General features: G+C 69.0%; 99 protein-coding genes, 7 pseudogenes and 1 riboswitch (2 of these 107 cut by a window edge). Of the genes and pseudogenes, 39 read left to right on the plus strand and 67 right to left on the minus strand.

Features of this window, described 5'->3' with window-relative positions; translation table 11 throughout:
• From StrepF001_RS18245 to StrepF001_RS18285, 9 genes and pseudogenes are all read right to left on the minus strand, one after another.
• Positions 1-732, minus strand: partial view of an NADH-quinone oxidoreductase subunit M gene (locus tag StrepF001_RS18245; protein ID WP_129799309.1) — the 5' portion only. Its footprint begins 843 nt before the window's first position; 732 of the gene's 1,575 nt are visible here — the first part of the coding sequence; its start codon is at positions 730-732; its stop codon lies beyond the left edge, outside the window.
• 6 nt (positions 733-738) lie between these two features.
• Entirely contained in the window at positions 739-2,733 is a 1,995-nt protein-coding gene (locus StrepF001_RS18250; RefSeq protein WP_129799310.1) for an NADH-quinone oxidoreductase subunit L, read from the minus strand.
• Positions 2,730-3,122: an NADH-quinone oxidoreductase subunit NuoK gene (gene nuoK / locus StrepF001_RS18255; protein WP_129799311.1), complete on the minus strand. Its 393-nt coding sequence runs from the start codon at positions 3,120-3,122 to the stop codon at positions 2,730-2,732. The genes StrepF001_RS18250 and nuoK (StrepF001_RS18255) overlap by 4 nt, the downstream gene beginning before the upstream one ends.
• The gene (locus StrepF001_RS18260; RefSeq protein WP_129799312.1) at positions 3,122-3,781 is read right to left on the minus strand and encodes an NADH-quinone oxidoreductase subunit J; all 660 of its coding nucleotides are present in this window, start codon (positions 3,779-3,781) and stop codon (positions 3,122-3,124) included. The genes nuoK (StrepF001_RS18255) and StrepF001_RS18260 overlap by 1 nt, the downstream gene beginning before the upstream one ends.
• The gene (locus StrepF001_RS18265; RefSeq protein WP_129799313.1) at positions 3,778-4,392 is read right to left on the minus strand and encodes an NADH-quinone oxidoreductase subunit I; all 615 of its coding nucleotides are present in this window, start codon (positions 4,390-4,392) and stop codon (positions 3,778-3,780) included. The genes StrepF001_RS18260 and StrepF001_RS18265 overlap by 4 nt, the downstream gene beginning before the upstream one ends.
• A gap of 2 nt (positions 4,393-4,394) precedes the next feature.
• Complete coding sequence (locus StrepF001_RS18270; RefSeq protein WP_129799314.1) at positions 4,395-5,363, minus strand: complex I subunit 1 family protein; 969 nt, start codon at positions 5,361-5,363, stop codon at positions 4,395-4,397.
• Positions 5,360-6,333: pseudogene (locus StrepF001_RS18275) on the minus strand (NADH-quinone oxidoreductase subunit C). Before StrepF001_RS18275 ends, StrepF001_RS18270 begins: the two are co-directional and overlap by 4 nt.
• Positions 6,333-6,959, minus strand: a complete 627-nt coding sequence (locus StrepF001_RS18280; RefSeq protein ID WP_129799315.1) for an NADH-quinone oxidoreductase subunit B — start codon at positions 6,957-6,959, stop codon at positions 6,333-6,335. The pseudogene StrepF001_RS18275 and the gene StrepF001_RS18280 overlap by 1 nt, the downstream one beginning before the upstream one ends.
• Positions 6,950-7,357 (minus strand): NADH-quinone oxidoreductase subunit A, encoded by a 408-nt coding sequence (locus StrepF001_RS18285; RefSeq protein ID WP_129799316.1) that lies wholly within the window; start codon positions 7,355-7,357, stop codon positions 6,950-6,952. The genes StrepF001_RS18280 and StrepF001_RS18285 overlap by 10 nt, the downstream gene beginning before the upstream one ends.
• Positions 7,358-7,559: 202 nt before the next feature.
• Between StrepF001_RS18285 and StrepF001_RS18290 the strand changes: the two genes are divergently transcribed.
• The 5 genes and pseudogenes from StrepF001_RS18290 to StrepF001_RS18310 all read left to right on the plus strand — a co-directional run bounded on the left by StrepF001_RS18290 (position 7,560) and on the right by StrepF001_RS18310 (position 14,261).
• Positions 7,560-8,765 (plus strand): sensor histidine kinase, encoded by a 1,206-nt coding sequence (locus StrepF001_RS18290; RefSeq protein WP_129799317.1) that lies wholly within the window; start codon positions 7,560-7,562, stop codon positions 8,763-8,765.
• A gap of 149 nt (positions 8,766-8,914) precedes the next feature.
• Positions 8,915-10,277 (plus strand): annotated as a pseudogene (locus tag StrepF001_RS18295) (sensor domain-containing protein).
• Between the two features lie 109 nt (positions 10,278-10,386).
• Entirely contained in the window at positions 10,387-11,046 is a 660-nt protein-coding gene (locus StrepF001_RS18300) for a response regulator transcription factor (RefSeq protein ID WP_276322832.1), read from the plus strand.
• Positions 11,047-11,260: 214 nt separating this feature from the next.
• Positions 11,261-13,189: a 2-oxoacid:acceptor oxidoreductase subunit alpha gene (locus StrepF001_RS18305; RefSeq protein WP_129799319.1), complete on the plus strand. Its 1,929-nt coding sequence runs from the start codon at positions 11,261-11,263 to the stop codon at positions 13,187-13,189.
• A complete protein-coding gene (locus tag StrepF001_RS18310) occupies positions 13,182-14,261 on the plus strand; it encodes a 2-oxoacid:ferredoxin oxidoreductase subunit beta (RefSeq protein WP_129799320.1) in 1,080 nt (359 codons plus the stop codon). Before StrepF001_RS18305 ends, StrepF001_RS18310 begins: the two co-directional genes overlap by 8 nt.
• A gap of 28 nt (positions 14,262-14,289) precedes the next feature.
• Here StrepF001_RS18310 and StrepF001_RS18315 read toward each other — a convergent pair whose 3' ends face one another.
• Positions 14,290-14,682 (minus strand): helix-turn-helix domain-containing protein, encoded by a 393-nt coding sequence (locus tag StrepF001_RS18315; RefSeq protein ID WP_129799321.1) that lies wholly within the window; start codon positions 14,680-14,682, stop codon positions 14,290-14,292.
• Positions 14,683-14,783: 101 nt separating this feature from the next.
• On the opposite strand from StrepF001_RS18315, the gene StrepF001_RS18320 reads away from it, so the two are divergent.
• Both StrepF001_RS18320 and rarD read left to right on the plus strand, forming a co-directional pair.
• On the plus strand, positions 14,784-15,638 hold the full coding sequence (locus tag StrepF001_RS18320; RefSeq protein ID WP_129799322.1) for an SDR family oxidoreductase: 855 nt from the start codon (positions 14,784-14,786) through the stop codon (positions 15,636-15,638).
• A gap of 174 nt (positions 15,639-15,812) precedes the next feature.
• Positions 15,813-16,550: pseudogene (rarD, locus tag StrepF001_RS18325) on the plus strand (EamA family transporter RarD); the annotation flags it as partial.
• On the opposite strand, the gene StrepF001_RS18330 reads toward rarD, so the two are convergent.
• Positions 16,535-17,998 (minus strand): MFS transporter, encoded by a 1,464-nt coding sequence (locus tag StrepF001_RS18330; RefSeq protein ID WP_240797564.1) that lies wholly within the window; start codon positions 17,996-17,998, stop codon positions 16,535-16,537. The pseudogene rarD and the gene StrepF001_RS18330 overlap by 16 nt on opposite strands.
• A gap of 95 nt (positions 17,999-18,093) precedes the next feature.
• Between StrepF001_RS18330 and StrepF001_RS18335 the strand changes: the two genes are divergently transcribed.
• On the plus strand, positions 18,094-18,546 hold the full coding sequence (locus StrepF001_RS18335; protein WP_129799324.1) for a helix-turn-helix domain-containing protein: 453 nt from the start codon (positions 18,094-18,096) through the stop codon (positions 18,544-18,546).
• On the opposite strand, the gene StrepF001_RS18340 is transcribed toward StrepF001_RS18335, so the two are convergent.
• Positions 18,543-19,157 carry a CGNR zinc finger domain-containing protein gene (locus tag StrepF001_RS18340; protein ID WP_206306888.1) on the minus strand — a complete coding sequence of 205 codons (615 nt, stop codon included), beginning with the start codon at positions 19,155-19,157 and terminating at the stop codon, positions 18,543-18,545. The genes StrepF001_RS18335 and StrepF001_RS18340 overlap by 4 nt on opposite strands.
• Positions 19,158-19,178: 21 nt before the next feature.
• Here StrepF001_RS18340 and StrepF001_RS18345 point away from each other — a divergent pair, with 21 nt between their 5' ends.
• Complete coding sequence (locus StrepF001_RS18345) at positions 19,179-19,652, plus strand: VOC family protein (RefSeq protein WP_129799325.1); 474 nt, start codon at positions 19,179-19,181, stop codon at positions 19,650-19,652.
• Between the two features lie 19 nt (positions 19,653-19,671).
• Here StrepF001_RS18345 and StrepF001_RS18350 read toward each other — a convergent pair whose 3' ends face one another.
• Positions 19,672-20,820, minus strand: a complete 1,149-nt coding sequence (locus StrepF001_RS18350) for a tetratricopeptide repeat protein (RefSeq protein WP_129799326.1) — start codon at positions 20,818-20,820, stop codon at positions 19,672-19,674.
• 180 nt (positions 20,821-21,000) lie between these two features.
• On the opposite strand from StrepF001_RS18350, the gene StrepF001_RS18355 reads away from it, so the two are divergent.
• Both StrepF001_RS18355 and StrepF001_RS18360 read left to right on the plus strand, forming a co-directional pair.
• The gene (locus StrepF001_RS18355; protein ID WP_129799327.1) at positions 21,001-21,498 is read left to right on the plus strand and encodes a DUF6668 family protein; all 498 of its coding nucleotides are present in this window, start codon (positions 21,001-21,003) and stop codon (positions 21,496-21,498) included.
• A gap of 110 nt (positions 21,499-21,608) precedes the next feature.
• Positions 21,609-22,193 (plus strand): NAD(P)H-dependent oxidoreductase, encoded by a 585-nt coding sequence (locus StrepF001_RS18360; protein ID WP_129799328.1) that lies wholly within the window; start codon positions 21,609-21,611, stop codon positions 22,191-22,193.
• A gap of 11 nt (positions 22,194-22,204) precedes the next feature.
• Here the strand turns inward: StrepF001_RS18360 and StrepF001_RS18365 are convergent, their stop codons facing one another.
• The 4 genes from StrepF001_RS18365 to StrepF001_RS18380 form a co-directional block, all read right to left on the minus strand.
• Entirely contained in the window at positions 22,205-23,089 is an 885-nt protein-coding gene (locus tag StrepF001_RS18365; protein WP_129799329.1) for an ABC transporter permease, read from the minus strand.
• A complete protein-coding gene (locus StrepF001_RS18370) occupies positions 23,076-24,044 on the minus strand; it encodes an ABC transporter ATP-binding protein (protein ID WP_129799330.1) in 969 nt (322 codons plus the stop codon). Before StrepF001_RS18370 ends, StrepF001_RS18365 begins: the two co-directional genes overlap by 14 nt.
• Before the next feature lie 33 nt (positions 24,045-24,077).
• Positions 24,078-25,283 (minus strand): outer membrane lipoprotein carrier protein LolA, encoded by a 1,206-nt coding sequence (locus StrepF001_RS18375; protein WP_129799331.1) that lies wholly within the window; start codon positions 25,281-25,283, stop codon positions 24,078-24,080.
• A gap of 277 nt (positions 25,284-25,560) precedes the next feature.
• Positions 25,561-26,571 (minus strand): polyprenyl synthetase family protein, encoded by a 1,011-nt coding sequence (locus StrepF001_RS18380; RefSeq protein ID WP_129799332.1) that lies wholly within the window; start codon positions 26,569-26,571, stop codon positions 25,561-25,563.
• Between the two features lie 675 nt (positions 26,572-27,246).
• A riboswitch (cyclic di-AMP (ydaO/yuaA leader) is annotated at positions 27,247-27,417 on the plus strand.
• A 5-nt stretch (positions 27,418-27,422) separates the two neighbouring features.
• Here StrepF001_RS18380 and StrepF001_RS18385 point away from each other — a divergent pair.
• Positions 27,423-27,944, plus strand: a complete 522-nt coding sequence (locus tag StrepF001_RS18385; RefSeq protein ID WP_129799333.1) for a transglycosylase SLT domain-containing protein — start codon at positions 27,423-27,425, stop codon at positions 27,942-27,944.
• A gap of 11 nt (positions 27,945-27,955) precedes the next feature.
• Here StrepF001_RS18385 and StrepF001_RS18390 read toward each other — a convergent pair whose 3' ends face one another.
• Positions 27,956-28,840, minus strand: a complete 885-nt coding sequence (locus StrepF001_RS18390; protein WP_129799334.1) for an HAD family hydrolase — start codon at positions 28,838-28,840, stop codon at positions 27,956-27,958.
• Between the two features lie 301 nt (positions 28,841-29,141).
• On the opposite strand from StrepF001_RS18390, the gene fahA reads away from it, so the two are divergent.
• Complete coding sequence (fahA, locus tag StrepF001_RS18395) at positions 29,142-30,353, plus strand: fumarylacetoacetase (protein WP_129799335.1); 1,212 nt, start codon at positions 29,142-29,144, stop codon at positions 30,351-30,353.
• Between the two features lie 195 nt (positions 30,354-30,548).
• Complete coding sequence (locus tag StrepF001_RS18400; protein WP_129799336.1) at positions 30,549-31,487, plus strand: M56 family metallopeptidase; 939 nt, start codon at positions 30,549-30,551, stop codon at positions 31,485-31,487.
• Positions 31,488-31,538: 51 nt separating this feature from the next.
• On the opposite strand, the gene recQ is transcribed toward StrepF001_RS18400, so the two are convergent.
• Positions 31,539-33,554, minus strand: a complete 2,016-nt coding sequence (gene recQ / locus StrepF001_RS18405) for a DNA helicase RecQ (protein ID WP_129799337.1) — start codon at positions 33,552-33,554, stop codon at positions 31,539-31,541.
• A gap of 198 nt (positions 33,555-33,752) precedes the next feature.
• On the opposite strand from recQ, the pseudogene StrepF001_RS18410 reads away from it, so the two are divergent.
• A pseudogene (locus StrepF001_RS18410) lies at positions 33,753-34,355 on the plus strand (Uma2 family endonuclease).
• Between the two features lie 77 nt (positions 34,356-34,432).
• Here the strand turns inward: StrepF001_RS18410 and nuoN are convergent.
• From nuoN to StrepF001_RS18480, 14 genes are read right to left on the minus strand one after another with little or no spacing between them, the layout of a single operon-like run.
• Complete coding sequence (gene nuoN / locus StrepF001_RS18415; protein ID WP_129799338.1) at positions 34,433-36,082, minus strand: NADH-quinone oxidoreductase subunit NuoN; 1,650 nt, start codon at positions 36,080-36,082, stop codon at positions 34,433-34,435.
• Positions 36,079-37,650, minus strand: a complete 1,572-nt coding sequence (locus StrepF001_RS18420; RefSeq protein ID WP_129799339.1) for an NADH-quinone oxidoreductase subunit M — start codon at positions 37,648-37,650, stop codon at positions 36,079-36,081. The genes nuoN and StrepF001_RS18420 overlap by 4 nt, the downstream gene beginning before the upstream one ends.
• 5 nt (positions 37,651-37,655) lie before the next feature.
• Positions 37,656-39,620 carry an NADH-quinone oxidoreductase subunit L gene (nuoL, locus tag StrepF001_RS18425; RefSeq protein ID WP_129799340.1) on the minus strand — a complete coding sequence of 655 codons (1,965 nt, stop codon included), beginning with the start codon at positions 39,618-39,620 and terminating at the stop codon, positions 37,656-37,658.
• Positions 39,621-39,635: 15 nt separating this feature from the next.
• A complete protein-coding gene (nuoK, locus tag StrepF001_RS18430; protein ID WP_129799341.1) occupies positions 39,636-39,935 on the minus strand; it encodes an NADH-quinone oxidoreductase subunit NuoK in 300 nt (99 codons plus the stop codon).
• Positions 39,932-40,774: an NADH-quinone oxidoreductase subunit J gene (locus StrepF001_RS18435; RefSeq protein ID WP_129799342.1), complete on the minus strand. Its 843-nt coding sequence runs from the start codon at positions 40,772-40,774 to the stop codon at positions 39,932-39,934. The genes nuoK (StrepF001_RS18430) and StrepF001_RS18435 overlap by 4 nt, the downstream gene beginning before the upstream one ends.
• Positions 40,771-41,373 (minus strand): NADH-quinone oxidoreductase subunit NuoI, encoded by a 603-nt coding sequence (gene nuoI, locus StrepF001_RS18440; protein WP_129799343.1) that lies wholly within the window; start codon positions 41,371-41,373, stop codon positions 40,771-40,773. The genes StrepF001_RS18435 and nuoI overlap by 4 nt, the downstream gene beginning before the upstream one ends.
• Positions 41,366-42,730 (minus strand): NADH-quinone oxidoreductase subunit NuoH, encoded by a 1,365-nt coding sequence (nuoH, locus tag StrepF001_RS18445; RefSeq protein WP_129799344.1) that lies wholly within the window; start codon positions 42,728-42,730, stop codon positions 41,366-41,368. The genes nuoI and nuoH overlap by 8 nt, the downstream gene beginning before the upstream one ends.
• A complete protein-coding gene (locus tag StrepF001_RS18450; RefSeq protein WP_129799345.1) occupies positions 42,727-45,231 on the minus strand; it encodes an NADH-quinone oxidoreductase subunit G in 2,505 nt (834 codons plus the stop codon). Before StrepF001_RS18450 ends, nuoH begins: the two co-directional genes overlap by 4 nt.
• Positions 45,228-46,577: an NADH-quinone oxidoreductase subunit NuoF gene (nuoF, locus tag StrepF001_RS18455; RefSeq protein ID WP_129799346.1), complete on the minus strand. Its 1,350-nt coding sequence runs from the start codon at positions 46,575-46,577 to the stop codon at positions 45,228-45,230. Before nuoF ends, StrepF001_RS18450 begins: the two co-directional genes overlap by 4 nt.
• Positions 46,577-47,449 (minus strand): NADH-quinone oxidoreductase subunit NuoE, encoded by an 873-nt coding sequence (gene nuoE / locus StrepF001_RS18460; RefSeq protein ID WP_129799347.1) that lies wholly within the window; start codon positions 47,447-47,449, stop codon positions 46,577-46,579. Before nuoE ends, nuoF begins: the two co-directional genes overlap by 1 nt.
• Positions 47,446-48,777: an NADH-quinone oxidoreductase subunit D gene (locus StrepF001_RS18465; RefSeq protein ID WP_129799348.1), complete on the minus strand. Its 1,332-nt coding sequence runs from the start codon at positions 48,775-48,777 to the stop codon at positions 47,446-47,448. Before StrepF001_RS18465 ends, nuoE begins: the two co-directional genes overlap by 4 nt.
• Positions 48,774-49,529 (minus strand): NADH-quinone oxidoreductase subunit C, encoded by a 756-nt coding sequence (locus StrepF001_RS18470; protein WP_129799349.1) that lies wholly within the window; start codon positions 49,527-49,529, stop codon positions 48,774-48,776. The genes StrepF001_RS18465 and StrepF001_RS18470 overlap by 4 nt, the downstream gene beginning before the upstream one ends.
• Complete coding sequence (locus StrepF001_RS18475; RefSeq protein WP_023547484.1) at positions 49,526-50,080, minus strand: NADH-quinone oxidoreductase subunit B; 555 nt, start codon at positions 50,078-50,080, stop codon at positions 49,526-49,528. Before StrepF001_RS18475 ends, StrepF001_RS18470 begins: the two co-directional genes overlap by 4 nt.
• Before the next feature lie 14 nt (positions 50,081-50,094).
• A complete protein-coding gene (locus StrepF001_RS18480) occupies positions 50,095-50,454 on the minus strand; it encodes an NADH-quinone oxidoreductase subunit A (RefSeq protein WP_007383963.1) in 360 nt (119 codons plus the stop codon).
• Between the two features lie 714 nt (positions 50,455-51,168).
• On the opposite strand from StrepF001_RS18480, the gene StrepF001_RS18485 reads away from it, so the two are divergent.
• Together StrepF001_RS18485 and def are read left to right on the plus strand one after the other, a co-directional pair.
• Positions 51,169-52,011 (plus strand): C40 family peptidase, encoded by an 843-nt coding sequence (locus StrepF001_RS18485; protein ID WP_129799350.1) that lies wholly within the window; start codon positions 51,169-51,171, stop codon positions 52,009-52,011.
• Between the two features lie 290 nt (positions 52,012-52,301).
• Positions 52,302-52,928, plus strand: a complete 627-nt coding sequence (gene def / locus StrepF001_RS18490) for a peptide deformylase (RefSeq protein ID WP_129799351.1) — start codon at positions 52,302-52,304, stop codon at positions 52,926-52,928.
• On the opposite strand, the gene StrepF001_RS18495 is transcribed toward def, so the two are convergent.
• Positions 52,929-54,248, minus strand: coding sequence for a geranylgeranyl reductase family protein (locus StrepF001_RS18495; RefSeq protein WP_206306889.1), 1,320 nt, complete (start codon positions 54,246-54,248; stop codon positions 52,929-52,931).
• Between the two features lie 97 nt (positions 54,249-54,345).
• Here StrepF001_RS18495 and StrepF001_RS18500 point away from each other — a divergent pair, with 97 nt between their 5' ends.
• Together StrepF001_RS18500 and StrepF001_RS18505 are read left to right on the plus strand one after the other, a co-directional pair.
• The gene (locus StrepF001_RS18500; RefSeq protein ID WP_129799352.1) at positions 54,346-54,861 is read left to right on the plus strand and encodes a GNAT family N-acetyltransferase; all 516 of its coding nucleotides are present in this window, start codon (positions 54,346-54,348) and stop codon (positions 54,859-54,861) included.
• A gap of 93 nt (positions 54,862-54,954) precedes the next feature.
• Positions 54,955-55,299, plus strand: a complete 345-nt coding sequence (locus tag StrepF001_RS18505; RefSeq protein WP_240797565.1) for a PASTA domain-containing protein — start codon at positions 54,955-54,957, stop codon at positions 55,297-55,299.
• Positions 55,300-55,320: 21 nt separating this feature from the next.
• On the opposite strand, the gene StrepF001_RS18510 is transcribed toward StrepF001_RS18505, so the two are convergent.
• Genes StrepF001_RS18510 through StrepF001_RS18525 form a run of 4 tightly spaced genes read right to left on the minus strand, consistent with a single transcriptional unit; the run spans position 55,321 to position 59,837 of the window.
• Positions 55,321-56,013: a demethylmenaquinone methyltransferase gene (locus StrepF001_RS18510; RefSeq protein WP_129799353.1), complete on the minus strand. Its 693-nt coding sequence runs from the start codon at positions 56,011-56,013 to the stop codon at positions 55,321-55,323.
• Between the two features lie 23 nt (positions 56,014-56,036).
• Entirely contained in the window at positions 56,037-57,122 is a 1,086-nt protein-coding gene (locus StrepF001_RS18515; protein ID WP_129799354.1) for an acyltransferase, read from the minus strand.
• Positions 57,122-59,401 carry a glycosyltransferase gene (locus tag StrepF001_RS18520; RefSeq protein WP_129799355.1) on the minus strand — a complete coding sequence of 760 codons (2,280 nt, stop codon included), beginning with the start codon at positions 59,399-59,401 and terminating at the stop codon, positions 57,122-57,124. The genes StrepF001_RS18515 and StrepF001_RS18520 overlap by 1 nt, the downstream gene beginning before the upstream one ends.
• Positions 59,402-59,420: 19 nt before the next feature.
• Positions 59,421-59,837 carry a hypothetical protein gene (locus StrepF001_RS18525; RefSeq protein ID WP_129799356.1) on the minus strand — a complete coding sequence of 139 codons (417 nt, stop codon included), beginning with the start codon at positions 59,835-59,837 and terminating at the stop codon, positions 59,421-59,423.
• Between the two features lie 192 nt (positions 59,838-60,029).
• Here StrepF001_RS18525 and StrepF001_RS18530 point away from each other — a divergent pair, with 192 nt between their 5' ends.
• A complete protein-coding gene (locus StrepF001_RS18530) occupies positions 60,030-61,049 on the plus strand; it encodes a chitinase (protein ID WP_129799357.1) in 1,020 nt (339 codons plus the stop codon).
• Between the two features lie 3 nt (positions 61,050-61,052).
• On the opposite strand, the gene StrepF001_RS18535 is transcribed toward StrepF001_RS18530, so the two are convergent.
• From StrepF001_RS18535 to StrepF001_RS18560, 6 genes and pseudogenes are all read right to left on the minus strand, one after another.
• Positions 61,053-61,655, minus strand: a complete 603-nt coding sequence (locus StrepF001_RS18535) for a hypothetical protein (RefSeq protein ID WP_129799358.1) — start codon at positions 61,653-61,655, stop codon at positions 61,053-61,055.
• 1 nt (position 61,656) lies between these two features.
• On the minus strand, positions 61,657-62,856 hold the full coding sequence (gene mqnC, locus StrepF001_RS18540) for a cyclic dehypoxanthinyl futalosine synthase (RefSeq protein ID WP_129799359.1): 1,200 nt from the start codon (positions 62,854-62,856) through the stop codon (positions 61,657-61,659).
• Positions 62,857-62,978: 122 nt separating this feature from the next.
• Positions 62,979-63,769: pseudogene (locus tag StrepF001_RS18545) on the minus strand (A24 family peptidase).
• 7 nt (positions 63,770-63,776) lie between these two features.
• Positions 63,777-66,719 (minus strand): BTAD domain-containing putative transcriptional regulator, encoded by a 2,943-nt coding sequence (locus StrepF001_RS18550; RefSeq protein WP_129799360.1) that lies wholly within the window; start codon positions 66,717-66,719, stop codon positions 63,777-63,779.
• A gap of 266 nt (positions 66,720-66,985) precedes the next feature.
• Complete coding sequence (locus StrepF001_RS18555; RefSeq protein ID WP_129799361.1) at positions 66,986-67,888, minus strand: hypothetical protein; 903 nt, start codon at positions 67,886-67,888, stop codon at positions 66,986-66,988.
• Positions 67,889-67,921: 33 nt separating this feature from the next.
• A pseudogene (locus tag StrepF001_RS18560) lies at positions 67,922-68,338 on the minus strand (ATP-binding protein).
• A gap of 217 nt (positions 68,339-68,555) precedes the next feature.
• Between StrepF001_RS18560 and StrepF001_RS18565 the strand changes: the two are divergent.
• The 3 genes from StrepF001_RS18565 (at position 68,556) to StrepF001_RS18575 (ending at position 70,115) form a co-directional block, all read left to right on the plus strand.
• A complete protein-coding gene (locus StrepF001_RS18565) occupies positions 68,556-69,407 on the plus strand; it encodes a helix-turn-helix transcriptional regulator (protein WP_129799362.1) in 852 nt (283 codons plus the stop codon).
• Between the two features lie 8 nt (positions 69,408-69,415).
• Positions 69,416-69,607 carry a DUF397 domain-containing protein gene (locus StrepF001_RS18570; protein WP_129799363.1) on the plus strand — a complete coding sequence of 64 codons (192 nt, stop codon included), beginning with the start codon at positions 69,416-69,418 and terminating at the stop codon, positions 69,605-69,607.
• A gap of 124 nt (positions 69,608-69,731) precedes the next feature.
• The gene (locus StrepF001_RS18575) at positions 69,732-70,115 is read left to right on the plus strand and encodes a DUF4279 domain-containing protein (RefSeq protein ID WP_129799364.1); all 384 of its coding nucleotides are present in this window, start codon (positions 69,732-69,734) and stop codon (positions 70,113-70,115) included.
• A gap of 420 nt (positions 70,116-70,535) precedes the next feature.
• Here the strand turns inward: StrepF001_RS18575 and StrepF001_RS18580 are convergent, their stop codons facing one another.
• Together StrepF001_RS18580 and StrepF001_RS18585 are read right to left on the minus strand one after the other, a co-directional pair.
• Positions 70,536-70,847: a hypothetical protein gene (locus tag StrepF001_RS18580; RefSeq protein WP_240797566.1), complete on the minus strand. Its 312-nt coding sequence runs from the start codon at positions 70,845-70,847 to the stop codon at positions 70,536-70,538.
• A 14-nt stretch (positions 70,848-70,861) separates the two neighbouring features.
• Positions 70,862-75,478, minus strand: coding sequence for a DUF6531 domain-containing protein (locus StrepF001_RS18585; RefSeq protein WP_129799366.1), 4,617 nt, complete (start codon positions 75,476-75,478; stop codon positions 70,862-70,864).
• 107 nt (positions 75,479-75,585) lie between these two features.
• On the opposite strand from StrepF001_RS18585, the gene StrepF001_RS18590 reads away from it, so the two are divergent.
• Positions 75,586-75,918 (plus strand): hypothetical protein, encoded by a 333-nt coding sequence (locus StrepF001_RS18590; protein WP_129799367.1) that lies wholly within the window; start codon positions 75,586-75,588, stop codon positions 75,916-75,918.
• A 17-nt stretch (positions 75,919-75,935) separates the two neighbouring features.
• Here the strand turns inward: StrepF001_RS18590 and StrepF001_RS18595 are convergent, their stop codons facing one another.
• The 12 genes from StrepF001_RS18595 to StrepF001_RS48025 all read right to left on the minus strand — a co-directional run bounded on the left by StrepF001_RS18595 (position 75,936) and on the right by StrepF001_RS48025 (position 84,876).
• Positions 75,936-76,397 carry a pilus assembly protein TadG-related protein gene (locus StrepF001_RS18595; protein WP_129799368.1) on the minus strand — a complete coding sequence of 154 codons (462 nt, stop codon included), beginning with the start codon at positions 76,395-76,397 and terminating at the stop codon, positions 75,936-75,938.
• A complete protein-coding gene (locus StrepF001_RS18600; protein WP_129799369.1) occupies positions 76,394-76,810 on the minus strand; it encodes a TadE/TadG family type IV pilus assembly protein in 417 nt (138 codons plus the stop codon). Before StrepF001_RS18600 ends, StrepF001_RS18595 begins: the two co-directional genes overlap by 4 nt.
• The gene (locus tag StrepF001_RS18605; RefSeq protein WP_129799370.1) at positions 76,811-77,275 is read right to left on the minus strand and encodes a TadE family protein; all 465 of its coding nucleotides are present in this window, start codon (positions 77,273-77,275) and stop codon (positions 76,811-76,813) included. It abuts the gene before it with no gap.
• 16 nt (positions 77,276-77,291) lie between these two features.
• Positions 77,292-77,543 (minus strand): hypothetical protein, encoded by a 252-nt coding sequence (locus StrepF001_RS18610; protein ID WP_129799371.1) that lies wholly within the window; start codon positions 77,541-77,543, stop codon positions 77,292-77,294.
• Between the two features lie 52 nt (positions 77,544-77,595).
• Positions 77,596-78,507, minus strand: coding sequence for a type II secretion system F family protein (locus StrepF001_RS18615; protein ID WP_129799611.1), 912 nt, complete (start codon positions 78,505-78,507; stop codon positions 77,596-77,598).
• Positions 78,508-78,518: 11 nt separating this feature from the next.
• Positions 78,519-79,496, minus strand: coding sequence for a type II secretion system F family protein (locus StrepF001_RS18620; RefSeq protein ID WP_129799612.1), 978 nt, complete (start codon positions 79,494-79,496; stop codon positions 78,519-78,521).
• A gap of 2 nt (positions 79,497-79,498) precedes the next feature.
• Positions 79,499-80,806: an ATPase, T2SS/T4P/T4SS family gene (locus StrepF001_RS18625; RefSeq protein ID WP_129799372.1), complete on the minus strand. Its 1,308-nt coding sequence runs from the start codon at positions 80,804-80,806 to the stop codon at positions 79,499-79,501.
• The gene (locus tag StrepF001_RS18630; RefSeq protein WP_129799373.1) at positions 80,803-81,660 is read right to left on the minus strand and encodes a hypothetical protein; all 858 of its coding nucleotides are present in this window, start codon (positions 81,658-81,660) and stop codon (positions 80,803-80,805) included. Before StrepF001_RS18630 ends, StrepF001_RS18625 begins: the two co-directional genes overlap by 4 nt.
• Before the next feature lie 18 nt (positions 81,661-81,678).
• Positions 81,679-82,392, minus strand: coding sequence for a hypothetical protein (locus StrepF001_RS18635; protein ID WP_129799374.1), 714 nt, complete (start codon positions 82,390-82,392; stop codon positions 81,679-81,681).
• Between the two features lie 730 nt (positions 82,393-83,122).
• A complete protein-coding gene (locus tag StrepF001_RS48015; protein WP_240797567.1) occupies positions 83,123-83,842 on the minus strand; it encodes a transposase in 720 nt (239 codons plus the stop codon).
• A gap of 99 nt (positions 83,843-83,941) precedes the next feature.
• The gene (locus tag StrepF001_RS48020) at positions 83,942-84,094 is read right to left on the minus strand and encodes a hypothetical protein (RefSeq protein WP_240797568.1); all 153 of its coding nucleotides are present in this window, start codon (positions 84,092-84,094) and stop codon (positions 83,942-83,944) included.
• Complete coding sequence (locus StrepF001_RS48025) at positions 84,079-84,876, minus strand: transposase (protein ID WP_240797569.1); 798 nt, start codon at positions 84,874-84,876, stop codon at positions 84,079-84,081. Before StrepF001_RS48025 ends, StrepF001_RS48020 begins: the two co-directional genes overlap by 16 nt.
• Positions 84,877-84,973: 97 nt before the next feature.
• Here StrepF001_RS48025 and StrepF001_RS48030 point away from each other — a divergent pair, with 97 nt between their 5' ends.
• Both StrepF001_RS48030 and StrepF001_RS48035 read left to right on the plus strand, forming a co-directional pair.
• A complete protein-coding gene (locus StrepF001_RS48030; RefSeq protein ID WP_240797570.1) occupies positions 84,974-85,531 on the plus strand; it encodes a transposase family protein in 558 nt (185 codons plus the stop codon).
• Entirely contained in the window at positions 85,480-86,148 is a 669-nt protein-coding gene (locus StrepF001_RS48035; RefSeq protein ID WP_240797571.1) for an ISAs1 family transposase, read from the plus strand. Before StrepF001_RS48030 ends, StrepF001_RS48035 begins: the two co-directional genes overlap by 52 nt.
• Before the next feature lie 102 nt (positions 86,149-86,250).
• On the opposite strand, the gene StrepF001_RS18650 is transcribed toward StrepF001_RS48035, so the two are convergent.
• The 4 genes from StrepF001_RS18650 to StrepF001_RS49550 form a co-directional block, all read right to left on the minus strand.
• The gene (locus StrepF001_RS18650; RefSeq protein ID WP_206306896.1) at positions 86,251-87,663 is read right to left on the minus strand and encodes an NF041680 family putative transposase; all 1,413 of its coding nucleotides are present in this window, start codon (positions 87,661-87,663) and stop codon (positions 86,251-86,253) included.
• Positions 87,664-87,894: 231 nt separating this feature from the next.
• Positions 87,895-89,214, minus strand: a complete 1,320-nt coding sequence (gene ltrA, locus StrepF001_RS18660; protein WP_240797572.1) for a group II intron reverse transcriptase/maturase — start codon at positions 89,212-89,214, stop codon at positions 87,895-87,897.
• A gap of 762 nt (positions 89,215-89,976) precedes the next feature.
• On the minus strand, positions 89,977-90,471 hold the full coding sequence (locus tag StrepF001_RS18665) for a hypothetical protein (RefSeq protein ID WP_129799378.1): 495 nt from the start codon (positions 90,469-90,471) through the stop codon (positions 89,977-89,979).
• Position 90,472: 1 nt separating this feature from the next.
• Entirely contained in the window at positions 90,473-96,019 is a 5,547-nt protein-coding gene (locus tag StrepF001_RS49550; protein WP_129799379.1) for a DUF6531 domain-containing protein, read from the minus strand.
• 621 nt (positions 96,020-96,640) lie between these two features.
• Here StrepF001_RS49550 and StrepF001_RS18675 point away from each other — a divergent pair.
• A complete protein-coding gene (locus StrepF001_RS18675; protein ID WP_129799380.1) occupies positions 96,641-97,048 on the plus strand; it encodes a peptidase inhibitor family I36 protein in 408 nt (135 codons plus the stop codon).
• A 160-nt stretch (positions 97,049-97,208) separates the two neighbouring features.
• Complete coding sequence (locus tag StrepF001_RS18680) at positions 97,209-98,069, plus strand: hypothetical protein (protein WP_129799381.1); 861 nt, start codon at positions 97,209-97,211, stop codon at positions 98,067-98,069.
• A 651-nt stretch (positions 98,070-98,720) separates the two neighbouring features.
• On the opposite strand, the gene StrepF001_RS45665 is transcribed toward StrepF001_RS18680, so the two are convergent.
• Both StrepF001_RS45665 and StrepF001_RS45670 read right to left on the minus strand, forming a co-directional pair.
• The gene (locus StrepF001_RS45665) at positions 98,721-98,894 is read right to left on the minus strand and encodes a hypothetical protein (RefSeq protein ID WP_165396299.1); all 174 of its coding nucleotides are present in this window, start codon (positions 98,892-98,894) and stop codon (positions 98,721-98,723) included.
• 337 nt (positions 98,895-99,231) lie between these two features.
• Entirely contained in the window at positions 99,232-99,369 is a 138-nt protein-coding gene (locus StrepF001_RS45670; RefSeq protein ID WP_165396300.1) for a hypothetical protein, read from the minus strand.
• A 223-nt stretch (positions 99,370-99,592) separates the two neighbouring features.
• Here StrepF001_RS45670 and StrepF001_RS18695 point away from each other — a divergent pair, with 223 nt between their 5' ends.
• The 3 genes and pseudogenes from StrepF001_RS18695 (at position 99,593) to StrepF001_RS18705 (ending at position 103,385) form a co-directional block, all read left to right on the plus strand.
• On the plus strand, positions 99,593-100,306 hold the full coding sequence (locus StrepF001_RS18695; RefSeq protein WP_129799383.1) for a hypothetical protein: 714 nt from the start codon (positions 99,593-99,595) through the stop codon (positions 100,304-100,306).
• Positions 100,303-102,363 carry a hypothetical protein gene (locus tag StrepF001_RS18700; protein ID WP_129799384.1) on the plus strand — a complete coding sequence of 687 codons (2,061 nt, stop codon included), beginning with the start codon at positions 100,303-100,305 and terminating at the stop codon, positions 102,361-102,363. Before StrepF001_RS18695 ends, StrepF001_RS18700 begins: the two co-directional genes overlap by 4 nt.
• Positions 102,364-102,505: 142 nt before the next feature.
• Positions 102,506-103,385: pseudogene (locus StrepF001_RS18705) on the plus strand (hypothetical protein).
• 111 nt (positions 103,386-103,496) lie between these two features.
• Here the strand turns inward: StrepF001_RS18705 and StrepF001_RS18710 are convergent.
• Complete coding sequence (locus StrepF001_RS18710; RefSeq protein WP_129799385.1) at positions 103,497-103,886, minus strand: hypothetical protein; 390 nt, start codon at positions 103,884-103,886, stop codon at positions 103,497-103,499.
• A gap of 470 nt (positions 103,887-104,356) precedes the next feature.
• On the opposite strand from StrepF001_RS18710, the gene StrepF001_RS18715 reads away from it, so the two are divergent.
• Genes StrepF001_RS18715 through StrepF001_RS18745 form a run of 7 tightly spaced genes read left to right on the plus strand, consistent with a single transcriptional unit; the run spans position 104,357 to position 109,521 of the window.
• On the plus strand, positions 104,357-105,028 hold the full coding sequence (locus StrepF001_RS18715) for a hypothetical protein (RefSeq protein ID WP_129799386.1): 672 nt from the start codon (positions 104,357-104,359) through the stop codon (positions 105,026-105,028).
• Entirely contained in the window at positions 105,025-106,110 is a 1,086-nt protein-coding gene (locus tag StrepF001_RS18720; RefSeq protein ID WP_129799387.1) for a hypothetical protein, read from the plus strand. Before StrepF001_RS18715 ends, StrepF001_RS18720 begins: the two co-directional genes overlap by 4 nt.
• Before the next feature lie 40 nt (positions 106,111-106,150).
• A complete protein-coding gene (locus tag StrepF001_RS18725) occupies positions 106,151-106,450 on the plus strand; it encodes a hypothetical protein (RefSeq protein ID WP_129799388.1) in 300 nt (99 codons plus the stop codon).
• Positions 106,447-107,796 (plus strand): hypothetical protein, encoded by a 1,350-nt coding sequence (locus StrepF001_RS18730; protein ID WP_240797573.1) that lies wholly within the window; start codon positions 106,447-106,449, stop codon positions 107,794-107,796. The genes StrepF001_RS18725 and StrepF001_RS18730 overlap by 4 nt, the downstream gene beginning before the upstream one ends.
• Before the next feature lie 9 nt (positions 107,797-107,805).
• Entirely contained in the window at positions 107,806-108,219 is a 414-nt protein-coding gene (locus StrepF001_RS18735; protein WP_129799389.1) for a hypothetical protein, read from the plus strand.
• Positions 108,206-108,838: a hypothetical protein gene (locus StrepF001_RS18740; RefSeq protein ID WP_240797574.1), complete on the plus strand. Its 633-nt coding sequence runs from the start codon at positions 108,206-108,208 to the stop codon at positions 108,836-108,838. The genes StrepF001_RS18735 and StrepF001_RS18740 overlap by 14 nt, the downstream gene beginning before the upstream one ends.
• A 41-nt stretch (positions 108,839-108,879) precedes the next feature.
• Positions 108,880-109,521, plus strand: coding sequence for a hypothetical protein (locus tag StrepF001_RS18745; protein WP_129799390.1), 642 nt, complete (start codon positions 108,880-108,882; stop codon positions 109,519-109,521).
• A 470-nt stretch (positions 109,522-109,991) separates the two neighbouring features.
• Here the strand turns inward: StrepF001_RS18745 and StrepF001_RS18750 are convergent, their stop codons facing one another.
• Positions 109,992-110,300, minus strand: a complete 309-nt coding sequence (locus tag StrepF001_RS18750; protein ID WP_129799391.1) for a WXG100 family type VII secretion target — start codon at positions 110,298-110,300, stop codon at positions 109,992-109,994.
• Positions 110,301-110,555: 255 nt separating this feature from the next.
• On the opposite strand from StrepF001_RS18750, the gene StrepF001_RS18755 reads away from it, so the two are divergent.
• Positions 110,556-115,127, plus strand: coding sequence for an FtsK/SpoIIIE domain-containing protein (locus tag StrepF001_RS18755; protein WP_129799392.1), 4,572 nt, complete (start codon positions 110,556-110,558; stop codon positions 115,125-115,127).
• Positions 115,128-115,174: 47 nt separating this feature from the next.
• On the opposite strand, the gene StrepF001_RS18760 is transcribed toward StrepF001_RS18755, so the two are convergent.
• A protein-coding gene (locus tag StrepF001_RS18760) for a serine/threonine-protein kinase (protein ID WP_129799393.1) crosses the window boundary here: on the minus strand, positions 115,175-115,343 show its 3' portion. It continues 1,454 nt past the right edge of the window; 169 of the gene's 1,623 nt are visible here — the last part of the coding sequence; its start codon lies beyond the right edge, outside the window; its stop codon occupies positions 115,175-115,177.

Here is a 115,343-nt window from a genome sequence, read left to right on the forward strand (position 1 = left end):
CGGCCACATAGGCGTCTTGACCGCGAGCCCGATTCCGATCGCCAGAACGGCAATGACCTGCACGGATGTGGTCAGCGACCGACCGTTGTCAGTGGCGAGTGCCACCATGTCGAATGTGCCCGCCGTGATTCCGATCAGGAGCAGGCCGAGCAGCATGACCACGGAACCGAGCAGCGTGAAGAGGATGAACTTCCAGGCGGCCTGGGTCCGCCCCTCGCCGCCCCAGCGGGCGATGAGGAAGTACATCGGAATCAGCACGATCTCGAAGGCGAGGAAGAACAGCAGCAGGTCGAGCACGGCGAAGGTGGCGAGGGTGCCGGACTCGAGGACGAGCAGGAGAGCGACGAACGCCTTCGGGGTCGGGCCCGCGGGCATCTTGAAGTACGAGTAGAGCGCGCAGAGGAAGGTCAGCAGCGCGGTCAGGACCAGAAGGGGGAGGGAAATGCCGTCGACGCCGAGGTGGATGCGCACGTCGAGTGCGGGGATCCAGCTGATGTCCGTGCCGGCCTGCATCTTCGACGGCTGGTCGTGGTCGAAGCCGAGCGCGAGGACGATCGCGGCGATGAGGACCGCGCCGGTCACGGTGACGCCATGCCGTAGCACGGCCTGCTCGGGCGACTTTCCCTTCAGCCCGGGCGGGGCAGGCAGAAGAGCGGCGGCGGCGCCGAGGAGCGGGCCGACGACGATGAACGCCAGAAGGAACTGCATCACGGACTCGCTGATATCGATCACGCCTGCTCACGCTCCCGTGGCGACGAGGACGGCGGCGACCACCAGGACGACGGTGCCGGCGAGCAGCGCGCTCACATAGGTCTGCACATTGCCGGTCTGGGCGCGGCGTACGGCGGCACCGAGCCAGCGGGGCAGGGCACCCGCGCCCCGTACGTAGGTGTCGACGACCTCGCGGTCGAGGAAGCGGACGAGACCGGCGCCGGCCCGGACGGGGCGGACGAACAGCGCCGAGTACACGGCGTCCACGTGGAAGCCGACGGCCGCGTGGCGGTGCAGCGGGCCGAGCAGCAGGCGTCCCGGGTCCGCCGGGTCGGGCGCGTGGGCCACGCCTCCGTACACGGGTTCGTGGCTCGCGATGGCCTCGGCCTCGACCTGCGCGGCGTCGCCCTCGGGGTGGGCCGCGACCGCACCCAGAGGTACGCGGGCCGCCAGCTCGGTGGTGTGCCGCCAGGCGGCGTAGGTGACGATGCCCCCGACCAGGGCCAGGCCCGTGCCCAGTACGGACGTGGTGAGGGTCGGGGTCAGCTCACCGCCGTCGAACCAGCCGGGCAGCGACTGGTACGCCAGTCCGCCGAGGGCGAGGGACGGGGCGGCGAGCACCCACAGGACCACGGTCATCGTCAGGGGCTGCCTGCCGTGGTCCGGAGCCTCGGTGCCGTGGCCGCGGAAGGCAAGCAGCCAGAGGCGGGCGGCGTACGCGGCGGTGAGCAGGGCCGTGAGCAGGCCGACGACGAGGACGATCCAGCCCGCAGCGGCGGGGGCGTGCTCGCTGTGGCCGGTGGTGACGTGTTCGGCGGCGCCGAGGACGGACTCCTTGGAGAAGAAGCCGCTGAAGGGCGGGATCGCGGCGAGTGCGAGGAGCGCCACGGTCATCGTCCAGTAGGCGTCGGGAACGCGGTCGCGCAGGCCGTGCATGCGGGACATGGCGGCCAGGGAGTTGGTGCCGGCGGCGTGGATGATCACGCCCGCCGCGAGGAACAGCAGCGCCTTGAAGGCGCCGTGCGAGAGGAGGTGGAAGACGGCGGCTCCGCGGTCGCCGACGGCCAGGGCGCCGGTCATGTAGCCGAGCTGGCCGATCGTCGAGTAGGCCAGGACGCGCTTGATGTCGTCCTGAGCCAGCGCGGCGAGGCCCGAACCGGCCATGGTGACGGCGGCCATGACGGCGAGGACGACCATCGCGGCCTGGGAGGCCTCGAACACCGGGAGGAGACGGGCGATGAAGTAGACACCGGCGGCGACCATCGTCGCGGCGTGGATCAGTGCGGAGACGGGGGTGGGGCCCGCCATCGCGTCAGGTAGCCAGGTGTGCAGCGGGAACTGTGCCGACTTGCCCGCCACACCGGCCAGGAGCAGCAGGGCGATCAGTGTCGGGTGGTCGAGTCCGCCGTTCGCGACGGTGTCGAGAACACGGGTGATGCGGAACGACGCGGCGTCGGCGGCCAGCGCGAACAGACCGATCAGGAAGGGGACGTCACCGAGCTTGGTCACCAGGAAGGCCTTGAGGGAGGCGGCGCGGGCCTCCGGGGTCTCCCAGTAGTGGCCGACCAGGAAGTAGGAGCAGATGCCCATGACTTCCCAGCCGACCAGCAGCAGCATCAGGTCGCCCGAGTAGACGACGAGCAGCATCGCGGAGGTGAACAGGGACACGAGCGCGGCGTACGAGGGGTAGCGCGAGTCGTCGCGCAGGTAGCCGGTCGAGTAGATCTGCACGCAGGTGGCCACGAACGCGACCAGGACGGCGACGAGGGCGGCGAAGCCGTCGATGTGCAGGGCCAGCTCGATCGGGACCGAGCCGGTGGGGGTGAGTTCGGTCGCGGCGTCGACCGCCTCGTCGCCGCCCTGGCGCACGGCGACCAGCACGGCGAGCACGAGCGACGCGAGCGTCGGCAGGACGGCGATCGGACGGACGAAGCCGGGAGCCGTGCGGCCGAGGAGCAGGCCCGCGGCTGCTCCCAGGAACGGAAGGAGGGGGACGAGGACGGCGAGGGTGGTCGTGGTCACGCGGTGGCCTCAGCCTTCTCGGCGGCCGACTCGGCCGCGGCAGCGTCGCCGGCGGATGCGTCGGCCTCGTGGCCCTCGGCGGTGTCGCGGAGCTTGTCGATGTCCGAGGTGCCGCGGTTGCGGTAGACGGCGAGGACGATCGCCAGGCCGATGCCGATCTCGGCGGCCGCGATGGCGATGGTGAACAGGGTCAGCGCCTGACCGGAGTGCAGGGTCTCCTCGGCGGCCCTGCTGAGCCAGACGTCGAAGGCGACCAGGTTCAGGTTGACGGCGTTCAGCATCAGCTCGACCGACATCAGGACCAGGATCGCGTTGCGGCGGGCGAGGACGCCGTACAGGCCGGTGCAGAAGAGGAGGACGGAGAGGACGGCGGGATAGGCGAGGTGCATCAGCGGACACCGCCCTTGTCACTGCCCTTGGCGGTTCGGGTGCTCGGGACGGGCGGGGCGCTCTCGGTGCCGGACTCGGCTGCCTTCGCCTTGCGGGACAGCACGATCGCACCGACGAGGGCGGCGAGAAGGAGGACGGAGAGGGCCTCGAAGGGAAGCACCCAGTTCTGGAAGAGGGCCTTTCCGGTGACCTCGGTGGAGCCGGCGGGGGCGCCGTCCAGGTCGATCCAGGTCGTACGGAACGCGTCGACGACGACCCAGATCAGGGCGGCGGCCGAGGCGACGGCCACGGTGAGGGCGGCCCAGCGGTTGCCGGAGTCGGCGTCCGGGGAGCGGCCGATGGGGGCCTTGGTGAGCATCAGACCGAACAGGAGGAGGACGACCACGGAACCGACGTAGATGAGGACCTGCACCCAGGCGATGAACTCGGCGGTGAGCAGCAGGTACTCGACGGCGAGACCGCCGAGGGTCACCACCAGCCACAGGGCGGCGTGCACCAGCTGTCTGGTGGTGACGGTGACGATCGCGGCGCCGAAGGTGACCAGGCCGACGAGGAGGAAGGCGATCTCGACGCCGGTCGGGGAGAGGAAGCCGTGCGCATCCGCGGCCGTGGTGGTGGCCGTGGCGTGCGCCGTCGCGGCGGCTGCGGCGAGAGTCACGACTGCCCTCCCTGCGGATCGACGGGTTCGGTCGGCCCGGTCGGCCCGGTCGGCTTCGCCGACTCAGCCGGCGCGGCCTGCGCGGCCTGCGCGGCCGCCAGCTTCTCGGCGGTCTTGCGGGCGGCGGCGATCTCCTTCGGCTCCTCCGCGCCGGGGTCGAGGGCGGGTGGGGCCGGGACCGTCCACATCCACTCGCGGAGCTTGTCGCGTTCGTGGGTGAGGTCACGGATGTCGGTCTCGGCGTACTCGAACTCCGGGGACCAGAACAGCGCGTCGAAAGGACAGACCTCGATGCAGATACCGCAGTACATGCACAGCGAGAAGTCGATGGCGAACCGGTCGAGGACGTTGCGGCTGCGCTCACGGCCGCCGGGCGTCGCCGCCGGGATCGTCTCCTTGTGGGAGTCGATGTAGATGCACCAGTCCGGGCACTCCCGGGCGCACAGCATGCAGACCGTGCAGTTCTCCTCGAACAGGCCGATCACACCGCGGGTGCGGGGCGGAAGGTCGGGCTGGACGTCCGGGTACTGCTCGGTGACGGTCTTCTTCGTCATCGTGCGGAGGGTGACGGCCAAGCCCTTGGCGAGGCCACTGCCAGGGATCGGAGCCATGGTTACTGGATCACCACCTTCACGATGCCGGTGAGGGCGATCTGGGCGAGGGAGAGGGGGACGAGGAGGGTCCAGGAGAGCTTCTGGAGCTGGTCCTCGCGCAGGCGGGGGTAGGTCACGCGCAGCCAGATCACGAGAAACGCGAGGACGGCGGTCTTCAGCAGGGTCCAGACCCAGCCGAGGCCGTCGGCGCCCCAGGGGCCGTGCCAGCCGCCCAGGAAGAGGACGGTGGTCAGGCCGCACAGGACGATGATTCCGGCGTACTCGGCGAGGAGGAAGAGAGCGAAGCGCAGTCCGGTGTACTCGGTGTACGCGCCGAAGATGATCTCCGAGTCGGCGACGGGCATGTCGAACGGGGGGCGCTGGAGCTCGGCCAGCCCTGCCACGAAGAAGACGATCGCACCGACGATCTGCCAGGGCAGCCACCACCACTCGAAGGCGTCCAGGATGCCGGGGAGGGAGACCGTGCCGGCCGCCATGGCGACAGAGGCGGCGGCGAGGAGCATCGGGAGTTCGTAGGCGAGGAGCTGAGCGGCGGTGCGCAGGCCGCCGAGGAGGGAGAACTTGTTGGCGGAGGCCCAGCCGGCCATGAGCGAGCCGAGGACACCGACGCCCATCACGGCGAGCACGAAGAAGATGCCCGCGTCGATGACCTCGCCGACCGCGCCCTCGCCGGGGCCGATCGGGATGGCGAGCAGGACCAGGAGGTACGGCAGGAGGGCCACGGCGGGCGCGAGCTGGAAGATACGGCGGTCCGCGCCGGTCGGGACCACGTCCTCCTTCTGCGCGAACTTCACGCCGTCGGCGACGAGTTGGGCCCAGCCGTGGAAGCCGCCGGCGTACATGGGACCGAGGCGGCCCTGCATGTGTGCCATCACCTTGTGCTCGGTCTGGCCGACGATCAGAGGGAAGGTGAGGAACACACCGAAGACGATCAGAAGTCGCAGGGCGACGTCGAGCGCGTCGTTCACTGCCGGCCTCCCGCGGGGTCCTCGGGGTTGGGGGTCTGCTCCGTGTCCTTCTCCTCGCGCTCGTCGAACGTCGGACGTGCGTGGTGCCACGGCGCGTCGGAGCTGCGCGGGGCGGCGGTGTCGGGCCGGGTCTGCTCGGCGTCCGCGCCCTCCGCCCGCTGCGAAGCCGAGCCCTCACTGGCGCTCCGCGCACGCCGGGGCCCAGCAGCCGCGCCCTCCGTCCGCTGCGAAGCCGACCCCTCGCTCGCGCTGCGCGCGCGGCGTGGGGATTCGGCGGGCGTGGAGGCGGGTGCCGGGCGCTGCGAAGCCGACCCTTCCGTGGCCGTGCGGGTGCGGCGTGCGGGGCGTTCGCCTGCGGGGCGGCGGCGCCGCGCGCCGGACGGGGGGCCGGGGGGAGCTGGCCCTTGAGCGGGCCCCATTCGTTCGGGTCGGGGACGCCCGGGGGCAGCATCTGGCGGCGCTTGGGGGCGCCGTGGGCCGCGGCCTCTCCCGGTTCCTTCGCTCCCGGCCACGCCTTGGCGACGCGGGAGGCGAGGACGAAGTCCTTGCGGAGCGGGTGGCCTTCGAAGGTCTCCGGAAGGAGGAGGTGGTCCAGGGCCGGGTGACCCTCGAAGCGGACGCCGAACATTTCGTGGGTCTCGCGCTCGTGCCACGCCGCGCCCGCGTAGACATCCACGGCGGAGGCGAGGACGGGGGTCTCGTGCGGGACCGTGGTGCGCAGCAGCAGGCGGCGTACGGGGGAGAGCGCGACGACGTGCGCCGAGATGCGGAAGCCCGTGCCCGGCTCGTCGACCGCGCTCAGCCAGTCGAAGTAGGTGCAGCCCAGCTCGTCGCGGGCGGTGCGCAGCGCCGCGGTCCAGGTGGTCGGGGGTACGTCGACCGTCAGGACCTCGTACGACTCCTCGGCCGTGGCCTCCGCACCGAACAGCTGCTCGGCGGGGGCGGGCAGCCAGCCGACCGTGCTGCTCATCAGGCCTCCCCCGCACCGGGGCCGGCCGCGGCCGGCGGTTGCACCAGGCCGCTCTGCAGCGCGGCCGCCGACGGGCGCGCCGTACCGTAGCGCTCGCCCAGCGACTCGCGGGCGATCTTCTCCTGGAGCTTGAGGATGCCCTGGAGCAGTGCCTCGGGACGGGGCGGACAGCCGGGGACGTAGACGTCGACGGGGATGATCTGGTCGACGCCCTTGGTGACGGAGTACGAGTCCCAGTAGGGGCCGCCGCAGTTGGAGCAGGCGCCGAAGGAGATGACGTACTTCGGCTCGGGCATCTGCTCGTACAGGCGTTTGATGGCAGGCGCCATCTTGTCGGTGACCGTGCCCGACACGACCATCAGGTCGGCCTGGCGCGGGCCCGGCGCGAACGGGATGACGCCGAGGCGGATGAAGTCGTGGCGGGCCATCGACGCGGCGATGAACTCGATGGCACAGCAGGCGAGTCCGAAGTTGAAGACCCAGAGCGAGTAGCGGCGGCCCCAGTTCAGGACGACCTTCATGGGCTCGGGGGCGAGGCGCGCGAGGGCGCCGAGACGCTTCGGCTCCGGAAGCAGTACGGGCTCGGGAGGAGTCGCCGAGGGGGTCGCTTCTGGCGTCACGTCCATGCCAGGACACCCTTCTTGTAGGCGTACAGCAGTCCCACGGCCAGGAAGCCGAGGAAGAGGAACATCTCCACGAGGGTCGTCGCCCCGTAGCCGGGAGCGGCGAAGACCGTTGCCCACGGGAAGAGGAAGATCGAGTCGACCGCGAAGATCACGTACAGGAAGGCGTAGACGTAGTAGCGGACCTGGGTGTGGGCCCAGCCCTCGCCCACGGGGTCGACGCCGCACTCGTACGTCAGGAGCTTCTCGGGGGTGGGGACGACAGGGCGCAGCAGTCGGCCGGCGCCGAACGCGATGGCGACGAACAGCACGCCGATGGCGGCGAGCAGTCCGACGACCGAATAGGACTGGAAGTAGTCGGCCGCGACGACTGCGGTCCGTTCGACGGTCGGTTCCCGCACGTCCGTCCCTCGCTCCCCTGACCTCGACCCGATGACCTTGCGATGACCTTGCGGTATCTGTACGCAACGTGAGTCTAGGGCCTGTTAAAGCGGCGGTAAGCAGCTCATCATCACCTTGAGCGGCCGGGGTGGGGTTTTCCTCAGCAGAACCTGGCGGTCCACCTCATGGCGCGGCCGCGCGCCGCCGGGCACGCTGGCCCATGTGACCGAGAATTTCCCCGCGTCGAGCCCGGCGCCCGCCGACCGCGACGGCGACCGCGTGCCGCCGCCCCGCTTCGCCTACGACGTGCACACCTGGAAGGAGATCGCGCATCTCCTGGCCAATCTGCCGATGTCGCTGCTGGGCTTCGTCTATGTGGCGACGGCGCTGTTCACCAGCGCCTTCCTGACCGTCACGGTGATCGGGTTCCTGCTGCTCGCGGCGGCACTGATGGGCGCGCGGCAGCTGGGCAAGCTGGAGCGGGCGCGGGCCAGGAAGCTGCTCGGGGTGCGGGTGGACGAGCCGAGTCCGCTGCCGTTGCGGGGCGGCGGTGGGTTCCTCCCCCGGCTGTGGATGATGCTGAAGGACCCGGTGGGCTGGCGGACCATCCTGTACGACTTCATGCGGCTGCCCTGGGGCATTCTCACCTTCGTCATCACGCTGACCTCGCTGTTCGTGCTGTGGCCGGTGCTGCCGTTCATAGCCCGCGCCCTGGCCAACGCGGACCGGGCGATGGTGCGCGGGCTGCTGTCGCCCTCCGACGAGCTGGAGCGGCGGATCGCCGAGCTGGAGTCGGACCGGGGGGTCGTGGTCGACACGGCCGCTGCCGATCTGCGCCGCATCGAGCGTGACCTGCACGACGGTGCGCAGGCCCGCCTGGTGAACCTGGCGATGGGGCTCGGTCTGGCCAAGGAGAAGCTGCTGGAGGGCCAGTCCGACGAACTGGTGGCGGCGATGGTCGAGGAGGCGCACGGCGAGGTGAAGCTGGCGCTGCAGGAGCTGCGGGACCTGGCGCGCGGGATCCATCCGGCGGTCCTCACCGACCGCGGCCTGGACGCGGCGCTCTCCGCGGTCGCCTCGCGCTGCACGGTGCCGGTGCAGGTGACCGTCGACCTGGCGTCGCGGCCGGCTCCGGCGATCGAGGGCATCGCGTACTTCACGGTGTCGGAACTGCTGCAGAACGTCAGCAAGCACAGCGGGGCCACGGCCGCCTCCGTCGACGTGTGGCGGACGGAGGAACGGCTGCTCATACAGGTGGGGGACAACGGCCGCGGGGGTGCAGGCCTCGACGGCGGTACGGGGATGCGGGGGCTCGCCGAGCGGCTGGACGCCGTCGACGGTCTGTTCGTCATCGAGTCGCCGGGGGGCGGACCGACGCTCATCACGGCCGAGCTGCCCTGGCGCGACCGGCAGCCGCGGCGCGCATAGACGCGGGCGCGGAAGGTAGGGAAAACCCCCCGTTCGAGACGCCGACGGACTCCATGGTCCGCTCGCCCGCCGCCCAGCAGGGTGGAGATACGACGGCAGGACCGTCGCAGAGGCACACCGAACAGGACGAGGAGACGGGGAGCAGGCCGATGGCCACGGAGTACGGACAGGGGTACGGATCCCACAGCGGGCGGCCCGGCCTGGGCCTGGGGGGCGACGTCGAGCGGCGGCATCGGCTGCCGGCCGGGCTGCGGGCGCCGTTCGAGGCGCGCAGCTGGCGTGAGTTCGCGTATGTGCTGCTGAGCCTGCCGATGGGCGTGCTGATGTTCACGTACGCCGTCACGATGCTCGCGCTCGGTGCGGGGCTGCTGGTGACGTTCCTCGGTATTCCGGTGCTGGCGGCAGGGCTGGCCGGGTGCCGGGGGCTCGGGGCGCTGGAGCGGGCGCGGGCGCGCGGACTGCTCGGGCTGGAGGTGGCCGACCCGGAGCCGCTGCGGATACGCAAGAACGGCCTGATGGGGTGGATCGGCGCCGTTCTGAAGAGCGGCACGTCGTGGCGGCATCTGCTGTACGCGGTGCTGCACTTCCCGTGGGCGGTGTTCTCCTTCGTCGTCGCGGTGAACTTCTGGGCGTACGGCTGGGCGCTGCTGACGTATCCGCTGTGGTTCTGGCTGTTCCCCGTGTACGGCGGGCAGGACGGGCTCCAGCTGTACGGCGACGAGACGCATCACGTCTATCTCGACAACCCGTTCGAGATCACGGTGACGGCGCTGGTGGGGCTGCTGTTCACGCTGGCCACGCCGTGGATCGTGCGGGCGTTGACCCTGGTGGACCGGCTGCTGGTGCACGGGCTGCTCGGGCCGTCGCGGCTGGCGACGCGGGTGGTGGAGCTGGAGTCCGACCGGGGCGTCGTCGTCGACACGGCGGCGGCGGATCTGCGGCGCATCGAGCGCGATCTGCACGACGGGGCGCAGGCCCGGCTGGTGGCGCTGGCGATGGATCTGGGGTTGGCGAAGGAGAAGCTGAGCCAGGATCCGCAGGCGGCGGCACAGATGGTGGACGAGGCGCACGGTGAGGTGAAGACGGCGCTGCAGGAGCTGCGGGACCTGGCGCGCGGGATCCATCCGGCGGTCCTCACCGACCGTGGCCTGGACGCGGCGCTCTCCGCGGTCGCCTCGCGCTGCACGGTGCCGGTGCAGGTGGAGGTGGACCTGGTGTCGCGGCCGGCTCCGGCGATCGAGGGCATCGCGTACTTCACGGTGTCGGAACTGCTGCAGAACATCAGCAAGCATGCGCGGGCCACCTGGGCGGCGGTGGATGTGTGGCGGTCGGAGGACCGGCTGATGCTTCAGGTCATGGACAACGGCGTGGGCGGGGCCGGTGCCGCTGCGGGCGGGGGTCCGGGCTGGCCGGGCTGGCCGAGCGGCTGGATGCCGTGGACGGGATCCTCGTGGTGACTCGCCGGCCGGCGGGCCCACCCGGATCACCGCGGAACTCCCTTGGCGGGGGTGAGCGCCCGCCCTCTCCCGGTGCCGTCCCGCCCCCGTCCGAAAGCTGGAATGCTTGACTGGTCGTACGGACCGAGTCGGGCAATGGGGGGCCGAGGATCGTGGAGGACAGGGTGCGGGTGGTCATCGCCGAGGACTCGGTGCTGCTCAGGGAGGGCCTGACCCGGTTGCTGACCGACCGCGGACATCAAGTCGTCGCCGGAGTCGGGGACGCGGAGGCGTTGATCAAGACCATCACGGATCTGAACGCCGAGGGGACCCTGCCGGACGTCGTGGTGGCCGATGTGCGGATGCCGCCGACGCACACCGACGAGGGCGTCAGGGCCGCGGTGCAACTGCGGAAGGAGCATCCCGGGCTCGGTGTGCTCGTGTTGTCGCAGTACGTGGAGGAGCGCTACGCCACCGAACTGCTGGCCGGATCCAGCCGCGGAGTCGGGTACCTGCTGAAGGACCGGGTGGCCGAGGTGCGGGAGTTCGTGGACGCGGTGGTGCGGGTCGCCGAGGGGGGTACCGCCCTCGATCCGGAGGTCGTGGCGCAGCTGCTCGGGCGCAGTCGTAAGCAGGATGTGCTCGCCGGGCTCACCCCGAGGGAGCGTGAGGTGCTGGGGCTGATGGCCGAGGGGCGGACCAACTCGGCCATCGCCAAACAGCTGGTGGTGAGCGACGGCGCCGTCGAGAAGCACGTCAGCAACATCTTCCTGAAACTGGGCCTGTCCCCGAGCGAGGGGGATCACCGGCGGGTTCTGGCCGTCCTGACGTACTTGAATTCCTGACGAGTACGGGCCGGGCTGCGCATCCAACGGGGGTACGGGCTGCGTCTTACCCGGGGTACGGGCCGTGTCCCAAGCGGTGTTCTTCATGCGAATGACCGAGGGTTCTTCATGCGAATGACCGAGGGAAGGCAAGCCGTGCCGACGTAGGGTTGGTCCTGGGAGAGCCTGCGGGAAGGCCACTCCCAGACAGCCGCCTCGAAGGAGGTCCAGTTCAGTGACGAGCCAGGTCAGTAGCCAAGCGGAGCAGGCCGACGGAGCCGTCGTGGGAGAGCAGCGCAAAGCGGCCGGCGTCAAGGACGTCCGTCGTCTCGACCGGGTGATCATCAGGTTCGCGGGGGACTCGGGTGACGGTATGCAGCTCACCGGTGACCGGTTCACGTCGGAGACGGCGTCCTTCGGCAACGACCTGTCGACGCTGCCGAACTTCCCCGCCGAGATCCGTGCGCCTGCCGGGACCCTGCCCGGGGTGTCGTCCTTCCAGCTCCACTTCGCCGACCACGACATCCTCACCCCCGGTGACGCGCCGAACGTCCTGGTGGCGATGAACCCGGCGGCCCTGAAGGCCAACGTCGGCGACCTGCCGCGCGGCGCGGAGATCATCGTCAACACGGACGAGTTCACCAAACGGGCGATGCAGAAGGTCGGGTACGGAACCAACCCGCTCGAGGACGGCTCGCTCGACGGATACCACCTGCATCCGGTGCCCCTGACCACCCTGACCGTCGAGGCGTTGAAGGAGTTCGACCTCACCCGGAAGGAGGCCGAGCGCAGCAAGAACATGTTCGCTCTCGGCCTGCTGTCGTGGATGTACCACCGGCCCACCGAGGGCACCGAGAAGTTCCTGCGGTCCAAGTTCGCGAAGAAGCCCGACATCGCGACCGCCAACATCGCCGCCTTCCGGGCGGGCTGGAACTTCGGTGAGACGACCGAGGACTTCGCGGTCTCCTACGAGGTGGCGCCGGCCGTCAAGGCGTTCCCGGTCGGCACGTACCGCAACATCTCCGGGAACCTGGCCCTGTCCTACGGCCTGATCGCCGCGAGCAAGCAGGCGGACCTGCCGCTGTTCCTCGGCTCGTACCCGATCACCCCGGCCTCGGACATCCTGCACGAGCTCAGCAAGCACAAGAACTTCGGTGTGCGGACCTTCCAGGCCGAGGACGAGATCGCGGGCATCGGGGCGGCGCTGGGCGCGGCCTTCGGCGGTTCGCTCGCCGTGACCACGACCTCGGGGCCGGGCGTGGCGCTCAAGAGCGAGACCATCGGGCTCGCGGTCTCGCTGGAGCTGCCGCTGCTGGTCGTGGACATCCAGCGCGGCGGGCCGTCGACCGGTCTGCCGACCAAGACCGAGCAGGCCGACCTGCTGCAGGCGATGTTCGGACGCAACGGCGAGGCGCCGGTGCCGGTGATCGCGCCTCGCACCCCCGCCGACTGCTTCGACGCCGCCCTCGAAGCGGCCCGGATCGCCCTGACGTACCGCACCCCGGTGTTCCTGCTGAGCGACGGCTACCTCGCCAACGGCTCCGAACCCTGGCGCATCCCGGAGCTGGACGAGCTGCCCGACCTCGGGGTCCAGTTCGCGCAGGGCCCCAACCACACGCTGGAGGACGGCAGCGAGGTCTTCTGGCCGTACAAGCGCGACCCGCAGACCCTGGCCCGCCCCTGGGCGATCCCGGGCACCCCGGGTCTGGAGCACCGCATCGGCGGCATCGAGAAGCAGGACGGCACCGGCAACATCTCCTACGACCCCGCCAACCACGACTTCATGGTCCGCACCCGTCAGGCCAAGGTCGACGGCATCGACGTGCCGGACCTCGAGGTCGACGACCCGCAGGAGGCGAGCACGCTGGTGCTGGGCTGGGGGTCGACGTACGGACCGATCACGGCCGCGGTCCGCCGTCTGCGCACCGCCGGCAAGCCGGTCGCGCAGGCCCATCTGCGCCACCTCAATCCCTTCCCGCGGAATCTCGGCACGGTGCTGCAGCGTTACGACAAGGTGGTGATCCCCGAGATGAACCTCGGTCAGCTCGCCACGCTGATCCGGGCGAAGTACCTGGTCGACGCCCACTCGTACAACCAGGTCAACGGGATGCCGTTCAAGGCCGAACAGCTCGCCACGGCGCTCAAGGAGGCCATCGATGGCTGAGACGTCCACGGAAGGCACGGGCACGATCGAAGCGCTTTCGCTCGTTCCCAAGGCCGAGGCCAGGCAGTCCATGAAGGACTTCAAGTCCGATCAGGAAGTGCGCTGGTGCCCCGGCTGCGGTGACTACGCGATCCTCGCCGCCGTGCAGGGCTTCATGCCCGAGCTGGGCCTGGCGAAGGAGAACATCGTCTTCGTCTCGGGCATCGGCTGCTCCTCCCGCTTCCCGTACTACATGAACACCTACGGGATGCACTCCATCCACGGCCGCGCCCCCGCCATCGCCACCGGTCTCGCCTCCTCCCGGCGCGATCTGAGCGTGTGGGTCGTCACCGGTGACGGCGACGCGCTGTCCATCGGCGGAAACCACCTGATCCACGCCCTGCGGCGCAACGTCAACCTCAAGATCCTGCTGTTCAACAACCGGATCTACGGCCTGACCAAGGGCCAGTACTCCCCCACCTCAGAGGTCGGCAAGATCACCAAGTCGACGCCGATGGGGTCGCTGGACGCGCCGTTCAACCCGGTGTCGCTGGCTCTGGGCGCGGAGGCGTCGTTCGTCGCGCGGACCGTCGACTCCGACCGCAAGCACCTCACCGAGGTGCTGCGCCAGGCCGCCGCCCACCCGGGCACGGCGCTGATCGAGATCTACCAGAACTGCAACATCTTCAACGACGGCGCGTTCGACGCCCTGAAGGACAAGCAGCAGGCCGAGGAGGCGGTGATCCGGCTGGAGCACGGGCAGCCGATCCGTTTCGGCCCGGACAACGCGCGTGGTGTCGTACGGGACCAGCAGACCGGCGACCTCAAGATCGTCACGGTGACGCCGGAGAACGAACACCAGGTGCTCGTGCACGACGCCCGTTCCGACTCCCCCACCACCGCCTTCGCGCTGAGCAGGCTCGCCGACCCCGACACCCTGCACAACACGCCCATCGGCGTCTTCCGCGCCGTCGACCGGCCGGTCTACGACACCCAGATGGCCGACCAGCTCGACACGGCCATCGAGCAGAACGGCAAGGGCGACCTGGCCGCACTGCTGGCCGGCGGCGACACCTGGACGGTCGTCGGCTGAGCATCGTTCGTCCCCAGGGGCCCGGGTCTCAGACCCGGGCCTCGTCGTATGCCCGCCGCGCCTTCACCACGTCGTCCATCCGCTTCTGTGTCCACAGCGCCAGTCCCTGCACCTGCTCCGCCGCCTCGCGGCCGATCTCGGTCAGGGAGTAGTCGACGCGCGGCGGGATCACCGGCTTGGCGTCCCGGTGCACCATGCCGTCCCGCTCCAGGGTCTGCAGCGTCTGGGTGAGCATCTTCTCGCTGACCGGGCGGACCTCGCTGATCGCCCGACGCAGCTCGCTGAACCGGTGCGGGCGCTCCAGGAGACACATCAGCACCAGCACACCCCAGCGGCTGGTGACGTGCTCCAGGACCAGGCGATGCGGGCACATCGTCTCGCCGTCGGGCTTCCAGCCTCTTGCCGTTCCACTCTCCGCCATGCAGGTACCTTACTTCAAAGTGGGTACTTTCCAATAGTTAGCGCCACTCCTAGGGTGGGTGCCATACCAACCCGTACTCACCCGTACACAGGAGTCACCTCATGAGCATCGTCGTCACCGGAGCCACCGGACACCTGGGCCGGCACATCATCGAGCAGTTGCTGGAGAAGGTTCCGGCCGACCAGGTCGTCGCCGTCGTCCGTGACGAGGCCAAGGCGGCCGACTTCGCGGCCCGTGGCGTACGGCTGGCGGTCGCGGACTACAACGCGCCCGAGACCTTCGACGGGCTGTTCTCCGCCGGCGACAAGGTGCTGCTGATCTCCGGCAACGAGTTCGACAAGGGCCGCGTCGGCCAGCACAAGGTCGTCATCGAGGCCGCCAGGGCGGCCGGTGTCGCGCTGCTCGCCTACACCAGCGCCCCCGGCAGTCTGACCGCCGCCCTCGCCGACGACCACCGCGGCACCGAGGAGGCGGTCCTGGCGTCCGGCGTGCCGTACGCGCTGCTGCGCAACGGTTGGTACCACGAGAACTACACGGAGAACCTCGCCCCGGTACTGGAGCACAACGCGGTCGTCGCCGCCGCCGGTGAGGGCCGGATCTCCTCCGCCTCCCGTGCCGACTACGCGGCCGCCGCCGTCGCCGTGCTGACCGGCGAGGGGCACGAGAACAAGACGTACGAGCTGGGCGGCGACGAGGCGTGGAGCCTCGCCGAGTACGCGGCCGAGCTGAGCCGGCAGACCGGCAAGGAGATCGTCTACAACGCGGTCACGCCCGAGGCGCTCACCGGCATCCTCACCGGCGCCGGCCTGCCCGAGCCGATGGCCGCGATCCTCGCGGGCGTGGACGCCTCCATCGAGAAGGGCGAGCTGGTCGTCGCGACCGGCGACCTGTCCCGCCTGGCCGGCCGTCCGACCACCCCGCTCTCCGAGGCCGTCACCGCCGCGCTCAAGGGCTGACCGGCACAGCGCACCCTGCCCGTCATGACCGTATAGCGATACGGACATGACAGGCGGGGTGGCTCGGCGCTACCTTCGTTCAGGCGAGGCTGACGCACGGAGGAGGAGCCGGTGGCCGGGAAGTCCAGGGGCGAGCAGCGCATAGGTCTGCTGAACGGCTTCGCGGCATACGGGATGTGGGGGTTGTTCCCCCTCTTCTTCCCTCTGCTGAAACCCGCCGGGCCGTTCGAGGTCCTCGCCCATCGGATGGTGTGGTCCTTCGTCGTCGTCGCCGCGGCGCTGCTCGTCGTACGACGGTGGAGGTGGGCCGGCGAGCTGCTGCAGCAGCCACGCCGCCTCGGGCTCATCGCGGTCGCCGCGGCAGTCATCGCCGTCAACTGGGGCGTCTACATCTGGGCCGTGAACAACGACCGGGTCGTCGAGGCCTCCCTCGGGTACTTCATCAACCCCCTCGTCACCATCGCGATGGGCGTGCTGCTCCTGAAGGAGCGGCTGCGGCCCGTGCAGTGGGCGGCGGTCGGGATCGGCTTCGCGGCGGTTCTCGTCCTCACCGTCGGCTACGGCCGGCCGCCGTGGATCTCGCTCGTCCTCGCCTTCTCCTTCGCCACGTACGGCCTGGTGAAGAAGAAGGTCAACCTCGGCGGACTGGAGTCGCTGGCCGCCGAGACCGCGATCCAGTTCCTGCCGGCGCTGGCCTATCTGCTGTGGCTGACGGCCGACGGCGGCTCCACGTTCGCCACCGAGGGCGCGGGGCACACGGCGCTGCTCGCCGCGACCGGTGTCGTCACCGCGCTCCCGCTGGTCTGCTTCGGCGCGGCCGCGATCCGCGTGCCCCTGTCCACGCTGGGGCTGTTGCAGTACCTGGCCCCCGTGTTCCAGTTCCTGCTCGGTGTCCTCTACTTCCGCGAGGCCATGCCGCCCGAGCGCTGGGCCGGGTTCGCGCTGGTCTGGCTGGCGCTCACGCTGCTCACCTGGGACGCGCTGCGCACCGCGCGCCGCTCGGCCCGCACGCTCAGGGCCGAGACCAGGGCGCCCAGCACCACCATCGCGACGGGCACCGTCAGCGCCGTACGGAACGCGGAGAGCGTCGCCTCCGGGCCAAAGCCGCTGGACGCCAAGCCGTAGACCGCGGTCACCGCGGAGATCCCGATCGCGGACCCGAACTGGGTGGCGGTGTTCAGCAGCCCGCCGGCCAGCCCCTGCTCCTGCTCCGCGACCCCGTCCGTCGCCGCGATGGTCAGCGGCCCGTACGCCAGGGCGAACGCCGTGCCCGCCAGGATCAGCGTCGGGAACATCGCGGCGTACGACCAGTCCAGGCCGACCGGCAGAAACAGCCCGTAGGCGAGGACCGCCAGCACGAAGCCGCCGAGGATCACGCGGACGTTGCCGTAGCGGGCGACCAGCTTCGGGGTGAGCGTCGGGGCGAGGACGGCGTCGCAGCCGAGGACGACCAGCGCGACCGCGGTCTGGAGGGACGACCAGCCGCGCAGCTCCTGCAGATACAGCGTGACCACGAACTGGAAGCCGAAGAACGCCCCGACGAAGAGCAGCGCCCCGAGGTCGGCCCGCACCACGGACCCCTTGCGCAGGATGCCCAGCCGGACCAGCGGGGCGGCGGCCCGCCGCTCGACGGCGACGAAGGCGCCGCCCAGCGCCGCCGCGGCGAGCACAGCGAGGGCGGTCAGCGGCCAGTCGTGCAGACCGTGTTCCAGGCGTACGACGGCGTAGGCGGCCAGCAGCATGGCGCCGGCCGCGGTGACCGCGCCGAGCAGATCGAAGCCGCCGCGCACCCGCGGGGCACCGTCCGCCGCGGGCACCAGCCGCACCGCCGCGACCAGCAGCGCCCCCGCCAGGAGCACCGGTGCGAAGAACACCCACCGCCAGCCGAGCTGGGTGAGCAGTCCGCCGATGACCAGGCCCAGCGAGAAACCGCCGGCCGCCGTGCCCGCGAAGACCAGCAGGGCCTTGTTGCGCTGCGGGCCCTCCTCGTAGGACGTCGTGATCAGCGACAGCGCGGCCGGGGTCATGAACGCCGCGGCGACACCGGTGACGAAACGGGCGACGACCAGCATCCAGCCGTCGGTCGCGAATCCGCCGAGCCCGGAGAAGAGGAGGAAGACGGTCAGCCAGGTCAGGAACATCCGGCGGCGGCCGAGCAGGTCGGCGGCCCGACCGCCGAGCAGGGTGAAGCCGGCGTAGCCGAGGACGTAGGCGCTCATCACCCAGGCCGCCGTTCCCGTCGACAGGCCCAGTTCGGACCGGATGGTGGGGATCGCGACCGCCATCATGGCGACGTCGATGCCCTCCAGGAAGATCGTTCCGCACAGCACGAGCAGCAGGGCCCAGGCGCGGGTGCCCATGGGGACTCCTCAGGTAGGCGCAGACAGGGCGGTTACGGAACTGAGGGTCGGTTCCCTCTTGTAACCACAGCCAGCCTGCGGCAGCATCGACAGACATGGAAGTAGGCACTTCGAAGTCACCGAGTAACTGCGCGAGCACCGTGGACTACGGCGACGCCGACCCCTTCCAGTGGGACACCCGGGAGGGCTGCGAGGTACGGCAGATCCTCGACCGCGTCGCCGACAAGTGGTCCCTGCTGGTGATCGCCCTGCTGGAGAACCGCCGGCTGCGCTTCACCGAGCTGCGCCGGGAGATCGACGGTGTCAGCCAGCGGATGCTGACGGTCACCCTGCGCCAGCTGGAACGCGACGGCCTGGTCCGACGCACCGTGCACCCGGTCGTACCGCCCCGGGTCGACTACGAACTCACCCCGCTCGGCGGCACACTGCACGCCACGATCCAGTCACTGGTCAGATGGACCGAGGACCACCAGCGGGAGATCGCCGCGGCACGGGCGGCATACGACGCACGAGAAGCCGGGGCCGAGGTCGGGGCCAAGGCCGGTTAGGGCGCCTTCCGGGCCCGGTGCGCCCGGACCTTCGCCCGGTTCCCGCAGTGCTCCATCGCGCACCACCGCCGCCGGCCGGGGCGCGAGGTGTCGACGAAGAGCAGAGAGCAGTCGTGGGCGGCGCACTCACGGATGCGGTCGGCGTACGGGCCGGTGAAGAGGTCGATCGCGTCACGGGCGACGGTCGCCAGCAGCTGGGTGCCGCTGGCGCCCGGGGCCCAGGCGTGGGTGCCGTCCGGGGTGAGGCGGGCGACGAGTGAGGGCGCAGCGGCGGCCGCGTTGACGATGTCCAGGTGGCGCTGCTGGAGCGGGCGGCCGTGTGCGCGGTCGGCGGTGAGCAGGAAGAGGGCGTCGCGCAGGGCTCGGGCCGCCGCGAGTTCGCCCTCGCTGACGGTGAGATCGAGTCCGGCCGGCAGCCGGCTGCGACCGGCCCAGGTCACGAGGTCGGCGGGCTCGTGCAGCACCTCGAAGCGCGCGAAGGCTCCGGGCCCGCCGGTGGGCAGCAGCTCCAGGCAGAGCGCTCCGGGGTCGAAGCGGTAGGGCGTCCCTTCGTACGAGATCAGGGTCAGGCCGGGTGACGTGTTCGGCAATTCCGGTGGACGCTCGCTCATGTAACCGATAATACTGGTTACATGAGCGAGAAGACATACGCGCCGACACCCGTGCACTGGAAGCTCGTCATCGATTCCCACGACCCGCACGCACAGGCCGACTTCTGGGCCGCCGCGATCGGTTACGAGGTCGAGGACAACAGCGCCCTGATCGAGCGGCTGCTGCAGCTGGGCGCCCTGCCCGTCGCCGCCACCGTCGACTTCCACGGCCGCCCCGCCTTCCGGGACCTGGTCGCCGTACGGCATCCGGAGGACCCGGTCGAGGAGGAGAGCGGCACCGGGCTGGGGCGGCGGCTGCTGTTCCAGCGCGTCGCCGAGCCCAAGTCCGGCAAGAACCGGCTCCACCTGGACCTGCACCCCGCTCAGGGACGACGGGCCGACGAGGTGGAGCGGCTGCGCGAGCTGGGGGCGAGCGTGCTGCGCGAGGTGAAGGAACCCGGCGGGGAGTGGGTCGTGATGCAGGACCCGGAGGGGAACGAGTTCTGCGTGCACTAGGGACTGGTGTCCCTCTGCATCATGCTCCGGTTGTCCGCCCTGCCCGGTTCGCCAGGCGGCCCATGCGGGCGCGGGCGGACTCCAGTTCCTCGATGTCGTCGGCGGCCGGGCCGCCCTCGGTGACCAGCTCGGTCCACAGGCCGATCAGGTCCCGCCCCAGCTCCAGCCCGAGCGCGGGGTCGCGTACGGCCCGCCAGGCGGTGTCCGCGCTCTGGATGTTGCCGTAGGCGGACTCCGCGTCCCGCAGGCGGCGGTGGATGTGCACCACGTCGAGGGAGAGGCGGAAGGACCGGACCGGTTCGGCCGCCAAGTAGGCGACGTACGCGGTGAGTTCGCGCAGCCGGAGCAGCTCGGGGCGGTCCGGTGCCAGCGTCGCCGACGCCTGAGCCAGGGTCTGCTCGGCCAGCTCCGCCGCGGCGTCGATCCGGCCCGCCTTCACGGCCTCGCCGATCCGGGCGATCGGCTCGGCGAGGACGGCGGGAGCAGGGTCGTTGTGCCCCTCGGCGTTCTCAGGGTTGCCGGGTACGTCACCGAGGATCGCCTCGGCGACGGCGTCGAAGCCCCGGGGCGGGGTCGGCTTCGGGTCGGGGTCCGACGCCGACGATGCAAACGACTCCGGGTGCGGCTTGGCATCCATCACCGGCGGCGGGCCGAACTCGCCCGTCGGCGCGGCGACGGCCGAACCGGGGACGGCGTCCTCGGGCACCGCCCGCAGCGGAAAGGTGGGCACCGCATCACCCAAGGGCTGAGGCTCCGTCACCGCCCGCAGCGGGAACGTCGGCGCGGAGCCGGCCTGCGGTTCGGCGGACGTGCGGAACACCTGGGTGGCTCGGTCGGGTGCGGGCTCCTGCGAGGGCTGCGGCTCCGCCCCCGTCCGCACCGGTTCCCCCGTGTACCGGCTGGAGCCGTCCGGGTGGACCTGGAGGGGGACGACGTAGCCGATGCGCTCGTCGTGGACCCTGGCGAGGACGGGCCGGCCGGTGGCGAGGGCGATGCGGTGGAGGTGGTTCAGTACGGCGTGCTGGAGTTCCTCGCCCGGCGCGGCGACGACCGGTACGCCGCCGATCGAGGCGTTGCCGGCGCCCGGCACGTGAACGTCGATCGCCGACACCGCAGAGGCGGCCTGGTGCTGCTGTTCCCGCTTCTTCTCGCGGCTGAGTCGAGACATCCGTTCCCTCACTCGCTGGCGTCCGCACGTCGGCGAACCCGTACTCCCGAGTCTCGCCGCTCCCCCACGGTGCTCGCGTCACCGGCGCGTCACAGGCTCGTCCCAAGAACGGGTACCCCCGTCACTCAGCCGTCCACCGAGCCGCGAAGATCGATGAGGTGACGACAGAGAGGAGCGGGCATGCGGACGGGCGCGCAGCAGGGGCCGGAGATCTGGATCCGGGGACCGGTGGCCGTACCGGAACCGGAACCCGCCCGCACCTCCGGCACGGTCCGGCGTTTCTCCTGGGTCGGCACGCACGGCGGGTCGGGAGTCACCACGCTGGCCGCGGTCTACGGCGGCCAGGACTGCGGGCGTGACTGGCCCGGCCCCGATGATCCGCCGTCGGTGCTGCTCGTCGCCCGGACGCACGCGTCGGGGCTGGCAGCCGTCCTGCACGCCCTGGAGATCTTCCGGCGCGGTCAGGCTCCGGCCGGGCTGGACCTGGACGCCGTCGTGCTGGTAGCGGATGCGCCGGGCCGGCTGCCGCGACCGCTGGCACAGCAGGTGAAGCTCATCGAGTCGGTCGTCGACGTGTACCGCGTGCCTTGGGTGCAGGCCTGGCGTCTCGGCGACCTGAGCGGCCGCCCGCCCCGGGAGACCGAGGCGCTGGCCCGGCTGACGGGGGCGGCTCGCTGATCCCCTGAGCAGGCCCCCGGCCAGGTTGCTGGACAAGAATTGCTTGCAGATGCATATAATGCACGTGCGCGCAATTGTCGTGTGCCGACCATCTGGGATCTGGGGGAACCATGACCCGCCGCTTTCTGTTCCTGCTGGGCAGCAGCCGCAGCGAGGGCAACACCGAGCTACTGGCCCGCCGGGCCGCCGAGCAACTCCCCGCGGACGTCGAGCAGCAGTGGATCAGCCTCGCCGAGCACCCGCTGCCCGACTTCGAAGACCTGCGGCACGACAGCGACCACGTCCGCCCCACTCAGGGCGATGTGGCCCTCCTGCTGGACGCCACGCTCGCGGCGACCGACATCGTGATCGCCTCGCCGCTGTACTGGTACTCGGTGTCCGCCCACACCAAGCGCTACCTGGACTACTGGTCCGGCTGGCTGCGCACCCCCGGTCTCGACTTCAAGGCCACGCTGGCCGGGCGCATCCTCTGGGGCGTCACGGCCCTCGCACACGAGGAGAGCGAGGTCGCCGACCCACTGATCGGCACCCTCAACCACTCGGCCGCCTACATGGGGATGCGCTTCGGCGGGGTCCTGCTCGGCAACGGCAGCAGGCCCGGAGACGTACTCGACGACACCCAGGCCCTCGCCCGCGCGAAGACCTTCTTCACGCAGGAACCGCCACTCGCCCGCTTCCCGTACGAGGCCTCGTAGGCCCACGAGGTCTACGCGGTGACGTCCTTCGTCGTGAACCGCGCCCAGGCCGCCGAGCCGAACACGGCCGCGTACAGGCCCTGGAGGCCGAGGTTGCGCACCAGGTCGTCCCAGTAGACCGGTTCGCGCATCAGGTCGGCGAAGGACAGCCAGTAGTGGGAGAAGAAGTACGGGTGGATCGCGTGCAGTTGGGGGATCTGGTCGAGGATCTGGACGGTGATCAGCAGCCCGACCGTCGTCGCCATCGCCGCGATGCCGCTGTTGGTCAGCGTCGAGACGAACAGCCCGAGCGCCGCGATCCCGATCAGTGACGCGGCGACGACCAGGGCGATCAGCAGGGCCCGGCCCAGTCCCTCGGCGAAGCTGATCCGTGTACCGGAGATGGTCGTCAGGTCGCCGAGCGGGAAGAGCAGCGCGCCGACCGTCAGTGCCGAGACGGCGACGACGAGGGTGGCCGTCAGGCAGAAGGCCATCGTGGTCGCGTACTTGGTGAGCAGCAGGCGGGTACGGCCTGCGGGGGCGACCAGGAGGTAGCGCAGGGTTCCGGCGTTCGCCTCGCCGGCGATCGCGTCGCCCGCGACGACACCGACGGCCATCGGCAGGAAGAACGGGAGGGTCGCGGCGAGGGCGGTGAAGACGAGGAACAGTCCGTTGTTGGTGATCTGCGTGATGAACGCCGGGCCCCCGCCGCCCTCCGGGCCGCCTGAGCCGCCCAGCGCCGAGCCGTCACTCGTCTCGATCTTCACGGCGATGCCGACCAGGACCGGGACAGCGGCGAGCACACCGAGCAGCGCGAGCGTGCGCCAGCGGCCGAAGGTGACGGCGAGTTCGCTGCGCAGCAGACCGAAGGTCCACAGCGGGCTGCGGCGGGAGCCGATGGTCTCAACCTGCAACATCGAAACCCTCCCCCGTCAGCGCCACGAACGCGTCCTCCAGGGAGGCCCGTTCCACCCCGAAGCCGCGGACCCGCACCCCCGCCGCCACCAACGCGGCGTTCAGGTCGGCGGGTTCCCCGTCCGGAGGTTCACCGGTCACCCGGTCCTCGTCGACGATGACGTCCGCGACCCCGCGTTCCTTCAGCACCCGGGCCGCGTCGCCGGTGTCCGGCGTGGTCACCACCAGCCGGCCCCGGATGCCCGCCGCCAGGTCCGTCACCGCACCCTGGGTGATCAGCCGGCCCTGCGCCATCACCGCGGCGTGCGTGCACACCTGCTCGATCTCGTCGAGGAGATGGGAGGAGAGGAACACGGTGGTGCCGTCGGAGGCCAGCTCCCGGATCAGCGCCCGGATCTCCCGCATGCCCTGCGGGTCGAGCCCGTTGGTCGGTTCGTCGAGGACGAGCAGGCGCCTTGGCTGGAGCAGCGCGGCCGCGAGCCCGAGCCGCTGCTTCATGCCCAGGGAGTACGCCTTGGCCTTCTTGCCGGCGGCCGCCGCGAGCCCGACCCGGTCCAGCGCCGCGGCGACACGGGCCCGCCGGGTGCGGGGATCGGCGGCGGGGTCTGCGGAGTCGTAGCGCAGGAGGTTGTCGCGGCCGGAGAGGAAGCCGTACAAGGCCGGGCCCTCGATGAGGGCGCCCACGTGCGGGAGCACGGCGCGCGTGGCCCGGGGCATGGGCCGCCCCAGCACGTGCGCCGTGCCCGACGTGGGCTCGATCAGACCCATCAGCATGCGGATGGTGGTGGTCTTGCCGGAGCCGTTGGGGCCGAGGAAGCCGAAGACGCTGCCCGCCGGGACGGTCAGATCGAGCCCGTCGACGGCGAGCTGTCCGCCGCGGTAGCGCTTGGTCAGGGCGCGGGTGTGGATGACGCCGTCACCCGCGCCCTGCTCTGCCGTGGCGGACGGTTCGTCCATGGGCTCCCCCGATTCGTCTTGCGCGTGCGGTACTTACTGCCCGGAGTCGGCCGCCTTCACCAGCGCGTCCTTGGTGACTGCGCCGACGTAGACCTTGCCGTCGTCCGTGATCAGGGCGTTGACCAGACGGGTCTTGAAGACCGTGCCCGAGCCGAACTTGCCCTTCACCTCGTCGCCGAGCGAGCCCAGGAAGCTGCCCATGTCGCCGCCGGCGGCGTCGGAGGGCCTACCGCCCTCGGCGCCGGTGTCGAGGACGGCGACGGAGTTCCAGCCCTCGCCGATGACGTTCAGTCCGTCGAGGCCCTTGCCGAGGTCCTCCGCGGACTTCCGCTCGTGCTCCGGCGCCGCCTCCAGGCTGTCGCCCTCGGTCACCTTCGCACCCTTGGGCGGGGTGAAGTCGAAGGTCGACGCGGCCGGCTTGGCGAAGCTGACCTGTGTGAAGCCCGCGTCCACCACGGCGGCACCGCCGCTCGCCGGGGTCAGCGTGAACTTCAGCGGCAGGCCGGTCTCCGCATCCACCGCCACGCTGATCGCGCCCACCGTGGAACCGGACTGCTTCGGCTCGATGAGCAGCTTGTACGCGTCGCGGCCAGCCACCTGCGCGGTGCCGTCGACGGTCACGGACGTCGTGTCGTCCACCGCCTTCAGGGCCTGATCGGTGAGGTCCTCGGGCGTGGCCGGCACCTCCTCCGACGCCTTGCCGTCCGCGGCCTCGGTGGCGGTGCCGTGGTAGACCTCGTTGGACGCGCTGTCGTAGCCCCACACGTCCTTGCCGTTGTGGATCAGGCTGTATTCGGCGGCGTTCTCCAGCAGCGACAGCTTCTGCCGGTCCGGGCCGTCGGCCGCGACGCGCAGCGTGTGCGTGCCGGATGCCAGCTCGGTCAGCTTGGCCGACGGGTCGGCCGCGGAGCCCTCGCCCTCCGAGGGGGTCGCGCCGGACGTCAGCCCGCTCTCCAGGCCGCCCAGGTCGGGCAGCCCCAGATCAGTGCTGATCTTCACCGTGCCGGACAGCTGCTGTACGTCCGACTCGGCGATCTTCTCGATGAGTTGCTGTGCGCTGATCTCCGGCAGGTCGGGGCTGCCGGAGTCGGCGATCGCGGGGACGAGCCCGATGGTTCCCGCAGCCACCCCCAGGACCGCCGCCGGGACGACGTACCGCGCGGCCTTGCGCCGCCGCGCCGCGCGCAGTTCTTCGGCCTGCGCCGCGGTCGTGTTGTCGTCGGATTCGTACGGTGCCATGTGTGCCTTACCTCCGTCGTCGGCGGCGGCTGTCCGTCACTTCGCGTCCTCGCACTCGTCCACCCTGAGCCGCCATTCTCACCCGAATCGGTGAGGAGTGGTGTGTTCCGTGGTCTCCATCTGACCAAACCGGATGCGAAGAAGCGTCAGACCGCGGGCTCAACTCCGTGTACTGCTGCGGTATGACACAAGCAGGCGGCGCCTCCGCCGACCCGTAGGGGTCGTAGGGGAGGCGCCGCCTCGATGCCGGGTCTCGGGGAGGTCCCCGGGGCGTGTCCTAACCCGCGCGGTGCACCACCGCGTCGCACAGTTCGATGAGCGCCGCCTTGGCATCGCACTCCCGCAGCGGTGCAAGCGCCGACCGCGCCTCCTCCGCGTACCGCACGGTGTCCCGTCGCGCCTGCTCCAGCGCGGGGTGCGCGCGCAGCGCGGCCAGCGCCTGCGCATGCCGGGCGTCGTCCGTCAGGTCGGAGTCCAGCAGCTCGCACAGGGCGATGTCCTCGGCCATCCCCAGTCGGGCCGCGCGCTCGCGCAGCCGCAGCACGGGCAGGGTCGCGATGCCCTCCCGCAGATCCGTCCCCGGCGTCTTCCCGGACTCGTGGGAGTCGGACGCGATGTCCAGCACGTCGTCGGCGAGCTGGAAGGCGACGCCCAGCCGTTCGCCGTACTGCGTCAGGACGTTCACGAGCGACTCGTCGGCGCCCGACATCATCGCGCCGAAGCGGCACGAGACCGCCACCAGCGACCCCGTTTTGCCGGCCAGTACGTCCAGGTAGTGCTCGACCGGGTCGCGCCCGTCCGACGGCCCGGCCGTCTCCAGGATCTGACCGGTGACCAGCCGTTCGAACGCCTCCGCCTGTACCCGCACCGCCTCCGGCCCGAGGTCGGCCAGGATGTGCGAGGCACGGGCGAAGAGGAAGTCGCCGGTGAGGACCGCGACCGAGTTGCCCCAGCGGGCGTTCGCGCTCGGTACCCCGCGCCGTACCTCCGCCTCGTCCATCACGTCGTCGTGGTACAGCGTCGCGAGGTGGGTCAGCTCCACGACCACGGCCGAGGGCACGACCCCGGGCGCGTACGGGTCACCGAACTGCGCGGCGAGCATCACCAGCAGCGGGCGGAACCGCTTGCCTCCGGCCCGCACCAGGTGCTGCGCGGCCTCCGTGATGAACGGGACCTCGCTCTTGGTTGCTTCGAGCAACCCTTCCTCGACAGCCGCCAATCCGGCCTGGACATCGGCTTCCAGAGCCTGGTCCCGCACGCTCAGCCCGAACGGCCCGACGACGGTCACGAGGGGTCTCCTGTCTGCTGGTGTCTACCGGCGGTTACGCGGTTTGTCGATACGTCGCTGCTTCACTCAAGTCAGCGTATCCGGTCACGTTTCGATCACCGAGGGCGCCCGGGGTTACAGGCCGGGCTGTATCGGATCACGAGCGGTATGTTTTCGATCAGTTGATACGAGAAGTTATTTATCGACTTAATCCGAATGGGCGAGTTTTGTCCCGCATCGCCCCAGCCGCTCCGTCCCACCTCCGGCCATTCGGGCGGCCTCGACGCACATCCGTACGCGCCTATGCCCTTCCCCTGCGAGGCGACTCTGACCCCCAATGGGGTGATTTGCGCAGAAGGCGGAGAGGTTCCCTTCCGCCGCACTTGAGAGAAGCGCACCCCACGCACGGCTGATTGATGGGCACTTGAGCTCATTGCCCGATTTGACACTCTTGCGCTCCGCGCGTGACGTGACTCACCTTCACCTGTCGACAGGTTTCCACAGTCAGCGGCCATCCAGCTTTCCCCGCTTACAAGTTGAGCCTTGGCACACGCAAAGGATCAAGCTGACAAAACACCCAGACAAAGATCAAACAGCATGTTGCATGAACCAGCTACTTGTTTCCGACATGTGCTCTCGCATACGTTCCGGGCCAGTCGGGCGGACGCCGAATCCTGCCGCCGCCCGGTACCACCGATGACGAGACCACTCACGCACGGCAGGAGCGGGGGACCCAGGTAAGTCGCCGGGCCGGACGTCGTACGACGCACCGGAACGGCTTGGGGTGAAGTTGCGCTCGCAAGGGCGCGGCCGGGCACCTCCCAGCCCGAACCCGACAGCTCACCTCGCAGGCGAAGGAGAGGAACAGCCCCATGCCTGCAAACGGTCAGCTCCGCACCCTCCCCCACTCTCGCCTTCGCTCGAGCGGGGGGACCCCCATCGCCCGCATAGCCCGCAAGCTCACGGTCGTCGGCACCGGCGCGGCCGTGCTCGCCCTGCCGCTCCTCGGCGCGAGCACCGCGTCGGCCGCCACCCCCACCGCGGTGACCGCGAAGACCGCCACCACGGCGTACTCCGACAACCTCGACGGCTGGATCCGCGAGTCGCTCGCCATCATGGCGAAGCACGGAATCCCGGGCTCCTACAACGGCATCTACCGCAACGTCATGCGCGAGTCGTCCGGCAACCCGGCCGCCATCAACAACTGGGACTCCAACGCGGCCAAGGGCACCCCGTCCAAGGGCCTGCTCCAGGTCATCGACCCGACCTTCGCCGCGTACCACGTGCCCGGCACGGCCTACGACCCGTTCGACCCGGTCGCCAACATCACCGCCGCCTGCAACTACGCGGCCGACCGCTACGGCTCGATCGACAACGTCTTCGGCGCCTACTGAGCCCTTCGCGCCTACTGAACCTTCGTACCCACCGAGGGCCTGCGCCCGCCGAGCCGCTGCGGGCGCCGGCCCTCGGCGAGGATCCGTTCGAGGACGACGGCGACGCCGTCGTCCTCGTTCGAGAGAGTGATCTCGTCGGCCACCGCCTTCAGTTCGGGGTGCGCGTTGGCCATGGCGACGCCGTGGGCGGCCCAGTCGAACATCGGGATGTCGTTGGGCATGTCCCCGAAGGCGATGGTGTCCTCGGGGCGCAGCCCCAGATGCCGGGCCGCCAGCGCCAGCCCCGTCGCCTTGGTGATGCCGGACGGCTGAAGCTCGACCGTCCCGGGCCCCGACATGGTGACCGTCGCGAGCGAACCCACCACCGAGCGGGCCACCGACGCCAACTCGTCGTCGGACAGGGTGGGATGGCGCAGCAGCACCTTGCTGATGGGCTCGCACCACAGGTCGTCACGCCGGCCGACCCGCACCGCCGGCAACGTCGGGTGCGGCATCCGATACCCCGGCTCGATGAGCGTCAGGCCGTCGACGCCGTCCTGGTCGACGGCCGCATGCACCGTGCCGACCTCCGCCTCGATCTTGCCGAGCGCGGTCTCGGCCAGTTCCCGGTCCAGGGTGACCGACCACAGCAGACGGTCCACGCCGGCGTCGTACAACTGCGCGCCCTGCCCGCACACCGCGAGCCCCCCGCCGCCCAGGAACTTCAGCAGCGGCCGCACCCTGGGCGCCGGCCGGCCCGTCACCACCAGATGCCGGGCGCCGGCCGCCGAGACCCGCGCGAGCGCGGTGAGCGACCGGTCGGAGACCGTGTCGTCGCCGCGCAGCAGCGTTCCGTCCAGGTCGGTGGCGATGAGGGTGTACGCGGTGCGCTCGGCATATGCGAGGGGTGCGGCCATGATCAGAGAATACGGACACCGCGCCCACGCCGTTCATCCCCAACTCCCTTCCACCTGTCCACATTTCAGCGGCCCGGCTCCTCGGTGCCGGTCGCGGCCGGGCGAAGGCGCGGCGCGGACAGTGGGTCACAGACAGCGGGACAGGGACAGCGGGACGAGGCCGCGGGGCGCATACGACTCCCTCATTCCTGACATTACGGACTCTTTGCGCGCTTAAGTCACTGCCCAAGACGGCCGCCGCAGCCGTAACGTGTGCCGCGAACCGCATGGACCGTACGTACGAAAGTGAGGCAGCACCCCAATGCCCCCCTTCGATGTCCCCGAGGGCGACCCCTTCGGTCCGCACAACCTTCCGTACGGCGTTTTCTCACCCGCCGGGTCCACCGAACGCACCGTCGGCGTCCGCCTCGGCGACCACGTCCTCGACGCCGGCGCGGCAGCACTGGCGCTCGGCTCCCCCTACGCCGCCCTGCTGGCCCGGCCCACCCTGAACCCACTGCTCGCCGCCGGCCGCACCGCCTGGTCGGACGTCCGGCGGGCGCTGACCGCCTGGGTGACGGTGCCGTCCCACCGCGAAACCCTCGCGCCTCTGATGCACCCCCTCTCCTCGGTGACCCTGCACCTGCCCTTCGAGATCGCGGACTACGTCGACTTCTACGCCTCAGAGAACCACGCCCGGAACGTCGGCCAGATCTTCCGTCCCGACGCCGCCGACTCACTCACCCCCAACTGGAAGCATCTGCCGATCGGTTACCACGGCCGCTCCGGCACGGTCGTCGTCTCCGGCACGGATGTCATCCGCCCCTCCGGCCAGCGCAAGGCCCCGACCGACCCCGCGCCCGTCTTCGGACCGTCCGTCCGCCTGGACATCGAGGCGGAGGTCGGCTTCGTCGTCGGCGCCCCGTCCCCGCTGGGCCGACCCGTTCCGCTGGCCGGCTTCCGCGACCACGTCTTCGGCCTGTGCCTCCTCAACGACTGGTCCGCGCGCGACATCCAGGCCTGGGAGTACGTCCCCCTCGGCCCTTTCCTCGGCAAGTCCTTCGCCACGTCGGTGTCGGCCTGGATCACCCCGCTGGACGCGCTGGACGAGGCACGGGTGGCCCCACCGCAGCGCACCTGTCCCCTCCTCCCGTACCTGGACGACACGGACGACGAACCCGGCGGCTACGACCTGCGCATCACCGTCGCTCTCAACGGTCACGTCATCTCGGAACCCCCCTTCTCCACCATGTACTGGACGGCCGCCCAGCAACTCGCCCACATGACCGTCAACGGCGCATCCCTGCGCGCCGGCGACCTGTACGGCTCGGGCACGGTGAGCGGCCCGACCGAACGCGAACGCGGCTCACTCCTCGAACTGACCTGGAACGGCCGGAACCCACTCGAACTCCCCGACGGCAAGCGGACGTTCCTGGAGGACGGGGATGTCGTGACACTGTCGGCCTGGGCACCGGGGGCCGGCGGGGTCCGGGTGGGGTTGGGGGAGGTGAACGGGAAGGTTGTCGCGAGCTGAGCCGCGGGGTGGCGCGAGGTGAGCTTTTCGGGCAAGCGCCGGTCCGGGCGCTGACTCCGGGTGCCCGGCGCCGTCATACTGGCGGTGGGTGGTGTGCGCGAGGCGGGACGCGGGACGCGGTCGGCAGGCGCGGCCGCTGCCCCACCGCACCACCCGAGCCGCCCTCACTCCCGACCAGGATCCGGAGCCCGTGGCATGACTGTCTGCCTGCTCCTGCTGAGCGTCGTCGCCCTGACGGCCGCTGTACCGGCCCCCCGTGCGCTGACCCGGGCCGCGTGGCCCGAACGGGAGCCCGTGGTCGGGCTGTGGGTATGGCAGTGCCTGGTCGCCACCGTCCTGCTGTGCTGTCTGGCCGCCCTCCTCCTGGGTGCGGCCGCCGTCTTCCAGACCGTCCGCGACCAGGTCTTCGCCCCCGCACCGCCCCATGTCACCGCGGCGTACGACCTCTCCGCCGCGCCTCCCTGGGCCGCTGCGCTCACCCTGCTGCTGGCCTGCGGTGCCGCCTGGACCACCGCGATGCTCACCCGGGAGCTGGTCGAGGCCCGGCGGCGCCGCACCCAGGCCCGCGCTCATCTGCGCGAACGCGCCCCTGACCTGCCCGCCGGCCTCCCGGCCGCCCGCGGCCCGCTGCTCGTCCTGGAGGACGAGTACCCCGATGCCTGGTGGCTGCCGGGCCACCCGTCCCAGCTGGTCGTCACCACCGGAGCCCTGCACCGCCTCACCGACCACCAGCTGGACGCCGTCCTCACCCACGAACGCGGACACGCCCGCGCCCACCACGACTGGCTGCTGCACCTGTCGACCGCCCTTGCCACCGGCTTCCCCCGTGTTCCGCTGTTCGCCCACTTCTGCGACCAGACCCGCCGTCTGGTCGAACTCGCCGCCGACGACACGGCCTCCCGCCGCTGCGGCCACCTCACCACCGCTCTGGCGCTGATCGAGCTGAACCAGCACCGCGGAGTCCTGTCCTGCGCCTCCAGCCACCGCCTCCTCGGCGAACGCGTAGACCGCCTCCTGCAGCCCCCGCCCCGCCTTGGCCGCCGCCACCGTGCCCTGACGACCACAGTGGCCGCCCTGGTCCCCCTGGTACCGCTCCTGATCACGTTCGCCCCGGGCCTGACGGCGTTGGGGTAAGGGCGCAGGAGGGACGGTGGAGGCACCCCAAGCCCCTGTCCAGCGGTCCGCCTACATCCAGTCGTCCGGCTCCGGCCCCTCGGGCGGCTCCGGCCAGTCGTCCGGCCCGCCCTGATCGGCCGCGGTTCTCGGAACCGGCGGTGCACCTGCGTCGGCCTGCCCGGCCGGGGCACCGGGCGGCCCTTCCAGGGACGCGAGCACCCCGAGAACGCCCTCCCCGTACGTCGCCAGCTTCTTCTCACCGACCCCGCTGATGCCTCCGAGCTCCGCGATCGACGTCGGCCACGCCGTGGCGATCTCCCGAAGCGTGGCGTCGTGGAAGATGACGTACGCCGGGACGCCCTGCTCCCGGGCCTGTTCTGCGCGCCAGGCGCGCAGGGCCTCGAAGGCCGGCAGCAGTTCCTCGGGCAGCTCGGCGGCCGCAACCTTGGGCTTGCCCGCCCCGCGCCCCGACGAAGACGCCGACGCCGACCGCGAGGTCACCGGCTTCTTCGGCTCCTTGCGCAGCGGCACCTCCCGCTCCCGCCGCAGCACCGAACCGCTGGCCTCGGTCAGCACCAGCGTGCCGTACTCCCCCTCGACCGCGAGCAGCCCCTGCGCCAGCAACTGCCGGATGACGCCCCGCCATTCGCCCTCGGCCAGCTCCTCACCGATGCCGAACACGGAGAGCTGATCGTGGTCGAACTGGATGACCTTGCCGGTGCGCTTCCCCAGCAGGATGTCGACGATCTGCACCGCGCCGAACTTCTGCCTCCGCTCCCGCTGCAACCGCACCACCGTCGACAGCACCTTCTGCGCCGCGATGGTGCCGTCCCAGGTCTCGGGCGGAGTGAGGCAGGTGTCGCAGTTGCCGCAGCCCGCCGGATCCGGGTCCTGGCCGAAGTAGGCGAGCAGTTGGCCGCGGCGGCACTGGGCGGTCTCGCACAGCGCGAGCATCGCGTCCAGGTGCGCGGCGGCCCGGCGCCGGAACGCCTCGTCGCCCTCGCCCGACTGGATCAGCTTGCGCTGCTGTATGACGTCGTTGAGTCCGTACGCCATCCATGCCGTCGACGGCAGACCGTCACGCCCCGCGCGGCCGGTCTCCTGGTAGTACCCCTCGACCGACTTGGGCAGATCCAGGTGGGCGACGAACCGCACGTCCGGCTTGTCGATGCCCATCCCGAAGGCAATGGTCGCCACCACGACGAGGCTCTCCTCCCGCAGGAAACGGGACTGGTGCGCCGCGCGCGTGCCCGCGTCCAGGCCCGCGTGGTACGGCACCGCCTCGATGCCGTTTCGGGTGAGGAACTCGGCCGTCTTCTCCACCGAGTTGCGCGAGAGGCAGTAGACGATGCCCGCATCGCCGGCGTGCTCCTCACGCAGGAGGCTCAGCAGCTGTTTCTTGGGGTCCGCCTTCGGCACGATCCGGTACTGGATGTTGGGCCGGTCGAAGCTCGCCACGAAGTGCCGGGCCGTCGGCATGTTCAGCCGCTGGGTGATCTCCTGGTGCGTCGCATGCGTGGCCGTCGCCGTGAGCGCGATACGCGGCACGTCGGGCCAGCGCTCGCCGAGCAGCGACAGCGCCAGATAGTCGGGGCGGAAGTCGTGGCCCCACTGCGACACGCAGTGCGCCTCGTCGATCGCGAAGACGGAGATCTTGCCGCGTGAGAGCAGATCCAGCGTGGACTCAAGACGCAGTCGCTCCGGCGCCAGGTAGAGCAGATCGAGCTCACCGGCCAGGAACTCGGCCTCCACCACCCGGCGCTCGTCGAAGTCCTGCGTGGAGTTCATGAACCCGGCTCGCACGCCCAGCGCCCGCAGCGCGTCCACCTGGTCCTGCATCAACGCGATCAGCGGGGAGACGACGATGCCCGTACCCGGTCTGACCAGGGCCGGGATCTGATAGCAGAGCGACTTGCCGCCACCGGTCGGCATCAGCACGACGGCGTCACCGCCGGCCACGACATGCTCGATGACCGCTTCCTGCTCACCGCGGAAGGCCTCGTACCCGAAGACCCTGTGGAGCGCTGCCAGCGCCTCGCTCTCGGCTACCGCCGCCATTCCACCGATCCCGCCTGTCCCACCCATCGCCGTGCCCCCGTACGTCGCATCTCGACCACTGCGTCCACGATAGGCGCCCGCGCTGACAGCCACTGAGTTATCCACAGGCGACCTACACGACCCGCGTCAAGGACACGGCTGTCGGTCACACGTTCGCGGGAGACCTGCCTGTTTCCGGCGGATAGTCTGAATGCACCGGCGAGACTCCGTCCCATGGGAGCACTGATGAGCGGCGCACCGAAGGCGTCCGCGTCTGCCTGGCCGACCCCGCCGGAAGGCGGGTAGACCGCCGACGATCTGGACCGGCTTCCGAATCTTCCTCCGCATACGGAACTGATCGACGGGAGCCTCGTCTTCGTGAGTCCGCCGACCATCTTTCACTCGCGCGCTGTGAGCTTCTTCGAAGGGCAGCTTCAGTCCTTGGCCTCGGCGGACTTCGAAGTCTTCCGCGAGTTCACCATCGACATCGATCGCCAGAACAGACCGGAACCGGACGTGGTCGTAGTTCGTGGGGACGTCGTCGAGGATCCGGATCAGACACGGTTTCCGGCTGAAGCGGTCCTCCTGGCGGTCGAGGTCGTCTCGCCGGACTCCGTCTCCCGGGACCGCGAGACCAAGCCGCTGAAGTACGCCCGCGCGAAGATCCCCCACTACTGGAGGGTGGAGAACGAGAAGGGCCTCGCAGCGGTGCACGCCTTCGAACTGGAGCCCACCACCGGTGCCTACACCAGCGTGGGCATCTTCCGCGAGCGAATGAAGCTGGCCGCCCCCTTCCCTGTCGACCTGGACCTCACGCAGATCAAGGCGCGTCGCGACAAGGAACAGTAGCCCCGCCCCAACCACACGGCGGCCCGGCACCCTGGAGGGAGCCGGGCCGCCGCCGTACCGACAACAGCAGCGCCGCGTCAGCGCGCAAACACCCCCGCATCCCCCGCCAGATCCAGGAAGTACTGCGGCGCCACACCCAGCACCAGCGTCACCGCAACCCCCACCCCGATCGCCGTCATCGTCAGCGGCGACGGCACCGCGACCGTCGGCCCTTCGGGGCGCGGCTCGCTGAAGAACATCAGCACGATGACCCGGATGTAGAAGAACGCGGCGATCGCCGACGAGATCACACCGATCACCACCAGCGGGGCCGCCCCGCCCTCCGCCGCCGCCTTGAACACGGCGAACTTCCCGGCGAAGCCGGAGGTCAGCGGAATGCCTGCGAAAGCGAGCAGGAACACCGCGAACACGGCCGCGACCAGCGGCGAACGGCGGCCGAGACCGGCCCACTTGGACAGGTGCGTCGCCTCACCTCCGGCGTCACGCACCAGCGTCACCACCGCGAACGCGCCGATCGTCACGAACGAGTACGCCGCCAGGTAGAAGAGGACCGACGAGACGCCGTCCGGACTCGTCGCGATGACACCGGCCAGGATGAAGCCGGCGTGCGCGATCGACGAGTACGCCAGCAGTCGCTTGATGTCGGTCTGCGTGATCGCGACGATCGCACCGCCCAGCATGGTGACGATCGCGACGCCCCACATCACCGGCCGCCAGTCCCAGCGCAGCCCCGGCAGCACGACGTACAGGATCCGCAGCAGCGCGCCGAACGCGGCCACCTTGGTCGCCGCCGCCATGAAGCCGGTCACCGGCGTCGGCGCCCCCTGGTACACATCCGGCGTCCACATGTGGAACGGGACAGCGCCCACCTTGAACAGCAGCCCCATGACGATCAGCGCGGCGCCGAGCAGGAGCAGCGCGTCGTTGCCCATGGTGTCCGCGAGCGCCGGTGTGACGTCGGTGATGGTGCCGTCGACGACCCGGGCGATCGTCGCGTACGACATCGAGCCGGAGTAGCCGTACAGCATCGCGATGCCGAACAGCGTGAACGCGGAGGCGAACGCGCCGAGCAGGAAGTACTTGACCGCGGCCTCCTGCGACATCAGCCGCTTGCGACGGGCCAGCGCGCACATCAGGTACAGCGGCAGCGAGAAGACCTCCAGGGCCACGAACAGCGTCAGCAGGTCGTTGGCCGCGGGGAAGAGCAGCATGCCGGCGACCGCGAAGAGCAGCAGCGGGAAGACCTCGGTCGTGGTGAAACCGGCCTTCACCGCGGCCTTCTCGCTGTCGCTGCCGGGCACGGAGGCCGCCTGCGCGGCAAAGGAGTCGACCCGGTTGCCGTGGGCGGCGGGGTCCAGTCGCCGTTCGGCGAAGGTGAACAGGGCGACCAGCGCGGCCAGCAGGATCGTGCCCTGCAGGAACAGGGCCGGCCCGTCGACCGCGATCGCGCCCATCGCCGCGATACGCGCCTTGGTGGTGCCGTATCCGTCCGCCGCCAGGGCGACGGCCGCGGCGAACGCGGCGGCGAGGCCGACGACGGACACGAACATCTGGGCGTAATAACGGGATTTGCGCGGTACGAACGCCTCGACCAGCACCCCGACGATCGCCGCGCCGATGACGATCAGCATGGGCGACAGTTGTGCGTACTCGATCTTCGGCGCGTCGATCTTGCCGATGGGATCGGCCGCGGTTGTCCACAGGCTGTGGACGGCTGTTGCGCTCACTTGGCCGCCTCCACCTCGGGCTGAGGGTCTGTCTTCTGTACGTCGGACATGGTCTGCTGCACCGCCGGGTTGACGATGTCCGTGAGGGGCTTCGGGTAGACGCCCAGGAAGATCAGCAGTGCGACCAGCGGGGCGACCACCACGAGCTCACGCACTCTGAGGTCCGGCATCGCGGAGACCTCCGGCTTCACCGGGCCCGTCATCGTCCGCTGGTAGAGGACGAGGGTGTAGAGCGCGGCGAGGACAATGCCGAAGGTGGCGATGATGCCGATCGCCGGGTAGCGCGCGAACGTACCGACGAGTACCAGGAACTCACTCACGAACGGCGCGAGTCCGGGCAACGACAGCGTCGCGAGGCCGCCGATCAGGAAGGTGCCGGCGAGGACGGGGGCGACCTTCTGCACTCCTCCGTAGTCGGCGATGAGCCGCGAGCCGCGGCGCGAGATCAGGAATCCGGCCACCAGCATCAGCGCCGCCGTCGAGATTCCATGGTTGACCATGTACAGCGTCGCGCCCGACTGGCCCTGGCTGGTCATCGCGAAGATGCCCATGATGATGAAGCCGAAGTGCGAGATCGACGCGTAGGCCACCAGCCGCTTGATGTCCCGCTGGCCGACCGCGAGCAGCGCCCCGTAGATGATGCTGATCAGGGCGAGGACGAGGATGACCGGCGTCGCCCACTTCGACGCCTCCGGGAACAGCTGGAGGCAGAAGCGGAGCATCGCGAAGGTGCCCACCTTGTCGACGACCGCGGTGATCAACACCGCGACCGGGGCGGTGGCTTCCCCCATCGCGTTCGGCAGCCAGGTGTGCAGCGGCCACAGCGGTGCCTTCACCGCGAAGGCGAAGAAGAAGCCCAGGAACAGCCAGCGTTCGGTGCTGGTCGCCATGTCCAGCGAGCCGTTGGCCCGTGCCGCGGCGATCTCCTGGAGCGAGAAGTTCCCGGCGACCACATAGAGGCCGATCACCGCGGCCAGCATGATCAGACCGCCGGCCAGGTTGTAGAGCAGGAACTTCACGGCCGCGTACGACCGTTGTGTCGACGCCACCTGTTCGCCGTGCTCGTGGGCACGGTCCCCGAAGCCGCCGATGAGGAAGTACATCGGGATCAGCATGGCTTCGAAGAAGATGTAGAAGAGGAAGACGTCGGTGGCCTCGAAGGAGAGGATCACCATCGCCTCGACGGCCAGGATCAGAGCGAAGAAGCCCTGTGTCGGCCGCCACCGCCTGCTTCCGGTCTCCAACGGGTCGGCGTCGTGCCAGCCCGCGAGGATGATGAACGGGATCAGCAGCGCCGTGAGCGCGATGAGCGCCACCGCGATGCCGTCCACGCCCAGCTCGTATCTCACCCCGAAGTCCGCGATCCAGGCGTGGGATTCGGTGAGCTGGTAGCGGTCGCCGTCGGGGTCGAAACGGACCAGGACCGCGATGGCGAGGGCGAGGGTGGCGAGCGAGACGAGCAGCGCCAGCCACTTGGCGGCGGTGCGCCGCGCGGCCGGTACCGCGGCCGTGGCGATCGCCCCGATCGCCGGGAGCGCCGCCGTCGCTGTCAGCAGAGGAAAGGACATCGGTATCAGACCGCCCTCATCAGCAGGGTCGCGGCGACGATGAGCGCCGCGCCGCCGAACATCGAGACCGCGTAACTGCGCGCGAAGCCGTTCTGCAGTCGGCGCATCCGTCCGGACAGGCCGCCGACCGAGGCCGCCGTGCCGTTGACGACTCCGTCGACCAGGGTGTGGTCGACATACACCAGGGAGCGCGTGAGGTGCTCGCCGCCGCGGACCAGGACGACGTGGTTGAAGTCGTCCTGGAGCAGGTCGCGCCGGGCTGCCCGGGTGAGCAGCGACCCGCGCGGGGCGACGACCGGGACCGGGCGGCGGCCGTACTGCGCGTACGCGATGCCGACGCCGATCACCATCACAGCCACCGTGGACAGCGTGACCGTGAGGGCGCTGACCGGCGGGTGCCCGTGGTCATGGCCGGTGACCGGCTCCAGCCAGTGCACGAAGCGGTCACCGATGCTGAAGAAGGCGCCGCCGAAGACCGACCCGACGGCCAGCAGGATCATCGGGATCGTCATGACCTTGGGCGACTCGTGCGGGTGCGGCTCCGCGTGCTCGCCGCGCGTTTCGGCGGCGGGCTCCACGCTGGGCTCGGCCGGGGACGGAGTCGGGGCGTGCCGCCAGCGCTCCTCGCCGAAGAACGTCAGCAGCATCACGCGCGTCATGTAGTACGCCGTGATGGCCGCGCCGAGCAGGGCGCATCCACCGAGGATCCAGCCCTCGGTACCACCCTTGGCGAACGCCGCCTCGATGATCTTGTCCTTGGAGAAGAAGCCGGACAGACCGGGGAAGCCGATGATCGCGAGGTAGCCGAGGCCGAAGGTGACGAAGGTGATCGGCATGTACTTGCGCAGGCCGCCGTACTTGCGCATGTCGACCTCGTCGTTCATGCCGTGCATCACCGAACCGGCGCCGAGGAACAGCCCGGCCTTGAAGAAGCCGTGCGTCACCAGGTGCATGATCGCGAAGACGTAGCCGATCGGACCGAGGCCGGCGGCGAGGGTCATGTAGCCGATCTGCGACATGGTCGAGCCGGCCAGCGCCTTCTTGATGTCGTCCTTCGCGCAACCGACGATCGCACCGAAGAGGAGCGTGACCGCACCGACGATGGTGACCACGAGCTGGGCGTCGGGCGCGGCGTTGAAGATCGCTCCGGAGCGGACGATCAGGTACACGCCCGCCGTCACCATCGTCGCGGCGTGGATGAGGGCCGAGACCGGGGTCGGGCCCTCCATCGCGTCCCCGAGCCAGGACTGGAGCGGTACCTGGGCGGACTTGCCGCAGGCGGCGAGCAGCAGCATCAGGCCGATCGCGGTGAGCATGCCCTCGGATGTGTCGCCGACGAGACCCGGCTCCTCATGGCTGCCGAGCACCGGCCCGAAGGCGAAGGTCCCGAAGGTCGCGAACATGATCATGATCGCGATCGACAGGCCCATGTCGCCGACACGGTTGACCAGGAAGGCCTTCTTCGCGGCGGTCGCGGCGCTGGGCTTGTGCTGCCAGAAGCCGATCAGCAGGTAGGAGGCGAGGCCGACGCCCTCCCAGCCGACGTACAGCAGCAGGTAGTTGTCGGCGAGGACGAGCAGCAGCATCGCCGCCAGGAACAGGTTCAGGTAGCCGAAGAAGCGGCGGCGCCGCTCGTCGTGCTCCATGTACCCGACCGAATAGAGGTGGATCAGCGAGCCGACACCGGTGATCAGCAGGACGAACGTCATCGACAGCTGGTCGAGCTGGAAGGCCACGTCGGCCTGGAAGCCCTCGACCGGGATCCAGCTGAACAGGTGCTGCGTGAGCGTGCGGTGCTCGGCGTCCTTGCCCAGCAGGTCGGCGAAGAGGACGACGCCGAGGACGAAGGAGACGGCCGCGAGCACCGTGCCGATCCAGTGGCCGACGGCGTCGAGCCGCCGGCCACCGCACAGCAGGACGGCCGCTCCGAGCAGGGGCGCCGCGATCAGCAGCGCAATCAGGTTCTCCACGATTCTTCCGACCCCTTACAGCTTCATCAGGCTGGCGTCGTCGACCGAGGCCGAGTGACGGGCACGGAACAGCGACACGATGATCGCGAGCCCGACCACGACCTCGGCGGCGGCGACGACCATCGTGAAGAAGGCGATGATCTGGCCGTCGAGATTGCCGTGCATCCGGGAGAAGGCGACGAACGCGAGGTTGCAGGCGTTGAGCATCAGCTCGATGCACATGAACAGCACGATCGCGTTCCGCCGGATCAGCACGCCGGTCGCGCCGATCGTGAACAGCAGGGCGGCGAGATAGAGGTAGTAGACGGGGTTCACTTCGACGCCTCCTCGGTCCGCTTGAACGACGGCGGCTCGATCTCGCTCCGCTCCAGGCGTTCCTCCGCGCGCTGTTCCAGCGCGCGCAGGTCATTGATCGCCTCGGTCGACACGTCCCTGATCTGGCCCCGTTCGCGCAACGTCTTGCTGACGGTCAGATCGGACGGGGTGCCGTCGGGCAGCAGCCCCGCGATGTCCACGGCGTTGTGCCGGGCGTACACACCGGGCGCCGGCAGCGGCGGTACGTGCTTGCCCTCGCGCACGCGCTGCTCGGACAGTTCGCGCTGGGTCTTGGCGCGCTCGGTGCGCTCGCGGTGGGTGAGCACCATGGCACCGACGGCAGCCGTGATCAGCAGGGCGCCGGTGAGTTCGAAGGCGAAGACGTACTTGGTGAAGATGAGGGCCGCCAGGCCCTCCACATTGCCGCCCGCGTTCGCCTGGCCGAGGCCGTTGAACTCCTTCAGGGAGGCGTTGCCGATGCCGCCGACCAGCAGGACGCCGAAGCCGAGACCGCACAGCAGGGCCAGCCAGCGCTGGCCCTTGATGGTCTCCTTCAGGGAGTCCGCCGCGGTGACGCCGACGAGCATCACCACGAACAGGAACAGCATCATGATCGCGCCGGTGTAGACGACGATCTGCACGATGCCCAGGAAGTAGGCGCCGTTGGCGAGGTAGAACACCGCCAGGACGATCATGGTGCCGGCCAGGCAGAGCGCGCTGTGCACGGCCTTCTTCATGAAGACGGTGCACAGGGCGCCGATCACCGCGACGGTGCCGAGGATCCAGAACTGGACGGCCTCTCCGGTGGAGGTGGTGTAGGCGGCGAGCTGCGCGCTCATGCGTCCACCTCCTCGTCCGTGGGCTTCTCGCCCTTGGAGACGGCGACCTGGCGCTCGGTGCCGGGCGCGGCCTCGGTGACCAGCCCCCGGTAGTAGTCCTGCTCGTCCATCCCCGGGTAGATCGCGTGGGGCGAGTCGACCATGCCCTCTTCGAGGCCGGCGAGCAGCTGCTCCTTGGTGTAGATGAGGTTGGCGCGGGTGGAGTCGGCCAGCTCGAAATCGTTCGTCATCGTGAGCGCGCGCGTGGGGCATGCCTCGATGCACAGGCCGCACAGGATGCAGCGGGCGTAGTTGATCTGGTACACGCGCCCGTACCGCTCGCCCGGCGAGTAGCGCTCCTCGTCGGTGTTGTCCGCGCCCTCCACATAGATGGCGTCGGCGGGGCAGGCCCAGGCGCACAGCTCGCAGCCGACGCACTTCTCCAGGCCGTCCGGATGGCGGTTGAGCTGGTGCCGTCCGTGGAACCGGGGGGCGGTGGTCTTCTGCTGCTCCGGGTACTGCTCGGTCAGCCGCTTCTTGAACATGGCCTTGAAGGTCACGCCGAAGCCGGCCACGGGGTTCAGGAAACCGGGCTTGGTCTCCTTGGGCTCCTCAGCCATCGGACGCCTCCTTTCCATCCAGAGATCCATCACTCTGAGTATCAGGCCCACCACTGACAATCAGCTCCCGCTCACGTCGCGACCTGCGTCGCGGCACCGGCGGCACCTCCTGTCCGGGCAGCGGCGGTACGGGGAATCCGCCCGCCATCGGATCGAAGCCGACGGCCTGGGCGGGCGGTTCGGGCGCGGGTTTGCCGCGCTCGCGGAAGAAGTCCGCGACGAAGGAGAGCAGGAGCAGAGCGAGGACTCCGCCGCCGACGTAGAGGGCGATGTCGGCGAAGTCGTAGTTCTCGTTGCGCAGGGTCCGCACGGTCGCGACGAGCATCAGCCAGACCACGGAGACCGGGATGAGGACCTTCCAGCCGAGCTTCATCAACTGGTCGTAGCGGACGCGGGGGAGCGTGCCGCGCAGCCAGATGAAGAAGAACAGCAGCAGCTGCACCTTGAGGACGAACCAGAGCATCGGCCACCAGCCGTGGTTCGCGCCCTCCCAGAAGGTGGAGACCGGCCAGGGTGCCCGCCAGCCGCCCAGGAAGAGCGTCACGGACACGGCCGAGACCGTCACCATGTTCACGTACTCGGCGAGCATGAACATCGCGAACTTGATCGACGAGTACTCGGTGTTGAAACCGCCGACCAGGTCGCCCTCGGACTCCGGCATGTCGAACGGGGCGCGGTTGGTCTCGCCGACCATGGTCACGATGTAGATCAGGAACGAGACCGGCAGCAGGATGATGTACCAGCGGTCCGCCTGCGCCTCGACGATCGCCGAGGTCGACATCGACCCCGAGTAGAGGAAGACGGAGGCGAACGCGGCGCCCATGGCGATCTCGTAGGAGATCATCTGCGCGCAGGAGCGCAGACCGCCGAGCAGCGGATAGGTGGATCCGGAGCTCCAACCCGCCAGCACGATGCCGTAGATGCCCACCGAGGCGACCGCGAGGATGTAGAGCATCGCGATCGGCAGGTCGGTGAGCTGCATCGTGGTGCGCTGGCCGAAGATCGAGATCTCGTTGCCGGCCGGGCCGAAGGGGATCACCGCGATCGCCATGAAGGCCGGGATGGCCGCGACGATCGGCGCGAGGACGTAGACGACCTTGTCCGCGCGTTTGACGATGACGTCTTCCTTGAGCATCAGCTTGATGCCGTCGGCGAGCGACTGGAGCATGCCCCAGGGGCCGTGCCGGTTGGGGCCGATGCGCAGCTGCATCCAGGCGACGACCTTGCGCTCCCAGACGATGGAGAACAGCACGGTCACCATCAGGAAGGCGAAACAGAAGACCGCCTTGACGGCGACCAGCCACCACGGGTCGCGGCCGAACATCGAGAGGTCTTCAACGGCGAGGTACGGGCTCATGCCTCCACCTCCTTGGGGGCCTCGCCGGCGAGGGTCGCCGGGCCGATGCGAACGAGGGAGCCGGGCAGCGCCCCGGTGCCGGAGGCGACGCCGCCGCCGACCGAGTTCAGCGGGAGCCAGACCACACGGTCGGGCATCTCGGTGATCTGCAGCGGGAGTTCGACGGTGCCGGCCGGGCCGGTCACGGCGAGCGCGTCGCCGTCCTTGACGCCTGCCTCGGCGGCCGTGGCGGGCGACACACGCGCGCGTGCGGCGTGCCGGGTCCCGGCGAGCGCCTCGTCGCCCTCCTGGAGCACACCCCGGTCGAGCAGCAGCCGGTGCCCGGCCAGTACGGCTTCCCCGGCCGCCGGACGCGGCAGCACGCCCGCCGTCTCGAGGGGTTCGGTGGCCCGCGGCCCGTCCCAGACCCCCAGCCGGTCCAGCTCCGCGCGCGCGGTCCGCAGATCCGGCAGACCCAGGTGTACGTCCATGGCGTCGGCCAGCATCTGCAGCACGCGTGCGTCGGTGGGTGCCAGTCGGCGGCTCATCTGGTCGGGCTTGAGCGCGGCCTCGAAGAAGCGGACCCGGCCCTCCCAGTTGAGGAAGGCGCCCGTCTTCTCGGCGACCGCGGCGACCGGGAGGACCACGTCCGCGAGTTCCGTGACCTCACTGGGCCGCAGTTCGAGCGACACCACGAAGCCGACTTCGGCGAGTGCTGCACGCGCGCGTGCCGGGTCGGGCAGGTCGGCGACCTCCACGCCCGCGACCAGCAGTGCCTGGAGGTCGCCGTTTGCGGCGGACTGGATGATCCGGCCGGTGTCACGGCCGTAGCGGTGCGGAAGGTCGGCGACGCCCCAGGCGGCGGCGACCTCCGCACGCGCGCGTGGGTCGGTGGCCGGACGTCCGCCCGGCAGCAGCGACGGCAGCGCGCCCGCTTCGATGGCGCCCCGCTCTCCTGCGCGACGCGGGATCCACACCAGCTGCGCGCCGGTCGCGGAGGCGACCCGTACGGCGGCGGTGAGGCCGCCGGCCACCCCGGCCAGCCGCTCGCCGACGACGATCACCGCGCCCTCGGCGCGCAGCGCCTGAGCGGCCCTGGCGCCGTCCTCCTCCAGGCCGACCCCGCTCGCGAGCGCGTCCAGCCACTCGGTCTCGGTGCCCGGAGCCGCCGACAGCAGCGTGCCGCCGGCCTTCTCCAGACCACGCGTGGTGTGCGTGGCCAGCGAGAACACCTTCTGTCCGTGCCCCCGCCAGGCCTTGCGCAGCCGCAGGAAGACGCCGGGGGCCTCCTCCTCCGACTCGAACCCGGCCAGCAGGACGGCGGGCGCCTTCTCCAGGGAGGTGTACGTGACGCCCGTACCGTCGAGGTCGCGCCCGCGCCCGGCGATCCGCGCGGCCAGGAAGTCGGCCTCCTCGCTGCTGTGCGGACGCGCGCGGAAGTCGATGTCGTTGGTGTCGAGCGCCACGCGCGCGAACTTGCTGTAGGCGTAGGCGTCCTCGATGGTGAGGCGGCCGCCCGTGAGGACACCGGTGCGCCCGCGCGAGGCGAGGAGCCCCTGAGCGGCGATCTGCAGCGCTTCCGGCCAGGAGGCGGGCACCAGATCGCCCTCGGGGTTGCGTACCAGGGGCGTCTCCAGCCGGTCCCGCAGCTGCGCGTACCGGAACGCGAAGCGCCCCTTGTCGCAGATCCACTCCTCGTTGACCTCGGGGTCGTTGACGGCGAGCCGCCGCATGACCTTGCCGCGCCGGTGGTCGGTGCGCGTCGCGCAGCCGCCGGAGCAGTGCTCGCACACGGAGGGCGAGGAGACGAGGTCGAAGGGGCGGGAGCGGAAGCGGTACGCCGCCGAGGTGAGTGCGCCGACCGGGCAGATCTGGATGGTGTTCCCGGAGAAGTACGACTCGAAGGGGTCGCCCTCACCGGTGCCGACCTGCTGGAGCGCACCCCGCTCGAGCAGCTCGATCATCGGATCACCGGCGACCTGGTTGGAGAACCGGGTGCAGCGCGCGCACAGCACGCACCGCTCGCGGTCGAGCAGCACCTGCGTGGAGATCGGGACCGGCTTCTCGAAGGTCCGCTTCCTGCCCTCGAAGCGGGACTCGGCGTTGCCGTGCGACATGGCCTGGTTCTGCAGCGGGCACTCGCCGCCCTTGTCGCAGACCGGGCAGTCCAGCGGGTGGTTGATGAGCAGCAGCTCCATCACACCCTTCTGGGCCTTCTCGGCGACCGGCGAGGTGAGGTGGGTCTTCACCACCATCCCGTCGGTGCAGGTGATGGTGCAGGACGCCATGGGCTTGCGCTGACCCTCGACCTCGACGATGCACTGGCGGCAGGCGCCGGCCGGATCGAGGAGGGGATGGTCGCAGAACCGGGGGATCTCGATGCCGAGTTGCTCGGCGGCCCGGATGACCAGAGTGCCCTTGGGCACGCTGATCTCGATGCCGTCGATCGTCAGCGTCACCAGATCTTCCGGCGGGACCGCCGCCTCTCCCCCGCCCGAGGGAGCGCTGGTGGTCACAGTCATGCGTTCACCTCCGTGCGGTGGTCGGCCCAGGCCGTCGACTTGGCCGGGTCGAAGGGGCAGCCGCGGCCCGTGATGTGCTGCTCGTACTCCTCGCGGAAGTACTTCAGCGAGGAGAAGATCGGCGAGGCGGCACCGTCGCCGAGGGCACAGAAGGACTTGCCGTTGATGTTGTCGGCGATGTCGTTCAGCTTGTCGAGGTCACTCATCACGCCCTTGCCGGCCTCGATGTCGCGCAGCAACTGCACGAGCCAGTACGTGCCTTCGCGGCAGGGTGTGCACTTGCCGCAGGACTCGTGGGCGTAGAACTCGGTCCAGCGGGTGACGGCACGGACGACGCAGGTCGTCTCGTCGAAGCACTGCAGGGCTTTCGTGCCGAGCATGGAACCCGCGGCGCCCACTCCTTCGTAGTCAAGAGGGACATCGAGATGCTCGTCGGTGAACATCGGTGTCGAGGAGCCGCCCGGCGTCCAGAACTTCAGTCGGTGGCCAGGTCGCATCCCGCCGCTCATCTCGAGGAGTTGGCGCAGTGTGATGCCGAGCGGGGCCTCGTACTGGCCGGGGCTCGCGACGTGGCCGCTGAGCGAGTAGAGCGTGAAGCCCGGGGACTTCTCGCTGCCCATCGACCTGAACCATTCCTTGCCGTTTTTCAGGATGGCGGGAACCGACGCGATCGACTCGACGTTGTTCACCACAGTCGGGCACGCATAGAGGCCTGCGACAGCAGGGAAGGGGGGACGAAGCCGCGGTTGACCACGGCGGCCCTCGAGCGAGTCGAGCAGTGCGGTCTCCTCACCGCAGATGTACGCGCCCGCGCCCGCGTGCACGGTGATGTCGAGGTCGAGTCCGCTGCCCAGGATGTTCTTGCCGAGGTAGCCGGCCGCGTAGGCCTCAGCGACAGCTGAATGCAACCGCCGCAATACGGGGACGACTTCACCACGCAGATAGATGAAGGCATGCGACGACCTGATGGCATAACACGCAATGATCATGCCCTCAATGAGGCTGTGCGGGTTCGCGAAGAGGAGCGGAATGTCCTTGCAGGTTCCGGGCTCCGATTCGTCGGCGTTGACAACTAGATAGTGCGGTTTTCCATCCCCCTGGGGAATGAACTGCCATTTCATTCCCGTCGGGAATCCCGCGCCGCCGCGGCCGCGCAGCCCGGAGTCCTTGACGTACGCGATGAGGTCGTCCGGCGACATCGCGAGCGCCTTGCGGAGCCCCTCGTATCCCTCGTGCCTTCGGTACACGTCCAGCGTCCAGGACCTGTCCTCGTCCCAGAAGGCCGACAGCACGGGTGCGAGCAGCTTCTCGGGACTCATGTCCTTGAGCTCGGGTGCCAACGTCATCACTCCCCCTCCTCTGCGACAGGCCCGGCGGGGTGCGCGGGGTCGGATGCCGATGTGTCCTGCGGCGCGTCGTGCGAGCTGAGGTGTTCGGCGGGCGACGGCTCGTGTACGGCCCTGTCCTGCGGCTCGTCGTGCGGTCCCCCCTCCCGCGGGTGGACCACGCGCGCGGGTGCGGTCTCTCCCCTGGCCAGGCGGAGGCCCACCAGCGAAGCGGGTCCCGCGCTGCCGGTCGCCTCGACGGCCCCGGCCCGCTCGTCGGGGAAGCCCGCCAGGATCCGGGCGGTCTCCTTGAACGTGCACAGCGGGGCCCCGCGGGTCGGCGCGACCTGTGCTCCCCCGCGCAGGTCGTCCACCAGGCGCTTCGCGCTGTCCACGGTCTGGTTGTCGAAGAACTCCCAGTTGACCATCACGACCGGCGCGAAGTCGCAGGCCGCGTTGCACTCGATGTGCTCCAGGGTCACCTTGCCGTCGTCGGTGGTCTCGCCGTTGCCGACGCCCAGGTGCTCCTGGAGCGCCTCGAAGATCGCGTCACCGCCCATCACCGCGCACAGCGTGTTGGTGCACACCCCGACCTGGTAGTCACCGGAGGGCCTGCGCCGGTACATGGTGTAGAAGGTGGCGACCGCGGTGACCTCCGCCGTGGTCAGGTCCAGCATGTCCGCGCAGAACCGCATTCCGGTGCGCGTGACATGGCCCTCCTCCGACTGCACCAGGTGCAGCAACGGCAGGAGGGCGGACCGGGAGTCGGGGTAGCGGGCGATGATCTCGCGCGCGTCCCGCTCGAGCCGGGCTCGAACGTCGTCCGGGTAGTCGGGCGCGGGCAGTTCGGGCATGCCCAGGCTGACGCCCCGCTCCGAGGAACTGGTGCTCACCGGTCGACGCCTCCCATCACGGGGTCGATGGACGCGACGGCGACGATGACGTCGGCGACCTGGCCGCCCTCGCACATCGCCGCCATGGCCTGCAGGTTGGTGAAGGACGGGTCGCGGAAGTGGACCCGGTAGGGGCGGGTGCCGCCGTCGGACACGGCGTGCACCCCGAGCTCGCCCTTGGGCGACTCGACCGCCGTGTACGCCTGTCCCGGCGGGACGCGGAAGCCCTCGGTCACCAGCTTGAAGTGGTGGATCAGGGCCTCCATGGAGGTGCCCATGATCTTCTTGATGTGGTCGAGGGAGTTGCCCAGTCCGTCCGGTCCGAGGGCGAGCTGGGCAGGCCAGGCGATCTTCTTGTCGGCGACCATGACCGGTCCCGGCTGCAGCCGGTCCAGGCACTGCTCGACGATCCTGAGCGACTGGCGCATCTCCTCGAGGCGGATCAGGAAGCGGCCGTATGCGTCGCAGGTGTCTGCGGTCGGGATGTCGAAGTCGTACGTCTCGTAGCCGCAGTACGGCTGGGCCTTGCGCAGGTCGTGCGGCAGGCCGGTGGCGCGCAGGATCGGTCCGGTGGCGCCGAGGGCCATGCAGCCGGCCAGGTCGAGATAGCCGATGTCCTGCATGCGGGCCTTGAAGACGGGGTTCCCGGTGGCGAGCTTGTCGTACTCCGGGAGGTTCTTCTTCATCTTCTTCACGAACTCGCGGATCTGGTCCACCGCGCCGGGCGGCAGGTCCTGGGCGAGTCCGCCGGGCCGGATGTACGCGTGGTTCATCCTGAGGCCCGTGATGAGCTCGTAGATGTCGAGAATCATTTCACGATCACGGAATCCGTAGATCATGATCGTGGTGGCGCCCAGCTCCATGCCGCCGGTCGCGATGCACACCAGGTGCGAGGAGAGCCGGTTCAGCTCCATCAGGAGCACCCGGATGATCGTCGCCCGGTCGGGGATCTGGTCCTCGATGCCGAGGAGTTTCTCGACGGCGAGGCAGTAGCCGGTCTCGTTGAAGAAGGACGTCAGGTAGTCCATGCGCGTCACGAACGTGGTGCCCTGCGTCCACGTGCGGAACTCGAGGTTCTTCTCGATGCCGGTGTGGAGGTAGCCGATGCCGCAGCGGGCCTCGGTGACCGTCTCGCCCTCGATCTCCAGGATGAGACGGAGCACGCCGTGGGTGGAGGGGTGCTGGGGGCCCATGTTGACGACGATGCGTTCGTCGTCGGCGCGGGCCGCGGACTGGACGACCTCGTCCCAGTCGCCACCGGTGACCGTATATACGGTGCCCTCGGTGGTCTCGCGTGCCGACGCGGCGGCTGTTGAATGCGTGCTCACGAGTACGACCTCCGCTGGTCCGGAGCCGGGATCTGGGCGCCCTTGTACTCGACGGGGATGCCGCCGAGGGGGTAGTCCTTGCGCTGCGGATGGCCCTGCCAGTCGTCCGGCATCATGATCCGCGTCAGGGCCGGATGACCGTCGAAGACGATGCCGAAGAAGTCGTAGGTCTCGCGCTCGTGCCAGTCGTTGGTCGGATAGACGGAGACCAGCGACGGGATGTGCCGGTCGCTGTCGGGGGCACTGACTTCGAGGCGGAGCAGCCGGTTGTGGGTGATCGAGCGCAGGTGGTAGACGGCGCGCAGCTCGCGGCCCTTGTCGTTCGGGTAGTGGACGCCGCTGACGCCGGTGCAGAGTTCGAAGCGCAGGGCCGGGTCGTCGCGCAGGGTGCGGGCGACGCGGACCAGGTGCTCGCGTTCGATGTGGAAGGTGAGTTCGCCGCGGTCCACGACTGTCTTCTCGATGGCGTTCTCGGGGAGCAGGCCCTGCTCCTCCAGGGCGCCCTCGAGCTCGTCGGCGACCTCGTCGAACCAGCCGCCGTAGGGACGGGCCGCCGGTCCCGGGAGCCGGACCGAGCGGACCAGGCCGCCGTAGCCGGAGGTGTCGCCACCGTTGTTGGCGCCGAACATGCCGCGCTGGACGCGGATCTCCTCACCGTGCTCACCGCGCTGGCCGGGGAGGTTGGAGGCGCCGAGGTCCTTCTCGGGGTTGACCCCGTTCGACGCCCCGTTGGTGCCGTTCGCGTCGCTCATCGCAGCAGCCCCTTCATCTCGATCGTCGGCAGGGCCTTGAGCGCCGCTTCCTCCGCCTCCCGGGCCGCCTCCTCGGCGTTCACGCCGAGCTTGGAGGTCTGGATCTTGTGGTGGAGCTTGAGGATCGCGTCCATCAGCATCTCCGGCCGGGGCGGGCAGCCGGGCAGATAGATGTCGACCGGGACGATGTGGTCGACGCCCTGGACGATGGCGTAGTTGTTGAACATGCCGCCCGAGGACGCGCACACGCCCATGGAGATCACCCACTTGGGGTTCGGCATCTGGTCGTAGACCTGCCGCAGCACGGGCGCCATCTTCTGGCTGACCCGGCCGGCGACGATCATCAGGTCCGCCTGCCGGGGTGAACCGCGGAAGACCTCCATGCCGAAGCGCGCCAGGTCGTAGCGGCCTGCGCCGGTGGTCATCATCTCGATGGCACAGCAGGCGAGGCCGAACGTGGCGGGGAAGACCGACGCCTTGCGCACCCAGCCCGCGGCCTGCTCGACGGTGGTCAGCAGGAAACCGCTCGGCAGCTTTTCTTCGAGTCCCATGACTTAAAGGCCCCTCAGTCCCATTCCAGGCCGCCGCGCCGCCACACGTACGCGTACGCGACGAAGACGGTGAGCACGAAGAGCAGCATCTCCACGAGCCCGAACACCCCCAGGGCGTCGAACGTGACGGCCCAGGGGTAGAGGAAGACGATCTCGATGTCGAAGACGATGAAGAGCATCGCCGTCAGGTAGTACTTGATGGGGAAGCGCCCGCCACCGGCCGGCGTGGGGGTCGGCTCGATACCGCACTCATAGGCCTCGAGCTTGGCCCGGTTGTACCGCTTCGGACCGATCAGCGTGGCCATGACCACGGAGAAGATCGCAAAGCCTGCCCCGAGGGCTCCCAGTACGAGGATGGGCGCATACGCGTTCACCGCTCCTCGCTCCTCTCAGTCGGCACTGACTGCTGGCGGTTTGCATCAGGCTTCACACCTGCCTCACCGGCCCCACGACCCCCGCTCGTCCCGGCGAAGATCGAGAACATGTGAAGCAGGTCACAAGCCCAACTGCCTCGCATCTTATGCCCGCCGCTCTGTGATCTGCGACACGGGGTATTCCACAAGCTTTGTGATCTCCACCACCTGATGAAGGATCATGAAGTCGGATGAGCGGCGATCTTCGCACATGAAGCGTTCAAGTGATCACCAGACGTGACATTTCTGCTCGTCGGCGCAGCTCGGAGGGGTCGTCTCAATATCAAGAGACTTCCGCTGCATGCAAATTGGCGAGGGACCTCGCGTCCTGATAGTGGGCGGCTTTCACACATCAGAGCGAGGAGGGTGCCGCGATGTGGACGCGTGCACGCGTTCACGAGCGCCGCGGGCGGATGTGCGCGGCAGACGCCGTGGCCGCGGTGACCGTTCCGTGACCTCCGTCACATTCATGAGAGGCACCCAAGAAGGAGGCTTGGCCAACCACCCCAACGAGTGGTAGGCGGGGGGCAATTCGGACCAAACGAAGAAAGCCCATGATCACAGGCTTGATGGGCTGCGTCCGCAATGTCCGTTACGGCGTCAATAAGGAACTGGGCCCCAGAGATTCGGGGTGCCGGTTGAACAACTGTGGCGCACCACACGTTTCTTGAAGGTATGGAGGAGCCCCTGATACCGGTTGTTCCCATGTCCCACACCGCTCACATACGAAGCCACCGAAAACCCCGCCCGCGCAGCGCCTCGACGCTCGCGATGCGGGCCGGAGTTGCCGGTGGCATCCTCAGCACCGTGGCAGTGGCGGGTGCGTCGGCTTCGGCGAATGCCGCCGAGCCGGTGACGCAGACGCTCGAACTGCCCACCCTGACGGCCGACCTGTCGGTCCAGGTCGCCCAGTCCGCGGACGTCACACAGCAGGCGGCCGCGAACTACGAGCTGCAGGCCGAGCGTGACGCGGCCGCCGCCCAGGCCGCCAAGGAGGCCAAGGCCGACCTCGCGGAGGCCAAGAAGAAGGCCGAGGCCCGCAAGAAGGCCGCGGAGGAGGCACGGCAGGCCGCCGCCGAGCGTGCCGCGCGCGACGCCGAGCGGGCCACCCTCTCCACGACAGCCGAAACCGCCACGTCCACGACGGCGTCCGCGCCGGCCAGCGGCAGCGTGGCGACGGTCATCTCCTTCCTCCAGGCACAGGTGGGCGACGCCTACGTCATGGGCGCCACCGGCCCCAACGCCTGGGACTGCTCCAGCCTCGTCCAGGCCGCCTTCAAGCAGGTCGGCGTGGACCTCCCCCGCGTGTCGCAGGACCAGTCGACGGTGGGCACCGACATCCCCCTGTCCGACATCCAGGTCGGCGACATCCTGTACTGGGGCGGCAAGGGTTCGGCGTACCACACGGGTGTGTACATCGGGAACGGCCAGTACCTGGACGCGGCCAACCCCTCCAAGGGCGTCGTCATCCAGGACCTCTCCGGCTACCCCGCGTCGGGCGCGGTGCGCGTGCTCTGACGCAGGGCAGATCGACGTACGGAAGGGCCGCAGCCGCTCGGGGGCTGCGGCCCTTCCGTCTGCGCGCGGGGACGGCGACGCGCTTGCCGGGACCCGGCGGCGACCGCGCGGCCGGCGGCTCCTGATACGAGGGCCGCTCCCCTGCGGGCGTGACCGGTCTGCTCCTGAGGCTGCTGTGAGTGTTCTGCCGTCATGAGTGCGGGAGGGTAGGAACGGGCGGCAACGGCCGGAAGGCCGATTCCCGGCCGCCTGCAGCACCCCACCAACACCGGTCAGAAGGAGAGACAGCGATGCCAAGTGTCTTCGTGCAGGGACGGCCCGTCGACTCGTACCCCCCGCTCGCGCCCGAGGCCCGGCGCGGCAAGGTGCGGCGGATCACCGAGGTCGGTGAGGAGGTCCTGCACAAGCCGTGCCGGGACGTCACCGAGTTCGGGCCGGATCTCGCCGCGCTCATCGACGACATGTTCCTGACCATGTACATCGCCGACGGGGCGGGACTCGCGGCGAACCAAGTCGGGGTCGATGTGCGTCTGTTCGTGTACGACTGTCCGGACGACGACGGCGTCCGACATGTCGGACACATCGTCAACCCCGTGCTGGAACCGCTCGACCCGGCCGGGCGACGGCTGCTCGACGAGGGCGAGGGATGTCTGTCGGTGCCGGGCGCGGTGATGGACGTACCGCGTCCGGACCGGGCCGTCGTCCGCGGGTACGACCAGGAGGGCCGGCCGCTGGTGATCGAGGGGACCGGGTACTTCGCCCGGTGCCTCACGCACGAGACCGACCACGTCAACGGGCACGTGTACCTGGACCGGCTCTCCAGCCGGGAGCGGAAAGAGGCGCTCCGGCAGGTGGCGGCCCGGCGGGAGGAGGTGTTCGCCCGCCGGGCCGCGAAGGCAGCCGCGTTGAGCGGCTGATCAGGCCTTCGGAGCGACCTTGCTCAGCCCGTTGATGATCCGGTCCATCGCGTCGCCGCCCGTCGGGTCGGTGAGGTTGGCGAGGAGCTTCAGGGTGAACCTCATGAGCATGGGGTGGGTGAGGCCGCGCTGGGCCGCGATCTTCATGACCTTCGGGTTGCCGATGAGCTTCACGAAGGCGCGGCCGAGGGTGTAGTAGCCGCCGTAGGTGTCCTTGAGCACGCGCGGGTAGCGCTGGAGCGCGGCCTCCCGCTGGGCCGGCGTGGCCCGCGCGTGCGCCTGGACGATGACGTCGGCGGCGATCTGACCGGACTCCATGGCGTAGGCGATGCCCTCGCCGTTGAAGGGGTTCACCAGGCCGCCGGCGTCGCCGACCAGCAGCAGCCCCTTGGTGTAGTGGGGCTGGCGGTTGAAGGCCATCGGCAGCGCCGCCCCGCGGATGGGTCCGGTCATGTTGTCGGGCGTGTAGCCCCATTCCTCGGGCATGGACGCGCACCACGCTTTCAGCACCTCCCGCCAGTCCAGCTCCTTGAAGGAGTCGGAGGTGTTCAACACTCCGAGGCCCACATTGGACGTGCCGTCGCCCATGCCGAAGATCCAGCCGTAGCCGGGGAGCAGCCGGTCCTCGCCGGGGCCGCGGCGGTCCCACAGCTCCAGCCAGGACTCCAGGTAGTCGTCCTCGTGGCGCGGGGAGGTGAAGTACGTACGGACCGCGACGCCCATCGGCCGGTCCTCGCGGCGGTGCAGGCCCATCGCGAGGGAGAGGCGGGTGGAGTTGCCGTCGGCGGCCACCACGAGCGGCGCGTGGAAGGTGACCTCGCGCTTCTCCTCACCGAGCTTGGCGTGCACGCCAGTGATGCGGCCGGTGCGGTCGTCGATGACCGGGGCGCCGACGTTGCAGCGCTCGTACAGCCGCGCCCCCGCCTTCTGGGCCTGCCGGGCGAGCTGCTCGTCGAAGTCGTCACGCTTGCGCACCAGGCCGTAGTCGGGGAAGGAGGCGAGATCCGGCCAGTCCAGCTGCAGCCGCACGCCCCCGCCGATGATCCTGAGCCCCTTGTTGCGCAGCCAGCCGGCTTCCTCGGAGATGTCGATGCCCATCGCCACCAGCTGCTTGGTGGCGCGTGGGGTGAGGCCGTCGCCGCAGACCTTCTCCCGCGGGAACTCGGTCTTCTCCAGGAGCAGTACGTCGAGTCCGGCCTTGGCGAGGTGGTACGCCGTCGTGGAGCCGGCCGGTCCCGCGCCCACGACGATCACATCGGCGGTGTTCTCGGAGAAGGGCTCGGAGACGGGCTGGGAGTGGGGCTCGGTCACGGCGGTCACGGCTGGATCTCCCCAAGTTCGGAAACTGTGTGCCGACCGGCACTGGACATGGGCAGTCTATGCAGCAGAATTGATCAACCGGCTGAAGGGATACCCAGTGAACCGAGCTCTCCCCGTGGTACGGCTGCGTGTCCCCACCGACGAGGACGCCGTGGCGTGGCACCGGGTTTTCGACCACCCGGACGTCATGGAGTTCCACGGCGGCAAGTCCGCCGACCTGTCCGTCTACGAGGAGCTCACCGCCCGCCAGCGCAAGCACGACGCCGAGCTGGGCTTCTGTCTGTGGACGATGCTCGACGCGGAAGACCGGGTCATCGGCTTCACCGGCGCGCAGCCGTGGCCGCGGGAGTGGGGCCCGAAGGGCGAGATCGAGATCGGCTGGCGGCTGGGGCGGGAGCACTGGGGCCGGGGGTACGTCACCGCGGCCGCGCAGATGACGCTGGAGCGGGTGCGCGCGACGGGCGTGGGCAGCGTGGTGGCGATGGTCAACGCGCGCAACACCCGGTCGATCGCGGTCACCCGGCGGCTGGGCATGCACCTCGCCGAGACCTTCACCAGCCCCGAGTCGGATCTGCTGGGGCACTGCTACCGACTCGAGCTGCAAGAGACGTGACAGACTGTAACGGTCAGCTACAGAAAGCCACTTGACGCTTCCGGACCGCACCCCGGGCGGTTACCCTTCCAGTACCGCTGGGGGGTGACATCTGTGCGCATCACACCCAAGACGCCCGAAGTGCGCGTGCCCAAGTTCGTCGGACTGATGGCCGTGGACGCCCGCGAGACGGCCGAGACACACGGAGTGCTGCTCGCCGCGCCCGACCGGCCCGACTTCCATCTCACCGTCGTCGACTACGTCGTACGGCAGTACCCACTGCCCGGCGTCGAGGTGCCCCGCGGTGCCGTCGTCACCGTGTGGTTCGACTTCGGCGAGGGCGGTGGCGGGGGCGGCGGTGGCGCGGGCGTCCGCGAACCGCGCCTGCCGAAGCCGCCCGGCGGCGGGCTGCAACGCGAGCTGGACGCACCCGGGGACACGTTCGAGGTGATCCGGTGAGCGCCCGCCCCGAAGGTGGCTTCAGGCCTTGAACCCCCGGTGCAGAGCCACCACTCCACCCGTGAGGTTCCGCCACGCCACCCTCGACCAGCCGGCCTTGCGCAGCCGTTCGGCCAGCGCGGGCTGGTCGGGCCAGGCGCGGATGGACTCGGCGAGGTAGACGTACGCGTCCGGGTTCGACGACACCGCCCGGGCGACCGGCGGCAGCGCCCGCATCAGGTACTCGGTGTACACCTTGCGGAACGGCTCCCAGGTCGGATGCGAGAACTCGCAGATCACGACGCGCCCGCCCGGCCGGGTCACCCGGTACATCTCGCGCAGCGCGGCGTCCGTGTCCTGGACGTTGCGCAGCCCGAAGGAGATGGTGACGGCGTCGAACATGTCGTCCTTGAACGGCAGCCGCGTCGCGTCGCCCGCCGTCAGCGGCAGCCACGGGTGGCGCTGCTTGCCGACCTGGAGCATGCCGAGGGAGAAGTCGCAGGGGACGACATACGCGCCCGCGCGTGTGAAGGGCAGCGAGGAGGTGGCCGTACCGGCGGCCAGGTCCAGGACCTTCTGCGCGGGCCGGGCGTCGACCGCCTTCGCGACCTCCCTGCGCCACACCCGGTCCTGGCCGAGCGACAGCACGTCGTTCGTCAGGTCGTACCGTTCCGCGACGTCGTCGAACATCGAGGCGACTTCGTGCGGCTGCTTGTTCAGGGATGCGCGGGTCACGGGCCCATTCTTGCAGCCTGCGTTCACGGGAGGAGTCTGGGCTTCCGCCGCGCCGCCACGTCCTCCACCCACCCGCACAGCAGCACGAAGCCGGCGATCAGCACCCATCCCACGCCGAACAGGAACCACTGGCTCTCCAGCGGCAGGTACACCTCGAACGCGGGCACCTTCCAGAGCTGGTCGATCAGCGGGACGGCGAGGATCAGCGCGATCTGGTGCCACAGGTAGACGGTCACCGCGCGCGCGTTGAAGACCGTCACGATCCGGTCGAGCCGTCTGAAGCCGGCGAGCCCCTCGAAGTCGATCCGACAGCGGGACTTCGCCCACATCAGCAGCGTCACGAATCCCGCCGACCAGAAGGCCTGCGCGAGCGGGATCTCGTCCAGGTCGTAGGTGCCGTAGTCGGCCTGGTGCGCGACGGCGTACCAGCCGCCGTAGCCGAGCGCGGCGAGCGACAGGACGACCACCACGGCCGGTTTCAGCTGCTGCAGGACGCCGTCTCGGTGCGCGAAGCCGAGGAGCCAGCAGAAGAGGTACGTCGCCAGGTCGATGAGCGCGCTGCCGAGCCGGTCGCCGGGCGACTGCCACGCGAACTCGAACACCACGACGGGGACGAGGGACAGCAGCAGCACGGGGAGCGGCGCGAGCCGGAAGACCCGCAGCAGGAGCGGTGAGAGGAGGACGAACCACAGGTACGTGCGTAGGTACCAGAGGATCTCGTACGCCTGCATGCCCCACGCGTTGCCCGGCGGGTCGCCGAGCGGGACGATCCAGTAGACGATCCGCCACCCCGGCATCCAGTCGTGGACCAGCATGGCGGCGACCACGAAGAAGCCCCAGAACCAGAAGGGCGGGAGCAGTCTTCGGATCCGGCTCTTGACGACCACCAGGGCCGGGCGCTCCAGGGACTTCGCCATCAGGGTGCCGGCCAGGGCGAACATGATCCCCATGGAGGGGAAGACCATGCCCGCCCAGGGCCAGCCGAAGGCGTGGTAGGTGACGACGCGGATGAGGGCGGCGGCCCGGAGGGTGTCGAAGTAGCGGTCCCTGGCCCCGCTGCCCACCGCCGGGCCGGCCGGCCGCACAGCCCCCTTGCTGTGCGCCCCCATCAGCCCACCCCCGCCGGTGTCCCCACCTCGCCCGTCCGCTTCAGCTTCTGCCAGCGCAGGCGGCCGCCGGTGAGGGCGGTGATGCAGGAGTGGATGAGGACGAGGTACATCATCTGGCGGTACGCCAGCTGTTGCAGCGGCATCATCAGCAGGTAGCGGTACTTCTCGCGGTCCAGGCGGAAGGCGTACGCCGCACAGATCAGCTGGATGCCCAGCACTGCCAGCCACGCGAGCAGCGCCGCCCTGAAGTCGACGAAGATCATCGAGTAGACGGTGAAGACGTCGATCAGCGGGGCGAAGACGGGCGTGATGATCTGGAAGATGACGACGAGCGGCATGCCCACGCGGCCGAAGCGACCCGAAGGGCCCTTGTCCGTGAGGGACCTGCGGTGCTTCCAGAGGGCCTGCATCGTGCCGTACGACCACCGGTACCGCTGCGACCACAGCTGCTTCAGCGAACCCGGCGCCTCCGTCCACGCCTTGGCGTGCTCCTGGTAGACGACCCGCCAGCCCGCGCGGTGCATGGCGATGGTGATGTCGGTGTCCTCGGCGAGCGTGTCCTCGCTCATCCCGCCGACCTCGAGCACCGCGCCCCGGCGGAAGGCGCCGATCGCGCCGGGGATGGTCGGCATGCAGCGCAGCAGGTCGTACATCCGCCGGTCGAGGTTGAAGCCCATCACATACTCGATGTGCTGCCAGGCACCGATGACGGTGTTGCGGTTGCCGACCTTGGCGTTGCCCGCGACCGCGCCGACGCCGGGGTCGGCGAAGGGCTGCACCAGCTGCCGCACGGTGTCGGCCTCGAAGACGGTGTCGCCGTCCATCATCACGACGATGTCGTGACTGGCGCTGCGGACGCCGTTGTTCAACGCCGCCGGCTTGCCCGCGTTCTCCTGCCGGATGACCCGGACGTTCGTCATGCCGAGCTCATGGGCCGCCCTGCGCGCGATCTCGGACGTACCGTCCGTCGAACCGTCGTCGACGACGATGATCTCGATGGGATGCGTGCTCTGCGCCAGCGACTTCAGGGTGTTGGCGATGCACTCCTTCTCGTTGTACGCCGGGACGATCACGCTCACCGGTTCGGTGACCGGCGGTCCCCAGCTGAACCGGCGTCTGTTGCGCTGCCGGTAGTGGCGCCGGGCGAGCAGCAGCATCATGCCGAACCGGCCCATGACCGCGCAGCCGACCACGGCCAGCCCGACCGCGAGGCCCGGGACCGTCCACTCGGCGACGGCGACGGCCGCGACGAGGGCCTTGCCCTCGTAGAGGGTGGCGCCGGTGGCGGTGCGGTGGGCGGCCTGGAGACCACCGGGTGCGGCACCGGCCTGGGCACCGGCCGCGCCCGGGGCGCCCGAAGGCCGGCCGTCGGCCGACTGGTTCGTCGCCTGACCACCGGCGTCCTGCTCCTGCATGGCCCCGCTGATCGTGGTGAAGGTGTATCCCTTCGCCTTCATCTTCTTGATGTACGCCGACAGCGCCTTGATCGTCTGCGAGCGCTCACCGCCCGCGTCGTGGAACAGCACCGACGCGCCCTCACCGCTCTCCGGCGTGGCGCCCTTGATGATCTTCGATACGCCCGGCCGCTTCCAGTCCTCGCTGTCGGTGTCGATGAAGACGCTGGTGTAACCGTCCTCGCCGAGCTCCTGGTAGACGGGCCAGCTGTAGTTGTCGACGGCGTCCGTCTTCGAGGAGTACGGGGCACGGAACAGCGTGGTCGTGATGCCGGCCGCGCCCGCCAGCGCGAGCTGCGTCTGCTGCATCTCGCGCTCGACGCGGGCGTCGCTCTGGTAGGAGAGGTCGATGTGGGTGAAGGTGTGGATGCCCACCTCGTTGCCCTGCTCGACCATGTCCTCGACGATGCCCGGGTAGCGCGACACCATCGAGCCGACCACGAAGAACGTGGCCGGGACGTCGTACTTCTCCAGGATTTCCAGCACCTGGGGCGTCCAGGTGGGGTTCGGGCCGTCGTCGAAGGTGAGCGCGATCGTCTTGTCCGGCACGGAGACGGTGGTCGCCTGTCCCCCGCGAAACGTGAGGATCGGCCCGCCGTTCAGGACCTCGTCGGGGACCTCGCTGGAGCTGGCGCCGCTGCGCACGCGCTGGTCGCCGCCGACCTCGGCACGCAGATAGCCGTCGAGCAGCATGATGCTGGTCAGCGCGAGCAGGAGCAGCAGGGCGAGGATGACACGCGGTTTCTGCAGTGCCGCGGCCCGGCCGGCCGCCCGCTCGATACGGGTGGGGGCGCGCCAGCGCCCGCGTCGGGAAGTCGTCGTCATGAGGGTGGGTGCGTTCCGGTCAGTTGGCGGCGGCGACGGCCGACGCGGACGAGGTCGGGGTCGGGGCTGGGGCTGAGACGCCCGAGGGTGGCGCGGACGGGGTGCCGCCGGGCGGGACCGCCCCGTTGCCGGGACCGTCCTGCGGGGCGGGGCCGCCCTGGCCGTTCGCCCCGCCGGCGAAGGGCAGCAGCGAGGACGGGGTCAGCGAGGTGCCCCAGCCCATGAAGGCCGCGCCGAGCACGACCGCGTAGCCGAGGCAGGCGACGCCGAGCAGGAGTCCGATCCGGCGCAGCAGCCTGGCCCGGCGCCCGGAGTTGTCGACGAACACGGGCCCCTCTGCGGAGCCGGAGGCGGAGGCAGAGGCGGACCCGTTGCCGCGTTTGCGACGGCGACCGCGCGGAGCGGCGCGGTTTTCGATGGCAGGCTCGGAATGCATTCCCCGGAGAGTAGGGAGCCTTTATGTGCGCTTCTCTCTGATCTGCATGTGAGACAGCCATGAGAAAGGCCTCAGCCTGTTCGTTCCCTGAGAGAATTCCCGGACGCCTGGACATACCGCCGTAAACCGCCAACCCCATGTGAGAGATTTCGGATTCGGAAATCGGACACCACGAGAGCGGGTACATGCGCCATGAGGAGTTTCCTGAAGCCGGTCGCCGGGCTCACCTGTCTGTTCGCCCTGGCAACGGCAGGGTGCTCGGCGGGCTCCAGCAGCTCCTCCGACGCGGCCCCGGCGGCACCCACGTCGCCTCCTTCGCAGTCGGCCGCTGCCTCCACCTCGTACGCCCCGTACGTCAGTGCCACGACCGCCTCCGACAACGACGCGGCCGGCTCCCCGACGACGTACAACCTGGCCTTCGTGATCTCGGACAGCAGCGACTGCACACCCAAGTGGAACGGCACCCACGCCATCGACGACTCGACGGTGACGTCCCGCATCTCCCGGCTGACGGAGTCCGGCGCCGACGTGCGCGTCTCCTTCGGCGGCGCCTCCGGCAAGGAACTGGCGGCGAGTTGTGACAGCGCGCAGGAGCTGGTGCAGGCGTACGCCGATGCACTGGACGCGGCCGGTGCCACCCGGGCCGACTTCGACATCGAGGGCGACGAGCTGACCGACTCCGACTCGGTCGCCCTGCGGTCGGAGGCGATCGCGGCGCTGCAGGAGGAACGGCCGGACCTGGAGGTGTCGTTCACACTCCCGGTGATGCCGTCCGGCCTGGACGACGACGGCGTCGCCCTGCTCGAATCGGCCAACGACCATCATGTCCAGGTCTCCACGGTCAACCTCATGACCATGAACTACGGCAGCTCCTACACCGGCGACATGGGCGACTACGCCGAACAGTCCGCCACCGCCGCCCACGCCCAACTGGCCGACATCTTCGGCCTGTCCGACGCCGCCGCCTGGCAGGGCATGGCGCTCACCTCGATGATCGGCGTGAACGACGTCGACAACGAGACGTTCACGCTCGAAGACGCCGCCCAGGTACGGGAGTTCGCGGAGGAGAAGGGGATCGGGTGGGTGTCGATGTGGTCGACGTTCCGCGACCGGCAGTGTGCGGATGAGGACGCCGCGCAGGACGACGCGTCGACCAACTGCAGTGGAGTGGAACAGAGTTCAGGGGCCTTCGGGGAGGCGTTCGCGGGCTGACCGCTATCGGCGGCGGTAGACGATCCGCCCCGCCACCACCGTGGCCACACAACTCCCGCCCCCACGCTCGGCCAGCTCATCCTCGTCGAGCACGTCGAACACGGCGAACCGGGCAGCGGACCCGCTCTCCCGCTCCGGCGGAAACTCCACCGGCACCCCGGAGGCGAACGGATCGAGCGCGGGCACTCCCCCCGGCACTCCGAGCCGCCCCACCACCCCGATCCCGGACCGCCGTACGGCAGCCACCACGGCCCGGTTGCGCAGCTCCCCCGCCACCGCGACCGTCCCGTTCGCCAGCATCCGCTGCACCCCGCGCCGGGCGCCGGCCCCCCAGCGAGCCTCGTCCATGGGAAGCGCGGCGAGCGCGTCCCCGGTCAGCGGCTCGGTGCCGAGGGTGTCGGCCTCGCGCGGGTCCGGGTGATAGGCCTGCTCCAGCAGCTCGGGCCCGTGCAGATTGACCAGCCCCGGGGTGAGAATGCCGGGCCACTGCCGCACCCGCGCCTGTGGATGCGTGGCGATGAGTTCCTCCAGGGTGCCGACGGCGGCGATCCACTCACCGCGCACGGCCAGGCATCGTCCCCTGGAGTCGGCGTGCAGTGTCAGCAACTCAGTTGGAGGCGAGCAGCTTCAGCTCCGGATGAGCCGTGCCGCCCTCGATCGCCGTGGACGAGATGTGGGACATGACACGGTCGTCGACGGGGTCGTTCGCCGGGTCGTCGTGGACGACGAGGTGCTCGTACGTCGTGGAGCGCTGGGCCGGGACGCGGTCCGCCGTACGGATCATCTCGATCATTTCCAGCAGGTTGGAGCGGTGCTTGGCACCGGCCGCCGAGACGACGTTCTCCTCCAGCATGATCGAGCCCAGGTCGTCCGCGCCGTAGTGCAGGGTCAGCTGGCCGGCGTCCTTGCCGGTGGTCAGCCAGGAGCCCTGGATGTGGGCGATGTTGTCGAGGAAGAGGCGAGCGATCGCGATCATCCGCAGGTACTCGAAGATGGTGGCCTGCGTGCGGCCCTTCAGGTGGTTGTTCTGCGGCTGGTACAGGTAGGGGATGAAGGCGCGGAAGCCACCGGTCCGGTCCTGTACGTCACGGATCATCCGCAGGTGCTCGATCCGCTCGGCGTTGGTCTCGCCGGTGCCCATGAGCATGGTGGACGTGGACTCGACGCCGAGGTTGTGCGCCGTCTCCATGATCTCCAGCCAGCGCTCACCGCTCTCCTTCAGCGGGGCGATGGCCTTGCGCGGCCGCTCGGGGAGCAGCTCGGCACCGGCACCGGCGAAGGAGTCGAGGCCGGCGGCGTTGATCCGCTGGATGGCCTCCTCCACGGAGACGCCCGAGATCCGCGCCATGTGCTCGACCTCGCTCGCCCCCAGGCTGTGGATGACGAGCTGCGGGAACTCCCGCTTGATGGCCGAGAAGTGCTTCTCGTAGTACTCGACGCCGTAGTCCGGGTGGTGACCGCCCTGGAACATGATCTGCGTACCGCCGAGCTCGACGGTCTCCGCGCACCGGCGCAGGATGTCGTCCAGGTCGCGCGTCCAGCCCTTCGCCTTGTCCTTCGGCGGGGCGTAGAAGGCGCAGAACTTGCACGCCGTGACGCAGACGTTCGTGTAGTTGATGTTCCGCTCGATGATGTACGTCGCGATGTGCTCCACGCCGGCGTAACGGCGGCGGCGTGCGGCGTCGGCGGCGGAACCCAGTGCGTGCAGGGGCGCGTCGCGGTAGAGGTCGAGGGCTTCTTCGGGGGTGATCCGTCCGCCGGCCGCGGCACGGTCGAGCACAGACTGGAGGTCGGCCTTCTCGGTCACCGAAGCGTCCCTTTCGTCAAGGAAATCAAAGGGTGCGCGCGAAGCGCTCGAAACAAGGGTGGTGGTGGGAGACGGGTGGGCGGACTGAACCAGCCTACGCCAGCCGTTTTCCCGCGTTGCCGTCAGGCCGCGCCTACGAGCAGGCCGGTATACGCCCCGGCGAGCAGAAACGGCCCGAACGGGATCGCCGTCTTGCGCCCCGCCTTCCGCACGACGACGAGGGCACCCCCGTACAGCGCCCCGAACACGAACCCCGCGAAGGTCCCGAGCAGCACGGCCTGCCACCCGTACCACCCGAGCACCGCCCCCGCCCCGAGCGCCAGCTTCACATCGCCGAAGCCCATGCCGCTGGGGTTGATCAGGAAGAGGACGAAGTATCCGGCGCCGAGCGCGAGGGCGCCGAGCAGGGCGGTCGTCCAGTCACCGGCGTGTCCGGGCAGCAGCGCGGCCAGGCCGAGCAGGGCGAGGGAGGCGGCTGCGAGGGGCAGGGTGAGCACATCGGGCAGCCGCTGTACCCGCAGGTCGACGGCCGCGAGCAGTACACCGACGGGCACGATCAGCAGCCAGACGCCGAGTTCGGGCCGGGGACCGGTGACGGCGGCGAGGGCGGCGCAGAAGAGGGCGGTGACCGTGGCGAGGAGGGGGGTGCTGGGGCCGTATGACTCCATGAGGGGGTGCCGGGACCGTACGGCTCCACGAGGTGAGTGCTTGGGCCGTACGACGACGGGGCCGCCCTACAGTCCGCGCACCGCGCCCGCCCGATCCACCCCCGGATGGCATGCCCGCCCGGGCACCGCTCCCGCCAGTCCTCCTCGGACGGCACGGAGAACCGATACGCGGCCCGCGGCAGCAGCGCCCCCGCCACCGCACCCCACACCACGGCGACGACGGCGATCAGCAACCCCTCACTCACGCCCGGCTCATCCCGCCGCGGCGACGCCGTTGCGCCAGGTCGGGAGCAGCTCGTCGAGAAGCGCCTCGGTGCGCGGCGGCAGTCCGCGCGCCCCGCTGCGGCCGACGAGGTCGGCGGCGAGGGCCTGGAGCCGTGCGGGGTCGCCGGTGGCGTGGGTGGCACGCAGCAGTTCGTTCCACAGCCGCTCGTCCGCGGGCGCCGTCCGCAGCGCCGCGCCCAGCGCCTCGATGGCCTTCTCCGCGCGGTCCTTCTCCAGGTGGAACGCGGACAGCGCGAGCCCGATGTCCGCGACCAGCAGCGGCAGTTGGGCGTCGATGATCTCGTGGGTGAGCCAGCGGTAGCGGCCCTCGGGCCGGTCGGCCAGCAGTGGCCCGCGCACCAGCACCAGCGCGTCCGTCAGCAGCCGGCCGCGCACGGCACGGTTGTCTATGCCCTTGCCCTGCGTGGCCTCGTAGTAGAGGGACCGCAGCACGTCCAGGTCGGACACGACAGACTTGGCGAGCGTGAGCCGCCCGGCCGCGTCGGTGCGCAGCCGGGCGCTGCCGTCGGGGTCGGTGCCGAGCCAGGCGCGCAGCCGCTCGAGGAGCGCCTCGCGTACGTCGTCGGTGACACCGCGTGGCCACAGGGCGGAGGACAGCACGCGCGGGTGGACGCCCTCGCGGTGCAGGAGCAGCAGCGAGAGCGCCTCGTGCAGCAACGCACTGCGCTCGCCGTCCGGGGTCTCCAGGCCGATGATCTCGTACGACCCCACCAGCCGCGCGTACACCGCGGGCCGCCCCTGTTCGCTGACGTCGACGAGGAACGGCGGGGTGTTGCTCGGCCCGTCGGGCCCGCGCTCGGGGTCGGCGTCGACGAACAGCTCGACGACGGCGCGCTGCTGTTCCAGGGGCAGAAGCTGGGCGTCGAGTTCGAGGCCGAGCAGCGGGGCGAGCAGCTTGCCGCTGCCGGTGATCTCCATCTCCCAGGCGGCGCCGGGCAGTTCACCGCTCTCGGTGCCGACCAGGTAGCCGATGCCGAGGCGGCTGGCGTCGGCGGCGAGTTCGGCGAGCGTGACGGCGTCCTCGGCGGACGGCTCGGCGGCGAGGAGGACGAGGTGCGGAGCCCAACGGGTGTGCTGGGCGGGCCCGGTGCGCCCGGTGAGCACGGAGTCGTGCCCGGCAGCGCCCAGCGCGCCGCGCCGCTGACGCGTCTCCGCCTCCATGGTCTCGATCAGATCGTCGATACCGTCGAGGTGGCGGAGCCGGTTGGGTGCGAGCGGCGTCAGATCCTGACCGAAGCCGACGAGGGTGATGGTCATGCGGTCCGACCAGCCGTTGGTGGCCAGTTCGGCCGCGACCGACGCGAAGACGGCGGCCCGGTCGGCCTCCCGCCCGCTCAGGGAGACGATGCCGGGCACGGCCTCCAGGTTGAGCAGCAGACGGGAGTCGTCCATGGTGCCGAGGCTGACGAGGCCGGGGTACGGGGCGGCGGTGTCGACGTCCTCGTACCGTTCGGCGTCGCTGCGGGCCAGCATCCAGAACGTCTGGTCCTGCCCGAGCTGCCAGGGCGCGGGCGGTTTGCCGGCGGGCTGGGCGAGTTGCAGATGCAGATCGCCGTTGCTGAGCCAGGCCGCGTACACGGTCGGCAGCGGCCGCGACTCGGCGGCGAGAGACGCGGCGAGCCCGCGCAGCGACCGGTCCAGCAGCCGTACGCCCTCGGGGTCGGCGCCCACGAGCAACGCGTCCTGCACGTCCAGCGCGTCCCCGGTCGGCGTGGGCGGCTCCATACCGCGCCGCCCGCCGACGGCCCCGAGCGCCGACTGCCACAGCGCCTGCCGACGCCGCCGCCCGAGGGCGCCGAGGAGACCGGCGGCGAGAAGGGGTGCGCCGAGGAGGGCTTCGGGGAGGCCGAAGGAGTGGCCGGACTCGGCGGCGAGGGTGGCGTGCTGCTGCGGTTGCTGATGCTGAGCAGGTTGGTCGGGAGCGGGCCGCTGCTCGGGCAGGGAGACGTGGGAGCTTTCAGAGGCACCCCCGCCCTGCTGCCCCTGCGCGTGATCCCCGCTCTTGGCGTACTCGTTGATCTGCTGCTGCACGTCGGGCGAGACGTTCGGCGCCTCATCGGGCATCTCGACCAGCTCGCCGCCCACCGCATCGCCCGGCATCTCCATGATCCACCCGGGCCGGATGAGACTGGCCTCGGTCAGCTTGGAGCCGTCCGGCTGCACGCGGTCCTTGTTGAGCTCGAAGATCTCCTTGTACCGGCGTCCGTCACCGAGGTGCCGCTCGGCGACCTCCCAGAGGGAGTCGTGGTGACGCCCCTCGGGCGGCTGGATCCGGTAGTACTTCGTGTCGCCGCTCTGCTTGGCCGCACTGCCGTCGTCGGCGTGGGCGGCGGCGTTGGACGCCTGCTCGGCGAGGGCGGCCGTGGTGTTCGCCGCCTGCTCCTGCTGCTGGGCGAAGAGCCCCGGCGTCTGCTGCGCCGCGGCAACCGTCCCCTTCTGATTCCCCTCCATGCTCTGCCCGAGCTGCGACAGCCCGGGAGCGAAGCTGGCCGCGGTGGCACCGACCAGCAGCAGCGCGGCGACGAGCTGCCGGGCGAGCATCTGACTGGGCCCGGCCCCGGGCACCCGCCCCGGCACACCGACCCCCGACAGCGCGGCCTTCACCTCGACGAGCACACAGGCAGTGAACTGCGCCCAGGCGAGCCAGACGATGAAGGTGAGGATGTCCAGGAACGTCTGGACGGTGACCTCCTTCTGGAGCCACTCCAGGCTCGGCGCCTCGGTCAACGGCCACCCTGCGGTCATCGCGAGCGCGACCGGCACACCCACCACGAGTCCGGCCAGGGCGATGAAGGCGAAGAACGCCTTCACAAAGTCCCCGAACGTACGCCGCCGCACCCGCACGGGCTGCGGTGTCCGGTTCCTCGGGGTCGACGGGCCCGTCGAGCTGAGAGTGCTGCGTCGCGGCATGGCGGGTGTCCTGGTCGTGTGGGGAGGGCGTTGAGTTGTGGGTCGTGGGGGTGGATCGAGCCTACAGAGATCTTAGGTACTGGCACTGACACCGTCGAAGGCCGGACAGCACCAATCCCCGCCCACCGCGGCCCGATTCCTCACGCACTCGTACAGTAGGCCCCGAAATACCCTCGAAGTCCGCCCGGTTCACATCTCGCTGGACCCAGCCGTTCGCAACCGTCAATGCCGCCAGAAGTCCCGGCTCTCCGGCCCTCGCACCGCCTCTATTCCGCAGCCCGCTCGTCGACGTCCACGAACAGATCCTCCGCGTTCGTCGCGTGCACCGCCCGCTGAGCCCAGACCTCGAGCTGGTCCAGGTCGGAACACTCCTTCACCCGTTCACGGACGACGTCCGACACCGGGATGGCGCGCCAGTCGAGGATCCGGAGGACCATGGACGCACGCTCCTGCTCGATGCCCTCTTCACGGCCCTCTTCACGCACCTTCTCGGCCACCTCGTGCCGGAAGAAGTAGTTGACCGGCATCATCAGCTCCTTCCAGATCTGCTTGGCCTGGACGTCGACCAGGCATGACTCGACGAACTGCGCGAGCATCCCCGCGCTGTGGGTGTCGGTGGTCGACAACGCTGCCGCCAGCGGTTTCAGTATGGCAGCGGCATCCGGCCCCTTGCCATGTGTCATCGCCGAGAACGCCGCGAGAAAGACGTCCCGTTTGGCCTCGGCTTCGTCCGCGATGAGCGGCACGTTCTCCGGGCTCAGCACGAGCGGCCGTACGGTGAGCGAGTGCCAGCCGGGCAGGCCCAGGCGGATCGGCCGTGTCGCCCAACGGGCCGTGGACCTGCTCTGGGTCAGCACGATCAGCACTGGCTCCCAGCGGTACTTCGCGTACAAGTAGCTGAGGTAGTAGGCCCAGCTGCCGCGCTTGCCCTCGTCCCGTTTTCCCTGGGACTCGATGACCAGAAGATACGTCCCCTCGTCCGTCTCCGCCCGCAGCAGCGTGTCCACGCGCCGCTCGACCGGCTCGATCTCCGTCAGGTCTGCGTTCAACACCGCGAAGTCGCGTGGTTCGGGAAACGGGATGTGCAGCACGCGCTGCAGGGTACGCGTGAACCCTGCCGGGTCCTTCTGGCAGAACTGATGCAGCGCCTCATGCGGCGATCCGACCATCAGCCCTCCTTTCCATACGACGTGATCAACGAGCTACGCCGCAACGAGGTCACACCACACGTACTTGCCGCGATTGCCCTCCCTGGCCAGCGGCTGCCACCCCTACAGGTCGGCGCAGGCGCGGACGAGAGCCAGCCCGCGGCCGCGCTCCGCTTCGGCGAGGGATTCCACCGGCGCCGGCGGATCAGGCGGCGCCGGATCCCCGTCCCACGCCCCGATCCGCAGCACCCCCGCCGACCAGCGCACACGCAGAGCTGCGGGCCCCTTGGTGTGCAGTACGGCGTTGGCGACCAGCTCCGTTGCCAACAACTCGGCGGTGTCCGAGAGGCGGATCAGGCCGTGCATGGTGAGGATCAGCCGGAGGGTGCGGCGACAGACGGTGACGGCACGGGGGTCGTGGGGGATGTAGAGGGTGTACTCCCAGGGGGCGGGGGCTTCGGTTTCAGGCATGCGTGAACTCCTAGCGGGTGAAGGGGATTGGCCGGGCGGTGGCAGTGCCGCAGCCGTCATGGCAGGACGGAGCGGTGCGCTTCCGAGACCCCGGCGTTCCGCAGCGTGTGCATCACGTCACTGACAGTAGAGACCAAAATTGGTCTCACGCAACCTGTTGCCGTAATCTGCCCCCGAACGAGGCACCGTTCCAAGGCCGTTGAGACGAGGAGAACCCATGGCACGGAGGCGGCAACCCACTGCGCGCCAGATGCGCCTCGGCGCCGAGCTGCAGAAACTGCGGGAGGCCGCAGGACTCAAGGGGCGTGAGGCCGCCGCAGCTCTGGGAACGGACTCGGCACGGTTGAGTCAGATCGAGTCCGGCGTCGTAGGCATGAGCGAGAACACCGTTCGCCGACTTGCCGCCAATTACTCCTGTACAGACGGGGAGTTGCTCGACGCACTGGTAGCGATGGCGACCGACCGGACGCGCGGCTGGTGGGAGAAGTACCAGGGCCTGCTGCCAGTTTCGTTCCTGGACATCGCCGAGTTGGAGCACCACGCCACGTACCGGTTCGACATCGAGTTCCTGCACGTCCCCGGCCTCTTCCAGACGGAAGAGTACGCCCGCGGCATCTTCTCGTACCGCGTCCCCGAACTCCCCGAGAACGACCTTGCCTTGCGAGTCAGCCACCGCATGGAACGCAAGGTGATTATCACGGGCCCCGAGCCCACCCTCTACGAGGCGGTGATCCACGAGGCCGCTCTGCGTATCAGAGTCGGCAACCGTGCCGACGCACAGACTCAGCTCACCCGCATCCTGGAACTCTCCGATGCCGACCACGTCACCGTGCGCGTCATCCCCTTCGACCTGGACGACTTCGGCGGAGCCTGGAGCGGCATGACGTATGCGGGTGGCGCCGTACCCAAACTGGACACAGCACTGCGCGACACGGCCCACGGCACGGCCTTCATCGACTCGGAGGCCCAACTCTGCGCATTTCGAACGCTCTTCCGTAAGGTGGAGGCCGTATCACTCGAACCCGCACGTTCGCGTGACTTCATCCACAGGTTGGCGAAGGAGCTGTGAGGCGAGCCGTGACCACACCCAACAACTGGCAGAAGTCGTCCTTCTCTGGCGGCGCCGACGGCAACAACTGCGTAGAGATCGCCGTCCTCCACCCCCGCATAGCCATCCGCGACTCAAAGAACCCCACCTACGCCACCCTCACCTTCCCCACCGAAACCTTCACGGCGTTCCTCGCCAGCCTCAAGGCCGACGCTCGATAGGAACGTACGTACGGGGGTAGCGCGTGTCCCACAGGCCGACGGACCGGCACATACTTGACCTGGGCAAGGACCCCGCCCCCTGGCGATCCCCAACACATCCGCAAGCTCGCCGGGAGCCGAGCGCATGGAGCGTGGCTACGCCGAGGGAGACTGGGTCGAAACGGATGCACGGCTGGTCATCCGGAAGTCCGGCCTGGATCCCGATCTCCCGGCGGAGACAATCCCAGTGGTGCCCTCCGCACTGAACCCCGAAGAAGGCGTCTGGTCGCTGACCGTGCACGCCGGACTGCCGGAAGGTACGAACGGGCAGCTCCGCCAACTGCTGGAAGCTATCGAACCCTTCAGCGCCCGCCTCACCGACCTGGGCGACCGGGGATACGAGATGTCGATCCGGGTTTCCGGATTCGTCGGCCGGGGCAGCGCATTCACCCTGCCCCAGGACGTCGTTGCACGGCTCGCGGCGCTGAACATTCCCCTAACCGTTTCACCCAGCACCAGCGATCGATAGCGAGAATCATGACAGCCTCGGACCGCTCGCAGGAATCTCCGGCAGCCACCCTTCTCATCACGGGAAAGAGCCTGACTCTCGGGGATCTCAAGCCTGTGCTGGGAATTTCTCCGTCGTTCTCCGAGGAGCTTTACGTGCCGGCCTTGGCAGTGGTGTCGTACGCGCGCATCCACGTTATGCAGACCTGCCGCCCGCGAGCTGTCCGGCATTGCGCCGCACCGGGTGGTGGCCGGACCTCTCATCAACGTCTCCGACGGCACCTCCCAGGCCCGGTGACACGCCCCCCAGGTCATCCGATCGACAGGGGACAACAGTCATGCCGGGCCCGGAGGCCAGCGGCCCTCTTGCAGGACCGCGAAGAAGATAACGGGGGAAATGCTCGGCCAGGTTCGGCGTCGAGGGCCGGACGTGTGGGCACGCTCAGCCAAGTGTCCAGGCAGGCGAGTCCTTCGCAGGGGCGGGGCGGATCTCAAGGGTGGAGAGGTCGAAGTCCTCGTCATCCTCCTCGTCGCCCGTCGGCAGGCGGCCGGCGGCGTCCGGGTAGTAGTACAGGCCGTAGGCCCAGTACTCCGGGAACTCGTGGCACATGAGATCGGGATAGGCAGAGATCTCGGCGTTCTGATACCGCTCGTTGATTCTCGCCACAGCCTCGGCCCGGGAGATTCCGAATCGCGACACCATCTCTTCCGATATGTCGCGGAAATATTCCAGCATGCCCTCGTCGAGGCGCATAAGGAATTCTTCAGTCATGATGTCGGAGGCCCTACTCGTCGGTGAATTGAATTGGTGAAAAGTTCGGCTGCCCGCTCGCCGAAGATGGCGATCTGGTGACCTTCGAGAACCGGAGGTTTCCCTTCCCTCAGGAAGCCCCTGAGGTTGAGCAGCATCGGTCCCTCCACCAGTTCGTAGTTGTGCATCGCTCCCCCGTTGCGATGGTGCCGGATGAAATCGGCCACCTCATCGCCCGGGCCATTGAATATCTTGCTGCTCAGGTTGTCCAACTCCGCCTTGGGAACCTTGAAGTGGATGACGGCCGGCACACCACCGTTCCGCTCTGCCAGCTTCTTCGCCCAGTCCAGAGCCTGCCGTGGGTCATTCGTGACATAGAAACCGCCCCGGCCGAAGTCCATCTTCCGGGTCGACGCGTGGATGTCGAGCCCATTCGCCATGATGTTGTCGGCATGGTGACCGAGCGTGCCGTGGTAGAGGTCCACCATGCACGGCGCCTTGAGCCCGAGTGGGTCCTTCCACTGCAGCGGGTTCGTCACATACGCGTGGTGGTTCGGCGCCGGGGTCCGTCCCAGTGGGTCCGGGCTGAGATAGCGGGCCGTACCGGGCTCGTAGTAGCGGTGATGGTTGTAATGCAGCCCGGTTTCCGCGTCGAAGTACTGGCCGGGAAACCGGAGTGGGCAGTCGACCCGATCGTCACCGGGCGGTCCGACGGGAACGCCCCAGAGCGTCGACGACCGCGTCCAGGCGATGTTCCCGTCGGCGTCCACCAGTTCCGTCGGTGTGCCCAGGAGGTCGGTGACGATCGCGTAGAAGCGCTCGTCGATCTCGTCCTGCGGGGTGTCCGGCCCGACCGGGCCGGTCCCGCGTACGCGCTGGCCGACGGGGGTCGGGCCGTCGATCCAGTCCCACGACGTGCTGATGGTTCCGTCGGTCTGTTCGGCGAGCTGGTCGCAGTCCCAGAAGAAGGAGACCTGCTCGACGACGGTCGTACCGTCGGCGGCGAGCAGCTGCTTGGCCACACGTCTGCCGAGGGGGTCGTAGAGGTAGTACCAGTGTCGGCCGTCCGGCGTCAGTACATCGGTGAGCTGGTCCTCGGCGTTCCAGGCGTAGCGCCACTCACGCCTTCCGCCGGACAGCAGCTTGGTGATCCGCTGGACGACTCGTCCCTGGCTGTCGTGCCGGTAGTGGGTGCGACCCGCCCGCTTGATGAGAGTGCCTGCGTAGGCGCGGTCACCGGTCTCCTCGTCGCCCACGGGAGCCGAGGTGCTGAAGGCGGTGAGGTTGCCGAGGGCGTCGTACTGATAGGCCTCGTCCCAGCCGGCACCGCCCCGCGCGACCGTGACGCGTCCGGCGGGGTCGAGCACGAAGGCACGCTCACCGTGACGGGAGTCCGTCACCGAGGTGAGGAGACCGTCGGCCCGGTGCTGGAAGACACGCTGCCCGGCGGTGCCGGCGCCCGTCTCGAACGCCTGCGTGGTCGACAGCCGCTCCGTGTCCCACTCATGGGTCAGTCGTAGGGCATCGCCGAGCACACGCTCGATCTCGCGGCCCGCGATGTCGTACTGGAAGGTGATGTCGTACTGCCCGGCCTTCTGCACCAGGGCGCGGCGCTCCTGCTCGTACTCCCACCGGGTGATCGCGCCGCTCGGCGTTCTGCGCGCGGTGCGGCGCCCGGTGATGTCGTACTCGGACCGCACCTCCTGACCATTCCACGACTCCGCGAGCAGCCGACCCGTCGCATCGTGCTCCCGGCTGAGTGCGACGTCCCCGTTGCTCGCCCGGACGAGCCTGCCGAGCAGGTCGTATTCGTACGTCGTGGTGGTGGCTTCGGTTTCCATGGCGACGACGTTGCCGAGGGCGTCGTGGCGGAACCTCGTGGTCTCACCGGCCCCGTTGGTCCGTTCGGCCAGCTGGCCCGCCGCGTCGTAGCGGTAGGTCAGCGTGCGGCCGTTGAAGTCCGTCTCGGAGACGATCCGTCCAACACCGTCGTATGTGTAACTCCAGGTCAGTCCCGCGCCATTGGTGACGCTCCGCAGCCTCAGCTCGGTGTCGTACTCGAAGCGCTCAAGAGTCCCGTCCTCGTTCTCCCGCAGGGTGCAGAGATCGAAGTGGGTGTTTTCGTATGTGGTGCGGCGGCCGTTCGAGGAGCGGTATTCCAGTGGGTTGCCCTCGGCGTCGTAGGACCAGTGCTCGACGGTCCCGTTGGGCAGGCGCCGCCACGAGATCTGGCCCTCGAGGGTCCAGGCGACGTGCGTGACCTGCCCCAAGGCGTCGGTGAGCTCGGTGATGCGGCCGAAGGGGTCCCGTGCGAAGGAGTTTGCCGCTCCCAGCGCGTCCGTCGTGCCGATGACCAGGCCGGCGGTGTCGTTGACGACGGCCTGCCGGCGGTTGCCGAGGGCGTCGGTGATGCCGGTGAGCCCGCCTCGTTCGTCAAAGGTGAAGGACGTGGTGGCGCCGAGTGGGTCGACGACGGCGATCCGGTTGCCCCGGTCGTCGTAGACCGACTCCCAGGTGCTGCCGTCCGGTTGGATCGCCTTTGTGACCTGCCCGAACGTGTCGTACTCCCTGCGTATGACGCCGCCGTCGGGGCGGGTGACCTCTGTGATGTTGCCTTCGGTGTCGTGGCGGAAGTGTGTGGTGCGGCCGAGCGGATCGGTCAGCGACGCCAGGCGGCCCTGCTCGTCCCAGCTGCGGACGGTGGTCTGCCCAACGGCGTCGGTTTCGCGAACCGGGCGGTGGTCCTCGTTGAACGTGTACGTGATCGCGTGGCCGAGGGAGTCCGTCGCGACGGTGGTGCGTGTGTCGTCGTCGTAGGTGTAGACGTAGGCGAGGACGCCGCTGTCTCCGCCCGTACGGACGCAGCGGCCGATGCCGTCGTACTCGTAGCGGTACCAGTTCCCGTATCTGCTCTGCCAGCCGGTGACACGCTGCTGTTCGTCGTAGTCGTACTGCTGGGGAATGGACGACGAGTCGACGACACCAGTGAGGCGGCCGAGCGCGTCGTACTCGTACGTCAGGAGCCGGGGTTGATCCGGAGCGCTGAGCAGGGAGAGCGCCGTCACGCGACCCGACTTGGTGGTGACGCCGACGCGGTATCCGCCGTGATGGACGAGTTCGGACGGGGAGCCGTCCGTGGCGTAGTGCACGTCGACGGTGTTGCCGTTGCGGTCCACTACGCCGACCAGTGGAACTTCCGTGGCCCGCCCGTCCGACGTCTTGCGGAAGCGCAGGGTCGTGCCCGTGTCGGGCTGCCGCACAGTGATCTCGCCGCCGGGTGAGCCGTCCCAGCTGAGTGGCCAGTTGGGGCCGGGGATCGGCCGCATCGGTTCGCCCGGCTCCGGAATCGCGTAGTACAGCACAGTGCCGTCGGCGCCGACGAAACGGATACCGTCGTCGTCGATCAGCAGCCGTTGGTCCAGGGTCGACGTCCAGCTCGGACCGAACCAGCGGCCCGCCTTCACACCGGTGCGGTGGCTGCGTTCGATGACGAGCGGCAGTACGCCAGGGAGGGCGACGTCGGTGATCGACATGACCATCTGGCCGGTGGCCATATCGATCGGATCGCCGCAGGTGAAGAGGTTCTTCATCTGGCGGCCCAGGCCCTTCAGGCGCGGCCCGAGCCCCCTGACCCCCATGGCCATACCCTTGAGGCCGCCCTTGCCGAGGGCCTTCAGGCCTTTGGCGAGGCCTCCTAGGGTGGTGAGCCCTTTCATGCCGGGTATGCAGTCCAGCGCCGCCAACCCCACATCCCATAGCGACGCTTGGCCCTTGCTGTATTTGTAGAGCGTGTCGGCGAGCACCACGAGCGCCGCCACCAGCACGATCGCGCCCAGGATCGGCCCGCCGATGATCATCACGACGATGCCGAGAACCGCGACGACGACCTTGCAGACCGCGACGATGGTGTCCCAGTTGTCGGAGACCCAGTCGCCGACCTCCTCCCACCACGACCGGTTCTGGATGCCCGCGTCGGACGCCTCGTCGATCTTCTGCTTGGCCTCCCGAGCGGCCTCGTCACGCATCTTGCGCGCGTCCTCGGCCATCTTCTTCGCCGCGGCCAGCGCGTCCTGCGCGGCGGAGACGTCCGACTGGGCGCTGGTCTGCGCCGACTTGGCGTGCTGGACATCGCGGGTGGCCGCGCGGACCTTCGCCTCGTCCGGCTTGTCACCATCGGACCTACGGCCCGACGGGTCGTCCTTGTACTTGTCCGCCTCCTTGCTGGCCCGCGTCACCCAGGAGTCCGCCGAAGCCAGCCGGGACTGCGCGGACGACAGGTCCTGCCGTGCCTCGCGCGCCTTGGCCAGCGCCCGGTCCGCCAACGCCTGCGCCCGCTCCAGCTTCGGCCAGTACGCCGCCAGCGCGTCCCCGCACAACTCGTACGACTTCTTCAGCTTCTTGAGGTTCTTCGGAACCCCGGAGAACTCCTCCTTGAACACCGCCGCCGACTTGCCCGCCCACGACAGCACCGCGTCCTCGTCCGCCATCCCCTTGACCAGACGCAGAGCATCCGAGACGTCGTCGGCGAAGTCGTGCAGATACTTGGCGAGGCTGCGGACGCGTTGCGGATCCCCCGGCGTCGGATCCTTGTCCAGGTCCAGCGGATCCCAGTCCCGCGGCCGATACCCCGACATGCCGCAACCCCCGTCACGTACGCATCACCAACAACATCCGTATGCACACGTGAACTTACCGGGTACTGTCGTTCGACGAAACGTCAGTCGACCGTGGGAGCCGAGACATGAGCAAGGGCAAAAGCGACCTCGCCCTCCCGCTCAGCGAGCTGGAGAGCTACGGCAGCCGACTGCGCTCCATCAAGACGCGGCTCAACCACACCAAGAAGCTCTTCGAGTCCTACAAGGACGACATCGCCCACGGCGACGTCAACGACGCCCTCGACGACTTCGAGTCCAACTGGGAGGACGGCCGCGAGGACATCACCCAGCAGCTCGACGCCCTCTCCGAGATGTCCGACGCGGTCGTCCGCGAGTTCCGCAAACTCGACGTGGACCTCGCCAAGCAGGCCCGCGAGGGAGTGAAGACGAAGGAGGAGAAGAAGGGCGGCGGCAAGTAGCACCCGCCGCGCACCCCTTAACCCACCTCGTTCTCCGCCACCGCCTGCCCGTGCACGACCACGTCCCCGCCGTAGAACATCCCCGTGAACACCGGCGAGTACGTCAGCTGGATCTCGACCTCCACCTGCTGGGCGTTCGCCGCCACGCAGTGGCTTGCGGCGATGTCCGCGCCGGTCATGTCCATCTCGCCGGCAAAGGCCTTCACGCGGGCGTTGCAGTTCTGGAAGTTGATCGGTGCGGGGCCGCCGACGTTGTCGTAGAGGGCCTCGCGGTCGATGTCCTGGGCGGCGTAGCGGGCGGCCTGTTCCGCGATGTCGGCCGCGCGCTCGCGTTTGGAGATGGACAGGCCGCCGTCGATGACGAAGGCCGACAGCGACAGGAACACCAGGGCGAAGATGATGACCGCGCCGGCGCCCGAGCCCCGGTCGTCCAGCTCCGTCCGACGAGCGGCCCACCATGCACGTACGACATCCCTCACGCCGACCTCCGGAACGGATCCAGCGGTGAGCTGAAGCTCGCCGTCAGCGTCGTCGGGACGTCCAGACCCAGCATCGCCAGGCCGCGCACCTCGCAGCTCACCTCGACGGTGAAGATGGTGTCGGGTTCGAAGCCGGCGCTGGTCTGTCGTACCGACACCGGGCCCGAGCAGACGTCCTCCAGGTTCGCCTCCGCCGCCTTGCGCGCCTGAGCCATCGCCGTGGCGTGGTCCTTCTGGATCGAGCCCGCGCGGGCGGCGTCCCGGGCCGCGCCGTCGATCGCGCCGCGGCCGTCGACCAGCTGACCGAAGGCGACCAGGACGAGGATGAAAAGGATCATCACCGGGGCGAGGATCACGACCTCGACGGTCGAAAGGCCACGGTCACCGCGATCACGTACCCAAGAGAGGGCCATCTAGTTCTCCCCCTCCGGCACAAACCTCTCCACCGGCCCCACCGACTGCGCATGCACCGTCAGATCCAGCCCGGGAAACACGGTCGGCACCTGGGCCGTGATCTCCACGCCCACGGTGTTCGCCTCCGGTTGGAGCATGGTCACGTCGGGCGACAGGACCAGCTGTGGGCCGAGCTGGCTGATGTAGCTGTCGACGACGTCCTGCGCCTCTCCCCGCCAACCGCCCGGCTGGGCGTCGGCCGTGGCCCGCGCCTTTCGCGCGCCCGCCTGGGCCGCCGCCTGGGCCACATGGTCGGCGAAGAAGTACAGCGCGAACTGCACCGTCGCGAAGATCATGAAGAAGAGGACCGGCGTGAGCAGCACGAATTCGATCGCCGTCATGCCGGAGTCGCCGCGGGTGGCCGCCGCCTTCCGCGCGGTCTCCACCCTGCGGCGCACCCATCCGCCCACGACGCCCACCGTCATCCCCGTTGTACGTCGTTCAGCAGGTCTTGCCCGCGTCGGCACCCTTGATGCAGTCGCCGACCTTGTTGGCGCCCTCGCTCAGCGCGGCGTTGATGATCGCGGCGACGACGCCGACGATCGCCACGACGACCGCGGAGATGATGACCCACTCGACCGCGGACGCACCGCGGTCCAGCTCGCCGGAGCGGGCGCGCTCCACGCGGGCCCGCAGGAAGGTGACCAGGAAGTCCATCGCCGGGATCCCGGTGCTGAAGTTCCGTCCGTTCATGGTGAGTTGATTCCTCTCGAGACAGTTGGGAGCAGTTCTGGCGAGCAACGGTTCAGACCTGGAACACTCTCATCGCCGCCGGGAAGATCAGGAACACCAGGAACCCGGCACACAGCAGCAGCTGCGCCACGAGCATCGACTGCGACTTCTCGCCCGCGCTGCCCTCGATCTCGGCCAGTTCGCGGTGCCGCATGGTCTCGGCGCGGGAGGCGAGCGACTCGCGGACCTTCGCTCCGTCGTCGGCGACCAGGGCCAACGACGCCGACAGGTCCTTGAGTTCCTCGACGCCGATTTCCTCGCCCAGTTGCCCGAGCGCCTGCCACTGGCTGATACCGGTGATACGGGCGTCGGCGAGGGCGTTGCGGATGCGCTGCGTCGCCCAGCCGTCCGACACCTCGGCCGCCGCCATCAGTGCCTCGGGCAGACCGCGTCCGCCGGCCAGGCTCATCGACACCAGGTCCAGGTACGCCCCGATCACGCGCCGCAGGTCACGGCGCTTCTCGGCCGCGTCCCGCCGTACCTCCACGTCGGGCAGGAAGAAGAAGATCACCGCGCAGAGCAGCGCCAGCCAGACCGGGATGATCGGGCTGCTGCCGAAGCCCATCGTCCAGACGACCGCGAACAGGAACGGCCCGAAGAACAACCCCGCCGCGGCCAGCAGCGCCTTCGTCGCCAGGAACTTCTCCCAGCTGCGGTCCAGGACCGCCAGGTCCGCGCGCAGCGAGCGCTGCTCCCAGCCCTGCTGCAGATAGAACTCGGCGACGCGTGCGCCCACTTCAGCCCGCAGCGAGCCGAAACGACCGCCCGAGTCCTGCGCCGTCCGCGCCGACTCGTACGCCGCCCCGCGCGCCCGCATCGCGTCGATCCGCGCGACCTGCGAGATCGCGCTCCGCTTGGTCGGCATCAGCGCGCGGACGAGAGCGTAGATGCCCAGGCCGATGACCGCGCCGACCACGATCGGCATCGTCAGGTCGTTCACCGTCGTACCCCCTCGTCCGACGGAAGTGTCTGAGCGGAGCCGGCAGAAGCCTGTGCCGGCGTCCGGGGTCGTACGAACTGCACCGACGACTCGTCCCGCACCAGGAAACGCTCGGGCGTCTCGATCGTCGACAGCTTGCGCAGCCACCAGAAGCCCAGCGCGAACAGGCCGCAGACGCAGGCGAGTACGAGCTGACCGACCGCCGTGCCGTACGGCTCGACGAACTCCCGGTTGAAGATGGACAGACCAAGGACGAAAGCGATCGACACGCCCACGACGATCTGCACCGAGCGACGGGTCGAGGCACGCTGGGCCATCACGCGCTGCCGCATGTCGACCTCCTCGCGCGCCGACTTGGCCAGCGCACCGAGCACCTGGCGCAGACCCGGACCGCGCAACCGCGCATTCAGGATGAGCGCGGCGACGATGATGTCCGCCGACGCATCGTCGATCTCGTCGGCCAGAACCTGCAGGGCCTCCGGCAGCGGAGTGCGGGCGCGCAGGCGGTCGACCAGGGCGTCGAGGTGGGGGCGGAGTACGGGCGCGGCGGCGCGGGCGGAGGCCGGAATGGCCTGTTCCAGGCCCACGGCGCCGGCGATCGTGTCGCGCAGGGACTCCGTCCAGGAGGCGAGGGCTTCGACGCGCCGCATGGCGGCCCGCTCCTCCGCGGCACCACCGAAGAGGCGGTCCCAGAAGAAGACGAGGACACCGGCGGCGATACCGGCGACCGCCCAGCGGGTGAGCAGCAGCACGGCGAGACCGACCAGGGCGGCGAGCGAACCGCGCCGCCCGGCGAACCGTATGAGCTCGTTCGCGCGCTCGCTCGCCTTCTGCTTCTCGTGCTCGGGCTTGGCGGGCAGTCCGCGGACGGCGACGGCGAACAGCGCGAGCCCGCCGCCGACGGCGACGCCGCAGGCGATGGAGTACAGGACGGTGGTCGAGAACAGACCGCCCATGGAGCCGAGGTTGTTCATGGTCACCCCCACGTCCCGGTCGGCCGGTAGCCCTGCGCGATCAGGTCCTCCACGCAGGCGATCGGCGCGTGCGGCACCACCCGCCCATCGGGCATTTCGGCGAACACCTCGCTGGACAGCACGCGGCCGTCGACACCGTTGACCTCGCGGACGGAGGTGACCATACGTTGCAGACGCCCGCCGTTCTGGAAGTCGTTGCGCCGCTGGATGAAGACGACGAAGTTCACCGCGCCGGCTATCAGCATCTGGCTGGCCTCGATGGGGAGGCGCTCGGAGGCCTGAAGGGCGTAGGTGGAAATACGGTTGAAGACCTCGCTGGAGCTGTTGGCGTGGATCGTGGAGAGCGATCCGTCGTTGCCCTGCGACATCGCGTTGAGCATGGTCACGATCTCGTCGCCGAGGACCTCACCGACGATGACGCGGGAGGGATTCATACGGAGGGAACGGCGGACAAGTTCGGCCATGGAGATGGCGCCCTGTCCCTCGGAGTTGGGCAGCCGCTCCTCGAACGCCACGACATTGGGGTGGAGTTCGGGAAAGGTGTCGAGCCCGAGTTCCAGAGCCCGCTCGACGGTGATGAGCCGCTCGTGGGGCGGGATTTCGTTGGCGAGGGCGCGCAGCAGCGTCGTCTTACCGGCGTTCGTAGCGCCTGCGATCATGATGTTCTTGCGGGCACGGACCGCGCAGGCGAGGAAGTGCCCGATCTCGGGAGTGAGGGTGCCGTTGCCGACAAGGTCGGAGATGAACACCTTGCCCATCCGCGCACGACGAATGGACAGGGCGGGCCGCCGGGCCACATCCATGACGGCCGACAGACGCGAACCGTCCGGCAGCCGCAGGTCGAGCTGCGGATTGGCGGAGTCGAAGGGCCGGGAGGAGAGGCCGGAGTACGCACCGAGCACCTGGATGAGCTCAATGAGTTCCTCGTCGGTCTCGGCGACCGGCTCGCCCTTCACCTCACGCCCGTCGGCGTACCCGACGAAGACCTGGTCGCAGCCGTTGATGTCGATGTTCTCGACCTGCGGATCGTCGAGGAGGGGCTGGAGACGGCCCACGCCGAACAGGGCGGCGTGCACTGCGGCCGCGTACTGCTCCTCGGTCTCGGCGTCGAGCGGCGTACGACCCGCGTTGATCTCGGTGCGGGCGTACTCCTCCAGTATCTGGGCTATGACCGCGCGGGCGTAGTGCCGTTCGTCCTCGCTGGACATCGGCGTGACGCCGTTGACCTGGTCGAGGCGACGCTGCTCGGCGATACGGTCACCGGCGTCCTGCCGGAACCGCTTGACCAACTGGTGGTCGACAGCGGTCATCGGCCGGCTCCCTGCGAGGCCTGGTGATTCTGGCTCTGGCTCTGCGAGGGCACGGTCCAGGCGGCGCCGTACTGCTGATACAGATCCGCGGTGACCTTACGCGCGGACCGGATCAGCAGTGACTTGTCCAGGCGCCCGCGCTTGCGCCCGGCCAACTGGTCGGCGCCGGCTGGGTCCTCGGCGATCGTCCCGACGACCCGCGCACCGGTCTGGGCATGTACGAGCATGTCGTTGACCTGGCCCGCCAGCTTGCCGGCGTTGTTCGGGTCGGCGATGAGGACGACACCGATCAGCGGGGTGGCAAGGCTCGCGGCACCGCGCGGACCGCCGTGCAGCTTGGCGGAGAGGGCGGCGGCGCGGTCGCGGACGCGGGCGATGGCCTCGGGTTCGGTCCGTGAGACGAGCAGCACGAGGGCCGCGTGCGGGAACAGCTCGACGGCGGGAGTGTCCCCACTGATCCGTCCGCAGTCGGCGATGACGTCGGCGGGGGCCTGCGGGGAGTCGGCGAGGGAGGCGAAGGCCCGGCCGAGGGTGGGCCACAGGCCCGCGAGCCCGGCGGCCTGCTCGGCGATCCCGAGCCCTACGAGGACCTCGAGGCCGCCGCTCAACGGCTGGACGTGGTCCCAGAGTTGGTCGGGGACGAGGCCGCGTCGGGCGGTGGCCGCGATGGACAGCATGCCGGTGTTGGGGTTGAGCGGACCGCCGTGCGCCGCGGCGGAGCGGTACACCAGATCGCCGCCGGCCGGGTCGGTCTCGGCGAGCAGGACGCGACGGGGCCAGACCGCGGCGAGGGCGACGGCTGCGGTGGTGACGCCGGGGGAACCCTTGTCGGCGGCGAGAGCGATGAGCGCCATGGCTTGTGGGGCCGCCTTCTAGTTGCCGGGGACGCGCACGATGGCGACCTCGCCCGCGGACGCGGCCTGAGTGAGGGCTGCGGCATCGGCCTGGTCGACGAGGAGGGTGAGCGAGAGCGTGCCGGTGCTCACGGTGGAGTCGCTGGCCTCACTCACGGTGTTGACGCGGGCGTTGTCGACGAGGACACCGCTGGAGGAGGTGCCGGTGCTGGCGTCGTCACTGTCCGAGCCCGAGCTCGTGGTGCCGACGCGGTAGGCGGCGACGGTGTCGCCGGGTTCGACGCCCTTCGGGAACTGGCCCTCCTTGAGGGCGAGTCCAACGGAAGCCTTACCAGCGGGAAGGGTGCTGCCATCGGTGAACATGTCGCCGATGACGACGGTTCCCTCGTAAATGGTCGTGCGGGCCTTGAGGCTCTTGAGGGTGTCCAGCTTGTGCCACTCGATGTAGTTGATGCTCGCATCCTTGGCGACCATCACGGAGGTGACGTCCTTGTCCGTGACGGACTCGCCGGGCTGGATGGTCTTCGTCACCTTGACGACCTCGACCCGCTCCCCGGCCTGCAGCACCAGCATCGTCGCCCCGAGCGCACCCACCAGAATCAACAGCACCGCAAGCGCGGCCAGCGCCGGTTTGCGCTCGCGAGGAGGCGTGGGAAGCCGGTCACCGACCGACGGTTGAGCCGGAACCGCGGAACGCCCCGCGCCCGCCCCCGTACGCTCTTGGATCTTCACGCAACCGCTCCCCGTACACCCAAGATTCGTCTGCCAAGTTCTCTATAAATTCGGACACTTCACCCGTGTGCGTCTGCACAGGACGCGCCGGGACGAACTAACCAGCGCGAAGCAGAGTGTCAAGCCATCGCACCGTATCAGCCGCACATAAGCCCCTCAAGGCGCACCCTGCCGCGCGGACCGCAAGGAACGCGCCGTTATTCAGCTGCAACTTGAGGCGCATCCCCTCTCTGTTGCCGCAGGGCCGGAGCTGGACCCGTCGCTGTGCGGGAGCGAATCGGGCGCGTTATCACGGAGCCGCCACCAGCCCTGCACGATGCCCTCATGAGGGGGTGCGACCAGCATGCCGTGATCGTGGGGCTCAGCGAAGCGGGTCGAGTGACGGGGGTTGCCCCGCGTCGCGCAGTTGGCGAAGCGGGAGTGGTTTGGTCGGTACTTCGACGTCTCGCAGGAGGAGAGCCTGTCAGCGGCGCGCGGGTGGGCCGCCACTGAACACGGCTACCTCCTGCCCCCATTGGACGCCACCCAACAAGGCGCGGAGGTGGGCATTTGGCTGAAGACGCGCGGGCCGCCGCCCGGGAGACCAAGGAGAGCGAGCAGCAGTGAAGTCGGCGGTCGGCGCTTTGCCGGAGGCGCGGCGCGAACAGCTGGCGGACGTCGCCCCGTCCTGGCCAGTGGAGAGGCAGCGACCCTTTTACGCCACCGGTGATCCTGCTGGCCAATTCCGGTGTCACGCCGCGAGTGTGAGGTTGAGGCGGGCGAGGTGGCTGGTGCGGGTGCGGTCGAGGGGCTGGCCGTTCCACCAGGCGTCGAGGCGGATCAGGTTGAGGGCGACGGCGGAGTAGACGTGTTCGAGGTGGGTTTTCGCGAGGCCGCGATAGCGGGCGCGGCGGCTGCCGGTGACCGCGACGGCCTGGCGGATGGTGCCCTCGACGCCGGCCCGCAGGGCGTACTCCGCCCGCCAGTCCCGGTCCTCTTGGGCAGCATGGTTCGCATCGATGAGTTCTTGCAAGGGCCTTGGCCGCAGGGTGAGTTGGCGGCCCCAGCGGGTGGCATTGGTGCATGCGGCCCCGGCAGGGCAGGGACCGCAGTCGGCCTGATCGAAGCGGACCACGATCACGTCGCGGCCCTTCTGTCTGGCCGGGCTCCGGTATCGACTCGTGGCGCCCTGCGGGCAGGTGGCCCGGCGGGCGTCCCGGTCGACGGTGAAGGCTTCGCGCTGGCAGCCGGCGTTCTCCCGGTACGGGCGGGACGTGCCTGTCAGCAGCGGTGTGACCAGCGTGATGCCGAAGGCGGCCTGGGCGCCGACGATGAGTTCGGCGCTTGGGTAGCCGGAGTCGGGGTAATGCTCGGCGGGCAGCAGGCCCCGGTCGGCGAGGGCCCGGTGGACGGGCTCGACGAGTTTCACGCCGGGCACGGTTGCGTCGGTGGTCGCGACGTGTGTGATCACGTTCGGGACCGGAGGGCGTGCCTGCCGACCGGGCCGCGGAATCTCGTCATCGGGCCGGGGCGGCTGGCAGACCTCGCTGATGTGCAGTGTGTACCCCGTTCAGTGCAGATCTTCCTTGGTGCCGTAGCGGGCATCGAGGTCATAGGGCGAGGTCAGGCGCACTCTGCCGGGCGGGAGAGCGTCCTTGTGCGCCTCCCGCCGCTTTACCACCTCCCGCCCCCGGCTGCCAGCGGTGATCAGGTAGTTCTGCACGGTGACCTGGCGCAGCACCTGGACGGCGGGCAGCTCCCGCAGCCAGACTGGCGCGGCCGGATGGCAGACCGCCCGCAGCAAGGCCACCGCGTCGCGGCCGTGCCCAGAGCGAGTTCGTCCCGCTGGGCTTGGGAGCCGGGTGGGCGCCAGGACGCGTCGATTCGCCGCCCGTAGCGGCGGTTCCACTCACCGACCTCCACCACCTGCGCCACCCAGTGCGGGGCTGCGGCGGACAGGGCCTCCAGCGCGGCCCGCACCGTCTCCCCGGCCAGCTCCAGCTGGTTCAACTCCCGCACCGCCGCCAGCACATGTGTGGAGTCGGTACACTGCTTGCCTCCGGCCTTGACCAGGCCCTTCTCCTTCAACGCGGCCAGCAGCAGATCCAGCACCCGCTCCTCCAGGCCGTGCTCGACCACCCGGGTGCGGAACTCCGAGAGCACCGAGGCATCGAAGCCGACGTCCTCCAGCTCCAGACCCAGGCAGTACTTCCACGACACGTCGAACCGGACCCGCTGAACGGCGGCGCGGTCGGTCAGGTTCTCCGCCATCTGCAGCACGGTCACCATCGCCGACCGTCCCGGCGACCATCCACGTCGGCCCCGGCGGCCGAACGCCCCAGCGAACTCCGCATCCGCGAAGAGCCCGCCCAGCTCGTCCCGCACCCGCATCGCCAACGGCGGCGCCCCGCGTCCCGCGACGGCCCGTGCGACCCGCGCCGTCGCCTCGGGGATCTCGGCAGGGCGATTGCAAAGTCGTGGTGATCTCTCGGATGTGCAGGTCACGGCGGTGTGACGATGCTGATCGGGTGCGCGACCGGACGCAACGAAGTTCCGTTGTGGAGGTGACCTTCCCAAGTCGCCGTCCCGCAACGGAGCTTCGGTGTGCCGTCAGTCTGCCATCGTCTGTCTGGTCAAGTCGCCCACCCGTCAGCACCGTGCGATCGGCCCGCTGGCCGAGCGGCTGCGGGGGCTGGCCGATCCGCGGTGTCGGCGCGGGAAGCGTCACCCCTTCGTGGCAGTACTGCTGATCGCCTGCTCCGCCGTGGTTACCGGTGCGACGAGTTTCGTGGCGATCAGCGAGTGGGCGGCCGAGGCCCCGCAGGACGTCCTGGCCCAACTCGGTGCCCGCACCGCAACCGCCCTGGCCGTGCGCATCCCGCCCAGCGGCGCGACGATCCGCCGGGTCATCAAGGACACCTGCCCCGGCGGCCTGGCCGACCTCCTCGGCCACGACCCGGCCGGCACCGACACCCTCGCCCTGGACGGCAAGACCGCCCGCGGCTCGCGCCTGGGCGCCACCCCGGCCGCGCACCTGCTGGCCGCGATGACCGACACCGGGATGACCGTCACCCAGCTCAGGGTCCCCGAGAAGACGAACGAGATCACGTGCTTCGCCGCCCCCTCCTGGACCCCTATGACCTGCAAGGAGTCACCCTGACCGGGGATGCGCTGCACACCCGGCGCGAGCACGCCCGCTTCCTCGTCGAGGCGAAGAAGGCGCACTACGCCTTCACGGTGAAGCGGAACCAGAAGAACCTCTACGAGCAACTGCGGACCCTGCCCTGGGAGCAGGCGACGGCGAAGTTCTACGACCGCACCCCCGGCCACGGACGTAAGGAGACCCGAGTCGTGCAGGCCCTGACCGTCACCGACCTCGGCGTCGACTTCCCCCACGCCGCCCGGGTCGCCAAGGTCGTACGCCACCGCACCGACACCAAGACCGGCAAGCAGAGCCGTGAGACCGTCTACGTGATCACCGACCTGACCAGCCGTCAGGCTTCCCCCGAGCGGATCGCGACGATCCTAAGGGCGCACTGGGTGATCGAGAACTCCTCGCACCACATCAGGGATGTCACCTTCGCCGAGGACGCCTGCACCGTCCACGCCGGGACCTCACCACGGGCCATGGCGACCCTCCGCAACCTCGCCATCGGCGTGCTGAAAACCCTCGGAGCCGACAACATCGCCAAGACCACCCGGGCGATCCGCGACGAGCCCCAGCGAGCACTCCCCATCCTGGGCATCACCAACGATCCGGACAGCTACGGAACTTGATCAAGCCCTGGCCGCTACTCCCACGAGATCACCGGGCCTATGCCCGACCAGCGGAAACGCAGTCCTCAAGCCCGGAAAGACAACAGCTTCTCAGCTTGATCATTAACCTTGCTGCTGTTTCAGGCGGACGTGTTCGGTGAGGGTTTCGATTCGTTTCACGGTCTTCCCGGGCTCGTGACGTGGGGCTGACCTGCGGTTCTTCGAGCCGGGTGGGCGTCCGGGTCCGGGCTTGGAGGGTCTGGGCACGCCGGCGGGACGGGCGGTCTTCACGCGGAGGTGGCGGAACCCCCGGCGGACCCGGGCGGGGGTGAGCCGGCGAGGTTGCGCCGGCCGTTCCCAGGGCCGACGAAGATCTTCGGCGAGTGGCCGGGCGAGGCGGAGTTGGGTGTGGGCGGCGATGATCAGCCACGTCCACAGGTCGGCAGTGTGCGGATCGCGGACCTTGGGGACGGTCCAGCCCAGGGTCTGTTTGAACAGCCGGAAGGTATGTTCAAGATCGAATCTGCGGAGGAACGCCTGCCAGCGCGCATCGACGTCCGCGCCGGCCATGCCGGTGCGCGAGGACCACAGCCACACCGGCTTGGGGTCGCGGTCACCGGGCAGGTGCTCGACCTTCAGCCGGATCAACGTGCCGTGGATCAAAGGGAGTTCACCGCAGTGGTCGAGCCAGGGGCCACGGGCCTGCAATCGGGGGTGCATCCGGTCCCAGGCGAGGGCTTCGGCCGTGCCGTAGTGGGTGGTGTCGCAGGTCGTGGCCTGGTCGGGGGTGTGCCAGGACTCCGGCTTGGAGAAAGTGAGGACACTGCCGTGCTTGCGGGGCTGCCCGCCGCGCGGGGTGGAGCAGCGTGGGCCGGCGTCCCTGAGCATGACGCGGTCCGAGCGGAGCCGGCCGACCAGCTCGACGGGCAGGTCGGCCAGGACGTAGGCGAGGCGGGTGACGTCGTAGCCGGTGTCCATGACGACGAGGATGTCCGCGTCGCCCGGCCGCCACTGCCCGGCGTGCACAAGCCGGGTGACCACCTCGCGCAGCTGAGTGGCGGTCACCGCGGTGGCATCGTCGGACGGCCCCAGCCGGATCGCGTCCAGCACGGCCGTCCAGGACGTGCGTCCCGTCTCCAGCGCGGCGACGAAGGAGTAGGGCCAGCCAGGGATGAACTGATCTGCGCTGCGGCCTCGCCCGTAGACGTGGCAGAACAGCAACTCCGGGCTGGTGGGGGCGTCGGGACGCAGCCAGTTGCTCACGTCCACCGCGAGCACGATCCGTCCGTCGGCGGCACGTGGCAGCGGCGTGGAGGCCAGCAGCCTGCGCAGGCGGCGCGGCTCCAGCCAGCCGTGATTGACCGCGTCGTACATCGCCCCGTGCCCGCGTCGGTGCTCGGCCGTGAGCGTCAGCTCGACCAGCGACGTCACCGGGCCGTCCGAGCACAGCACTGCGTCGGTGAGCTCGAAGAGCGCATCCGCCCGGGTGTAGAGGCAGTCGTAGAACTGGACACGAAAGTGGGACAGGATGCCCAGCGCGGCGTCAGCGGACTGTTCAGCGGCGAGACTCTTCACCAGCGGCCGTTCCTTCACGCGACGTTGCTCGACACCTCGAAGCGTGAAGAACGGCCGTTCTGCTGTCCCGGGAACGAATCAAGATCAGCGGGTCAGGTGTAGGGTCGGGGGCTGGCGCGGTGGCGGAGTACGTCCGCTCCGTTTCCAGCCCCCGCCGCATCGAACCGTGCGTGCGGTTCTCCCGCACACGGCTCACCGACGCCGTTCACCACCGGCATTCGGCCTGCCCCGCCAGTCCCGGAAGGGTCTGGGGGCGACGACGGTCCCGTGCAGAGCAACCAGCCCCAGCGAGTCGGCGGAGGCAAACGCCACCACCGACCAGCCGAATCTTCGGCTGCGCCGATGCTTCTTGGCGAGGAACCCGCCGATCCGCATCCGCGCATAGGAGCCGATCTGGTCGAAGCGGTGGGCCGAGTTCCCGAAGCGGAAATACGCGCCCCACCCGCGAAGGAACGCATTCACGTCCTCCACGATCACCTTGACCGGCAGCAACAGCCTGCGCCGGTCCGTGAGTTCACGGATCCGGTCACGAGCGTGCTGCACCGCCCTGTCCGAAGGCCAGCGAGCGAGGAAAGCGATCGGACGCCGCCCGCCGCGCGGCCGGGAGGTGACCCACCGGTGATGGAAGCCGAGGAAATCCACTCCCTCGCCTCCGACCTGCAGGTGCACAATCCTGGTCTTGGCCGCCTTCGGCTCCAGGCCGAGCTCGGCCAGCAGGTCCTTCAGCCGCCCAAGGGCGGCTTCGGCCTGCTCGCGGGTAGCGCACATCACCACAGCATCGTCGGCATAGCGCACCAGCACCCCGTGACGGCGCACGTCCCATACCCGGTCCAGCCGGTGCAGATAGACGTTGCACATCAACGGTGAAACCACCCCACCTTGTGGGGTTCCGGTCACCGGCCGACGGACATGCCCGTCCTCCATCACCCCGGCCCGCAGCATCGCGCGCAAGAGCTTGAGGACCGACCGGTCGCAGATGCGTTCCTCGACCGCCTGCATCAACTTCTCGTGCGGAATCGCCTCGAAGCAGTTGGCGATGTCCGTCTCCACCACCCAGCGCCTGCCCCGCCATGCCTCGTCCACGAGGACCTGGAGGGCATCGTGCGCCCCGCGCCTGGGCCTGAACCCAAACGAGCACGGGAGCATATCGGCTTCGAAGACCGGCTCGAGCACGATCTTCAGCGCCGCCTGCACGATGCGGTCACGAACAGAAGGAATCGACAGCGGCCTCTGCTCCGCAGCAGAGCCGGGTTTCGGAATGAACACCCGGCGCGCGGGCAGCGGACGCCAGCGGCCTTCCTTCAGCTCAGTGGCCAACTCGCCGAGAAGCCGGTCGATGCCGTACTCCTCGACCTGCGCGAGAGTGGTGGCGTCAATACCCGGGGCGCCGTTGTTCCGACGCACCGTCGCCCACGCGCGCCGCAGGACGTCCCTGCGGTGGACCTTGTCCCCCAGCGCGTGGAACCGCCGTCCGGGATCGGCCTTGGCCGCCCGGTAGAGCGCATGCTGCAAGGCTCGGACCGGATCCAGCTTCAGGGATCCCGACGTGGCGGAACTAGCCGAAACGGCACTCACCAAGCCCCTCCAGACAACCTGCGCATCGACGAAGCAGCGGCCCTTCCCTGGCTGGCGGTTGTGTTGTCCGCCGGCTCATCGCGGTACTACGGCCGCCTCCGACGCCCACCCGACTCGCGCCCACTTCCCGGGGTGCACCCGGTTATAGGACGCTCAGCTTCCGGCAGCACCTATCCGCAGGCCACCGGGCCGGGGAGGGCCTCCCCAGTTCCCGCTGTCACCGTCGCAGCGTTCCATGCCCCATACGCCGGGGAGTCCCTCACGGCTGCATCTCCAGGATCTTCGCCGCTTCCATGGCCTTCACCCTGATTTCGGGGGTTCGGCACTCCCTGTCCCCGCCCCGAGAGGCGGGCCTCTAACGACGCCGCAGGCTTCGCGTGATGCTACGGACCGCTGCTTTGCTCCCCCTTGCAGGGCTTTCGACACTGGGCTTCGACGCCGGGCGTTTCCCCCCGACGCCGCCAGTCTGCTACCGGGCCTCCTGGCAGCTACCCGGACCGGACTTGCACCGGCAGGCGACAGCGAGCTTACGACCGAAGATCGACTACGTCATCAAGACCTCCAGTCTGCTGGGCGCGCGAAAGCCCGAGGTTAAACACCAAGCTCAGGGCAGACCGTCGACGAGGTCTATGGCGACCCTGATCAGGACGGCCTGCCAGAACAGACGCTCGTGGGCACCGCCAACAGCGCAGGAGCCTATCAACGCAGGTCAGGGGCTAGGTTAGCCGCGGCGGCCCGGCGAAAGAACTCGAGTCTCTCCGCCTCATCATCGATGAGCTGCAGGATTTCGAAAGCATACGAAGCGGCATCGATATTGCGGCCTGATGCGATTTCCTCATAGAGGAGCCAGGAACCCCCCTGAACGATCTCCAGACATGCTTCTGCGAGGTCATCCTGTTCACCGTTGACCAAGGCAGCAAGAACAATGAAGAGCTGACGTCGATGCTCATCAGGAACTCCGCTCACCAATGCGGCCATAACCATGGCCGTTGTGGCCGCTGCTGGCAGCATCAGGTTGGACTGAACATAGGCATGACCATCGGCCCATCCCTCCCCCGCCCGACTCGGCGCGGACTTCTGCAGAGCACTGATGAAGTCAGTGGGGATGTGATCGGCAGACCTGCCACATCCGCAGACCATTCCTGCCCAATCGTGGCGCTCAATCTCAATGTGCAAGACATCGAATTTCTGCATGTCAGTGTCCCAACCCTTCCCAGCGGCCACCGGGGTCTCGCTGCACTCCCCTGATGAACTGAGACGGATCGTAATCGTTCTGACAGTTGACGCACACTGGCTTCGGCTTAGGTGTCTTGACGCCGTTGACCTTCTCCACCGTCTTTGCGTTGGTGAAGATCACTTTGGAAGCGTCACCGCCGAGAGCGAAGCAGACGTTCCCTTCAGCACAGTTGCTGTACCCAGGCCACCTGCCCCCTGACGACGCGACCGCGATCTGGCCCGTCTCAGTGTTGTAACCGGCCACGTACGTCCGTGAGTTCGTCCTGTTGCTGTAGTTGTTCAACGCAAATTTATCGACCATACCTTCCGCCTGGGCGAGCTGACCATCGGGGGTCCAACCCGGCGGTGCGTCGTGCACTTCCACCACAGCAGGGCGCTTGGCTCCGGCAGGTCCACGCACCGAGGGAAGCTGCGGCAGGTCCAGGACCAGACCAGACGACTTCGATGACGCGGAGAACAGCCCCTTGAGTCCGTTCCACGCCGGCCCAACCAGCGCGTTGAGTCCGCCGGTGACCGCGCCCACTAGGAGGTCGGTGGGTGTGGTGGGCTGACATTGGGCGGTGTTGATTGCCCAGGTAAGGCCCATACCGATGGCTGCATCGGTAGCCGTGGCGACAACAAGGGCTCGTCCACCCGAGAGGCCGAGCTGGGTGGCCAGGGCGGTGCCGGCCGGGGCGAGGAAGCCGCCGATTGCACCGACGACTCCGCCTTGAACGGTGGCGGCGGCGAAGTCGCCCCAGTCAAAGTCGTCCCTGTGGGTGAGCGCGTAGACGCCGCCGCCGACGACGGATCCGATGAGGGCCCCGATGCACATCGGGCACTGGCCAGATGGGTCGGACAGGTTGGCGGGGTCGTTGTTGGCGTAGTTGTACGGGGACTGGTTGGGATTGTCCGCGGCTGCCGGGATCGGGTCCTGGGTGGTGAAGCGCCGCTGGGCCGTGTCGTAGGAGCGGGCGCGCAGCTGGAGGCGGTCGGGGAGGTACTGGTCCTTGTACTGGCCGGTGTAGGCGAAGGGGCTGGTCTGGCCGCCGGTGATGGTGGCGGTGCCGGTCGGGGTGCCCCAGGCGCTGTATGTGTAGCGGTAGTTGTCGACTCCGGCTGCGTCGTAGACGGCGCTGACGGAGTTCTGGCGGTCCTGGGTGAAGTAGTAGGTGCCGGCGGTGCGGTCCATGGAACGGGCCGTGCCGTCGGGGTCGTAGTGGTAGTCCGCGACGAGGGCGCCGGTGGCGTTGGTGTCGGTGGCGAGTTGTGGCAGGGGGTTGTTGATGTCCCAGCGGGATGTGCCGGCCAGCGCGTTGTTCTTGTTGACGGTGGTGCGGTTGCCGTCCGCGTCGTACAAGAACGAGTAGCTGTCGCTGCCGGTCGTGGCGGACTTGATCCGGCTGGCTGCGTCGTAGGCGTAGGTGCCGTCGTCGTCTTTGGTCTGGTTGCCGTCGGCGTCGTAGGTGTAGCTGGTGGTGGTCGTGCCATTGGTCGTCGACAGCAGTTGGTCGCCGGCGTCGTAGGCGTAGGTGGTGGTGGAGCTGGAGCCGGCGGCGGTCTTGAGGTTGCCGACCTTGTCGTAGGTGTAGGTGGTGCCGGTTGTGCCGGGGAGGCAGGACGTGGCCGAGGTGTCGGTGCAGACGCGGGTCATGCGGCCGGTGTCGTCGTAACCGTAGCGGGTTGGGTATCCCGTGCCCGGTTTGTCGGCGACCAGGCGACCGTTGTCGTCGTAGGTGTAGGTGTTGCTGACGGTCGGCGTGGTCATCGAGACAAGGCGGCTGGCTTCGTCGTAGGTGCGTGCCTCGGTGCGTGTCGTGGTGGTGGGCAGGGTGGCCGAGGTGAGGTTGCCTGCCTTGTCGTAGCCGTAGCTGACGGCCTTGCTGTTGGTCGTCTGGGTTTTGACCCGGCCGACCTTGTCGTAGGTGTAGCTGGTGGATCTGCCGTCCGGGTAAGTGCGCGACTTGAGGGTGTCGTCCGTGTTCCAGGTGTAGCTGAATGGCTTTGTCGCACCTGGCGAGGTAATCGACAGGATCTTGTCGTCGTTGTCGTAGGTCAGGGTGCGTGTGCCTGTGGCGTCGGTGACATCCTTGAGGCGGCTGGCGTCGTCGTAGACGTATGTCTGCGTTGGGGTGCCGTCGGAGTAGGTGATTTTCGTAGGCAGGTTGCGGGCGTCGACTGCGGTCGTGATGGTCTGGGCTCGGGCGTTGGTGTACTTGGTGCGGTTGCCGTCGAGGTCGTAGTCGTACGAGACGGTCTTGCCCAGCGGGTTCTTGACCGAGGTCAGCTGGCCCTCGGCGTTGTAGCCGTAGGTGCTGGTGTGGGTGTTGGCGTCGGTGCTGGTCTCCAGGAAGCCGGCCGTGTTGTAGGTGAAGGTGGTAGTGCCAGCGTCCGGGGCGGTGACCTTCTTGGGCCGGTTGAGTTCGTCGTACTCGTAGACCGTCTGCTTGTTGCGGGCGTCGGTGACCGTGGTGATGTTGCCGACGACGTCATAGCCGGTGGAGTGCTTGTGGCCGAGCGGGTTGCTGACCGACGTGGGGTTGCCCGCTTGGTCGTATCCGTAGGTCCAGGTGTACTTGGCCGGGTCCGCGCCGGTGACGTTGCCGCGCGGGTCGACGATGGTGGCCAGGTGGCCGTCGTCGTCATAGGTGTAGGTGGTGCGCTCGGCCTCGGGGGAGACCTCGGCCGACAGGTGGCTGTCGTCGTCGTACTCGTAGCTGGTGACGTAGCCGGCCCAGGTCTTCGACGTCGCAAGCCGATTGTTGTCGTCGTAGGTCAGCGTCATGCCGCGGCCGAGGCCATCGGTCGTCTTCACGACGCTGCCGTTGTCGTCGTAGGTGACGCTGCGGGTGTGGTTCAGCGGGTCGGTGACCGACAGCGGCCGGTTGTCCGCATCCCACGAGAAGGCCGTGGTCTTGCCGAGCGGGTCGGTGACGGTCTTACGGTTGCCGACCTTGTCGTAGCCGATCGTCCAGGTGTACTGCGCCGGGGTGGCGCCGGTGGCGTTGCCTCGCGCGGTCACCACCTGGATCTGGTTGCCGGCCTTGTCGTACTGGTAGGTGACGCTCGCGCCCCGCCGGTTGATCTCCTTGTTCAGGCGGCCCACCGGGTCGTAGTCCAGGACGGTCTGCTTCAGAACAGGGTCCGTGATGGTCTTCAGGCGGCCCGCGTCGTCGTAGCCATAGGTCGTGGTGCGCTGGGCGGCGTCGGTGACCGTGAGGAGGTTGCCTACCTCGTCGTAGTCGTAGGACGTGACGCTTCCGCGCGCGTCGGTGACCGTCTTGACTCGATCCGCAGCGTCGTAGGTGTAGGCGGTCGTGTATTTCGCCGGGTCGGCGCCGGTGACGTTGCCGCGCGGATCAACGACCGTCTTGATCTGGCCCGACGGGTAGTACGTGTATGTGGTCTTGTTGCCCTTCGGCGTGGTGATCGACGTCAGGTTGCCGTCCGCGTCATAGCCGTACTGTGTGATTTTGCCGCGCGGTGTGGTGACGGTCTCCAGCAACCCGGTGGTGGGGTTGTAGCCGTAGGCCGTCTTCTTGCCCAGCGGATCGGTGACCGAGGTGAGCTGGTCGTCGGTGTAGCCGTAGACGGTCTTGTTGGACTCGCCGTCGGTGTACGTGAGCACGTTGCCGTTGGCGTCATAGGTCCACGACTCGTCGGAGGCGGCGTTGGACCGGGACGTCATCCGACCTGAGTTGTCGAACGTCCACTCGGTCTTGCGGATCTCCGCGTCGATGGCGCTGGTGCGGTTGAAGAACTTGTCATAGCGGTAGTAGCTCTTGTTGTTGAGCGGATCGATCTGGGTGAACAGGACGTTCTTGTAGTAGACGTCCGTCCACACGCCCCCGTCCGGCGCCGTGACGTCGACCTGGTCGAAGACACCGTTCTTGGAATAGGCGAACGTCGTCTCGTGGCCCGGCGCGTCCTTCTGGGACGTCACCCGGCCCTGTGCGTCATAGGCGTTGAACGTCACCTGCTTGCTGCGGGCGTTCGTAACCTTGTCGAGGCGTCCGGAGGCGTCATAGCCGTAGGTCTCCGCCTTGCCGTCCAATGCAGTGACGCCAGTCAGCTGATCGCCGGTGTAGAGGTAGTCGACGACCCGGCCGTCCGCCAGCGTTACCTTGTCCAACCGGTCACCGACATAGGCCAGGGTGGCCGCCCGCCCGGCCGCATCCGTGATCGTCGTGGGCTTGCCGCTGGTGTAGGACAAGGTCAGGCCACGGCCAGTTCGGTCCTTCACCGCGGTCAGCTGCCCGGAAGCGTTGAAGCCGTAGGTCGAATGGTCCGCGGTCGTCAGCTTGTAGCTGGTGCCGTCAACGGCGAGCTTGGAGCGGGCCTGCCCTGGGGCGGTGAACGTTCCGTCGGATTTCTTGGTGTACGTATGCCGGGTACCGCTCTCGCCGATCAGGACTGCGTCGCCGTCGGCCTCGAACTGCAACCGCGCCTCCCAGGGCAGCTGCCAGCCCTTGCCCAGCGCACCCGTGAGCGTGTTGTCGGAGGAGTAAACACGCCCGACCGTCAGCGGAACACCCGGCGCCGGCACCTGCGCATCGGTGAACGCTTCAGTGAACGCGCCTGTCGCCGTGTTCACCGGGTCAGCACGCATCACCGTCGTACCTGCCGCGCCGCTCGCGTCACCGCAGACCGCGCTGCACGCAGCTCCCTCAGGAAGGGCCGGGACGATGTAGTACGAGTTGTACGAACCGCAGGACTCCGTGTCCGTGGGATCGTCCGTCACCGTCGTGCAGGCGTAGATGAAGTACTGCGGAAGCGGGTTGGTGCACTCGGCCGTGGGCAACGTGATCGACGCATTGACCACGGGGAACACCTTGTCTGTGTTCAGCGTCGGCGCCTGAACGGTCTGCCCGAAGTCGAACCACACGATGTCGTCGCTGCTCTGACGGCAGCTGTAGGCATCCAGCTTCCAGCGCACCTTGACCGGGTGCACCTCGGTGTCAGCACCACCGGACTGCCAGATCGCAGCCGACAGCTGCAGCGGCTCACCCGGCACCGCCGCACCAATGTGGTTGCCCAGCGCCATGAGGAAACCACCCTGCTGAGCAGCGGCGTTCCCGAACGGGTCAGTGCTCACCTGGTACAAGGCGCCACTGGAGTACGAGGCCGCAGCGGCGGCAGCCGTGTCAGTGGTGAAGGAAGCCTGGCTGAACGAACTGCGCGAAGCAGCCGGTGTGCCAGTGGGCTTGGGACCTGCGGCCTGCAACTGCCGCTGATTCTGCTTCAGCAGCGCCAGCTGTGCCGCCGTGGCCGGCTTGCTCTTCGTCGCTGGCAGCGCGTGCGACTTGGTGGGCTTCGCCTTGTCCTTCGTCTGCTCACGCCGCTGCTCCGGCGTCACCGCCTCCTGATGCGCCGCAGGCTGCGGCCCCAGGTAGGCGTAGGTGTCGTCCCCACTGGAGTCACTGCCAGTGACCTTGATCAACCAACCGCCACCCGCCACAACGGACAGCACCAACAGCACGATCAAGACCCGCAGCCGCACGAACACGGAGCTCGGCAATCCCCCCACCCCTCCCACGCTATGCACACAAGGCAACACACCTCACACACAAACCCGAGATCTTGAAGCGCGCCTGCTCCGCGATCAAGAGAAGAACCCAAAGTGGGCTGGTTGTCATGGGCGCGTTGGTTCTAGCTAGAAGCGTCGACACAGGCCGTGACCAGGCCTCCTGCACGTCCATCCATCGCACGCCCTCCAGGTCGCGAGCCTGCAGCGGTGGCGGAAATTCGATGCTGTCGGAGCACACACAGCGCCCTGCGCCGACAGCATCGGCCGAGGGCCGCGCCTACAGGCCGGCCCGGCACCCGGCGGTGATCTCGAAGTCTAGAAATGGCCCAGAATGACCCGCACTCGAACGAAATGACTCAGAGCAGAGGTTCCACTTACTGAACCGATGGAACGCTATTGCGTTCTCTGATCTCCTGTGCCTACATTCCTCACCGCGAAGTCTCGGATCGCTGCAACATCCATACGTTGCAGCGATGGCCGATGTCTTCCGCGCTGCTCAATCTGCTGTGCCGCTCAGCACGCTGCCATCCCAATTAATCAGCCACCTAGACAGCGGGAGATCACTCGCCAGTCCCGGCTGACCGCAGCACCAGGAAAGACGACACCACGCAAAGGAGCAACATGCGCAAGATTGCCAGGCGTCTCATTACCGCCACCGCCGTTGGCGCCACCATCTTCGTGACAACGCCTTCCCACGCGTCAACCGGCCCCTCCCTCAGTCCGGACTCCGCCAGCGCATATCTCTTCAACTTCCACCTCTACCTGAACAGTAACTTCAGCGGCTGCTACTCGGGCTCGGATGCCACTCTGGAGTCGGGCAGCCTCGCCGGTCAGGTATACGGCGTACTCAGCTGCGACAGGACGGTGAACAACTCGGCGAGCTCAATGCAGAACGACTACGCTCAGAACATATATCTCTACGACGCAACGAATTGCACCGGTGCTATGTATGTCGCAAGGCCGCATAGCGAAGACAGCACCTTCTCGAACAACGAATTCAACGACAGGGCAAGCTGCATCTCCTACTGATCCAGGCGGTTGCGAACCGGCCGGAACGATCCTAGCGACGTGAACGTCTCCTCGACGTACCTGCCAGGATGAACTGCCCTTCGCATGACCGCCAGCACGCGAGCCGCCCCAGTCACGCTGGGGCGGCTCAACCGGCATTACACCTCACGGAGACCGAAAAGTGAACAAGACCCGCAAAACACTGGCCTTCGGTGCCGCAACCTTCTTCGCACTGACAGCCTGCGGTCCTCCCTCTGCAGCCTCTGATCAGGAAAGCAGCAAAAAGCCGCCCACTATTGCGGATGATCTAGCAAATCTCCGCTACCCCATCGAGGAAACCGAACTTTCCATAAATGAGCGATATACCCTGCATTATGCGGAAGACCTATTGATGGAGGACTGCATGGAGGCTGCAGGGTACGACTGGAATCCTATAGAGCCACCTCGACAGTTCTTCTCAGCTGACAGCCGAAGATACGGAATTATGGATCTCCCAGCAGCCGTCAATTACGGATACCATTTGCCACCCCCGCCGCAAGAAGCCGCCGATCGGATTGTAAGGGATAACGAGCTGACTCCCGCAGAGAGGAGGATAGCTTTCGGCGCCGACAATCGGAGCGGATGCTACGAGAAGGCGCACAAAGAGATAACCGGACCCAAACCCGAAGTCGATCTAAAACTATTCAACACGCTCAATCGAAAGTCACTGCATGAAAGCAAGCAGGACCCAGCGGTGAAACAGACCGTGGAAGCCTGGAGTCAATGCATGAAAAGGTCCGGATACACGTATAGCAACCCATTCGAAGCAGCCGGCGACCCGGCCTGGAGTAAAGAGAAGACCGCAAACGAAAAGGAAAGGGAGGCGGCAGCGGCGGACGTGAAATGCAAGCAAAAGGTCGACCTGATAACCACTTGGGCCAGCGCCGAAATCAGGCTACAGAAAGATTACATAAGACAAAACGCGGACTATTTCTCGCACCTAGCCAGCAGCAAGAGGGAGAGGCTGCAAAACATGCAGAAGGTGCTGCATGGAAATAGTTAATACGAAAAATGTTCCTGGCCTACGCCTCCATGGAGGCGAGCGTTGATCGACCGGGAGTTGCACCTGCCCACGTCCTGGACTGAGGATCCGGCCCGCCGCGCGGACGCAAAGATCGGTGACGAGATCACCTTCCACACCAAGCTGGCGCTGACCCGCGCGATGTTGGGATGGTGGCTATGGCGGCGGCCGAGGCCACTCGGTTAAATCCGGACACTTCGCCCGCGTCCGCCTGCACAGGACGCGCCGGGACGACGTAGCCAGCGCGAGGCAGAGTGTCAAGCCATCGCACCGTATCAGCCGCCTCCCTCAAGGCGCGCCCTGCACCCCGGACCGCAGCAGACGCACCGTTATCCAGCTGCAACTTGGGCTTCCTCCCTTCCCATTGCCACGGGGGCCGAGTTGGATCCATCGCTGTGCGGGAGTGAATCGGGCAAGCCATCACGCGGCGACCACCAGCCCTGCACGACTCACTCACGAAGGGGTGGGACCGGCATGCCATGATCGTTGGTCGCCGTAGGAAGGTATGGGGGAACCGATCGTGACCGAAGCCGGAAACCCGGTGCAGCTACTGCCCGTCAACGGCGCCACTCTGGCGTCCGATCCCCGGGTGCGGAACGCGGCCCACGCGATCGGCGCTCCGCACGGCATCGACTACACGGACGACGCAGCGGTGACGGCACTGCTCGCGGAACGCCGGCGGGCGATGCGGGCGACGCAGCGCGGCTGGTCGGCCTGGGTGGGTGGCCTGGCCATGACGGGCGGCGCGTTGATGCTCCCCCTGGCCGTGGAACTGACCGGGCGCGCACAGAAACTGACCCTGCTCATGACCGGCCCGGTCATCCTCGTCGCGGTGCTCGCCCTCACTGCCGTACGCACCCGTTGGAAGCGTGAGTTGACGCACCCCGCGCTGGCCGGCTACCGCGAGGTGCTGGGCGTGGCCCGGGCGCATGACCTGCCACTGACGCACGTACCGGCGTGGCTGGAGGGCCGGTCGTCGACCGGTGGCGGGAAGGGGGCTGCTCCGATCCCGTCGTATCCGCCGGTGACCCCGCAGCCCGTGGTGGGCGCCTTGCAGAGCGCCCCCTCCTTGCAGAGCGCCCCCGCCTCGGAAAGCGCCCCGGTGAACACCCCCGCCACGCCCGTGGCCGTCCCCCCCGAAGCCCTACGCCGTCGCCGAGTACGAGCGGATCGCCGACGCGGGCGGCTGGCACGACGAGGCCGGCTGGCTGCTGGTCTTCGCCGGCCTGCTCGGCCCGGCCTGGGCCTGGTCGGAGGACGCGCCGCTCGGCTTCTTCGCCATCGCCCTCCTCCCCCTCGCGATCGCGATCTGGCTGGCGGGCAGCCGCCAGGGCGCCGAGAAGGAGCGGCTGCGGCAGGAGGCGCTGGCGTACGTCAGAGAAGTGGCGGCGGCGCAGGCGGCGGGCGCACGGGCGCCGGAACTGTCCCCTGTACTACGGCGCTTGCTGGACGATCAGGACACCTGACAGACCAACCGACCGACCACCACTGAGGAAGTCCCCCCCATGCGACGACGCACCGCACTGACCGTCACCGCACTCTCCGCAGCCGTACTCCTGACCGCATGCTCGGCCGACGACGACAGCGCCAAGCCCACCTCCACCCCCAAGGCCTCGGCCTCCCAGGCGAAGCAGGTGACCCCCGCCGAACGGCTGGCGCAGCTGATGATCACCAAGGCGGACATCTCCGGCAAGGAGGTGCAGGAGGTCGACGACGAGTTCGTCTTCGCCAAGTCCCCGGACGAGGTCACTGTCGACAAGCCGGCCTGCGCCCCACTGGCGTACGCGATGAACCAACTCCCCCTCGGCGACCCGCAGGCCGACCTCACCCGCTACGTCTCGGGCGGCATGAATGACCCGTTCACGTACATCACGCTGACCACCTACGCCGACGGCGGGGCGCAGTCGACGATGGCCGACCTGTCGAAGGCGGTCGACGCCTGCGGCGACGGCTTCACGGCCAAGGGAAATAGCACCAGCACGTACGACTCGGTCACGGCGGAGGAGCCCGCCGCACCGGCCGGCGACGAGACGGTCGCCTTCAACGCCACGATGACCTTCCGCGGCGCCTCCCACACCCTCCACACCCAGGCCGTACGCAGCGCCGACGTCATCGCCGTCTACTTCTCGGTCAACGGCCTGGCCATCGCCAACGCGCAGCCGAGCGACGCGAAGCTGTCGACAGCGGTGGTGAAGCTGCAGAACGGGAAGCTGGGATGAGCACGGTGAGAAGAGTCACGGCAGCCGTACGAGCCTCTCTCGCCGTCGCGGTCCTCACCATTCTGCTCGCCGCAGCCGCCCCGGCCCACGCCGCCGACACTTCCGTCCCCGTGCAGGCGGCCCATCTCGCGTCCCGCCTCCGCACCGATCCGGTCTACGTCACCGACCAACTGCCGCGCGAGGTACCCCGCTCCATGGCTCCCGCGTTCGCCGAACTCGCCGAACGCACCGGAGTCCCCACGTACGTCCTCGTACTCCCGTTCTGGAGCACGGACGGCACAACCCTGCTCGACGCGGTGCACGACCGACTGGGGCGGGACGGCCTCTACGTGCTGCTCGACGAGTCGGGCGTCACGGACGCCGCCGCCTACGGGGTCCGTGCGCCGACCGACGACGCCGTGACCGTCGCCTCCTACGAACTGCCTTACGACGCAGGCCCTTTGCGCAGCTTCCAGCGCTTCACGGAAGCCGTGGCGCAGGGCCCCGAGAAGGCCGCCGAGCGGGCGGAGGCGGCGCGCGACAGGTACGACGCCGGGAACGAACCGGCGGACATGTACATCGGCCCGAGCGACCGCGAGAACCAGTCGTTCCTGACCGGGATCGCGCTGACCGCCGTACCCCTGTCGATCCTGATACTGGTCCCGTACGTACGGCGTTGGCGTCGCGGTCTGCCCGGCGCGCAGGCGCGGCAGCGGCCCGTCCGCCGCGCACGCGCCTGGATCGTGCCTGCCGTGGCCCTCCTCTCGGCCGCCGCGATAGCCGCCACCGCTCCCACCGTCTTCGACCAGACGAGGTCGAGCGCAGCCCCGACGCCCACCCCGGCCGACCTGACCGCCCGCGCCGACCGCGTCGCGGCGGGCCTGAAGCAGAACCCGGTGTACGCCGACCCGGAAAGCCCCCAGCTGCTGGACGCCCGGCAACGGGCCCGCCTGCACGACCGCATCCGCACCTTCGTCCGCTCGGACGGCGGCGGCCCGGTCTACGTCGCCCTCGTACCGCAGCTGCCCGAGGACGAATCCGCCGGCGACTCCGAACTGTTCGCCGCCGCGGTGCACCACCGTGTGGGCAGGGACGGCGTGTACGTCGTCGCCGACCCGTTCAACGGCATGATCGACGTCGTCAACCACGGGCTACGGCTGGACAGCATCGATCTCTACTTCGACCTGCCGGAGTCCATCGCGTACGGCGACGAGGCGGCGGACAAGGCCGACGATCACCTCATGGCCGAACGCCTCGACCGGCTCATGACCCACCTCGACAAGTCTCCGCGCACGGAAGAGCCGGAGGCCCTCTCCGATCCGGTGCCCGCACCGAACCCTCGCACGGCCACGGTCCTGCCCCCACTGTTTTCCGGGGAGTTCTGGCCCGGCCTGTTCATGGGCGCCGTGGTGACCGTGATCCTCTTCGTGGTCGTGTCCGGCGTCCTGGGCATGGTCGCCAGGGCGCTGCGGCGGCGCACCCCGGAGCCGACGTCGTCCCTCCCCCTCAGCCAACCATCCACCCCAACCACACGCTTCCTGCGACGCACGGCCCGCACAGAACTCCGTGCCCTGACACGGGACTTCACGGCGCACCAGCCCGAGGCCGCCTCCGCCACCCACACACGCGCGGCGGACTGCCGGGAAGCGGCGATGCTGCTGGCGGGCGTGAACCGCGACACCAACCGCCTCGCCGACGCACCGACCGCCACGACGGACCCCGCGACCCTGGTCGCCCTGATCGTCCTCGCCCGCGCGGGCCGAGCCGCGCTCGCCGACGACGTGGAGGACCTCGTCTGCGGCGTGAACCCCCTGCACGGCCCCGCCGAGACACGCCGCGACGTCCGGGTATCGGCCACCGAACGCAACCGCAGACGCTGGCTCCCCGTCTGCACACGGTGCCTGAACGCGGCCATCGCCGACCCGAGCTCCGTCCCGGCCCTACTGCTGACGCTCCCGGCCCCGACGGGCGACGGGCGGGTGCCGTACGACGAGGCCGGGGGCGCATCGGCCGCCGTACGGGAGGGGGTGCCGCGGCTCGTCCGGAGGGTGCGGGAGGCGACGGTCACCGCCCGCTGACACGCCCGTATCGGGCCGGGCGGGCGCTGGCGCTGCCGTGCCGCCGCCCGGCTCTTGGGGTGAGGTGACCCCATTCACCGAAACGGGTGATCGACTGGCATATGGCCGATCATCCGAGCCGGGGCGTCCTACGGTCCCTCACATGGTCAGCTCATCCCATGAGGCGATGCACCGCCTCTTCCAGGAAGACCCGGGCGTCTTCGCCCGGACTTCCCGGGCCCTCGACCTCCCCTTCCCCGACCCCGTGGCCGTGTCCCTGTTACCCACGGACCTGACCGAGATCAGACCGATGGAACGGCGCGTGGACACCCTCCTGAGAATCGACACGGCCGCGGGGGACAGTCATCTCCTGGTCGTCGAGGCGCAACGAAAGAAGGACCCTGCCAAGCTCACCAGCTGGGCCTACTACGTGGCCCACCTCCAGGAGAAGTACGGCATCCCCCCGGTCCTTCTCGTCACGTGCCAGGACAGGGCCACGGCCGAGTGGGCGGCAAAGCCCTTCACCATCGGCCCCCGGCAGTGGCCGACCCTCACCCTGCGAGCCCTCGTCTTTGGACCGCACAACGTCCCCGCCATCACCGACCCGTCAGTCGCGGCCCGGGACATCCCTCTCGCCACCTCTGAGCGCCGTCACACATGGTAAGGACCCGAATGCTCCTGCCATACTGCAAGCCCTGGCCGTCGCCCTGAAGACCATCGACGAGGAGACCGCGAGGATCTTCGCCGAGCTCACCGAACTCGGCCTCGGCACCACCCCCGCGGCCGAGAACTGGAGGCAACTGATGTCCGTGGACCTGTCCTTCTTCCGCTCACAGACCTCCCAGCGGCTGCGGGCCATGGGGCGCGCCGAAGGCCGCGCCGAGGACATCCTCCTGATCCTCGAGTCACGCGGCATCGAGGTCCCGGAGACCACGCGCGAACAGATCATGACCTGCACAGACCTCGACACACTCCGCACGTGGGTCACCCGGGCCGTGCATGTCGAAGCGGCCGAGGAACTGTTCGTGGCGGACGAGGCCTGAATCAAAGGCAGACCACGGCGGACAGCCCTCCGCCAAGCCTTGTCGGCACGGAGGGCTGAGCTGTGCCCCCGGAAGACCCGCCGTCAGGCCGAGCACCAGAGGTACCGCCGACTACCGGTTGACGGCCTGGATCTCCTTCACCGTCACGTCTTGCTCGTACGTCGACAGCCCGTCCGGCAGAGCCGGCTGCTGCGGCGCCCCGTCGGGGTCGGCGGAGTCGGTCCAGGTGACCTTCCAGGTGATGGACGCCTTGAAGGGGTAGGTACCGGTGCCGGACGAACGGCGGTAGGTGACGTTGCAGCCGGCGTCCTTGCTGTCGACCGTGTAGCCGCCCTTGCCCTTGACCAGGTCGTACGTGCATGTCTGCGGGTCGGCGTCGGCAGTCCCGGCCTCGACCTTGAGCGCGACGGGGGCCGCAACGGTCGTCGCCGCCATCTGGACGCCCTTGTAGTTGATGCTGGCGGTCGTCCACATGCGGTCGAAGTCGCCGTCGAGCTTCACTCGCGTGCCGAGTCTACGCCTGCCCGGAGTGCGCCGCCCGCTACCCGCCCCTCACGGACGCACTCGAACTCCTCGACCCCGCCCACCACCGCTCCCGCCTCACCCTCCACGTCCTCAAGGTCAATGCCGAGGGCACCGTGACCGAGGACCGCGGCGAGGTCGAGATCCTGGCCGGCGGGCGCACCGATCCGGTGCCGTTCACGTCGACGTATCCGCCGTGCAACTGCCCCAGATGCAAGACCCCGCGATAGCGAATCGAAACTCCACAGAACGACGGCCCCGGACGCAGCACACCAAGGCACCGGGGCCGCCGCCCGTTTGGGCACGATCAGGACACAGAGCACAGTCAGCAAGGGCCCATACGCCCGGAAATCACCACGTTCTCGAGAAAGTTCGCTCTGGCGAAACCAAGAACCTCCTCGATACCGTCAGATCTCTTGACTGAACTTCTGTCTCACGGGGAGTCCACTGTGAAGCGCCGCCCTTTGCCCGTTGCTGCCGCGCTGGCCGCGACCGCAGCCCTTCTCCTGACGGCCTGCGGCAGCGGGGACGACGAATCCAGCGACGATGACAAGATCGTAGGCGCCGACCAGGGAACGGAGAAGCCGACGAAGTCGGCGGAGCCCTCGGGAGCACCGGCAGAGGACAAGCCGGACGGCGTTGATGTTTCCCTGCCCAAGGACATGAACCTGGTCTTCGACTGGGACAAGCCGGAGGACAAGAACGAGGCGGCCGCGATGGCCGACACGGCCAACTTCTTCCGTGCCATCTACCGGGGCGTCGACAAGCGCACGACCAAGGACGCCGCCTTGGCCGCCTACTCCACAGGCGATGGGCTGAAGTACGCGAAGACGCAAATCGACGTCAGGCTCGAAGGCGGCTGGACGGCAACCGGCACCCGGCGCCACTACCAGGCCACCACCCGGTCCGCGTCGAACGGCAACTCGGTGGAGGTTGCGTTCTGCGTGGACTCCAGCAAGTTCTACTCCAAAGAAGTCAAGACCGGAAAGGTCCTGAAGGGTACGCCCAGCATCACGGACTTCGACTACTTCAAGATCATCATGGTCAAGCTCCCCACCGGAGACGCTCTGTGGCAGGCGTCCAAGGTGTACGTCGAGACAAAGGCGGCGAAGTGTCAGTGAACAGGTCACGGCGTACGGCCCTCAGCACCGGCGCGGCTGCACTGACACTGGCCTTGGGTGTCCTCGTCCTCGCGGAACCGGCCTACGCGGGAGAGCAGCCGGGCAACGCCCAGGGCTCCAACACAGAACAGTCGGGCGGCGGTGACGGCAACGGCATCTACGCCGCCGCACGCATCCAGTACTCCGGAGCCGTCACCAAGAACGGCAGCACCGGAAACGTGACGTCCTCCGACGTCAACTGGACGCCACCGCCCTGCTGGTACGCCCCCTACCTCGGCGCCAAGGACTTCAAAGAAAAGATGTCCAAGGACATCGAGAGCCAGATGAACGCGCCAGGTATGGGTGGCCACGCGGGCGCTGCGCTGAGCGAGCTGCAGCGCCACTACGAGGACGAGTACGGCTGGACCGACACCCCCGGCTACAAGGACTACAACGTCGAGAACGACGGCAAGGGGATGTTCTGGGCCGCCGTCGAAAATCCCAACGAGCCCGATATTCTGAAGCGGAGCTCGTGCAACGACCTCCCCTTCTGGGTCGAGAACGGCGAAGCCCCGCCGCCCCAGTACGAAGAGGCCATCACCCCGGAGATACTCGCCGCCCTCGCCTACCAGCACATGCAGCTTCCCGACACCGAGGTCACCCTCGCTCCCGAGGCCAACACCAAGGTGAACCTGCCGACTTGGGCCTGGCTCGACAAGGCCGTCTTCGGCGAGGTCCAGGCCACGGCGGCCATCAACGTCCCCGGCTTCAACATCCAGGCCACGACCACCGCCAAGCCGGTGTCCCTCAAGCTGGAGCCGGGCACCGAGGACGCCGAGACCTACCCGGCCTCCGGCGAGTGCGCCATCAACGCCGACGGCTCCATCGGCGAGCCCTACGCCAAGGGCAAGTCCGACCAGACGCCGCCCTGCGGCCTCAAGTACCTCCGCTCCTCCGGCGACGGCACCTTCAACCTCCAGGCCACCATCACCTGGGAAGTCGCCTGGACCGGCACCGGCGGCGCCGGCGGCGACCTGCCCGACGGGACGTTCGGCAACGACCAGGCGGTGACCGTCCAGGAGATCCAGGCCGTCAACCGGTGAACCGACAGCAGCGAGAACACGCACGGGGGGAGGGGCATCCATGGGCGATTCGGACCTGACGGTCGACTACGAGTTCCTCGCGGACTGCGAACGCAAGCTCGGGCAGCTCAAGAAGACCTTCGAGGACATCGAGAACCGTCGCGACGACATGGACAAGCACTGGGGCTCCGGTGCCATAGCCGACGTCATGGAGGACTTCGTCGACAACTGGGACGACTACCGCACCCGGCTCGTCGAGTCACTCAAGTCGGTGGGCGAGATGGTGGCCGGAACCAAGAAGGCGTTCGAGGGCCTGGACGAGCAGTTGGCCAAACAGGGCGAGAAGAAGCAGAAGAAGTGACACCTACATCCAAGCGCCGTCCGGTCGACTGGCAGCCGCTGTGCGACTCCGACCCCGTGCCCGGTGATCCGGAGGAGATCCGCGCCGAGGTCAAGCACATGGTCTCGGTCGCCGAGAAACTCCGGGACCAGGCCAAGAACCTCAAGGCGATCAGCGACGAGGACACCCTCAAGGGCAAGTACGTCAAACGCCTGCGCGAGGAGTCCGGCACGCTGGAGAAGCACATGCGGGAGGTGGCCAGCCGTTACGAGCGTGTACACGGCCATCTGACCAAGTGGTCGAACGATCTGGAGGACTTCCAGTCGGACGCCGACAAGGTCCTGCACCAGGCGAAGGAGAAGCAGGGCGAGATCGAGGCGGAGAAGAAGAAGGAAGCCGGCTCCGCCGACAAGGACACTCCCCGGCCCTCCGTCAGCGGCACGGACCACGATCCCCTCCAGCCGTACCGAAACCGGCTGAACGACATCACCGGAGCCCGGGACACCCGCGCCAATCACCATGCCGGGAAAATCCGCGCCGAGATCGAGGACGTGATCGAGGACTCGTGGTGGGACGACGTCAAGGGCTGGGTCCATGACCATGCGGACGGCATCAAGGCTTTCATCGATGTTCTCGGCTGGGTCGCGACGGCGGCTGGCTTCCTGGCGCTCGCCATTCCCGGCTTGAACCTGCTCGTCCTTGGCATCGCGGCGCTGACGATCGGGCTCAGACTCCTACTGGTGGCGTCCGGCGACGCCAGCTGGACGGATGTCATCTTCGACGTCGTGGGCGGACTGCTCGTCGTCGGTGGCCTCGGGGCCGCCGCGAAGCTCGCCAGTGGCGCCAAGGCCACCGTGGGCGCCGCTCAGGCCGCCCGGACCGCCGGCCTGAGCCGAGGGCTCAGGGGCGTCAAGGGCGTCCTGGACGACACGGGGCGGATGATGACCAAATTGCCGGAAGGGCCGGGGCGGCAGGCCCTCGGAGCGGCCCGTAACGCGATGCGCAAGTCCATCTCCCAGAACGTCGGCCTGGTCGCCAAGGGGCCGCTGAGGGTCAGCCCGTTGTCGACGCTGGTGCACCTCGGTGACAAGGAGATGGCCGGCATGGCGAAGATGCTGCAGGCGAACAAGGCCGCCTTCCCGGCGGCCGCGGGTGCTGCGGCGGACAAGGCGTACAAGTCCTATCAGGTGGGCCTCGGCATCGCCTGGACCGGCATGGGGATGGACGTCATGGACAAGTCGCTGGGAAAGAGCGACCTGACAAGCTGGACCAAGGAGAAGTTCGGTACCGACGAGAAGCCGTACAACGCGGCGTACTCGGACTGGAAGGACAACACCCTGAAGCCCGCCCCCGACACCCACTGGTGAGGAATGACCATGGACCTGAACTCGGCGCATCGCATTGCCGAGGCCGAAGCCGCCCGCACCGGGCTCGGCACCGGCCCTAACCGGCGGCTCCGGCTGACACTGATCATCGGGATGCCGCTGTTCCTGCCGGTATTGGGAATCATGATCCTGGTGCCGAAGTCCCTCATGAATGATGTGCTCTACGTCTATGAGGCCGGGATCGTCGGCTGCCTCCTGCACTACGTCTGGGTGTTCGTGAAGTACCCCAGGTACACGGGCCGTCCGCCCTACCTCACCCGGGATCTCGCCATGGGCGGCGGCTTCTTCCTGCCCTCGCTGTTCTTCGGCTTCTGGCCGGGCATGATCGCCGCCCCGGCGTGGGCGCTCTTCGTAGGCGTTGCCTACACCGTGGAAGTAACGCGGGGGCGCAATGACCACCGCTGAGCAACGCCGGGCCCCGAACGGCTTCAACCTCGTGCCGCCACCCGGCTGGGACGTGATTCCGCTGCGCACGGGTACCGAGGAAGCGATGGACCGCATCGTGCGCAAGGCCGTCGCACAGCTGCCCGTCGGCTTCCCCAAGGACGACATTCCGAAGGCTCGACTGAAGCTCACCCAGGAGATGAAGAAGGTCGTTCGCCGGGCCAGGGCCAAGGGGGGAATGACCCTCTACCTCCCCACCGAACGCCTCCACGGCGTCGCGCTGCCCGTCTCGATCGTGGCCTCCGAGCCGATCGAGATTCCGCGGGTCAGGCCCAACAGCGGCCCGGAAGCGGTCCTGGCCGCGCTCGCCTCCGTGACTCCCGGTACCGAGTCGCGGGAGCTCGACGACACCGCGGCCCTGCGCTCGGAGCGCGACGTACCCGCCGACGCAGCCAAGGGCGTCGACGTCGCTCACCGCCAGGTCGAGTACTTCGTTCCGGTCCCGGACAGCGCCCCCGATCAGTACCTCACCTTCTCCTTCAGCGCCCTGATCGCGCCCGGCTCGGATCCCGCCTTCTACGACACCCTCGTGGAGTTGTTCGATGCCGTGATGGGCACCTTCCGCTGGAGCTACGCCTGAAGGCTCCCTTCTGCCGTGCCCCCCGAAGAAAGAGACCACTCATGTCCGAAGGCACCCTGTGGAGCACCGACCTCGGCGCCCCGCTCCACATCGACACGGATGCCAACCCAGACCTCTGGGGCTATCTTCACCTCCAGATCGACAAGAAGACCTTCAAGGAGTGGCTGGACCCCCACCTGACCGGCCTGGCCGCCGTCCACGACATCGAACTCACCCGCAAACTGCGACGATTCCACAAGAGCTTCTACGAGCAGACGATCGTCACGCTCCGGGACAAACTCCAGGCCGACGAGGCGTTCATCTACCACCCCGTTCCGCTGACCTACATGCCGCTGGTGATGCACGCCACCCGCCTCCACTGCGAGGCCCGTGACGCGGTCTCCTGCGAGGGAGTCACCGCGCTCACCGTGCCGCACCCGGACATTCCCGAGTGGCAGCAGCGAACCGGCAGTATTCCGTTCGCCTCTCCACACCTGGGCGCGGACGGGGTCCGGGTCACCCGCTCTTACCCTGCGGACAGCACCATCATGATGACCTCGGTGACGTACCACTGGCACACCCCGCCCGGCCTCCCCGACGTCCTGCTCCGCGGGCACCACGACGATCCGGAAGTGATCGCCGCGGCAATGGAGGCACTGGACGACTTCGCGCGGACGCTCCGACTTCCCGGGACGGCCCATTGACCGGCTCCGCCTGGGGCGGATTCAAGCGGTGAGCATTGTTGAGCGGCATTCCGCATGCCCCGTCCAGGACGCCAAGTACTACAGCCTCAGGTCTTGTGACTGCTGATCGGTGATGTCGTTGTCTGGTCATGCTGGTTGATGTGGCGCCGGAGCACGTGGAGGGGTGGGCGGAGGAACTGCCCTTCATGAGCTTTTCGCGGTTCTTCTTCCAGTTTTCGAAGAAGTCGTCGAAAACGTCTCGCAATGTGTCGCTGCCGAGCTCATCGCCGTAGCCGTCAGCGGGTTTGCGTGCTCCTTGAACTCCCGGTGGATGCGGTAGAGCGAGTCCGAGCAATCCTTGATCAATTGGAGGTCGTACCGAGTTCTGTCTGCCACCCGTCCAGACTTTCTGCCTCATGGGTCACCCGTACGGGCGCGGTGGGACACGGCATGTGCCCCACCGCGCCCAAACAGCGTGGTGGCAGCCGACGTCAGCTGCTCTTGGCGCTCCGCGCCAGCTGCTCATCCAGCTGCTCGTAAGCCTCCTTGGCCTTCTTCAGGAACTCGGACATGCCCTCGAGCCCCTCCATGGCCTTCTTCGCGCCCTTGGTGAAGTCCTTGAAGGACTCCTCGAAGGCGGCGGAGCCCTTCTGGGTGGTGTAGCCGTTCTCGACGAGCGCGCGGATGCGGTCGTCGATCGAGTCGAGCTCGCCGTGCAGCCGGTGCATGTCCTTCAGAAGCTTGCCGGCTTCCTTGTCCATCTCGGCATATGTGATATCTGCGTCTTTGCCCTTGGCCATGACGGCTCCCTCCCGTTTTGTCGCCGCAGGGCCTGCCCCCGTGGCTCTGATGCCGCGGACCGACGGCACAGCCGCCCGGACATCCGCGTGAGCAAAGATCTTACGGGTGAGGCCGTTGGGATCCCAGGGGAGTTGTGGGAGCGAAGCGTGAACTGATGCACATCCCGTTGCCCGGGTGAAAGGTGGGGCGGCTAAGGTCACTCCGTTGCTTGAAGCGTTCCGGGGGGCGGCCTCAGCCCAGCGAGGAGGACGAACGTGCGCCTGAGTCTGACCGTCGTCGATCCGATCGGCGGGGCCGCCGCCGATGTGGTGCTCGATGCCGATCCGGAGTCGAGCGTCGGTGACATCACTCGGGAGTTGGCCCGGCAGGTCGGTCTCGGTGGTGATGGCGACGGTGCGCAGATCATTCCCATCGGGGGGCAGCGCCATCCCGGGGGCAGTAACGCGCCGCAGGCGTACGTCGACGGGTACGCCCTCGACCCCGGCGCCACCGTCGCCGGATCGCCCCTGCGCGAAGGCGCCGTCGTCAGCCTGCATGATCCGGCGGGGTGTCTGCTCGGCGAGCCGACCGGCGTGGTCGAGTTCCGTGTCGTCGGCGGGCCCGCCGCCGGTGCGGTGCATCGGCTCGGGGTCGGGCGGTACGACATCGGTGGCGGACCCGCCGCACACATCCGTATCGACGATCCCGAACTCGCCGACCGTGCCGCCACCTTGTCCATCGCCATCGACGGCACCTGCAAGATCGCCGTTCATGACAAAAGCTCCGACAAAGAGGACGGCGCCCGGCTCGACGGCGAACCCCTCGACGGCGACTCCTGGCCCCTCGGCGCACAACTCGCCCTCGCCAACAGCTTGTTGGAGATCGTCGCGTACAGCCCGCCCAACGCCGCCCTCAAGTGGTCCGAGGACGGCACGGGTCTGGACTACAACCGGCCCCCGCGCCTGCGCCCTGCCGAGCGGCAGACCCGGTTCCGGCTGCCCTCCCCGCCCGGCGAGTTCGAGGCCCGTCCGCTGCCCTGGCTGATGGCGCTGTTCCCGCTGGTCGGCGCCGTCGTCATGGTGCTGATCTTCCAGCGCTGGTACTACCTCATCATGGCCGTGCTGAGCCCGATCATGCTCTTCGGCAACTACTTCATGGACAAGAAGCACGGCCGCAAGTCGCATGCCAAGCAGATGAAGGAGTACAAGGAGACCAAGGAGCGGATCGAGAAGGACGCCCAGGACGCCCTGGTCACCGAGCGGTCGGACAGGCGGCAGGCCATACCCGACCCGGCCGCCGTCCTCACCTTCGGTACGGGTCCCCGGACCCGGCTCTGGGAGCGGCGCCGCACCGACGCCGACCACCTCCTGCTGCGGGTCGGCACCGGCCGCGTACCGTCCGAGGTCGTCCTCGACGACCCCGAGCAGGACGACCACAAGCGCGAGGTCACCTGGCACATCGAGGACGCCCCGGTCGCGCTGCCGCTGAAGGACCTCGGTGTCATCGGTCTCGCAGGGCCCGGCGACTCGGCGCAGGCGCTGGGGCGTTGGGCGGTGGCCCAGACGGCCGTGCTGCACAGCCCGATGGACGTGCAGTTCTATGTGCTGACCGAGAACGAGGCCCATCCCCGCTGGGACTGGGTGCGCTGGCTGCCGCACTCCCGGCCCTCCGGCGGCCAGGACGTCAACGTGCTGATCGGCACGGACTCCGAGACCGTCGGCGCCCGCGTCGGCGAGCTCACGCAGGTGCTGGACGCCCGTCAGAAGGCCCTGAAGGAGTCCGGGGGGCGCGCCGACGGTGGGCCGGCGTTCTCCGACCCGGACATCGTGGTCGTATGGGACGGTTCGCGGCGGCTGCGATCCATGCCAGGTGTCGTACGACTGCTGCGCGAGGGCCCCGGCGTCAGCATGTACGCCATCTGCCTCGACGAGGAGGAGCGGTTCCTGCCCGGTGAGTGTCAGGCGGTCGTCGTCGCCGAGCCCCTCCGGCAGGCCGCCGACGCGACGGTCACCCCGCAGCCCACCGCCCCCGGCGGCTTCCCCTCCTTCCACGCCTGGCACCAGACCGCCCAGCAGCCGGACGAGAACCCCGACCAGGCACCCGAGCTGCGGCTGCGCGTCGAGCAGAGCGGCGCCCGGCGCATCACCGACGTACGGCCGGACTTCGTCTCGTCCGCCTGGTGCGCTCGCCTGTCCCGCTCCCTCTCCCCCCTGCGGGACATCAGCGGCGAGACCGAGGACTCGGCGCTGCCCGCGTCCAGCCGCCTCCTCGACGTCCTCCAGCTGGAGCCGCCGACGAGCGATGCGATCGGCGCGCGGTGGCGGATGGGCGGCCAGTCGACAATGGCCGTGATCGGTGAGTCGTACGACGGTCCGTTCGGCATCGACCTGCGCAAGGACGGTCCGCACGGTCTGATCGCCGGTACGACCGGTTCCGGTAAGTCGGAGCTGCTGCAGACCATCGTGGCGGCGCTCGCGGTCGCCAATACGCCGGAGAACATGACCTTCGTCCTCGTCGACTACAAGGGTGGTTCGGCGTTCAAGGACTGTGTGAAGCTGCCGCACACCGTCGGTATGGTCACCGACCTCGACGCCCACCTCGTCGAGCGGGCGCTGGAGTCGCTGGGTGCCGAGCTGAAGCGGCGCGAGCACATCCTCGCCGCCGCCGACGCCAAGGACATCGAGGATTATCAGGACCTCGTGCGCCGGGATCCGTCCCACCCGCCGGTGCCCCGACTGCTCATCGTCATCGACGAGTTCGCGTCGATGGTGCGGGACCTGCCCGACTTCGTCACGGGTCTGGTCAACATCGCCCAGCGAGGGCGTTCCCTCGGCATCCACCTGCTGCTGGCCACCCAGCGCCCGAGCGGTGTCGTCTCCCCGGAGATCCGCGCCAACACCAACCTGCGTATCGCGCTGCGTGTGACCGACGCCGGCGAGTCCAGCGACGTCATCGACGCGCCGGACGCCGGTCACATCTCGAAGAGCACGCCGGGTCGGGCGTACGTACGGCTGGGGCATGCGTCCCTCATCCCGTTCCAGTCGGGACGCGTGGGCGGTCGTCGGCCCGGTGCGGCCGATCCGCAGACGCTCGCGCCCTGGGCCGGTGAGCTGGCCTGGCAGGACCTGGGGCGGGCCGCGCTGCGCAAGCCCAAGACGGAGGCGCGCGAGGAGGAGGAGATCACCGACCTGAAGGTGCTGGTGGACGCGGTGCGGGAGGCGAACACGGCGCTCGCCATCCCCGCCCAGCACTCCCCGTGGCTGCCCGCCCTGGAGGAGACGCTCCTGCTCGACGACATCCCGGCCGTCCGTGCCCAGGGCGCCCTGCCCGCGGCCCCGTACGGCGTCGAGGACCTGCCCGCCGACCAGGCCCGCCGCCCGGTCGCCGTCGACTTCGCCACGTTCGGGCATCTGCTCGTCGGCGGCGCCCCGCGCACCGGCCGTTCGCAGCTGCTGCGCACCATCGCCGGCTCGCTCGCCCGGACCAACTCCTGCGCCGACGTGCACCTCTACGGCATCGACTGCGGCAACGGCGCCCTCAACGCACTGACCCGGCTGCCGCACTGCGGCGCGGTCGTCGGACGCAACCAGACGGAGCGGGTCGTCCGCCTCTTCGCCCGGCTCTCCGGTGAAGTCACCCGCCGTCAGGACCTGTTGGCCGAGAAGGGCTTCGCCGACATCGGCGAGCAGCGGGCGGCGGCCGGGTCGGAGGACGAGCGGCTGCCGCACATCGTGCTGCTGCTGGACCGCTGGGAGGGCTGGCTGCCCACGCTCGGCGAGTACGACCACGGTGACCTCACCGACCAGCTGATGACGATGATGCGCGAGGGCGCGAGCGTCGGCATCCACGTGATCATCACCGGTGACCGGCAGGTGCTCGCGGGCCGGATCAGTTCGCTCACCGAGGACAAGTACGGCCTGCGGCTCGCCGACCGCGGTGACTTCTCCATGCTGGACATCAACTCCCGCAAGGTGCCGGAGGAGATCCCGCCGGGCCGTGCCTTCCGCAACGAGACGGCGACGGAGACGCAGTTCGCGCTGCTCTCCGAGGACACGACCGGCCAGGGCCAGGCGGCCGCGCTGATCGCCATCGGCGACGCGGCGACGGCCCGCGACGCGGACGTTCCGCGCTCGCGCCGCCCGTTCCGCGTCGACGTCCTGCCCAACCGCATCTCCTTCGCGGACGCCTACGCGATGCGCGATCCGCAGACGGCCAGCTCCCCTCTCTGGGCGATGGTCGGCGTCGGCGGCGACGAACTCACCGCGTTCGGCCCGGACCTGAGCGAGGGCGTGCCGGCGTTCGTCATCGGCGGCCCGGCCAAGTCCGGCCGCAGCACGGTGCTGCTCAATTTCGCCCGCTCGTACCTCGCCCAGGGCGTACGCCTGGTCATCGCGGCACCGCGCCAGTCGCCGCTGCGTGAACTGGAGGGCCAGGAAGGCGTGTTGGAGGTCTTCACCGGACGGGACATCGACGAGGACGAGCTGGAGGAGGCCATCAAGCCGGCCACACCGGACCAGCCGATCGCCGTCCTGGTCGACGACGCCGAGGTGCTGGACGACTGCGACGCCGAGGACGTCTTCAAGCGCATCCTGCAGAGCGGCACCGAGGAGGGCCTCGCGGTCGTCATCGCCGGTGACGAGGAGGAGATCTGCGACGGCTTCTCCGGCTGGCAGGTCGACGCGAAGAAAGCCCGCCGCGGTGTCCTGCTGTCGCCGCAGGAGACGTCCTCGGGCGAGCTCATCGGCATCCGTACGACCCGCAGCATGGTCGGCGGCCCGATCGCGCCGGGCAAGGGGATGCTGCATCTGGGCAGCGGGGAGCACATTACGGTCACCACGCCGATGTGAGGGGCGCGGGAGAATGAGCGGCGGCTCCCGCGTCCCCGCGCCCGCCGCTACTTGACCTTCGACATCCGCGCCTCGGGATTCCCCGACTCCTTGCTGTCCGACTCGTACGTCAGGTCATCCCCCGTCGGAATCAGCCGAACCGTCGTCGCCGCCGGATTGCACCCGCCGTGGTTCTCCTTGGCGCCCACCGACGTCGCGACGAGCTGCTTCTCCGTC

Origin of the sequence: Streptomyces sp. F001, from assembly GCF_004187715.1 — a bacterium.
Taxonomy (GTDB): Bacteria; Actinomycetota; Actinomycetes; order Streptomycetales; family Streptomycetaceae; genus Streptomyces; species Streptomyces flavusporus.

Excerpts from the sequence above, each read along its gene's own strand:
- nuoH (WP_129799344.1), bottom strand. The coding sequence starts at position 42,730 with ATGAGCCCGTACCTCGCCGTTGAAGACCTCTCGATGTTCGGCCGCGAC.
- StrepF001_RS18525 (WP_129799356.1), bottom strand. The coding sequence starts at position 59,837 with ATGCATTCCGAGCCTGCCATCGAAAACCGCGCCGCTCCGCGCGGTCGC.
- StrepF001_RS18485 (WP_129799350.1), top strand. The coding sequence starts at position 51,169 with ATGGAGGAGCCCCTGATACCGGTTGTTCCCATGTCCCACACCGCTCAC.
- recQ (WP_129799337.1), bottom strand. The coding sequence starts at position 33,554 with ATGGGTGGGACAGGCGGGATCGGTGGAATGGCGGCGGTAGCCGAGAGC.
- StrepF001_RS18310 (WP_129799320.1), top strand. The coding sequence starts at position 13,182 with ATGGCTGAGACGTCCACGGAAGGCACGGGCACGATCGAAGCGCTTTCG.
- StrepF001_RS18315 (WP_129799321.1), bottom strand. The coding sequence starts at position 14,682 with ATGGCGGAGAGTGGAACGGCAAGAGGCTGGAAGCCCGACGGCGAGACG.
- StrepF001_RS18330 (WP_240797564.1), bottom strand. The coding sequence starts at position 17,998 with ATGGGCACCCGCGCCTGGGCCCTGCTGCTCGTGCTGTGCGGAACGATC.
- StrepF001_RS18740 (WP_240797574.1), top strand. The coding sequence starts at position 108,206 with ATGACCACCGCTGAGCAACGCCGGGCCCCGAACGGCTTCAACCTCGTG.
- StrepF001_RS18360 (WP_129799328.1), top strand. The coding sequence starts at position 21,609 with ATGACCCGCCGCTTTCTGTTCCTGCTGGGCAGCAGCCGCAGCGAGGGC.
- StrepF001_RS18385 (WP_129799333.1), top strand. The coding sequence starts at position 27,423 with ATGCCTGCAAACGGTCAGCTCCGCACCCTCCCCCACTCTCGCCTTCGC.
- StrepF001_RS18370 (WP_129799330.1), bottom strand. The coding sequence starts at position 24,044 with ATGGACGAACCGTCCGCCACGGCAGAGCAGGGCGCGGGTGACGGCGTC.
- StrepF001_RS18615 (WP_129799611.1), bottom strand. The coding sequence starts at position 78,507 with ATGCCGATCGTGGTCGGCGCGGTCATCGGCCTGGGCATCTACGCTCTC.
- nuoI (WP_129799343.1), bottom strand. The coding sequence starts at position 41,373 with ATGGCTGAGGAGCCCAAGGAGACCAAGCCCGGTTTCCTGAACCCCGTG.
- StrepF001_RS18555 (WP_129799361.1), bottom strand. The coding sequence starts at position 67,888 with ATGGTCGGATCGCCGCATGAGGCGCTGCATCAGTTCTGCCAGAAGGAC.
- StrepF001_RS18400 (WP_129799336.1), top strand. The coding sequence starts at position 30,549 with ATGACTGTCTGCCTGCTCCTGCTGAGCGTCGTCGCCCTGACGGCCGCT.
- StrepF001_RS18675 (WP_129799380.1), top strand. The coding sequence starts at position 96,641 with ATGCGCAAGATTGCCAGGCGTCTCATTACCGCCACCGCCGTTGGCGCC.
- StrepF001_RS45665 (WP_165396299.1), bottom strand. The coding sequence starts at position 98,894 with ATGAGCAGGGTCAGTTTCTGTGCGCGCCCGGTCAGTTCCACGGCCAGG.
- StrepF001_RS18735 (WP_129799389.1), top strand. The coding sequence starts at position 107,806 with ATGGACCTGAACTCGGCGCATCGCATTGCCGAGGCCGAAGCCGCCCGC.
- StrepF001_RS18745 (WP_129799390.1), top strand. The coding sequence starts at position 108,880 with ATGTCCGAAGGCACCCTGTGGAGCACCGACCTCGGCGCCCCGCTCCAC.
- StrepF001_RS18530 (WP_129799357.1), top strand. The coding sequence starts at position 60,030 with ATGAGGAGTTTCCTGAAGCCGGTCGCCGGGCTCACCTGTCTGTTCGCC.
- StrepF001_RS18700 (WP_129799384.1), top strand. The coding sequence starts at position 100,303 with ATGAGCACGGTGAGAAGAGTCACGGCAGCCGTACGAGCCTCTCTCGCC.
- StrepF001_RS18665 (WP_129799378.1), bottom strand. The coding sequence starts at position 90,471 with ATGCAGAAATTCGATGTCTTGCACATTGAGATTGAGCGCCACGATTGG.
- StrepF001_RS18695 (WP_129799383.1), top strand. The coding sequence starts at position 99,593 with ATGCGACGACGCACCGCACTGACCGTCACCGCACTCTCCGCAGCCGTA.
- StrepF001_RS18435 (WP_129799342.1), bottom strand. The coding sequence starts at position 40,774 with ATGAGCGCGCAGCTCGCCGCCTACACCACCTCCACCGGAGAGGCCGTC.
- StrepF001_RS18590 (WP_129799367.1), top strand. The coding sequence starts at position 75,586 with ATGAGCAAGGGCAAAAGCGACCTCGCCCTCCCGCTCAGCGAGCTGGAG.
- StrepF001_RS18475 (WP_023547484.1), bottom strand. The coding sequence starts at position 50,080 with ATGGGACTCGAAGAAAAGCTGCCGAGCGGTTTCCTGCTGACCACCGTC.
- nuoK (WP_129799311.1), bottom strand. The coding sequence starts at position 3,122 with ATGCACCTCGCCTATCCCGCCGTCCTCTCCGTCCTCCTCTTCTGCACC.
- StrepF001_RS18550 (WP_129799360.1), bottom strand. The coding sequence starts at position 66,719 with ATGCCGCGACGCAGCACTCTCAGCTCGACGGGCCCGTCGACCCCGAGG.
- StrepF001_RS45670 (WP_165396300.1), bottom strand. The coding sequence starts at position 99,369 with ATGGCGAAGAAGCCGAGCGGCGCGTCCTCCGACCAGGCCCAGGCCGGG.
- StrepF001_RS18515 (WP_129799354.1), bottom strand. The coding sequence starts at position 57,122 with ATGGGGGCGCACAGCAAGGGGGCTGTGCGGCCGGCCGGCCCGGCGGTG.
- fahA (WP_129799335.1), top strand. The coding sequence starts at position 29,142 with ATGCCCCCCTTCGATGTCCCCGAGGGCGACCCCTTCGGTCCGCACAAC.
- StrepF001_RS18610 (WP_129799371.1), bottom strand. The coding sequence starts at position 77,543 with ATGAACGGACGGAACTTCAGCACCGGGATCCCGGCGATGGACTTCCTG.
- StrepF001_RS18725 (WP_129799388.1), top strand. The coding sequence starts at position 106,151 with ATGGGCGATTCGGACCTGACGGTCGACTACGAGTTCCTCGCGGACTGC.
- StrepF001_RS18470 (WP_129799349.1), bottom strand. The coding sequence starts at position 49,529 with ATGAGCGACGCGAACGGCACCAACGGGGCGTCGAACGGGGTCAACCCC.
- nuoF (WP_129799346.1), bottom strand. The coding sequence starts at position 46,577 with ATGACGTTGGCACCCGAGCTCAAGGACATGAGTCCCGAGAAGCTGCTC.
- StrepF001_RS18600 (WP_129799369.1), bottom strand. The coding sequence starts at position 76,810 with ATGGCCCTCTCTTGGGTACGTGATCGCGGTGACCGTGGCCTTTCGACC.
- StrepF001_RS18625 (WP_129799372.1), bottom strand. The coding sequence starts at position 80,806 with ATGACCGCTGTCGACCACCAGTTGGTCAAGCGGTTCCGGCAGGACGCC.
- StrepF001_RS18450 (WP_129799345.1), bottom strand. The coding sequence starts at position 45,231 with ATGACTGTGACCACCAGCGCTCCCTCGGGCGGGGGAGAGGCGGCGGTC.
- StrepF001_RS18350 (WP_129799326.1), bottom strand. The coding sequence starts at position 20,820 with ATGTCTCGACTCAGCCGCGAGAAGAAGCGGGAACAGCAGCACCAGGCC.
- StrepF001_RS18355 (WP_129799327.1), top strand. The coding sequence starts at position 21,001 with ATGCGGACGGGCGCGCAGCAGGGGCCGGAGATCTGGATCCGGGGACCG.
- StrepF001_RS18375 (WP_129799331.1), bottom strand. The coding sequence starts at position 25,283 with ATGGCACCGTACGAATCCGACGACAACACGACCGCGGCGCAGGCCGAA.
- StrepF001_RS18620 (WP_129799612.1), bottom strand. The coding sequence starts at position 79,496 with ATGAACAACCTCGGCTCCATGGGCGGTCTGTTCTCGACCACCGTCCTG.
- StrepF001_RS18335 (WP_129799324.1), top strand. The coding sequence starts at position 18,094 with ATGGAAGTAGGCACTTCGAAGTCACCGAGTAACTGCGCGAGCACCGTG.
- def (WP_129799351.1), top strand. The coding sequence starts at position 52,302 with ATGCCAAGTGTCTTCGTGCAGGGACGGCCCGTCGACTCGTACCCCCCG.
- StrepF001_RS18750 (WP_129799391.1), bottom strand. The coding sequence starts at position 110,300 with ATGGCCAAGGGCAAAGACGCAGATATCACATATGCCGAGATGGACAAG.
- StrepF001_RS18320 (WP_129799322.1), top strand. The coding sequence starts at position 14,784 with ATGAGCATCGTCGTCACCGGAGCCACCGGACACCTGGGCCGGCACATC.
- StrepF001_RS18365 (WP_129799329.1), bottom strand. The coding sequence starts at position 23,089 with ATGTTGCAGGTTGAGACCATCGGCTCCCGCCGCAGCCCGCTGTGGACC.
- StrepF001_RS18265 (WP_129799313.1), bottom strand. The coding sequence starts at position 4,392 with ATGGCTCCGATCCCTGGCAGTGGCCTCGCCAAGGGCTTGGCCGTCACC.
- StrepF001_RS18580 (WP_240797566.1), bottom strand. The coding sequence starts at position 70,847 with ATGCGCCTCGACGAGGGCATGCTGGAATATTTCCGCGACATATCGGAA.
- StrepF001_RS18340 (WP_206306888.1), bottom strand. The coding sequence starts at position 19,157 with ATGAGCGAGCGTCCACCGGAATTGCCGAACACGTCACCCGGCCTGACC.
- StrepF001_RS18585 (WP_129799366.1), bottom strand. The coding sequence starts at position 75,478 with ATGTCGGGGTATCGGCCGCGGGACTGGGATCCGCTGGACCTGGACAAG.
- StrepF001_RS18280 (WP_129799315.1), bottom strand. The coding sequence starts at position 6,959 with ATGGACGTGACGCCAGAAGCGACCCCCTCGGCGACTCCTCCCGAGCCC.
- StrepF001_RS18575 (WP_129799364.1), top strand. The coding sequence starts at position 69,732 with ATGGAGCGTGGCTACGCCGAGGGAGACTGGGTCGAAACGGATGCACGG.
- StrepF001_RS18565 (WP_129799362.1), top strand. The coding sequence starts at position 68,556 with ATGGCACGGAGGCGGCAACCCACTGCGCGCCAGATGCGCCTCGGCGCC.
- StrepF001_RS18630 (WP_129799373.1), bottom strand. The coding sequence starts at position 81,660 with ATGGCGCTCATCGCTCTCGCCGCCGACAAGGGTTCCCCCGGCGTCACC.
- StrepF001_RS18390 (WP_129799334.1), bottom strand. The coding sequence starts at position 28,840 with ATGGCCGCACCCCTCGCATATGCCGAGCGCACCGCGTACACCCTCATC.
- StrepF001_RS18520 (WP_129799355.1), bottom strand. The coding sequence starts at position 59,401 with ATGACGACGACTTCCCGACGCGGGCGCTGGCGCGCCCCCACCCGTATC.
- StrepF001_RS18605 (WP_129799370.1), bottom strand. The coding sequence starts at position 77,275 with ATGACGGTGGGCGTCGTGGGCGGATGGGTGCGCCGCAGGGTGGAGACC.
- StrepF001_RS18420 (WP_129799339.1), bottom strand. The coding sequence starts at position 37,650 with ATGTCCTTTCCTCTGCTGACAGCGACGGCGGCGCTCCCGGCGATCGGG.
- StrepF001_RS18345 (WP_129799325.1), top strand. The coding sequence starts at position 19,179 with ATGAGCGAGAAGACATACGCGCCGACACCCGTGCACTGGAAGCTCGTC.